Below are 115,343 nucleotides of genomic sequence, written 5' to 3'. Positions count from 1 at the left end.
AGCTTGGCGCGATGCTGTCGGAGATGCTGATCTCGCTCAGCGATCGCGGTCCCGACAGCGCCGGCATCGCCATCTATGGCGCGTCTTCCAATGAAGCCAAGATCACCATCCAGTCGGCCAAGCCGGAGCGCGATTTCCGCGGCCTCGACGCCGACCTCGCCAAGGCGATCGGCGCGCCGGTGAGCTTGGCTGCGAAGTCGACGCATGCGGTGGTCAGGACGACGCCTGCCAAGATCGACGAAGCGCGCGAGGCGATCCAGGCGCTGCGCCCCGACATCCGCATCATGGGCGCCGGCGACGTCGTCGAGATCTACAAGGAAGTCGGCTTGCCGGAAGCGGTCGTCGATCGGTTCGGCGTCCGCGAGATGACCGGCACGCACGGCATCGGCCATACCCGCATGGCGACCGAATCGGCGGTGACGACGATGGGCGCGCATCCGTTCTCGACCGGCGCCGACCAGTGCCTGGTGCATAATGGCTCGCTGTCCAACCACAACAATGTCCGCCGCGAGCTGATCCGCGAAGGCATGACATTCGAGACCGAGAACGACACCGAAGTCGCGGCCGCCTATCTCTCCTCGCAGATGGCGCATGGCAAGAACCTCGGCGAGGCGCTGGAAGGCACGCTGAGCGACCTCGACGGCTTCTTCACCTTCGTCGTCGGCACCAAGAACGGCTTCGGCGTGGTGCGCGATCCGATCGCCTGCAAGCCCGCCGTGATGGCCGAAACCGACCAGTATGTCGCCTTCGGCTCGGAATATCGTGCGCTGACCAAACTGCCCGGCATAGACAATGCGAAGGTCTGGGAACCCGAGCCCGCAACCGTCTATTTCTGGGAGCATTGATCTTATGCCGGCAATTAACCTCTCCAAGGCCGCGCGCGAGCCGGGCCAGGCATCGAGGGTCTTCGACCTGGCCGAAATGTCGCTGCGCGAGCTCAACCAGGCGCTGCACGATCTGGCTCCCGGTTCGAACGAGACCGCCTGGGAGGTACTGCATCCGCGCGGCAGCCATTCGGTCGCCGTCGGCGTCGACCAGCCGGTCGCCATCGATGTCCGCGGCAGCGTCGGCTATTATTGCGGCGGCATGAACGACGGCGGCACCATCACCGTGCATGGTTCGGCCGGGCCCGGCGTTGGCGAAAACATGATGTCCGGCCAGATCGTCGTCAAAGGCGATGCCAGCCAGTATGCCGGCGCCACCGGCCGGGGCGGGCTGCTGGTCATCGAAGGCAATGCGTCGTCGCGCTGCGGAATTTCGATGAAAGGCATCGACATCGTCGTCCACGGCAATATCGGCCACATGTCGGCCTTCATGGCGCAATCCGGCAACCTCGTGGTGCTGGGCGATGCCGGCGATGCGCTCGGCGATTCCATCTACGAGGCGCGGCTCTTCGTGCGCGGCAAGGTCGAAAGCCTCGGCGCCGACTGCATCGCCAAGGAGATGCGGCCCGAACACCTGGAATTGCTGCAAAACCTGCTCGACCGTGCCGGCGTGACCGGCGTCAAGGCGGCGGAGTTCAAGCGCTACGGTTCGGCGCGCACGCTTTACAATTTCAATATCGACAACGCCGATGCGTATTGAGGCAGCATGACCTATCGCAACCCGCCGACGACGCCGCGCAAATCCGCGACCTTCGACGACTATACGCTTTCCGAGATCCGCCGCGCCGCGGCGACCGGCATCTATGATATCAGGGGCGCCGGCGCCAAGCGCAAGCTTCCGCATTTCGACGACCTTCTGTTCCTCGGCGCTTCGATCTCGCGCTATCCGCTCGAAGGCTATCGCGAGCGCTGCGACACCAGCGTCGTGCTCGGTTCGCGCTATGCGAAGAAACCGATCGAGCTGAAGATCCCGATCACCATTGCTGGCATGAGCTTCGGCTCGCTGTCCGGTCCGGCCAAGGAAGCGCTCGGCCGCGGCGCGACGCTGTCCGGCACCTCGACCACCACCGGCGACGGCGGCATGACCGAGGAAGAGCGCGGCCATTCGAAGACGCTGGTTTACCAGTACCTGCCGTCGCGCTACGGCATGAACCCGCGCGATCTGCGCCGCGCCGATGCGATCGAGGTGGTCGTCGGCCAGGGCGCCAAGCCCGGCGGCGGCGGCATGCTGCTCGGCCAGAAGATTTCCGACCGCGTTGCCGAAATGCGCACGCTGCCGAAAGGCATCGACCAGCGCTCGGCCTCGCGCCACCCCGACTGGACCGGGCCGGACGACCTCGAGATCAAGATCCTCGAACTGCGCGAAATCACCGATTGGGAAAAGCCGATCTACGTCAAGGTCGGCGGCGCGCGGCCCTATTATGATACCGCGCTTGCCGTGAAATCGGGCGCCGATGTCGTCGTCGTCGACGGCATGCAGGGCGGCACGGCGGCAACCCAGGAAGTGTTCATCGAAAATGTCGGCCAGCCGACGCTTGCCTGCATCAGGCCGGCTGTGCAGGCGCTGCAGGATCTCGGCATGCACCGCAAGGTGCAGCTGATCGTCTCCGGCGGCATACGCAACGGCGCCGACGTCGCCAAGGCGCTGGCGCTCGGCGTCGACGCGGTGTCGATCGGCACGGCAGCGCTTGTCGCGCTCGGCGACAATGACCCGCGCTGGGAAGCGGAATACAACGAGCTCGGCACCACCGCCGGCGCCTATGACGACTGGCATGAGGGACGCGACCCGGCCGGCATCACCACGCAGGATCCCGAGCTAATGAAACGGGTCGATCCGATTGCGGCCGGACGACGGCTGGCGAACTATCTTAAGGTAATGACACTTGAGGCTCAGACAATCGCCCGCGCCTGCGGCAAGAACAGCCTGCACAATCTCGAGCCCGAGGATCTTGTCGCCTTGACGATCGAAGCCGCCGCCATGGCCGGCGTGCCGCTGACCGGCACCAACTGGATACCGGGCAAGAACGGCTTCTAAGACAAACCAAAATGCCAGTAAGCGAGGAATTATAATGGGGAACGATCTCGCCGCCTTCGCCAAGGAGAAGGGCGTCAAATATTTCATGATATCCTACACCGACCTGTTCGGCGGGCAGCGTGCCAAGCTGGTGCCGGCGCAGGCGATCGCCGACATGCAGCGGGACGGCGCCGGCTTTGCCGGCTTTGCTACCTGGCTCGACCTGACGCCGGCGCATCCCGACATGCTGGCCGTGCCGGATCCGGATTCGGTGATCCAGTTGCCGTGGAAGCCCGAAGTCGCCTGGGTCGCCGCCAACTGCATGATGGACGACAAATCGGTCGAGCAGGCGCCACGCAACACGCTGAAGCGGCTGATCGCCGAGGCCGCCGGCGACGGCATGCACATCAAGACCGGCGTCGAGGCCGAGTTCTTCCTGATCTCGCCGGACGGCAAGACGATTTCCGACGAATACGACACGGCGTCGAAGCCCTGCTACGACCAGCAGGCGGTGATGCGCCGCTACGACGTCATCGCCGAGATCTGCGACCATATGCTGGCGCTCGGCTGGGGCGCCTACCAGAACGACCATGAGGACGCCAACGGCCAGTTCGAGATGAACTGGGCCTTCGACGATGCTCTGGCGACCGCCGACAAGCATTCCTTCTTCAAATTCATGGTGAAATCCGTTGCGGAAAAGCACGGCCTGCGCGCGACCTTCATGCCGAAGCCGTTCCAGGGCCTGACCGGCAATGGCTGCCATGCCCACATCTCGGTTTGGGACAGGGACGGCAAGACCAATGTCTTTGCCGATAATGCGATGGAACTCGGCCTGTCGGCCAAGGGCAGGAATTTCCTCGGCGGCATCATGAAACATGCTTCCGCGCTTGCCGCCATCACCAACCCGACGGTCAATTCCTACAAGCGCATCAACGCACCGCGCACCATCTCCGGCGCCACCTGGGCGCCGAACACCGTGACCTGGACCGGCAATAACCGCACCCACATGGTGCGCGTGCCCGGCCCCGGCCGCTTCGAGCTGCGCCTGCCCGACGGCGCGGCAAACCCCTATCTGCTGCAGGCCGTGATCATCGCCGCCGGGCTCGACGGTGTCCGCTCGAAGGCCGATCCCGGCAGGCGCTACGACATCGACATGTACCAGTTCGGCCATACGGTCGAGGGCGCGCCGAAGCTGCCGCTCAACCTGCTCGACGCATTGCGCGAGTTCGACAACGACAAATCGCTCAAGGCGGCGCTGGGTGAGGAATTCTCGTCGGCCTATCTAAAGCTCAAGCAACAGGAATGGAATTCCTATGCTTCCCACTTCACCCAGTGGGAGCGCGACCACACGCTCGACATCTGATCCGGAATTGTTGCACGCCCGGCGCGAAACAGGTTCATGAAATACTCGATCTTCTCCCTCGCCCGGGCGGCATTTTCCGGCCACAAGAACTGGCAGCGCACCTGGCGCGACGCCAGCCCGAAGAGCCACTACGACGTGGTGGTCATCGGCGGCGGCGGCCATGGACTGGCGACGGCATGGTTCCTCGCCAGCGAGTACGGCATCAGGAATGTCGCGGTGCTGGAAAAAGGCTGGATCGGCTCCGGCAATGCCGGCCGCAACACCACCATCATCCGCTCCAATTACGGGCTGCCCGGCAATACCGGCTTCTACGAGCTTTCGATGAAGCTGTGGGAACGGATGGAGCAGGACCTCAACTACAACACCATGGTCAGCCAGCGCGGCGTCATCAATCTCTACCATTCCGACGCGCAGCGCGACGCCTACGCACGGCGCGGCAACACCATGCGCATCAACGGCATCGATGCCGAACTGCTCGATCTGGCGGCGGTCAGGAAGATGATGCCGTTCCTGAACTTCGACAATGCGCGCTTTCCGGTGCAGGGCGGGCTTTTGCAGCGACGCGGCGGCACGGCACGCCACGACGCCGTGGTCTGGGGCTATGCGCATGCGGCGAGCGCGCTCGGCGTCGACATCATCCAGAATTGCGAGGTGACCGGCTTTGTCCGCGACGCCAACGGCAAGGTGACCGGCGTCGAGACGAGCCGCGGCAAGATCGGTGCGGCCAAGGTCGGCATGGCGGTCGCCGGCAGTTCTTCGCGCGTTGCGGCGATGGCCGGCATGCGGCTGCCGATCGAAAGCCATGTGCTGCAGGCTTTTGTCTCGGAGGCGATCAAGCCGCTGATCCCCAACGTCATGACCTTCGGCGCCGGCCATTTCTACGTCAGCCAGTCCGACAAGGGCGGCCTGGTCTTCGGCGGCGACATCGACGGCTACAATTCCTACGCCCAGCGCGGCAATCTGCCTGTCCTGGAGGACGTCTGCGAGGGCGGCATGGCGCTGATGCCGATGATCGGCCGCGTGCGGCTGCTGCGCCAGTGGGGCGGCATCATGGACATGTCGATGGACGGCTCGCCGATCATCGACAAGACGCCGGTCGACGGGCTCTATCTCAATGCCGGCTGGTGCTATGGCGGCTTCAAGGCGACGCCCGGCTCCGGCTTGATCTTTGCCCATCTTCTGGCGCGCGACGAGCCGCACAAGGAGGCGGCGCGCTTCCGCCTCGACCGCTTCCGGCGAGGTGCGATGATCGACGAAAAGGGCCAGGGCGCCCAACCGAACCTGCATTGAAGGCTGGCTGAAGAGCATGCGCATTGTCTGTCCCTTCTGCGGCGAACGCGAACTCGGCGAGTTCACCTATCTGGGCGACGCCAGGCCGGTGCGTCCGGCGGCCGGCTCCTCCGAAGACGAGGTCTTCGACTATGTCTATCTGCGCGACAATGTCGCCGGGCCGATGAGCGAATACTGGTATCATGGCGGCGGCTGCCGGGCCTGGCTGAAGGTCGCCCGCAACACGCTGACGCACGAGATTTCGTCGGTCGAGCCGGCTGCGGGCGTTGGCGCCGCCAAGGTGGGCGCCTGATGGTTGGCCCTGCGCAGACACACCGGCTGGAGAGCGGCGGTCTCATCGATCGCGCCGCGCCGCTGAGCTTCCGCTTCGACGGCAAGAGCTTTGCCGGCTTCCAAGGCGACACGCTGGCCTCGGCGCTGATTGCCAATGGCGTCAAGTTGATCGGCCGATCGTTCAAATACCATCGCCCGCGCGGCATCCTGACCGCCGGGTCGGAGGAGCCCAACGCGCTGGTCGAACTGCGCAGCGGAGCGCGGCGCGAGCCGAACACCAAGGCGACCACGGCCGAACTTTACGACGGGCTCGAGGCCGCCAGCCAGAACCGCTGGCCGTCGCTGCGCCACGATCTGATGGCGGTCAACCAGCTGTTTGCGCCGATCTTCGTCGCCGGCTTCTACTACAAGACCTTCATGTGGCCGGCGAAATTCTGGGAAGCGGTCTACGAACCGGCGATCCGCCGAGCCGCCGGTCTCGGCCGCGCCGCCGGCGTCGCCGATCCCGACCATTACGACAAGGCGTGGGCGCATTGCGACGTGCTGATCGCCGGCTCTGGCCCGGCCGGGCTCGCGGCGGCATTGGCGGCCGGGCGCAGCGGCGCCCGTGTCATCCTGTGCGAGGAAGATTTTGCGTTCGGCGGCCGTCTGCTTGCCGACGGCGGCACCATCGACAGCCTGCCGGCGGCCGAATGGATTTCGCGCACGCTGGCCGAACTCGCAGCACTCCCCGATGTCCGCATCATGAACCGCACGACATTGTTCGGCGTCTATGATGGCGGCACCTATGGCGCGATCGAGCGGGTCAATGACCACCTGCCCTCCCCGCCAGAGCACCAGGTGCGCCAAAGGCTATGGCGGATCGTGGCTAGGCGCTGCGTCGTTGCCGCCGGCGCCATCGAGCGGCCGATCGTGTTTGCCGGCAACGACACGCCCGGCGTGATGGTGGCTTCGGCGATGCGGACCTATGTCGCGCGCTACGCGGCGGCGCCGGCAAAGAGGATCGCGCTGTTCACCAACAATGCGGATGGCTGGCGCACGGTCGAGACCGCGCTAGCCGCCGGATTGCAGATCGCGGCGGTCGTCGATGCGCGCCCGGACGTCTCCGCCGCACATCGCGCGCTCGCCGCCAAGGCCGGCTTTCCGGTGCTCAGCGGCTCGGTCAACGGGGTCGAAGGCGGCAAGGCCGGCGTCCGGAAAATCGCGATCTCGCTGACCGGCGGCGCACGGGCGGAAGTCGAAGCCGACGGGCTTGCCGTCTCCGGCGGCTGGAATCCGGCGGTCGGGCTGACCTCCTACCATCGCGGCCGGCCGAAATGGCAGGACGACATCGCAGCCTTCGTCCCGGACGGTGCGCCTCCGGGCATGATGGCCGCAGGCGCCGCCAACGGCGCCTTCGGGTTGGGCGACTGCCTGCGCCAGGGCTTTGCCGCAGGAGCGGCGGCAGCACAGAGGGCCGGGCGCAGCGGCAATGCCGGCACGCCGCCGGTCGCCGACGATGAGGCGTTTTCGCTGACGTCGCTCTGGCATGTCGCCGGCAAGGGCAAAGCCTTTGTCGACTACCAGCACGATGTCACGGCGTCCGACATCGAACTGGCGCAGCGCGAGGGTTTCGAATCGGTCGAGCATCTGAAGCGCTATACGACGCTCGGCATGGCCACCGACCAGGGCAAGACCTCGAACGTCGCCGGCCTCGCCATCATGGCTGCGTTGTCAGGCAAATCCATTCCCGAGACCGGCACGACGATCTACCGCCCGCCCTATGTGCCGGTCGCTATCGGCGCCTTCGCCGGCCATCATCGCGACGAGAACTTCCATGCGACGAGGCTGACGCCGTCGCATCACTGGGCAGCCGAACAGGGCGCGGTGTTCGTCGACACCGGCCTGTGGAAGCGCGCGCAATGGTATCCGCGCGCCGGCGAAAAGGACTGGCTGGAATCGGTGACGCGCGAGGTCAAGGCGGTGCGCTCCGGCGTCGGCTTCTGCGACGTCTCGACGCTCGGCAAGATCGACGTGCACGGTCCGGATGCCGGCGCCTTCCTCGACCGCGTCTACATCAACACCTTTTCCAATCTTGCCGTCGGCAAAGCCCGCTACGGGCTGATGCTGCGCGAGGACGGCATCGTCTATGACGACGGCACCACCTCGCGGCTGGCCGAGGACCATTATTTCCTGACCACCACCACCGCCAAGGCCGGGCTGGTGATGCAGCATCTCGAATTCTGCCGCCAGGTGCTGTTCCCCGAATTCGACGTGCAGCTCACCTCCGTCTCCGATCAGTGGGCGCAATTCTCGATCGCCGGGCCGAAGACGCGGGACCTGCTTCGCGAAATCGTCGATCCGGCCGAGGATCTGTCGAATGAACGTTTTCCGTTCATGGGGGCGCGCGAAGTCGCGCTTCGCGGCGGCATCAAGGCGCGGCTGTTCCGCATCTCGTTCTCCGGCGAGATGGCCTTCGAGATTTCGGTTCCCGCCCGTTACGGCGAAGCGCTGGTGCGCAATTTGATGCTGGCCGGCAAGCCATTCGGCGTTACGCCCTACGGCACCGAGGCGCTCGGCGTCATGCGCATCGAAAAGGGCCATGTCGCCGGGCCGGAGCTGAACGGCACGACGACTGCCGCCGACCTAGGCCTCGGCAAGATGATGTCGACCAAGAAGGATTTTATCGGCCGCGTCATGGCCGGCCGCGAGACGCTGATTGCGCCGGACCGGCAGGTCGTCGTCGGCATCAAACCGATCGACAAGACGCGCCGCCTGCGGTCCGGCGCGCATATCATTCCGAAGGACAAGACACCCGGTCCCGACAACGACCAGGGCTACGTCACCTCGGTCTGCTTCTCGCCGACGCTCGACCAGTGGATCGGGCTTGGCCTGGTCAAATGCGGCCGCGAGCGCATCGGCGAGATCGTCCATGCGCATGACCCGCTGCGCGGCGAAGACTACGATGTCGAGCTGTGCAGCCCGGTCTTCTACGATCCGGATGGAGGGCGCCAGCGTGGCTGAGTTTTCCTGGATTGCCCGCAGTCCGCTGGAGCACGCGCTCGTCGTCGGCGCCTATGGCGCGCGCGACACCGAGGCCGGCGTTTGGCTGACGGAAATCCGCAATTTCGACCTGATCCAGGTGATGGCGCGGCGCGGCAAAGCGGCGGAGCTGGCAAAAGCTGCCCAAGCCCGTTTCGGCGTTGCCGCACCGGAAACGCCCAAGGCGGTCCGAGTTCCCGACGCTACGCTGAGCTGGTCGGGACCGGATCAGTTCCTCGTCCTGTCCAATGCCGGCAAGCACGCGATCGAACCGCTGAGCCAGGCGTTCTCGCAATCCGCCTCGCTGTCGGACCAGTCGCATGCGCGCGTCCTGATCAGCGTTTCGGGAGAAAAAGCGCGCTCGATGCTGGCCAAATTGTCTTCGCTGGACCTGCACCCGGCGGCATTTCCGGTCGGCACCGCCGCCGCAACATCGGTCGATCACACCAGCATCAATCTCTGGCGCGGCCGTGACCGGCCGGATAGGCAGGCGGTGTTCAATCTCCTGGTGTTCGCGACGTTTGCCGGGAGCCTGTGGCACACCATGCTCGATGCCGCCGCGGAGTATGGCGTCGATATCCGGCATTCCGAGGAATTGGCATAGCCTTGGCGCGTCTTCCCTTCTCCCCTTGTGGGGTCCGAAGGACGGGACGAGACCCGTGGCTCGCCCAGGGCGGTGGATCGGCGCGCAGCGCCGAGACGGATGAGGGGTGTTCCAGCGGAGTGAGAGGCTGGCGTTCCCTGGAACACCCCTCATCCGTCGCCTTCGGCGACACCTTCTCCCCAAGGGGAGAAGGGGGAGCTTGTGCCACCTTCACCTTGCCAACTCCGGCTCTTCTGCCCTATTCTTCCCGCTAAAATAATTTCACGCACAGGCAAACTTGTTTCTCGAAACCAGGGTTGAGATGAGCCAGTCGCCCTACCCCGTAATCGCCGCCGGACCGCCCCGGCCGAGTCTGATCCTGCGGCCAGGCCAGATCGCGCTGCCGGCCGGGATGGAGCGCTATTCGGTTCAGGGCAATGGCGCGGTGCTGATCGAGGTCGAGGCCGGCGACAGCATCACTGTGCGCAATATCGAGGGCGGGCAGGCCTGCGAGCTGCTGGTATGGGACAGCACCGGCGTAACCGATCCCGGTATTCTCGGCGAAAAATCGAACAGCAATGCCGCCGGCATTAAGGCGCTGCTGGCCGATAGCGACGATAGCCTCGCTTCCTTGCGCCGAGGCCTCGAACGTCGCCAGGTACAGCTAGATCAGGCAAAGGCGGTCCGCGTCTTCGGCGGCTCCACCCCTGCCGGCACCGAACAGAGCTTTGCGATCGCCCGCGACGGCTCGATGCTCGTCGCTGCACCCGGCGGTCCGATGCTGGTCGACGGCCACGATACCGCAACGCCGCTCAGCGTCATCCTGCGCCGCGCCACGATCCGTCCAGCTGCGAAGTCGCGGCTTGCCCACCCGCTGGCCGATCCGGTGCTCGATCTGCGCGTCCATTCGGCGACGGCGGAAGCCTATTTCGTCAAAGCCGGCGACTATCTGCAGATCATCGATGTCGACGGGCGCCAATGCACCGACTTCCAGTGCTTTTCGGCGCGCAAGCTGGACAAGGGCCGCGATCATCCGCTCGACGTGACGACGACGCGCACGCTGATGGGTTCGAGCTATCCGATGCCCGGGCTGCACTCGAAATATTATGACCAGGACATGGAGCCGCTGGTCGAGGTTATCCAGGACACTTGCGGCCGCCACGATGCATTCGCGCTCGCCTGCGCTGCCAAATATTACGACGACATCGGCTATCCCGGCCATCCCAACTGCTCGGAGAATTTCAACCGCGCGCTGGCCGACAAGGGCGTGACGCCCCGCGCCGGCTGGATGGCGATCAACTTGTTCTTCAACACGGCCATCGACGCGTATGGCGTCGTGGTTTCCGACGAGCCGTGGTCGCGGCCGGGCGACTATGTGCTGCTGCGGGCGCTGACCGACATCGTCTGCGTCTCGTCCGCCTGCCCCGACGATACGACGCCGGCCAATGGCTGGAACCCGACCGACATCCATGTGCGGACCTATTCCGGCCAGCACAAATTCTCGCGAGCGATCGCCAGACGCATGACGCCCGATTCGGAACCGAAAATGACCCGCGAGACCGCCTTTCATTCGAGCTTTGCCAAGCACACCCGCAACTTCGTCGAGTACAAGGGTTATTGGCTGGCCAATTCCTTCGCCAAGCAAGGCCCGATCGGCGAATACTGGGCCTGCCGGCAGGATGCAGTGATCATGGACCTGTCGCCGCTGCGCAAGTTCGAGATCACCGGCCCGGATTCGGAAGCGCTGCTGCAATACACGCTGACCCGCGACATCAGGAAGCTCGGCGTCGGCCAGGTCGTCTATTCCGCCATGTGCTACGAGCATGGCGGCATGATCGACGACGGCACGCTGCTTCGGCTCGGCAAGGATAATTTCCGCTGGGTTGGCGGCGACGATCTATCCGGCGAATGGCTGCGCGAAACGGCGACGAAACTCGGCCTTACCGTGCTGGTGCGTTCATCGACCGACCAGATGCACAATGTCGCCGTGCAGGGACCGAAAAGCCGCGACATTCTCAGGCAGATCATCTGGACCTCGCCGCTGCAGCCGTCGATCGACGAGCTCGAGTGGTTCCGCTTTGCCGTCGCCCGCATCGGCGGCGGCAACGGCATTCCGGTCGTCGTTTCGCGCACCGGTTACACCGGCGAGCTCGGCTACGAGATCTGGTGCCATCCGCGCGACGCCGAAAAGGTGTTCGACGCCATCTGGGAGGCCGGCCAGCCGCACGGCCTGAAGCCGATGGGGCTGCAAGCGCTCGACATGGTGCGCATCGAGGCCGGGCTGATCTTTGCCGGCTACGAGTTCTCCGACCAGACCGACCCCTTCGAGGCCGGCATCGGCTTCACCGTGCCGCTAAAGACCAAGACCGACGATTTCATCGGCCGCGAGGCGCTGATCCGCCGCAAGGAAAACCCCCAGAAGAAGCTGGTCGGCCTCGACATCGACGCCAATGTCGCGGTCGGCCACGGCGATTGCGTGCATGTCGGCCGCGCCCAGGTCGGCGTCGTCACCTCCGGCATGCGTTCGCCGGTGCTGAACAAGAATATCGCGCTGGCCAGGCTCGACGTCGCGCATTCGGCGATTGGCACCGAGGTCGAGATCGGCAAGCTCGACGGCCACAGCAAGCGGCTGCCGGCGCGCGTCGTCGCCATTGCCCACTACGATCCGCAGAAGACCAGGCCGCGCTCCTGATCGACGCTGCCTGGTTCTTCCCTTCTCCCCTTGTGGACCTGTTGGCAGCGCCAACGAAGCTCGACTGTTTCACAAGCGCAATGTGCACAGCGTCACAAACCGCTTGACCTGAAAGCGCGTTGGGTCAATCTTCACTGCTAAGAATAAAATACTACTGAGCGGAAACGCTTGGGCCGTTCAACGTGAGCGTCGATGACGCCTCGCGAGATTGCGGCTGTTGCCGATGGGGAACATCAAAAATGGGGAATTCGCGTAAATGAGCACGATAGTCACCACCCTGGTGCCGCCTGCCAAAGGGCAGCTGCACCGAAACATCGATTGGCGCGGCGCCTTTTGGGTGGCAAGCGGCGTTCCGGCCCTTGTCCTGTTTTCGATCGGCGGCATTGCCGGCACCACCGGAACGCTGGCCTTCATGATCTGGACCGCATCCATGATCATGGGCTTCCTGCAATCCTTCACCTATGCGGAAATCGCCGGCCTGTTCCCGAACAAGTCCGGCGGCGCCTCGATCTATGGCGCCACCGCGTGGCTGCGCTATTCGAAATTCATCGCGCCGCTTTCGGTGTGGTGCAACTGGTTCGCCTGGTCGCCGGTGCTGTCGCTCGGCTGCTCGATCGCCGCCGCCTATATCCTCAATGCGCTGGCGCCGGTGCCGCTGTTCACCGACACTTCGCCGGAAGTCGCCGCCTATATCGCGGCCCATGCCGGAACCAGCGCCGCCGACGCCATCACCGCGGTCACCACTGCGGCGACGCCGGCGATCCGCAACTGGACGCTTTACGGTCATACGCTTGGCCCGGTTTCCTTCACCTTCAATGCCACCTTCTTCATCGGCGCGGTGCTGATGCTGATCATCTTCTCCATCCAGCATCGCGGCATCCTTGGCACCGCCAACGTGCAGAAATATATCGGCCTGCTGGTTATCATCCCGATGCTGATCGTCGGCGTGGTGCCGATCGTCACCGGCCAGATCGACTGGGCAAACTTTTCGGCGCTGGTGCCGCTCGCGGCAGCCTATGCGCCGGAGCCCGGTGCGTGGAACATCGCCGGCTGGACGCTGGTGCTCGGCGGCATGTTCATCGCGGCCTGGTCAACTTACGGTTTCGAGACCGCCGTCTGTTACACCTCCGAGTTCAAGAACCCCGGCACAGATACCTTCAAGGCGATCTTTTATTCCGGCCTGTTGTGCATGCTGCTGTTCATCCTGGTGCCATTCACCTTTCAGGGCGTGCTCGGCTTGAACGGCATGCTGGCGACGCCGATCGTCGACGGCTCCGGCGTTGCCGACGCGCTGGCCGGCATGGTCGGCGGCGGACAGTTGATCCACAGCCTGCTGGTGATGCTGATGATCCTGGCGCTGGTGCTCTGCATCATGACGGCGATGGCCGGCTCCTCGCGCACGCTCTACCAGGGTTCGGTCGATGGCTGGCTGCCGCGCTACCTCAGCCATGTCAACGAGCACGGCGCGCCGACGCGGGCGATGTGGACGGACCTGATCTTCAACCTGATCGTGCTGGCCATCGCCTCGGCCGACGCGACGAGCTTCTTCTTCATCCTGGCGGTGTCGAATTGCGGCTACATCATCTTCAATTTCCTCAACCTCAACGCCGGCTGGATCCACCGCATCGACAATGGCCACATCGCGCGGCCTTGGAAGGCGCCGAGCTGGCTGCTCGGCCTCGGCGCGATCTTTGCCTCTGTCAACGCGGTCTTCATGGGCGCCGGAGCCAAGGTCTGGAACCCGATGGCATTGTGGGCCGGGCTGATCACGGCCGCCTTGATCATCCCGGTGTTCTGCTTCCGGCACTACATCCAGGACAAAGGCAAGTTCCCCGACCACATGCTGGCCGATCTCGGCATGAACTCGTCCGACCTCGCAGTGCGAAAGGCGGGCATGCTGCCCTACCTGACGCTGATCGCCGGCGTCGCGGTGATGCTGCTCGCCAACTGGCTGTTCGTCATCTGAGGCTTGCCTTGAGAGCAATTCCAGGAAAAGGTGTGAACGGTTTTCCGGCCGGAATTGCCTCAAAACAAAAAATAGAGCGGTTCGGCGTTTCCGTGAAACGATGAACCGTTCTACGGATTGGGCGCGCGATGCGCGCTCGATCGCTTGCATTTTGTTCTTGCTTTGTGCCGGCAGCTATGCTACTAATCCCGCCATGGTGCTGATTCGCCCCGAGACCCGCCGCTGAGGCGGGTTTTTCGTTTCTGGGCCTATTCTGGCTCAATCGATCTTGATGAACACGCCCTTGGTGTTGAGATATTCGTCAAGGTGTTCGGCGCCGCCCTCGCGGCCGTAGCCGCTCATCTTGTAGCCGCCGAAGGGCACGGCCGGATCGATGGCGTGATAGGTGTTGACCCAGACCGAGCCGGCGCGGATCTTTTGCGACAGCCGGTGGGCGGTGGCGAGATTTTGGGTGAAGACCCCTGCAGCCAGGCCGTAAGGCGTGTTGTTGGCCCGCTCGACCGCCTCGTCCAGCGTATCGAACGGCAAGGCTGAAATCACCGGCCCGAAGATCTCCTCGCGCGCGATCTTCATATCGTCCGAGACGCCGGCAAAGACAGTCGGCGCGACGAAATTGCCGGCGGCAAGCGCGCCTTCCACAAGCCGGGTGCCTCCGGTGACGAGTTTCGCCCCTTCTGCAGTACCGGCCTCGAGGTAACCGGTGACCCGTTGCAACTGCTTTTCGGAGACGAGCGGGCCGATCTCGGTCGCCGGGTCGATGCCGTCGCCGACCCTGAGACCCTTGGCGTATGCCGCGAGACGCTCGATGAACTCGTCATGGACCGCGCGTTCGACGAAAAGGCGCGAACCGGCGATGCAGATCTGGCCGGAATTGGCGAACACCGACATCGCGGCCACCGGCACCGCTTTGTCGAGATCGGCATCGGCGCAGACGATGACCGGCGACTTGCCGCCAAGCTCCAGCGAGACGCGCTTGAGGTTGCCGGCCGAGGCGCGCACGATCGACTGGCCGGTCGCCGTCGAGCCGGTGAAGACGATTTTGTCGACGCCCATGTGCTCGGCGAGTGCGGCGCCCGCCTCGGTGCCGGTGCCGGTGACGATGTTGACGACGCCTTCCGGGACGCCGGCCTCGTTCATGATGTCGGCGATCAGCAGTGGCGTCAGCGGCGCCTCTTCCGATGGTTTCAGCACGATGGTACAGCCGGTCGCCAGCGCCGGGCCGATTTTCCAGATCGACGCGGCGGTCGGCGCGTTCCAGGGAATGATGGCGCCGACGACGCCGACCGCCTCCTTGCGGGTGAAGGAGACGATTTCGCCGGGCAGCGAGTTCTCGATCGTCTCGCCGTGCAGCGCCGTCGCCATGCCGGCATAATAGCGCAGCATGCCGATGACGCGGTTGCGATTGGCGCGGGTGCGCACGATCGGCATACCCATGTCGGTGGTGTCGGAGAGGCTGATCTCTTCCCAGTTCTTTTCGAAGAGATCGGCGATCCTCAGCAGCAGTACCTGCCGCTCGTAAGGTTTGAGCCGGCTCCACGGTCCCTCGAACGCCTTGCGGGCGGCAGTCACCGCCAAGTCGATGTCGAGGCGGTCTCCGCGCGGCACCGTGGCGATGACCGCGCCGGTGGCAGGATTGCGGGTCTCCATGGTCCGGCCGGAGCGGGCATCGACCCAGCCACCGCCGATGAACATCTGGCGATGGCGTCCGTCGATCGGCAGCCGCAGCGGTGCCTGAGCTATGGTCATGACGGTCCTCCTCCGGCACCTACGCCTGGTGGGCGGATTAAACCGCCGGAGGTCACATTTGCCAACAGCTCTATTCGGCCGCCAGGGCCAGTTGCGGCCTTTCGTTCTTTTCTTCCGTCTCGGCCGGCTGCTCCACCACCTTCTTGGGCTCCCGGCCGAAGAACAGCGCGTAGGCTGCCGGCAGGACAAGGATGGTCAGCACCGTGGCGACCAGGATGCCGCCCATCATGGCATAGGCGAGCGGCCCCCAGAAGACGCCGCGCGAGATCGGGATCAGCGCCAGCACCGCCGTCAGCGCCGTCAGCACGATCGGCCGGAACCGGCGAACGGCCGAGCCGATGATGGCCTCGGAGCGCTCCACGCCGGCGGCGATGTCCTGGTCGATCTGATCGACCAGGATGATCGAGTTTCGCATGATGATGCCGAGCAGGGCGATAACACCGAGGATGGCGACGAAGCCGAACGGCGCACCGCTGATCAAAAGTGCCGCCGCCGCACCGATGATGCCGAGCGGACCGGTCGCCAGCACCAGCATCGCCTTCCCGAAATGCTGCAGCTGGATCATCAGCAGCACGACGATGACCGCCAGCATGACTGGAGCTTTCGCCGCAATCGAGGCCTGGCTTTCGGCCGCATCCTCGGCGCCGCCCTGGATCTCGATCTTGTAGCCGGGTGCGAGGCCGGCGCGCAGGCCCGACATCTCGCCATACATTTTCATGGCGACATCGTTCGGCTGCACGCCATCCGGCAGCGTGGCGCGTACGCTGATGGTCGGCAAGCGGTCGCGCCGCCATTCGACGCCTTGCTCCAGCACCGGGACAATCTTGGCGACCTGCGACAGCGGCACGGAGCCACCGAAATCCGTCGGGATATAGACGGAATCGACCGCCGACAGCAGGTGACGGCTTGCCTCCGGTTCGCGGGCGACGATCGAAACCGTCTCCTCGCCGTCGCGGAAGTCATCGAGCGGCGCTCCCGACATGGTCGCCTGCAGCATCTGGCGGATGCGCTGCGAGGTGACGCCGAGCGCACGGGCGCGATCCTGGTCGATCACCAGCTTCATCGCCGGCACCGGCTCCAGCCAGTCGTCGTGGATGGCGCCGAGCAGCGGATTTGCCTGGAACTTCGCCTTCACCTCGTCGGCGATGCGGCGCACCTCCTGGCGATCCGGACCCATGACGCGCATCTGCACCGGCCAGCCGGTCGGCGGACCAAGGAACAGGCGGTCGACCTTGGCGCGGATCGACGGGAAATCCTCGGCCAGGATGGTGCGCAGCTTGACAATCAGCCGCTCGCGGGCCGGTTCGTCATTGGCCATCACCAGAAGCTGGGCGAAATTCGGATTGCGAAGCTGCTGGTCGAGCGGCAGGAAGAAACGCGGCGCGCCTTCGCCGATATAGGTGGCGATGAAGCGCTTGTCCTTGTCGTCCATCATCCTGGCTTCGAGCGCCTTGGCCTGTGTCTCGACTTCCTTGATGCTGGTGCCTTCCGGCAGCCAGAGGTCGACAAGGATTTCCGGCCGCGACGATTGCGGGAAGAAATTCTGCGGGATGAACTGGAACGCCCACAGGCTGGTGGCAAAGGTCATCATCGTCATCACCAGCACGATGATGCGATGGCGCACGGCCCAGGTCACGGTCGAGCGAAGGCGACGGTAGAAGCCCGTGTCGAAGACATCGTGATGGCTGCCGGCGTGCTTGCGCTGCTTCAGGATCATGTGGCCGAGCCATGGCGTGAAATAGACCGCCGCGAACCAGGACACGACCAGCGCGATACCGACGACGTAGAACAGGGTGCGCACATATTCGCCGGCCGTCGAGGCGGCGAAACCGACGGGGATGAAGCCGGCCGTGGTGATCAGCGTGCCGGTCAGCATCGGGAAGGCGGTCGAGGAATAGGCGAAGCTCGCCGCCTCGACCTTGACCAAGCCTTCCTCGAGCTTTCGCTCCATCATTTCGACGACGATCATCGCGTCGTCGACCAAGAGGCCAAGGGCGATGATCAGCGCGCCGAGCGAGATGCGCTGCAGGTCGATGCCGAGCTCGTACATGATGGCGAAGGTGGCGGCCAGGACCAGCGGAATGACGATCGCGATCACCAGACCCGAACGCCAGCCGATCGACAGGAACGAGACGACAAGCACGATCAGCAGCGCTTCACCGAGCGCTTCCATGAACTCGGCCACCGCATCCTTGACGACTTCCGGCTGGTCGGAGACCTGGTCCACCGACACGCCATAGGGCAGCGCCTCCTCGAAGCGCTTGTAGGTCGCTTCGACGTCCTTGCCGACGTCGGTGACGTTGAAGCCCTTGGCCATGACGACGCCGAGCTGGACGCTGTCATGGCCGTTGAAGCGGTATTTGCGCTGATAAGGGTCCTCGAGGCCGGAGGTCACGGTGGCGATGTCGCCGAGGCGCGTCACCTGGTTGCCGGCCCGCAGCCGAAGCTCGCGAATGTCGGCCGCCCTGGCCACGTCGCCTTCGACCGAGATGCGCACCGAACGCTGGCCGGTGTCGACCGAACCTGCCGGGTCGACATTGTTCTGGCCCCTGATCGCATTCTGCAGGTCGGTCAGCGTCAGGCCGCGTTCGGCAAGCACCTTGGATGAAACGTCGATGTAGAGCTTTTCCGGCTGGTCGCCGATGATCACGGCTTTCTCGACGCCGGGCGTCGTCAGCAGCATGTCGCGTGCCTGGATGGCGAATTTCTTCAGCTCGGGATAGCCGTAGCCATCGCCGCTGATCGAATGCAGGGTGATGAATGTGTCGCCGAATTCGTCGTTGAAGTAGGGCCCGAGCAAGCCCTGCGGCAGTTCATTCGAGATATCGCCGACCTTCTTGCGCACCTGATAGAACGCATCCGCGACCTGCGCGGGACTGGTGTCGCCCTTGACCTGCAAGGTGATGATGGCGCTGCCGGCGCGGGTGTAGGAGCGGACGAAATCGAGATGCGGCGTTTCCTGCAACTTGCGCTCGATCTTGTTGACGACCTGGTCCTCCATCTCCTTGATCGAGGAGCCCGGCCAGATCGCCTGGACGACCATGACGCGGAAGGTGAAATCGGGATCTTCCTTCTGGCCCATGCGCATCAGGCCGAGCGCACCGGCGACGATGATAAGCCCGAACAGGAAGCGGGCAATGCTCGGATGGCCGATTGCCCAGCGCGAAAGATTGAAAGACCGCTTTTCAGTGGTGTCGGTGGTCATCGGCGTCAGTCCGTTTCAATTTGATCAACAGAGCACGCGCTTTCGCATGCCCAAGGAACTTCCGATGTGGGCTTCCGAGCGGCGAGGCTTTCCGAGTTGAGAGATCTACATCGCGGTGGGACACGAGGATCGATGTGGGGGTTACATCGACCTGAGATCTCGAAAATCGGGGGCGCCTGCCGCCCGGAAACCGTGAATTGCCTGGCCGTCAGCGCAAGCGCCTTGCGGCGTCATCATCGGCCGAGGCCGACTGTTGTGCTGCATCACCGGTAAGCTTGACTTTCAGATTCTCGGTCATGAACTGCGTGCCGGCAGCGACGACCACATCGCCCGGCTTCAGCCCGTCGGCGACACTGACGCCGTCAGGCGTGAAGGCGGCGACCTTGACCGGATGCGCATGAACGGTACCGCCACTGCGGTCGACGGTCCAGACGATCGATTGGCTGTCCTTTTGTGCCAATGCGCTCAGCGGGATCGACACCAGCTGCTGCCGGTTGCCCGCCGCGGCTTCGATGGAGGCCGTCATGCCAAGCAGCACGTTCGGATCGTTGGGCAGGCTGACGCGAACGGCAAAGGTGCGCGACTGCGGATCGGCGCTGCCGGCGACTTCGCGGACCTTGCCTTCGAGCGTCAGCGCCTCATCGGACCAGAAACCCGCCTTGACGGTCTTGCCCGGCTTGAACTCGGCGATATCGGTTTCGGGAACAGCGATCAGGACTTCCTTCTCGCCGTCGATGGCAACGGTCACCACCGGCGTGCCTGAGCCGACCACCTGGCCGACATCGGCGGCAACGGCGGTGACGATGCCATTCTTGTCCGCCTTGAGATCGGTATAGCGGACCTGGTTCTGTGCCTGGGCAAGCTGCGAGCGGGCGGAGTCGCGCGTGGCGACCGCCTGATTGTAACTGAGCGTCGCCTGCTCGAGCTGCGACTTCGGTGCGAAATTCTTGGCGTAGAGCTGTTCGGCGCGCTTGCGCGTAAGCTCGACTGTCTCGACCTGACGGTCGGCGGCATCGAGGCTGGCCTGGGCGCTTCTCACCGAAAGCTCGTAGTCGGTGGGATCGATGCGGGCGAGAACGTCGCCGGGCTTGACGCGGTCACCGATGTCGACAAGGCGCTCGGTGATCTTGCCGTTGATGCGAAAGCCGAGATTCATCTCGGTGCGGGCGCGCACCGATCCGGAATAGGAGAGCTGACGGGTATCGCTCGCCTTGGCGATCTCGACCACCTTGACCGGGCGGATGATCTCCTTGACCTCGGCTTTCTCCTGCGAGCAGCCGGCGAGGCCGAGAGCGGCAACGACAATCAGTGCCAGGCCGGCGGCCGGTAGCCTGTAGGTGATGGACTTGGACAAAGACACTTTTCGTACTCCCGAACTGTGGGGATGAATTGCCGACATCACCGCCCGACGGGCGGCAACGGTCATTTCTTCAAGGCTCTGATGGCAAACTCGGTAAGCTCGTCCGGCGTCGCCCGGTTCTTCTTGGCGAGGCATTGGGCCATCATCTGCGGATGACAGAGGCTGATAATAGCAGCGCCGAAACACCTGGACGCGATCACCGGATCCTGATCGACGAACTCGCCGGTGGCGATGCCCTCGCGGATCACTTCCGCGACCAATTCGTGGATGCTGTCGATGTGCTTTTCGATGACATGCCAATCGCGTTCGATGGCGACGATGACCATCTCGTGCACTTTCTCCTGGTCGATCATGGTCTCGAGCGTCCACTGATAGTGCGTATGCACATAGCGGCGGAGCTTCTCGCTGGCGGTGCCGGGACCATGGCAGGCTTCGTAGGTCAACCGGTAGCAGGTGGCGAGCATACGGCCGCAAACCGCCTGGTGAATTTCCACCTTGGAGGCGAAGAAGCGATAGATGTTGGCGGTCGACATGCCAAGTTCGCGCGCTATGTCGGCGACGTTGGTCTTGCCGTAGCCGTAGTGGCGGAACAATCGCTCCGCGCAATCCAGGATGCGCGTGACATTTTCCTGGCGGGCGGAATCGGCGGTGGTGTCTAAGGTTTCAAGCATCTCGTTGGCCAAAATTTACGACTGACGAATTTAGAATTTCGTCACTCGTAAATTGAAAACCATCACCTGTCAAGACATGATTTCGGCCAGCTGACGCCGCTGATGACAGATGGTGACATCTCTGGACGGAGTTGGCCCATGAAGCGCATGTGGTTCCCGCCGGGCGCGCCTGCAACACCGCGCGTCTTTTTGAACGCACAGGATTTTGAAATGATGCCTCCCGAAATCGGTTCCGTTTTCGGGTCAGGCGCTAAGGCTGCTTCGCCATCTCCCGCAGCCGGAACTTCTGGATCTTGCCCGTCGAAGTCTTAGGGATTTCTGCAAAGATCACCGCTTTCGGCACCTTGAAGGGGGCGAGCAGCGCGCGGCAGTGCTCAATGATTTCGGCCTCGGTCGCCGCCTTGCCCGGCTTCAACTCGACATAGGCGACCGGCACCTCGCCCCATTTGTCGTCGGATCGGGCGACAACGCCGCAAGAAGCGACGGCAGGATGCTTGTAGAGTGCCTCCTCGACCTCGATCGAGGAGATGTTTTCGCCGCCGGAGATGATGATGTCCTTGGAACGGTCCTTGAGCTGGACGTAGCCATCCGGGTGCATGACGCCGAGGTCGCCCGAATGGAACCAGCCGCCGGCAAAGGCCTCATCGCTCGCCTTGCGGTTCCTGAGATAGCCCTTCATGACGATATTGCCGCGGAACATCACCTCGCCGATCGTCTCGCCGTCGGCCGGCGTCTCTTGCATCGTCTGCGGGTCCATCACCGTCAGGCCTTCGAGCGCGGCATAGCGTACGCCTTGCCTGGCCTTCTTTGCCACCCTCGCCCCTTTCTCCAGCCGGTCCCAATCGCCATGCCATTCGTTGACGACGGCCGGGCCATAGGTTTCGGTCAGGCCGTAGAGATGGGTGACGGCAAAGCCCGCATCGGCCATGCCCGACAGCACCGCCTCGGGCGGCGGCGCCGCGGCGGTGTTGAAGGTGACGGTCTGCGGGAACTGCCGCTTGTCCTCGTCCCTGGCGTTGATCAGCACCGACATGACTATGGGTGCACCGCAGAGATGGGTGACGCCGTGATCAGCGATGGCGTCGTAGATCGGCTTCGGCCGCACCCAGCGCAGGCAGACATGGGTGCCAGCCTGCACGGCAAGCGTCCAGGGAAAGCACCAGCCGTTGCAGTGGAACATCGGCAACGTCCAGAGGTAGACCGGGTGCTTGCCCATGCCGGCATGGATGGTGTTGGCATAGGCCATCAGTGCCGCGCCGCGGTGGTGGCAGACGACGCCCTTCGGATTGCCTGTCGTGCCGGAGGTGTAGTTGAGCGATATGGCGTCCCATTCGTCGTCCGGCATCGACCAGGCGAAATCCTCGTCGCCGCCGGCGACAAACGCCTCGTAGTCGAGCGTGCCGATCCGCAGGCCCTTGGCATAGGGCGCGTCGGCGGCGTAATCGGGATCGTCGTAGTCGATCACCAGCGGCTTGACCTTGGCCAGCGTCAGCGCTTGTCGAACCACGCCGGCGAATTCGCGGTCGACGATCAGCACCTTGGTTTCGGCATGCTCGAGCTGGAAGGCAATGACCGCGGCGTCGAGGCGGGTGTTGAGCGAATGCAGCACCGCCTTGGTCATCGGCACGCCGAAATGCGCTTCCAGCATCGGCGGCGTGTTGGACAGCATGACGGTAACGGTGTCGCCCCTGCCGATGCCGCGCTTCGCCAGCGCCGAGGCAAGCCTCAGCGAGCGCTTCCAGAAATCGCGATAGGTCGTGCGCTGGCGGCCATGGATGATGGCGGTCTGGTCGGGAAAGGTTTTTGCCGCCCGTTCAAAATAGGTCAGCGGCGTCAGCGGCTGGTGGTTGGCCGGGTTCCGGTCGAGGTCCTGTTCATAGGGATTGCCCATCCCGTCCTCCGCAATGTGTTCGTCGAGAACTTTAGCTACCGGCTTCCGGCCCGTCACCACCAACGATGCCATCATAGACCGCGCTTGGCACAAGAATGGTCTAGATTCGGCGAGCGCAAGGGCATCTATGCCTTCCTCCCAATTTGACTTTTGTCGAGAGCCGTGACTAATGTCAGCGAGGAGATGGTATGGCGATCCGACCGGCAGAACAGCTTATCCACAAGGCCGCCTGGCTTTACTATGCACACGGCCTGCGCCAGGACCAGGTGGCCAGCCAACTCAAGATTTCCCGTGCCTCGGTGGCCATGTATCTGCGCAAGGCGCGCGAGACCGGCATCGTCAACATCTCCACCTCGACCCAGCTTTTCACCGACGACGTGCTGGCACGCAAGCTGGAAGACGCGCTTAAGCTCGACGCGGTCTGGATCGCGCCGGAAAACGGCTATGTCGCCGATCCGTCGACCGACATCGCGGTGCTGGCGGCAAGCGTCTTTCTTGAGTTGGTCAGGAAGGGCGACCGTATCGGCGTCGCCTGGGGGCGGACCATCTACACGATCGCCGACATCATGTCCTATGCCGACCTGCAGGACGTGACTGTGGTGCAGCTCTGCGGCAATCTGGGAGCACCCTATTCGTACCGGCCGGACCAATGCACCATGGAAATCGCGCGCCGGCTCAATGCCAAGGGGCTGAATTTTTACGCGCCGCTGGTGCTGACGACGGAAGAACTGGCACGCGGCCTGCGCGCCGAACCGGTGATCCGCGAGCAGTTGTCGGGTATCGGTGACTGCGACCTGGCGCTATACTCGGTTGGCTCGGTGGATACCGACAGCCATCTGGTCAAATGCGGCGCGCTGACGCCAAGCGAAATGGCTGCATTGCGCAAGGCGGGTGCAGCCGGCGTCATTGCCGGGCAGATCATCGATACCGAAGGCCAGGCGCTCGACTGCAGCTACAACCGCCGGCTGATTTCGGCAGAGCTGTCATCGCTGCGCCAGATCGAAAAGCGCCTTGTGGTGGTGCAGGAAGAGAGCAAGTTCGAACCGCTCGTCGCGGCGATCGCCGGCGGGCTCTGCACCCATCTCGTCGTCGGCGCGCGCATGGCGCGACGGCTGCTCGACCATGCCGGAGCAGTAGCAGAAAAGGTCGCCTGATACCTAGTTTCAGTCGCCGACGCATTGTCATCAGGGCGTCGCGGCATTCCTGTTCACAACAAAAGAGAAATCGGACGAAGCTGACATGAAGAACCTGTGGAATGACGGCGACGCGGAGAAGCTGGTCGCCGACTATGCAAAGAAGGGTGTGGCCCGCGACCTGGCGCTGCGCGTCTATACGACCAGGCTGCTGGGCGGCGAGCCGCGGCTCGTCCTGCATGGCGGCGGCAACACCTCGTGCAAGACCAAGGCCACCGATCTTGTCGGCGACGAATGGGACGTGCTCTGCGTCAAGGGCAGCGGCTGGGACATGGGCGTCATCGAGCCGCAGGGCCTGCCGGCGGTCAAGCTCGGCGCGCTGTTGAAGGCGCGGTCGCTCAAGAAGCTCTCCGACGAGGACATGGTCGCGCTGCAGCGGGCGAACCTGATCGATCCGTCCTCGCCCAACCCTTCGGTCGAGACGCTGCTGCACGCCTTCCTGCCGCACAAATTCGTTGACCACACGCATTCGACCGCAATCCTGGCCATCGTCGACCAGGAGGACAGCGAGGCGCTGAGCAGAAAAGTGTTCGGCGAGAAAATGGGGTTCGTGCCTTACATCATGCCGGGCTTCGATCTGGCGAAGGCTGCCGCCGATGTTTTCGACGCCGACCCGACGGTCGAAGGCCTGATCCTCGACAAGCACGGCATTTTCACCTTCGGCGACGATGCCAGGCAGGCCTATGACCGGATGATCCATTATGTGAACGTCGCCGAGGATTTCATCGCCAGCCACGGCAAGCCGCGCACCGAAAAAGCGGCCTTGCCGGCCAGATTGGCCAAGCCCGCGGACATTGCGCCGATGCTGCGCGGCGCGGTGGCGGTGGCACGCGGCGAAGGCCGCTTCGACCGCATGGTCAGCGATTTCCGCACCTCGGATGCGATCGTCGATTTCATCAATTCGGCTAGAATTGCCGACTATGCCGGACGCGGCGTGTCGACGCCCGACCTGTCGATCCGCATCAAGACCGGACCGATGGCACTGCCGGCGCCCGACGCGGACAATGTCGGCGACTACAAATCCGTCATCCGCCAGCATGTCGAAAAATTCGCCAAGGACTATGGCGCCTATTTCGAAACCAACGATGCGCTCGACGACGTGAAGCGCACCATGCTCGACACGATGCCACGGCTGACGCTGGTGCCCGGCCTCGGCATGTTCGGCCACGGCCGCACGCTCAAGGACGCGAAGATCGCCTCCGACGTCGGCGAAATGTGGATCGAGGCGGTACGCGGCGCCGAAGCCGTCGGCGATTTCCGCCCGCTCTCCAAAGCCGATCTGTTCCCGCTCGAATACTGGTCGCTGGAACAGGCCAAACTCGCCGCCAACAAGCCGAAGCCGCTGACCGGCCAGGTGGTACTGGTCACCGGCGGCGCCGGCGCGATCGGTGCTGCCACGGCAAAGCTATTCGCCGACAACGGTGCCCATGCGGTGGTCGTCGATGTCGACGGGTCAAGAGCTGCCGAGGCCGCCAAAAAAGCCGGTAACGGTTCGATCGGCATTGGCGCCGACATCACCGATCCGGAGCAGATGCGCGCTGCGTTCGACAAAGCCGTCGCCGTCTTCGGCGGCCTCGACATTCTCGTCTCCAATGCGGGCGCAGCCTGGGAGGGCCGGATCGGCGAGCTCGACGACGCCACTTTGCGCAAAAGTTTCGAACTCAATTTCTTCGCCCACCAGTCGGCGGCGCAGAATGCCGTGCGCATCATGCTCGAACAGGGCACCGGCGGCGTGCTGTTGTTCAATACCTCCAAGCAGGCGATCAATCCGGGACCGAAGTTCGGCGCTTACGGCATCCCGAAGGCGGCAACGCTGTTCATGTCCAGGCAATATGCGCTCGACTACGGCGCGCAAGGCATCCGCTCCAATGCCGTCAACGCCGACCGCATCCGTTCGGGGCTGTTGACCGACGCCATGATCGCCAGCCGCTCGGGCGCGCGCGGCGTATCGGAGAAGGAGTACATGTCCGGCAACCTGCTCGGGCAGGAAGTGACGGCCGAAGACGTCGCCCAGGCCTTTCTGCATCAAGCGCTGGCCGATCGGACCACAGCCGATGTGACGACGGTCGACGGCGGCAACATCGCGGCGGCGCTGCGGTAGGCGGAACCGGCCGAGACAGGCACGCAACTCGGAATTTTGCGACACGGCCATGGAAGGCATTCTCGAACTGCTACTACAGCAGGCCTCGGATGCCTTCCCAAGCCTTTCTGCCCAGCTTTGAATCGGCCTCGTCATTGCCTCCATGTGCGTGCAATGTCGAGCGTGGTGTGCTCTCGCCTGGCAACAGAATGCGGTGTCCCGCATCCGGCGACGAAATGAGATGAGTGACCTTACCTGCTTCGCCGCGCCGCCTAATAATATCTCGGGCGAACGATAGGGAAGGCCACAGCGCATCGTTGCCACCGGCGACAAGCAGAAGCTCGGCCGATATGGTCTCAACGGGGATGGTCGCCGCATTCGCTTCGCTCTTGAAGGTTTTCAAACAGCATTCGAAAAGCCCCCTGTAAGATACCAGGCCATCCACATACTCTCGTGTCCAATCTGGATCTGCCGGCACAAACGGCAGCGCGATACCGTTGAGCGACCATGAGGATCGTTCAGGCCAACTGGCACCATCCCGGCCCGCACCGATATTCCCCCAAACTACCGATGACGGGCTGATCGCGACCACCGCGTTGATTCGCTGGTCATGGACCGCGGCAAGCAATGAGGCCTCGGCACCTTTGGATGTGCCGACATAAACGATGCGACGGCACCCTGTTTCAATGAGATAGTCTGTTGCTGCAAAGAACGTTTCCAGGGGAATTTCACATATTCCCGGAATCTGGCCCTCGCCGCCAAACCACTGCAACGCCAAGGCCGACGTACCGGCATCTGTAAAAAGCCGCGCGCGCCCGACATCAACACGACCACTCGATCCACCCAACACCACAACGCCCGTGGTGGCCTGCGAGCGTCGAAAAAATGTTCCAGCGACGGCGCCGGCAAGACTTTCCTCTACTACCGCCCGCACCTCCATGTACCCGCTGAATCCTGATTTCAATCGGCATGCAAAACCGGAGACTGCGACAATTGAAATTCGGCAGCCCGGCGCCAGACATCTTCGACAAAAAAGCCACCTGCAGCAAGCTGCTGCAGGCGGCTATTGTTTTGCTCGTGTCGAAAGTTACTTCGCGTTCGGGTTCGGCATCCAGGCCGGCATGGCGACATCGGCATGGGCGAATTGCGGCAGCTTGGCCGAGAGGTCCTCCATGTTCTTGATCTCCTTGTCGAGCAGGTCCTTCTGGGTGATCAGCGTCGGTGGCACAATGACGTTATGGCCGGGGTCTTCGCCGGCCAAGAGCTGCGCCAGCGCACGCACGGAGACCTGACCGACGACGGCCGGGTTGGTGGCGGCGGTTGCCGCCCAGGCGCTGTCGGGCTCGCGCATCGCGGCGATGTCGGAGGTCGATATGTCGGCCGAATAGATCTTGATATCCTTGTTCAGCCCGGCCTCGTCGACGGCGATCTTTACACCCTTGGCGAATTCGTCATAGGGCGCGAACATCACCTTGATGTCGGGATGAGCCGACAACACCGAGCGAGCCTGGTTGGCAACCGAATTGGCGATCGGATTGTCGAGCGTGCCGAACATGGCGGCTTCGTTGATGCCCGAATATTTCTTCTTGAATTCGACCCAGGTCTCGTTGCGGCGATCGAGCGGGGCGATGCCGGCGACATAGACATAGCCGGCCTTCCAGCTCTCGCCATTGTCTTTGACCGCCTGTTCGAGCGCCAGGCGCGCGAGGTCGCGGTCGGACTGTTCGATCTGCGGGATCTTGGGGTTTTCGACATTGACGTCGAAGGCGACGACCTTGATGCCGGCATCGACGGCACGCTGGGCGGCGTCCTTCATCGATTCCGTCAATCCGTGCTGGATGATGATGCCCTGGACGCCGAGCGCGATGGCCTGGTCGACCATGTCCGCCTGAAGCGCCGCGTCCTGACGGCTGTCGAGCACGCGCAGGTCGACGCCGAGCGCCTTGGCCTGCGCCTCAACGCCGGAGAGATAGGCCTGGAAGAAGTCGCCGGTCGAGAGATAGCGGACCAGCGCGATCTTGACGGCACCCGGCTTGTCGAACGGCGCCGGCCTGTCCTGCGCAATTGCCGGCAACTGCATCAGCAATGTTGCGCCGGCAAGCCCGAGCGCTGCTTTCCCCAAAAGTCTTCTTGTGATGTTCACGTCGTTTCCTCCACTTGTTGAACCCAAAATGTGACCCGGTCGAACCCTATCTCCTGCCCCTGCCGGACAGGGCGAAGGTGAAGACAAGGGCGACCACGAGAACCACGCCCTTGACGAAATCCTGCGTGTAGTAAGGCGCGTTCATCATCGTCAGGCCCTGCAGCAGCACGCCGACAAACACCGCGCCGACGGCCGTGCCGAAGGCGTTCGGTTTGGCGGCGCCGAGAACCGCGTAACCGATGAGTGCCGCAGCCACCGCGTCGAGCAACAGATTATTACCCGAGGCGATGTCGCCGCGTCCAAGCCGGGCGGCAAGCAAAATGCCGCCGATCGAGGCAAAAACCCCAGAAATAACGTAGGCCCAGATTTTGTATGCCTTGACAGGCGCGCCGGCGAGTTCGGCAGCGCGCTCGTTGCTGCCGACGGCGTACATCATGCGGCCGAAACGGGTGTATTCGAGAAAGAACCAGATCAGCACCGCCAGCACGAGCAGGACGACGACCGACACCGGAATGAGGTTCGGGATGAAGAAATCGAAGCGATGGCGGCCAAGCGCCAGGAACGCGGCGCCGAAGCTGCCGTTGGCGACCGAGCCGTCGGGCATGGTCATGCCGGTGGCGATCGAACGGCCCTCGGTAGGGATGCGCTGCAGGCCGACGAGCAGGAACATCATGCCGAGCGTCGCCAAAAGGTCCGGCACCCGCATATAGACGATCAGCCAGCCATTGATGAGGCCGACAACGGCGCCGATCACAAGACAGGCGACGACCGCCACGACGGCATTCTGCTCCAGCACCACCATGACGTAGGCAGCCGCCATCATGGCGCTGGTGGCGACCGAGCCGATCGACAAGTCGAAGCCGCCGACGACCAGCGTGGCGGTGACGCCGAGCGCCAGAACCCCGGTGATGGCGACCGACTGGAAGATGAAGACGGCGCTTTGCGGCGACACGAAGCCATCGGCGGCAATGGCGAAATAGGCGATCAGACCGAACAACAGGACGATGAAGCCATACCGGATGGCACGGTCGCGCAGGATCATTCAGCGCTCCCGCACGCTGGCACTGTCTTTACCCAACCTGAACTCATGCCCTCTCCATTCCAATTCTCATCGTCTTCCTGCCGTCAGGCTGCGCTGTGCAACGGCCCGCCCGCCACTTCGGCCAGCAGCCGCTCGAGATCGACATCGGTGTTGCGGTGCTCGCCGACGATCGTCTGCTCCGACATCACCAGAATGCGATCGGCCGTCTCCAGGGCTTCGTCGAGTTCGGTGACGAACAGCAGCGTCGCGCGGCCGCTGGCGCTGGCCCGCAGCTTGGCGGCGATATCGCGCCTGGCCGAAATGTCGACGCCCTGAAATGGCTCGTCGAGGATGAAAAGCCTTGCGGTCTGCGATATCCAGCGGGCGACCATCACCTTCTGCTGATTGCCGCCGGAAAGCGACGACATCTCGTCCTTCTCCGAGCGGCAGACGATGCCCAACTCCTGGATCTGCTGGCGGGCAATGGCGCGTTCGATGCGGCGCTTGAGGACGCCGAGACGCGACATTCGCCTGTGGAACGGCAGGCTGATATTTTCCTGGATGTTGAAGTCGCCGACGATGCCGTTTTCGCCCCGGTCCTTGGCGACGAGAAACACGCCGGCGGCAATCGCTTCGCCCGTCGACGCCGGAGCATAGGGTTTCCCGTTCAGCACCATGGTCCCGGACAGCGGCTGGCGCAAGCCGAACAGCGTCTCGGCGAGCGCGGTCTTGCCGACGCCGACGAGGCCGGTGATGGCGACGACCTCGCCGTCGCCGAGCGTCAGCGAAATCGGCCTGGCGCCTTCGGCAATCCGCAAGCCGTCGGCAATAAAAATTGATTTGGCCGAATTCCTGGCGACGATCCGCTCGAGTTGGATCTTGCGGCCGAGCATGGCGTTGACCGCACCTTCATAGTCCAGCGGCTTCCTGTCGAAGATACCTGAGATGACCCCGTCGCGCATCGAAATGATGCGGTCGGCAAGCCGTCTGATGTCAGACATACGGTGCGAAATATAGAGAATGGCCACGCCTTGCTGGCGAAGCCGGTCGAGCAATGCGAACAGCCGGTCGGCTTCGGCACTGGACAGCGAGGAGGTCGGCTCGTCGAGGATCAGCACTTTCGGCCGGTGCGCCATGGCGCGGGCGATCGCCACCATCTGACGATCGGCCAGCGAGAGCTCCCTGATGCGGGCCTTGAGGTCGATGGCCAGCCCCATGCGGTCGGCAACCGCCTTGGCCTCACGGCGCACCCGGCCTGGATTGAACAGCGTCGGCACGCCGCTGCCGCTCAGCCTGTCGAGCGTGAGGTTGGTTGCGACGTCGAGGTCGGCGACGACGCCGTCATTGATGTTCTGGTGGACGGTGACGACGCCGGCGCAGATCGCCTCGGCCGGCGTTTTCGGCGCAAAGTCCTGACCGACAAGCGACATCGAGCCGCCGCCATGGTCGTAGACGCCGCTGATGATCTTGACGAGGGTGGATTTGCCGGCGCCGTTGGCACCCATCAGCACGGTGACTTCGCCGGCATGCAATTCGAGCGAGACGCCGCCAAGCACCTCGATATGGCCAAAGGATTTCCTCAGGCCGTCGACGCGGAACACGGCATCATTGCCCATTCGTTCCTCCCTGACCGTGACGCTATGGGCTATATCGGCAATTGTCAACACGATTGACAATTGCTAGCGGGCTTCCTAGCTTGGCCCGACCGCCATGGCTCCGCTATCATCGGAGCACATAAGCGGGAGGTGAGGATGACTGGGAAATCGCCGTTCGAAGCACTGTCGGTCGAGACACTGGCGGGCCGTCTCCGTGCCAACGGGGCTCTGTGTTCGCAGATCGGCAAGGATACGAGCCGCTGGAAGGTCCGTGAAGTCGGCGACGGCAATCTGAACCTGGTGTTCATTGTCGAGGGTGCTGAGGGTGCGGCCGTGGTCAAGCAGGCCCTGCCCTACGTCCGGCTGGTCGGCGACAGCTGGCCACTGCCGTTGAAGCGCTCCTTCTTCGAATATCATGCGCTGACGCGGCAACAGGCGCGGGCGCCGGATTCCGTGCCTGATATCTATTACTTCGACGAAGGCCAGGCGCTGATCATCATGGAATATCTGTCGCCGCACATTATCCTGCGGCGGGCGCTGATCGAGGGCCGGCAACTGCCTAACATCGCGAAAGACATCGGCCTGTTCATGGCCCGCACGCTGTTTCGCGGCTCCGACCTCAGCATGGCGACCAAGGACCGCAAGGCCGATCTGGCGCTGTTCGCCGACAATGTCGAACTCTGTGACATCACCGAGAACCTGGTTTTCTCGGACCCGTATTTCGATGCTAAGATGAACCGGCACACCAGCCCGCAGCTCGATGGCATTGTCGCCGAACTGCGCGCCGACCGCGACCTCAAGGTCGAGGCGCAGCGGATGAAGCACCTCTTCGCCGCCAATGCCGAGACGCTGCTGCATGGCGACCTGCATTCCGGCTCGATCATGGTCACCGACACCGAAACACGGATGATCGACCCCGAATTCGCCTTCTACGGCCCGATCGCCTTCGATGTTGGCATGCTGCTCGCCAATTTCTGGATGGCGTTCTTCTCGCAGCGCGGCCATGAGCAGAATGGCAAGCGCGACGCCATGCGCGCCTATCTGCTCGACGTCACGGTCGATACATGGTCGGCATTCCGCGCCGAGTTCTCGCATCTGTGGCGAACCGAGCGTGACGGCATGCTCTACCAGAAGAGCCTGTTCGAGGATCAGGGCGACAGGCTTGGCGCCGAGCAGGCGCTCGACCACATGCTGCATTCGATCTGGACCGATCTGCTCGGCTTTGCCGGCGTCGAGGTTCACCGGCGAATTCTCGGACTTGCCCACAATGCCGATTTCGAGACCATTGCCGATCAGGATCTGCGCGCCAGATGTGAGGCAAAGGCGCTGAAATTCGGCCGTCACCTCGCCGTCAACCGGCGCCAGATCCACAGCATCGACGAGGTCAACCAATTGGCCGCGCTGATCGAACGGGAGAGCAGGATTTGAACGTCGGTGACCGCCACTACCGCACGATCTGGCCGAGTGACGACGGGCGTTCGGTGGAGATCATTGACCAGCGCTGGCTGCCGCATGATTTCCGCATCGAAAAGATCGATACCGTCGCCGGCATCGCCACGGCAATCCGCGACATGTGGGTGCGCGGGGCGCCGCTGATCGGCGTCACTGCCGCCTATGGCGTCGCCATACAGATGGCCGACGATCCGTCGGATGCGGCGCTCGACGCCGTCTGGGCAACCCTGCACGAAACGCGCCCGACGGCGATCAATTTGCGGTGGGCGCTGAATGAAATGCAGCGCTTCCTGCTGGCGCTTCCCCTGGCAGAACGTGCCGCAGCCGCCTATCGGCGTGCCGGCGAGATCGCCGACGAGGATGTCGGCCTCAACCGCGCCATCGGCGCCCATGGGCTCGAAATCATCAAGACGATCGCGGCGCGCAAGCAGCCGGGCGAACCGGTCAATATCCTGACCCACTGCAACGCCGGCTGGCTGGCCACCGTCGACTACGGCACCGCCACCGCGCCGATCTATCTGGCGACGGAAGCCGGCATTCCAGTCCACGTCTATGTCGACGAAACGCGACCGCGCAACCAGGGCGCCCAATTGACCGCCTGGGAGATGGCCGGCCACGGCGTGCCGCACACGCTGATCGTCGACAATGCCGGCGGCCATCTGATGCAGCGCGGCCAGGTCGACATGGTCGTCGTCGGCACCGACAGGACCACCGCCGACGGCGATGTCTGCAACAAGATCGGTACCTATCTCAAGGCACTGGCCGCCGCGGACAACGACGTGCCGTTCTATGTCGCGCTGCCGTCGCCGACGATCGACTGGACGGTGGGCGACGGGTTGGCCGAAATCCCGATCGAGCAGCGTTCGCCCGACGAGGTCTCGCTGGTCTGGGGCAAGACCGCTTCCGGCGAGATTGCCCAGGTCCGCGTGTCGCCGGAAGCCACGCCGGCGGCCAACCCTGCCTTCGACGTGACGCCGGCGCGGCTGGTCACCGGCTTGATCACCGAACGCGGCGTCGCCACGGCCTCGCGCGAAGGCCTGAAGGCGATGTTTCCCGAGCGCGGATGATCCGCTTTGGAGTGCCAGGAGGAGCCCTGGATTTTGCCTGATCTCACGATTTCTTGAACACGGCGCGGTTAAAAACGTCCGTTGCCTGTCCCAGATGGACGGTCGTATGCGTAGCGGCGGGGCGGCGCAACGCTCAAGCCGGGGCTGACCACGGCTCGGCGAGTGAACCAGCGGGATGCCGCGATGTCATTCAGACCGCTGCTTGGTGACGGACGGGTTCGGAGCCAGGAGGAAAAGTCGGAGCCCCTGCAAACCGCGTCATGGGTCAGCTCCTCGATCGTTTTCGACAACCGGCGGTGGGCGTGCCGGGAGGCGGAGCTCCGCTGGACAGCCCCTCATCATCTGATCGTGCTGACCGAAGAAGGCGGCACGTCCCATACGTCTATCCGGCACGAGGCAAGATCCCTCTACGACGGAATGGATCGTCCCGGAGCCCTCACCTTCGTCCCGGCAGGCGCGGAGCGACAGGGCTTCTATCGCGATGTAAACCTCTCCTATTCAGCCCTGTGGATCGATCCCGATATCGGGCTTCCCGGATGCGAACGCCTGAGGAACCTGCCGATACTGGTAAACAAGAAGGACGCGGTCGTCGCCACGCTGCTGAGTTCGCTTCGCGACGAGATGGCCCTCGGTCACAAGCCGGACACTGCCTATGTCGAGCATCTGGTGGCCCTCGTCAGCCTCCGCGTGGCCAACCTGAGCCGCGAGCAACAGCCGCTCGTACGTCACGGCTGTCTCAGCCGCCGAGCACTTGGTCGAGTTCGGGATTATATCGATGCACGTATGAATTCCGACATTTCGCTAAGCGAGCTTGCAGCTGTCGCCGACTTGGCCGTCGACAGTTTTGCGCGGCGCTTCAAGGCGACGACCGGTCTTGCCCCCTATGCCTATGTAATCGAGGAACGGGTGCGGCGAGCGGAGGCACTGTTGCGCGAAACGGGTTTGTCGATCAGTACCATTGCCTTTCGGCTCGGCTTTTCAAGCCAGAGCCACTTCACCACGACGTTCCGGCGTCTCAGGGGCATGACGCCTCGTGCCTATCGGGTGAATTCTTCTCCAGAATCCTGATAGTGCCGCCGGTTTCTTGAAAGAAAGCCGCTGCGTGCGCCCCCACCTCCAGTGTCGATGACCGAACCCGAGGGTCCGCTGTCGGGGTCAAATTGCCGTCTGCGTCCTTCATTGCGACTGGGAGATCTTGCATGGCCAAAACAGACAACAGGAGGGGGCCAACGCGTCGAACCGTGTTGGAGGGCGGGGTGGCGACCGGGGTGCTCCTGGCTACCGGGATACCGGTCGGCGCCGAGCCGGCCGACACCGTCACGGCGACGGCATCTGGCACGCCGGTACCGACGATGCCGATATCGTTGCGGATCAACGCGAAGGACCTTGCCGTCGAACTCGACCCGCGGACGACGCTGCTCGATGCCCTGCGCAACCATCTCGGCCTCACCGGCTCGAAGAAGGGCTGCGATCACGGCCAGTGTGGCGCATGCACGGTGCTTGTCGATGGACGCCGGATCAATTCCTGCCTGACGCTTGCCGCAATGCATGATGGCGACGAGATCACCACGGTCGAGGGCCTTGCCGAGGGTGACCGGCTGCATCCGGTGCAGGCCGCCTTCGTCGCCCGCGACGGTTTCCAGTGCGGCTACTGTACGCCGGGCCAGATCTGCTCGGCGGTCGGTATGCTGGGCGAAGCCAAGGCCGGCTGGCCGAGCCATGCGAGCGCCGACGTGGCAGCGGCTTCCGTCGCTCTCAGCGATGCCGAGATCCGCGAGCGGATGAGCGGCAACATCTGCCGTTGTGCCGCTTATCCGAACATCGTCGCTGCAATCCGCGACGCGGCAGAGGAGGCATGAGCAATGCAGTCCTTCACTTATGAACGTGCAACGAGTGCCCAGCAGGCGGCCGCCGCGGTCGCGGCCCGGCCGGACGCCAAGTTCATCAGCGGCGGCACCAACCTGCTCGACCTGATGAAGCTCGATATCGAGCGCCCAGCGCATCTCGTCGACATCAGCCGGCTGCCGCTTGATCGGATCGAGGAGACGGCAGAAGGCGGGCTTCGGGTCGGCGCCCAGGTCCGCAACAGCGATCTTGCCGCCGACCCGCGGGTGAGGTCCCGCTATCCGATGCTCACACAAGCGCTGCTGGCGGGAGCGTCCGGCCAGATACGCAACAAGGCCTCGACCAGCGGCAATCTCCTGCAACGCACGCGCTGCCCCTACTTCTACGACCGCAACATGCCCTGCGACAAGCGCCAGCCGGGTTCGGGCTGCGCGGCGCTTCAAGGCTTCAACCGCATGCACGCTGTACTGGGCGCGAGCGAAGCCTGCATCGCGGTCCATCCTTCGGACATGGCGGTCGCCATGTCCGGGCTCGACGCCAGGATCGAGACCGTTTCGCCCGGCGGCGAGACCCGCACGATCCCGATCGGCAATTTCCATCGATTGCCCGAGACGATGCCCCATGTGGAGACCGTGCTCGGCCACGGCGAAATGGTCGTCGCGGTTACCCTGCCGCCGCCACCACCCGGCCGGCAGCTTTACCGCAAAGTGCGCGACCGAGCTTCCTACGCCTTCGCGCTGGTGTCGGTGGCAGCAATCGTCGAAAAAAGCGGCGATCGTATCCGAAGCGCTCGGATCGCCATGGGCGGCGTGGCAGCGAAACCCTGGCGCGCGACGGAGGCGGAGCGCGGGCTGGCAGGCGCAGCGGCGTCCGACGATACCTTTACCGACGCTGCCGAAGCCGCGCTCGCCGGAGCCGTTGGGCATGGCGCCAATGACTTCAAGATCCCGCTGGCGAAACGAACGGTGCGGCACACACTCGCTGCTGCCGTCGAGAGTGCGTGAGGCGACACGATGACAGAGACGACGACCCCGAACAGCGGTTCCCAGATGCAGGCGACGAGCAGGAGATCGATATGAAACTCACGCGACGCGCCGTTACCGCCGCGGGTGGCGGCCTTTTTGTTTCTGCCGCCGCAGCTTGGGGCGCCACATCCGACCCGGGAGCTCGTCACGTGCTCGAGGCCGCCGTCGACGCCTTCTTTGCCGGCTGGGCCTCCGGCGACTGGACGGCATTCCTTGATTGTTGCGATGAGACGATGACCTTCCAATTCCCTGTCGGCGAGCAACGAGGCCGACACGGACCGCCAGACGGCAAGCCGGCACTCGCAGCCTGGACCGCCGCGCATCAAGCGCAAGGAAACAGGATCACGAAATCGACCGTCGATCTCAAGCTCTTCGCCGCCGACTGGGTCATCGTCTGCGATCGCGGGAGCGGGACAATCAGCGGCGCGCCCTACACTGGCCTGCATGCGATCTTCATGCGCGCCGGCCCGACAGGGAAGCTGGTCGAGTTTCGCGAGTATTTCGGCGAGATCGCCGCGTGAGCTCCGGCCGCTGCGCGACGAACATGAAGGTGCGAGGAAAGAGGCGTCGTCGCGGCCTCGATGCTTCCGAACTCTAAATGAAAATCTTTAGGTGACTTATGAACGAGACCATACCCGGACTGCCCGGCTCCGCCACCCATTCAAGAGTGAAACCGCGTCCCGGTGCTGGCATCATCGGGAGGCCGATCGACCGCATCGACGGTCCGCTCAAAGTGACGGGCGGCGCCACATACGCTTACGAGAATGAGCTGGATGGTACAGCCTATGGCTACATTCTCGGCGCCGCCGTCGCCAAGGGCCGCATCGCCGAGATCGACACGACCGAAGCCGAACGGGCGCCGGCAGTGCTGCTCGTCATGACGCACCGCAATGCGCCGGCCCAGCCGGATTTCGGCCCGGCGGTCACGCCGACGGTGCCGGAGGTCTTCACCCGCGCCCGGCCCGCGCTCAACAGCGATCGGGTGCGGTATTGCGACGAGCCGGTCGCGCTGGTCGTTGCGGAGACATTCGAGGCGGCACGCGCTGCTGCGGGCCTCATCAGAGTGCGCTACGACGAGGAGCCGGGCCTCTACGATCTACCGGGACATATCGCCGACTCCTACGCGCCAAAGCGGACCAATGCCGGCTTCGAGACCGACAGCGTGGTCGGCGACTTCGAGCGCGCCTTTGCGACGGCGCCGATCAAGATCGATGCCACTTACCGGACCCCCTTCGAACATCACAATCCGATGGAGCCGCATGCGACGCTCGCCGCCTGGTCAGGCAACGAGCTGACGATCCGTACATCGGCGCAGACCCTCGCGAACTTCCGGGCCGGCGTCGCCAGCACGCTTCGCATTCCGCTCGAGCGGGTGCGCATCGTGAGCCCTTTCACCGGCGGGGGCTTCGGCTCCAAGCTGATTGCCCATGCCGATACGATCCTGGCCGCACTTGCAGCGCAGGTCCTGCAGCGCCCCGTGAAGATCGCGCTGACGCGGCAACAGATGTTCGCCAATGCCGGTCACCGTGCAGAGATGATCCAACAGGTACGTCTCGGCGCGGATACCGATGGGCGGCTCACCGGGATCGCGCACGATGTCTGGTCCGCGACGTCCAGCTTCGAGGAGTACTGCGAACAAACGGCAGTTTTTGCGCGCTCGCTCTATGCGGCGCCGAACCGTCTCACCCGCCATCGCCTGGTTCCGCTGGACATCAACCGCGGCGAATGGATGCGCTCGCCCGGCGAAGCGCCCGGCATGCTGGCTTTCGAATGCGCCATGGATGAACTCGCCGAGCAGGTCGGCCTGGACCCGATCGAACTCAGGATCCGCAACGAACCGGCTCAGGATCCCGAGCGCGGAGTGCCGTTCTCCACCCGCAATCTCGTCGCCTGCATGGAGGAAGGCGCCCGCCGTTTCGGTTGGAAGCGGAGAAACCCGACACCGGGCCGAACCCGGGAGGGCCGGAAGCTCATCGGCTACGGCATGGCGGCGGCGATCCGTCCGAACTACATCGGCGCGGCGACGGCGCGAGTTGCGATCGACCGGGACGGTCGGGTGACGGCGCGGCTCGACATGACCGATATTGGGACCGGCACCTATACGATCCTGACCCAGATTGCCGCCGAGAGCCTCGGCGTGCCGATCTCGTCTGTCAAGGTGGAGCTCGGCGACAGCCGTTTCCCGCGTACCGCCGGCTCCGGCGGGTCCTGGGGCGCAGCAAGCGCGGGTTCGGCCCTGTATAATGCGTGCAACGCCCTCAAGGAACGGATCCTGGACGCGGCGCAGTCGAGCGAGGCCTCGCCGTTGCGCGGCGCGAACACCACCGAGGCAAGATTTGCCGACAGCGAAGTCAGGATCGGCCAGCGGTCGGCGAGCCTGGCCGATCTCATCCGAGGGATCGCTCCCGACGGGTTCGAGGCCGAAGGCTCCGTAGCCGCAGGCGCCACCACCCAGTCATACAAGACTTACTCGCAGCATTCGTACGGAGCGCATTTCGCCGAGGTCGCTGTCGATTGCGATACCGGTGAAATCCGCATGCGCCGGATGCTGGCAGTGATCGGCGCGGGCCGTATCCTCAACGCCAAGACCGCGCGTTCGCAAATCATCGGCGGCATGACCTGGGGGATCGGTGCGGCGCTGATGGAGCAGACGGTGCTCGACCCGCGCTACGGCCACTTCGTCAATCACGATCTTGCCGAGTATCATGTGCCGGTCAATGGCGACGTCCCCGAGATGGAAGTCGTCTTCCTCGAGGAAGACGACGACAAGGCCAATCCGCTTGGCGCGAAGGGCCTCGGCGAGCTCGGCGTCTGCGGTGCGGGGGCTGCTGTCGCCAACGCCGTCTACAACGCGACCGGAGTGCGTGTGCGTGAATTTCCCATCACCTTGGACAAGGTGCTGCCTGCCTTGCCCGTGATCGCCATTTGATGCTGCAACTTATCAGCGCCTCCCTCGCCCTCAAGGGTGACCAAGTCGGACCGGATGGCCATTTCTGCGCCATCGGCGACGACGTTGGTGGTTGACAGCGCTATCCGGTCCTTCCATACAAACGCCGTCAATGTTCTCAGGGCGGGGTGAAAGTCCCCACCGGCGGTAAGGGTCTCGGCCCAAGCCCGCGAGCGCTTTCCGGTTAGCCGGAGGGGTCAGCAGATCCGGTGAGATTCCGGAGCCGACGGTCACAGTCCGGATGGAAGAGAACGAATGGAAGACGGTCCGCTTTCGCGGTTCGGACTCCGTATCGTGCGTCCTGATTCTGGTTGGAAACGGAAGGATGGACCCATGAATCAGCATTCCCAGAACGACTATGAAACGATCCGCGTTGCCGTCATTCGGGCGCGCTGGCACGCCGATATCGTCGACCAATGCGTTGAAGCATTCGAGGCGGAACTGGCGGTTGTCGGGGAGAAACGCTTTGCCGTCGATGTCTTCGATGTGCCGGGCGCCTTTGAGATTCCCCTGCATGCAAAGATGCTTGCCGAGACCGGCCGCTATGCCGCTATCCTCGGCGCCGCGTTCGTCGTCAATGGCGGCATCTACCGGCATGAGTTCGTGGCGAGTGCGGTCATCGACGGCATGATGAACGTGCAATTGTCGACTGGCGTGCCGGTGCTTTCGGCGGTGCTGACGCCGCACAACTACCATGACAGCGCTGACCATCACCGCTTCTTCTTCGAGCATTTCAGGGTCAAGGGCAAAGAGGCGGCCGGTGCCTGCGTGCAACTGCTGGCGACACGCGAACGCATCGCGGCGTGAAATCTCCGTCGCCGGGTGGAAATCCCGGTAAGGCGCTGTAGTATCTCACGAAAACTAGGGAGGATGCCGGTGCAGACCAAGAAGATCATCAATGACGGCAACCGCTCCGTCGACGAGATGCTGGAGGGCATTCTGGCCGCGCATCCGCGCCATCTCCGAAGTGCGGACGGCAGCCCCCGCTCCATCATCGCCCGCGACGGGCCGCGCCCAGGCAAGGTCGGCCTTGTCATCGGCGGCGGCTCGGGCCACGAGCCGACCTTCCTTGGCTTCGTCGGCAAGGGGCTTGCCGACGCGGCCGCGATCGGCAACGTTTTTGCCTCGCCGCCGCCGGACCCGATCCTCGAATGCGCCAAAGCGGCCAGCGGCGGTGCCGGTGTGCTGTTCATGTACGGCAACTATGCCGGCGACGTGATGAATTTCGACATGGCCGCCGAAATGGCGGCGATGGACGATATCGAGGTGCGCACCGTGCTGACCACCGACGATGTCGCCTCGGCGCCACGCGACCAGAGGCAGAAGCGGCGCGGCGTCGCCGGCAATTTCTTCATCTTCAAGGCTGTCGGTGCCGCATGCGACCGGATGCTGACATTCGATGAATGCGAGCGTATCGCCAGGAAGGCCAACGATCAGACCTTCACTATGGGCGTGGCGCTTTCGCCCTGTTCGCTGCCGCAGACCCGCCGGCCGAATTTCGAAATCGGACCGGACGAGATGGAGATCGGCATGGGCATCCATGGCGAGCCGGGCATCGCACGCGGAAAACTAAAGACGGCCGACGAGATCACCGACGAGATGCTGGACAAGATCCTCGACGAAATGGCGCCGACGCGCAGCGACAAGGTCGCCGTGCTGGTCAATTCGCTCGGTTCGACGCCGCTGATGGAGCTCTACATCATGAACCGGCGGGTCAAGCAGAGGCTCGACGACATCGGCGTTTCCGTCCACGCGACCTGGGTCGGCAATTATTGCACCTCGCTCGAAATGGCCGGCGCCTCAGTGACGCTGATGCATCTCGACGGCGAATTGCAGGAGATGCTCGACCATCCCTGCGACTGCGCCATGTTCCGCGCCGGCTGAGAAAGCATCATGACCTCGATCGACTCAGCCGGCTTGAAAAGAATGTTCGATGAGATCGCGGCGGCGATCGACGCCGACAAGGACAGGCTCTGCCAACTCGACGGCGTCATCGGCGACGCCGACCACGGCATCGCCATGGCGCTTGGCTTCGGCGCGGTACGCGAGGCGCTGGCGCAACTCGACCTCGCGGCGACCGGACCGACGGCGCTGCTCAATACCGCGGCAAAGTCGTTCCTCAACGCCGTCGGCGCGTCGTCAGGCCCACTCTATGCGACCGCCTTCATGCGCGCTGCCGCCGCCGTCAAAGGCAAGGCAATTCTGGAGGATGCTGACATCATCGCCATGCTCCGGGCGATGGCGCAAGGCATCCAGGATCGCGGCAAGGCCGAGCTCGGCGAAAAGACCATGGTCGACGCCTGGCTGCCGGCAGCACAGGCAGCGGGCGCCGCGCAGGAAGCCGGCAAGACCCTGTTGGAGAGCTTGGAAACTGCACTCGCCGCAGCCGAACGGGGCGCCGAGGCAACCAAGGATATGATCGCCGCGAAGGGCCGCTCCTCGCGGCTCGGCGAACGATCGCTCGGGCATATGGATCCCGGCGCTGCCTCGGCCGTCACGATCATCAAAGCGATACGGTACAGTCTGGCTTAACGGACCTTCGCTGCATCGAGCCTGTCGATCGCCTGGACATTGCCGGCCGACGGTCCCATCTCATCGAATTCCGAGGCAAGCCATGCATCGACGATCGACTTGGCCAATTCCGGGCCGATGACGCGCGCGCCCATGGTGATGATCTGGGCGTTGTTGGATTTTGCAGCGCGCTCGGCCGAATAGGTGTCGTGGGTGAGTGCGGCGCGAATGCCGGGAACCTTGTTGGCGGAAATGGATACGCCGATGCCGGTGCCGCAAAACAGGATGCCGCGATCGTTCTCGCCGTCCAGGATGGTCTGGGCGAGCTTCTGTGACAGGTCGGCGTAGAAGCCCGTCTGGCTGAGATCGCTGACCGTGAGGCCGGGCTTGGTGGCGAGGTGAGCGGCGATGACATCGAGCAGCGGTTTGCCGGCGCTGTCGGCTCCAATGGCTATTTTCATGTTCGGTTTCCTTCCTGTTCGATGGTTCAGATCGCCGCTGAGGCGCGTTTGAGGATGTCTATATAGCCGTCCGCCTGCCAGGCGGAACGGCCGATGAACAAGCCGTCTATATGAGACTGTCCGATCAGTTCGGCGGCATTTTGCGGATTGACGCTGCCGCCATAAAGCACCGGCGGCACGGCCGGCAGCAGGTCGCGCGCGATTTTCTTGATCAGCGCCTGCTGTCTGCCGGCATAGTCCGAGCTTGCCGGCACGCCCTTGTCGCCGATCGCCCAGACCGGCTCATAGGCAAACAGGATCGTCGCCGCCCTGGCCGCGCCTTCGAGAAACTGCAGCGCGCCGTGCACCTGCAAGGCCAGCACCGTATCCGCCTGCCCGCTGTCGCGTTGAGCCAAAGTCTCGCCGACGCAGATCAGTGGCACGAGACCGTGCTTCACCGCCGCTGCGGTCTTCAGCCCGACAGCCTTGTCGGTCTCGCCGAAATACTCGCGCCGTTCGCTGTGGCCCAACTCTACCATATCAAGTTCGCAGTCTTTCAGCATTACCGGCGAGATCTCGCCGGTCCAGGCGCCGGCGTCAGCCCAATGCATGTTCTGCGCGCCGACCTTGATGCGCGTCGGCGACAGCGCTTTCTTGACCTCGCGGACCGCCGTGAAGGGTGGGATGACGAAGGGCTGGATGCGCTCGTCGAAACCGGGGACGAACTCGGCCAATGCCCTCGTGAAAGCCATCGCCTCGGCGAGCGTCTTGTTCATTTTCCAGCTGGTGCCGACCCAGTAAACCATGCGTGCTCCTCCTACTCTGCGACCACTGTCAGCGACACGCCGTCACCATCCAGCGCCGCACGCATCTGCGGCTGCGGCTCGCGGCCGGTGAAGACGGTATCGAAAGCCTTGAGATCGGTCAGGAAATGCAAGGCTGTGCGGCCGAACTTGCCGTGATCGACCAGCAGATATTTGCGCGCCGCAGCGGCCATCATCAGCCGTTTGGTCTGGACCACTTCCTGATCCTGGTGAAAGGCGGAAGCGCCGTGGATAGCCGATGACGACAGGAAGGCGACATCGGCGCGCAATGATTTCAGTGTATCTTCGGCGAGCAGGCCGAAGAAGCCGTGAAACTTCTTGCTGTACTGGCCGCCGAGCGCAATCAGGTTGATGCCGGCAACGCCCGCCAAATCCTGGATGACAGCCAGATTGTTCGAGATCACCGTCAGCGGACGCAGATCGACGAGATGCCGAGCAACGCCGCCCGCGGTCGAGCCGTCGTCGATGATCACCGTCTGACCCGGTTCGATCATCGTCACGGCAGCGGCGGCGATGCGCTTTTTCTCGTCGCCGGCCAGTCTCTGGCGGTAGCGGAAATCGCTCTCGAAAAGGCTGCTCGGCTGAATCGAGGCGCCGCCGCGTACCTTGCGCAGGAAGCCGCCCTCCTCGAGCTCGTCGAGGTCGCGGTGGACGGTCATCTTGGAGACGCCGAAGCGCGAGGCAAGATCGTCGACACTGGCGGTGCCGGTGTCCATCAGAAAATCCATGATGCCTTGCCGACGGCCGTCGCTCTTCATTTCCGCGGCTTCCTCGTGCAATCCGAACCACGTTCCGAGATATAACAGGAAACGTCGCATAGCCACCAGTATTTTTGTGATAATGTTATATCTGCCTGGGATATCATGACGCTTCTGACGGCGTGCCGTAACAAGAATTGCTGTCGGCCGGGCGTCCAGCGGTTGCGGTGCAGCGGAAATCCGGCCAGAAGCTTTAGCGGGCTCGACAATAGCCGAACAGCCCGCAAACACTGGCTCGAAACCGGATACGGGAGACTACTGAGTGGCTCGCATCACACTGAGACAATTGCTCGATCATGCCGCCGAATACGGTTATGGCGTGCCTGCCTTCAACATGAACAATATGGAACAGGGCCTCGCCATCATGGAGGCAGCCGAGGAGACCAAATCGCCGGTCATCCTGCAGGCGAGCCGCGGCGCGCGGGCCTACGCCAACGATGTCGTGCTGGCCAAGCTGATCGACGCGCTGGTCGAAATCCATCCTGATATCCCGGTCTGCATGCATCTCGACCATGGCAACAACGAAGCGACCTGCGTTACCGCAATCCAGTACGGCTTCACCTCGGTGATGATGGACGGATCGCTGAAGGAAGACGGCAAGACGCCGGCCGACTACGGCTATAATTCCGATATCACCCGCCGCGTCGTCGATATGGCGCATTGGGGCGGCGTGTCGGTGGAGGGCGAGATCGGCGTTCTCGGATCGCTGGAGATGGGCGGCGGCGAACAGGAGGACGGCCATGGCGTCGAGGGCGTCATCAGCCACGATCAGCTGCTGACCGACCCGGTTCAGGCCGAACAGTTCGTGCGCGACACCCGTGTCGATGCGCTGGCCGTCGCCATGGGCACCAGCCACGGCGCCTACAAGTTCAGCCGCAAGCCGGACGGCGCGGTGCTTGCCATGAACGTCATCGAGGAAATCCACCGCCGCTTGCCGAACATGCACCTCGTCATGCACGGCTCGTCCTCGGTGCCGGAGGAGCTGCAGGAGATCATCAACAAATATGGCGGCCAGATGAAGCCGACATGGGGGGTGCCGGTCGAGGAAATCCAGCGCGGCATCAAGCATGGCGTGCGCAAGATCAATATCGATACCGACAACCGCATGGCGCTGACCGGCGCGATCCGCAAGGTGCTGACCGAGAACCCGAGCGAATTCGATCCGCGCAAATATCTGACGCCGGCGATGGCCGCCATGCGGAAGCTGTGCAAGGAGCGTTTCGAGCAGTTCGGCACTGCCGGCAACGCACCGAGGATCAAGCCGCTGCCGGTCTCGGAAATGGCCAAGCGCTACAAGTCGGGCAGTCTCGATCCGAAATTCGGCTGACATATTCCGGTTCTGAGCAGGAGCCGCGTCGGCACCTGCTCATCCATCATGCTTTCGGCAAAAGACCGGCCCTGCCGGCCTCGATGAAGGGCGCCCAATAGTCGACCGATTCGCGGATCATGGCGACGACCTGGTGGTCGACGGGCTCGCGTTCGCGGAACGACAATTCGAGGCAGATCTCATTGTCGACGCCGCCGCCACGGCGAACAGTGTCCAGCAGCTTTTCCGGCGTGATGCGGCCGTCCTTGTTGTAGGCGGCAATGAACGGCCAATGGCCACCCTTGTTCATTGAGGATTGCTTGACGTGGATGATCGGCGATTCCTTTGGAAAGGCTTCGGCCCAGGCATAGGGGTCGATGTCGTCCGGATTGCTCGACGTCACGTCGCCATGGTCGATATCGACCATCATCTTGAGCGGGATCGCCATGCCGGCCGCATCGATCTCGCTCTGCAGCGTCCGGCAGCTTTCGATCGTATGGCCGAACTCGCGGCCGACCGACATCGGCTCCCAGAACAGGTAGGTCAAGCCGGCCGCTTTGGCGTGCTCGGCGACCGCGCGCCAGCATTCCAGCGCGATCTCGAAAAGCCGCGCGCGACGCTCGGGATCGTCATAGTCACGATGAGTGAAGATCGCGAATTGCGTGCCCATGCCGCGGGCGCCGAGCTCGGCCGAAATTTCGGCAAAGGTCTTGAACCAGTCGACATAATAGCGCCGCACGTCGGCATCGGGATGGCCGAAATGATTGAGCCGGCCGTAGGGGCCGGTCATCGCGGAGGTCACACGCACGCCGGTGCGGTTGAGAGCGGAGCGGAACAGGCGGATGAATTTGGCGATCGTCGCCGCCGGCCAACCGGGATTGACGAATTCATGCGTGAGCTGCACGTCGCGGATGCCGATGTCGTAGGCGATCGCATCGATCAGATCGTCCGGTTCGGCGAAACGATTGACCAGCGGGTTGGTGTTGAGGGACAGCGTAAAGGCCATCAGCCTGCCTTCGCCAGCCGGCTCGAGCACCAGTCTTCGAAGGCGGTTCTTTCTGCGGCGGACAGATGCAGTCCGTGTTTGGTGCGCCGTTCGAGAATATCGGCGGCCGTCTCGGCCCATTCATGCTCGAACAGGTAATTGGCTTCGCGCTCGAACAAATCCTTGCCGAAGCGCCGCCCCAGTTCAGCGAGCGAACCGGCCGCGCCGACCAGATCACGCGTCCTTGTGCCGTAGAGCCGGCCATAATGCTTGACCAGCGAGGCCGGCATCCAGGGATATTCGTGGCCGAGGTCACCGAGGAACTGCTCGAAATCGGCATTGGCGATATCGCCGCCTGGCAGATGTCCTTTCGAGGTCCACGGCTTGCCCATCTTCGGGAAGAACGGGGCGATGCGGTCGAGCGCGTGCTCGGCCAGCTTGCGGAAGGTGGTGATCTTGCCACCGAAGACGGAAAGCAGCGGCGCCTGTCCCGCCGCCACGTCGAGCTCGAAAATATAGTCGCGGGTGACCGCGCTCGGATTGTCGGCATTGTCGTCATAAAGCGGCCTGACGCCGGAAAACGAGTAGACGACGTCGCTGCGCGCAAGCTGGCGCTTGAAGTAGCGGTTGACCACCTTAATCAGGTAGTCGACCTCGCTGGCGTCGGCGGTCACGTCTTCCGGCCGCCCGTCATAAGGAATGTCGGTGGTGCCGATCAGCGCCAGATCGTTCTGGTAGGGATTGATGAAGATCACGCGCTTGTCGCTGTTCTGGACGAGATAGGCTTGCCGGCCTTCCCAGAATTTCGGCACGACGATGTGGCTGCCCTTGACCAGGCGCACGTTGCGCCTGGAATTCTGGCCAGCGACGCGATTGATGATGTCATTGACCCAGGGGCCGGCGGCGTTGACCAGCGCCCGTGCCCGAACCGTGGTCCTGACGCCGGTTCGACCGTCGCGCATCTCCACCGACCACAGGCCGTTTTCGCGGCGGGCGGCGGTGCAGGCAGTGCGGGTGAATATCCTGGTCCCACGCTCCGCGGCGTCGAGCGCGTTGATGACGACCAGGCGGGCGTCGTCGACCCAGCAGTCGGAATATTCGAAGCCGCGTTTGAAGCTGTCCTTGATCGGCGCGCCCTCGGGTGCGGTGCGCAGGTCAAGCGTGCGAGTGGCCGGCAGCCGCTTGCGGCCGCCAAGATGGTCGTAGAGGAACAGGCCGAGCCGGACCAGCCAGGCCGGCCGATCATCCGGGCTGTGCGGCAGCACGAAGCGCATCGGCCAGATGATGTGCGGTGCGGATTCCAGCAGTACCTCGCGCTCGATCAGCGCCTCGCGCACCAGGCGGAACTCGTAATATTCGAGATAGCGCAAACCGCCATGGACGAGCTTTCCCGATCGCGAACTGGTGCCTTCGGCGAGATCGTCTTTTTCGCAGAGGATGACCGACAGCCCCCGGCCTGCTGCATCGCGCGCAATGCCGGCGCCATTGACGCCGCCGCCAATGACGAAGAGATCGACGATTTCGCTGTCACCGCTCATCTCGCTCTATGCCCTGTCGTCAGCATGGATTGACCGGCGGCAGGCCGGCGATGAAGCGGCGCACTTCCTCGGCCGCCTGCTCGGCAGCATAAGTCACCGTGCGTACCGACGCGCCGGCGATATGCGGCGTCAGCGTCACATTCGGCAGCTGCAGCAGCGGCCAGTCGGCCGGCACCGGCTCGACGGCGAACGTCTCCAGCATGGCACTGCCGATCTGCCCCGAGACGAGCCCCTCGTAGAGCGCATCGTAGTCGACCAGCGGTCCGCGCGCGGTATTGACGAAGATCACGCCGGGCTTCATCCGGGCAATGGCGTCCTTGCCGATCAGGCCGCGCGTCTCCTCGGTGACCCGGGAATGCAGCGTGACCACATCGGAGCGCGACAGGAGATCGTCCAGCGCAACCAGCTCGACGCCGGCATTGCGGTCCTCGACGCTCAATTGCACATAGGGATCGGAGACCAGGATGCGGCAGCCGAATGCGCGCAGCAGCCGAACCAGCCTGGTGCCGATATTGCCATAGCCGATGACGCCAACGGTCATTTCGTTGAGCTCGCGGCCGGTGCGGTCGGCGCGGTAGAGATCGCCGCGCCACTCGCCCTTGCGCAAGGCTTCGTGGCCGACGCGGATCAGCCGCGTCTCGGCGAGGATGGCGCCGATGGTGAACTCGGCCACCGCGCTGGCGTTGCGGCCGGGCACATTGACCACGGTGATGCCATGGGCGTTGGCGGCAGCCATGTCGATGTTGATCGGCCCGCCGCGCGACACCGCAACCAGCCTGAGCGCCGGCAAGCGCTGCATCATGGTTTCGGAAAGCGGCGCAAGCTGGGTGACGAAGATTTCGGCATCGCCGATAAAATCGACCACCTCGTCCGGATCACCGAAATATTCCTTGACCTTGTCGAGGCCGAGCGCCGCATTGCCGAATTCCATCGGCTCGTCGGGCCATGCGGTCTCAATGGTGCGGATGTCGAGATTATCGCCGCAGGCCGCTTCGATTTTCTCGCGAAACACTTCCGGAAGCATGAAGCGGTCGCCGATGATCGCAATTTTGTTGGGCATGCTCTTCTCAATTCACGTCAGTTTGTCTGGATGCGGCCAGCGAACGCCAGACCGGCCGCAGCGCCTCATGCGCCAATGTGTAGGACGGAACAATCGCCTCGTAGGCAGCGGCAAGTTTTCGGTCGCTAGGTTCGGCCGCACGGAGCAAAGGCGTGACCCATTCACTGACGCAATCGTCCATTGATGCGTACTGGCCGACGCAGACCGCAGCAATCATCGCAGCGCCCGCAGCACCGGCCTCCTCGCGCTCGCTGGTGCGAATGTCGGCGCCGACCGCAGCACCCAGGATCTTGCGCAGAGCCGGGCTCCTGGCCGCTCCACCAGTCAGGCGGATTTCCTCGGGCAGCGGCCCCATGGCGGCGTAGCAATCGCGTGCCGCGAAAGCCAGCCCTTCGAACACCGCACGAACCATGTCGGCATAGCCGTGCCTGGACGAAATGCCGACGAAACCGGCCCTGGCATTGGCATCGACGAACGGGCCGCGCTCGCCCGCCTCGGAGACATAGGGCTGGTAGAGCAGCGAGCCTGGCTCGGACGACGATATCCACTGGTCGACCAGCGCGATCATCTCGCCATTGGTCCGCGTGATACCTTGCGAGGCGAGAATGCCGGAGGCGAGGCCGAGGACCCAGTCGATGTTGAGCGTTGCCGCCATGTTCGACTGCATCTGCGCAAAGACGCCCGGTGCCGGCATGGTCATCGTGTAGCCGGTTGCAGCTTCGTTGAGCAGAACCTCGTCCGGCGTCTCGGCAAGCCGCATATGCATTCCGGTGGAGCCGATTATCGAGCATCCCGGCTTGCGCTCGCGATCGAACAGGCCGGCGCCGAGCGCCGTGCAGGCGACATCGACATAGGCCAGAACGACCGGCGTGCCGGCAAGCAGGCCGGTCGCATCGGCTGCTGTCGCCGACAGTGCGGTGCTTTGCCTGGTGCCATCGACGATGGGCGGCAGCAGATGCCTGAGATCGGTGACGCCGAGCACCTCAAGAACATCGTCGCAATAGCTGCGCGTGCGGAAGTCGCCGAAGGTGAAGGTGCCTTCGGACGGGTCGGTGGCGCGTTGGCCGGTCAACTTGAAATAAAGCCAGTCCTTGCAGTGGAACGCCGTCGCTGCATTGGCAAGCATCGCGGGCATGTGGCGCTTCATGAAGACGAATTGCGACCCCTGCTGGCAGGCAGCGAGCCCGCTGCCGGTCTTTTCGAAGCGCAGCCGGTCTTCGGGCCGCGCGCGGATCTCCTCGACGACGGCGGCAGCGCGCGCGTCGAGCCACAGCCAGCCCTTGGCCACCGGCTCGCCATCCTTGTCGATCAGCCAGGTGCCGTCGCCCTGCCCGGTCACGGCGATGGCAATGGTCCGGCTGGCGAGATCCGGCACCTTGTCGGCCAGTTGGCGCAAGGTCGTCGCGGTATCGGCCCAGGTGCGGACTAGGTCCTGCTCGGCGCCGCCACCCGGCAGTGTCTCGTATCTGTTCGGCAGCGCGGCTGCCGCGATCTGCCTGCCCGCCGTGTCGAAGGCGACGGATTTGATAACAGACGTGCCGGCGTCGATGCCGATCAGCACATCCCGCATCAGGCAAGCTCCGTGCCGTGCGAAATGGCGTCGCCGCTCGCCTGATCGAAGACGTGCAGGTTTTTTGGATCGATGCTGACCTTGATAGGCGCCCCGAGTTCCAGGCGAGTCCGGTCATGTTCGACCAGAACCAGCGAGCCGCCGGCGAAGTCGGCGGCGATATGGGTCTGGTCGCCGAGCCATTGATTGGCCGAAACCGTGGCCGGCACACCGTCCTTGGAGCGGCGGACGGCATAGGGCCTGACACCGATGACGACGCGTTGCCGGTTGAGCAATTCATCGCGAACTGGGCCGCTGAACGCGTCCTTGTCGTAGTCGAGCGAAAGCCCGTCGGGCAGCTTGAGACTGATCTTGTCGGCAGCCGTGCCGACATAGGCCTCGAAGACATTCATCGGCGGCTCGCCGACGAAGGTGCCGGTGAACAGGTTTGCCGGCCGTTCCTTGAGCCTGTCAGGCGTATCGAACTGCTGCAGCACGCCGCCCTCCATGACGGCGATGCGATCGGCCAGCGCATTGGCCTCGGTCTGGTCGTGCGTGACCAGGATCGCGGTCAGGCCACGCTCCTTGATGAAATGCTTGATGCGGCCGCGCAGCACGGCGCGAAGCTGCGGCTCGAGCTGGCCCATCGGCTCGTCCAGCAGATGCAGGTCGGCCTCGCGGATCAGCGCCCGGCCGAGGCTGGCGCGCTGCTGCTGGCCACCGGAGATCGAGCTCGGATAGCGCTCGAGAATGTCCTCGATCTCGAGCAGCTTGGCGATGTTGGCAACCTTTGCATCGACCGCACTCTTCGCCAGCCTGGCCGCCTTGAGGGCGAAGGCCATGTTCTCGCGCACGGTCAGGGGCGGATAGAGCGAATAGCCCTCGAAGGCCATTGCGACGTTGCGCCTGACCGGCGGCAACGTGTGCACCTTGCGGCCGGCAACCGCGATGGTGCCACGCGAGACCTCTTCGAAGCCTGCGATCATACGCAATGTCGAGGTCTTGCCGCAACCGGACGAGCCGAGCAGCGCCACGATCTCGCCCTTGGCGATTTCCATCGTCAGGTTCTTGACCGCATGCACACCGCGGTCGATCGGACCGTAGAACTTGTCGACGCCTGAGAGGGTGATTGCGCTTGGGCTCATGCCGCTTCTCCACTGCGCAAATTGACGACGTTTTTCGAGCCAATGCGCTCGCCGCTCGCGCGATCGAACAGCAGGGCGCTTTTGCTGTCGACGGCTATATGCGCCCTGCCCTCGGATTGGCCAGGTGTCCCGGACGGACGCGAGACCAAGATTTCACGGCCGCGCACGGTTCGCGCCAGGGTGACGATCTTCTCGTTGAGCGGCGTCTCAGCCTCGACCGTCACCGGGATGGCGCCGGGCGTGCCTTCATCAACAAACGCCAGAGCCTCCGGCCGCAGGCCGATCACGCAATCACGGCCGACCGCCGCCTCATGCGCGCCGGCAAGATGGACCTGGACGTTGGACAGGCCGACATAGATGCCCTTGGCGTCCCGCGACGGCTTGACGTCCAGAAGGTTGATGGTCGGGTCGCCGAACAGCCGGGCAATCTCGACATTGGCCGGCTCGCGATAGATCTGCTCGGGCGTGCCGAGCTGTTTGACGACGCCTTGCGACATCACCGCGATGCGGTCGCCGAGCGCCATCGCTTCCTTGTAGTCTTGGGTGACGTAGATGACGGTCGCGCCACGATCGGCGAGCAGCCTTGGCAGCTCGAGGCGCATTTCGAAGCGCAATTTGGCATCGACGTTGCGCAAGGGATCATCGAGCAGCAGCAGCGGCGGCGAGCCGACCAACGCGCGGGCAAGCGCGGTGCGTTGCTTCTGGCCGTTGGACAGCGCCCGCGGCTTGTGGCTGAGCACATGGCCGATTTTCAACAGCTTAGCGACGCTCTCGACGCCGGTCTTTATCGTGCCCTGCGATGAGTGCTTCGCCTGCAGAGGCGTGGCTATGTTGTCGAACGCCGTCATATGCGGGAACAGCGCGAAGTTCTGGAATGCCATGCCGACGCCGCGGAACTCGGCGTCGAGATCGGTCATGTCCTCGCCGCCGATGAGGATCTTTCCCTCGTCGGGGTCGATGACCCCGGCCACCAGCCGCAACAGCACCGTCTTGCCGGCGCCGGACGGTCCGAACAGGACCAGCGTTTCGCCGTCGGCGACGGTCAGCGACAGATTGTCGAGAACGGTCTGGCTTTTATAGCGCTTGACGATGTTTCGCAGTTCGAGGCTTGCCATCGGACTATCCTTTCACCGCGCCAAGCGACAGGCCTTCGACCAGATAGCGTTGCGCATAGAGCGCGAGCGCCAGGGTCGGCGTGATCGACAGCACGATCGCCGCCGAAATCTGGCCATACTGGATGCCGGAGGACGTGATGAAGGCCAGCGCGCCGACCGTCACCGGCTGCTTGTCGGCAGAGGCGAGCACCAGCGCAAAAACGAAATTGTTCCAGGCAAAGATAAAGGCGAGCAGGCCGGCAGCGGCAATGCCTGGGCCGGCGAGCGGCAGCGCGATCTTGCGGAAGGTAGCAAACCAGGAATGTCCGGCAATGCGGTAGGCGTATTCGATGTCGGCCGGTATATCCTCGAAATAGCCGCGCACGATCCACAGGATCAGCGGCAGGCAGATCAGCTGGTAGACCCAGATCAGCCCGATATAGGTATTGGCCAGCCCGAGCTTCTGGAAATAGAGGGTGAGCGGCAAAAGCACCAGCAGCGCCGGCGCGAAACGGAACGACAGCAGCGTGAAGGCAATGTCCTCCGAGCCGCGAAACTTATGCCGCGCAAACGCATAGGCGGCCGGCACGCCGAGCAGCAACGCGACGGCAACCGAGGTGACCGACAGGAAGACGGAATTCCAGAGATTGCGCATGAAGGCGATGTCGAGCGTGCCGGCCGCCGTCATCAGCTTGCCGGTGATCAAGGCGGTGTAGTTGGCGAGCGTCGGCTCGAAGACAAGCTGTGGCGGAATCCGCAGGATTGTCTCGTTGGTCTGGAATGACATCATCAGGATCCAGACGATCGGGAACATGAAGAAGATCACGACCAGCGCCAGGGCTATGCCGCGCAGGATGCGTTCGAGAAGGGAGGTATGTTCCATGCCAGCCTCCTATGCCTGGCCGCGGGCGCGTTCGCGCAGCCGCAGCCAGTTCTTGATGAAGATGTTCGAGAGGAAATAGGTGATCGCCCACAGGATGATCATCAGCGCCGCCGAGCGGCCGACATTGGTCGACTGGAAGAAGTTGAGATAGGCCTCGACCTGGAACACGGTCAGCGTGTCGCCCGGACCACCCTGGGTCATGGCGTAGATGATGTCGAACTGCTGGATGGAATCGAGCAGGCGGAACAATGTCGCCGTCAGGATATAGGGGGTTAGCATCGGCAGGGTGATGCGGAAGAACACGAAGCTGCGCGGCACGCCGTCAAGTGCTGCCGCCTCGAAGGGCTGCGTCGGCAGGCTGCGCAGACCGGCAAGCAGCAGGATCATGATGAAGGGCGTGTAGACCCAGATGTCGACAAGCACGACGGTGAGCAGTGCCGTCGAGGGCGACGAGGCCCAGCGGAAATCCTGCAGCCCGATCAGGCTGGCGAGATAGCTGAGCACGCCAAAGCCGGGATTGGTCATCAGCTTCCACATCAGCGCGGCGAGCGCTGGCGCCGTCATCAGCGGCATCAACAGCATGATCGAGATGAAGTTGTTCAGCGTCGAGCGCTTTTGCAGCAGCATGGCGATGCCGAGACCGAGAAGCAACTCGAGCACGACGGTGATGCCGGCGTAGAGCAGCGACACCTGCAGCGTGTTCCAGAACTTCGGGTCGGTGAAGAACGAGATATAGTTGTCGCCCCAGTTGAATTGCCGCGCCCAAGGCTGGCTCAATCGGTAGCGCTGGAAAGAATAGACCACCGATGTGAAGAACGGGATCAGGATGCCGATGCAGACCAGCAAGGCCGGCAAGCTAAGGAGATAGGGCAGCACCCGCTTGCTGATCCTGAAGCCCGACGGCCTGTTTCTTTGTATTGTCGCCGCAGTCATCTGCTGCTCCGTCATTCTGTTGCTTCGCCGTCCCGGCCGCCCAAGGGAGCAAGGCGGCCGGTCGGGCGAGCAGGCGGTACCGCTCGGCACCGCGTCGCAAACGTATCACATCTCAAAGGCTGACCCGCGGACGGGCCAGCCTTGGCCGCGGCTTTAGCCGAGCCCGGCTTCCTTGAGCTGGCTGTTGATGCTCTCGGCCAACTTGTCGAGGCCTTCGTCGACCGGCACTTCCTTGGCCACCATCTTCTGCAGCGTCGCCGCCCATTCGGTGGTGAGATCGAAGAACAGCGGCTGCGGTGTGAACTTGATGCTGGCGCCCGGCGCCGAGACGTCGAACATCTCGACGTAGCCCGGATAGCTCTTGTTCAGCTTCTCGCGGAACATCTCGTCGTTCCAGACCGACTGACGAACCGGATTGACGAAGTCCATCTTGGTCGCACCGAACAATGCATGCTCGGGTCCGGATGCCCATTGCATGAAGTACCAGGTGGCGTCCTTGTCCTTCGAGAAGTTGGACATCGACAGCGACCAGATCCAGATATTGGGCGTCGGCGCCTTGGCGGCCGGGTTGGCCTTGAACGCCGAAAAGGCGAGCTTGCCGGCCATCTTGTTGTCGCCGCCATTCATGAAATAGCCGAGGATATCGGCGTCGAAAATCATCGCCGACGCACCTGCACCGAGATCGGTGCCGACCTGATACCAGGTGTAGGTCGACCAGTCCTTGGGGCCGCTCTCCTGGATCATCTGCACCCACTGCTTGTGGAAAGCCTTGGATTCGGCGGTGCTCATCGCGGCCGACAGCTTGCCGTCAGCCGAGACGTTCAGGTCCTTCTGGTCGAAATTAGCGTAAGCCGACAGGAAGCCCGGGTGGATCGTTGCCCAGGAGCGCGAGCCGCGCACGCCGATGCCGTAGACGCCGCCACCAACATCCTTGGTAAGCTTCGCCGCCGTAGCGACCATTTCATCCATATTGCCGGGAACGCTGACGCCGACCTTGTCGAACATGCCCTTGTTGTAGGTGATGTTGTTCTGCTCGAAGCCCCACGGAATGCACCATTGCTTGGCGTCTTCCGAACCGAGCGCGCCGCCCGGCTGGCCGTTCCAGGCGCAAGAATTCTTGACGCCGGGCAGGAAGTCGTCCCAGGCATATTTCGGGTTGGTCTTGGCCGGATCCTTGATCCATTCGTTGAGATCGGTGATCCAGCCGGCCGGGCCGTAGGTCCAAGTCATGTAGGCGCCGGTCATGAAGGCATCGTATTCGGGCGAGCTGGCCGACAGCGCGGCGGTAACCTTGTCGAAATAGACGTCTTCGGGGAACACGTCATAGACGACTTCCATGCCGGTCAGCTTCTTGAAGTTGTCGAGGTTGGCAATCATCGCATCGGCGTACGGATGCTTGTTGAGCAGCAGCTTGATGGTCTTGCCCTTATGCGCCTGCCAGTCGAAATCAGCTGCCAGGGCGCGGGTCTGCCCGAAATTGAGCAGTGTACCGGCGGTGCTGGCGGCAAGGCCCATTGCACCGAGGCCCTTGATCAGCCCACGGCGGCCGACTTGTCCACGCAGGAACGCGTCGATGAGGTCTTTCTCTTTCTCATGCATTTCTCTTCTCCTCCACAGGGTAGTTTCAACGAAATGGTTGCCGGCTACCCGACCGGCGTCTGTTCCACGAGCGATCGCGCCGTCCGCTCGTCGGTTATCAGGCCTTTGAGATAGCGGCCCTCCAGCACTGACTTGATGGCGCGAACCTTCACCTTGCCGCCGGCGACGGCGACAATCCTGCGGTTGCTGATGTCTTCGCGCGCCAGTGCCAGCGCCCGGTCGGAAAGCGTCGTCGCGACGGCCTTTCCAGCATCGTCGAAGAAATGGCCGAGCAGTTCGCCGACGCCGCCGTTGCGGCGGATCTCCTCCATCTCGCCCTTTTCGATCATGCCGGTGGCGACAAGCGAGGCCTCACGCTCGGCGGTGCCAATGCCGGCAATGAGCAAGTCGGCGGTCTTGGCGAGGTCGAAGACATCGCTGACGCCCTTCTGCCCGAGCAGCACCGTTCGATCCTCGACCGTGTTGGCGAACATCGGCACCGGCATCACATAGGCCTCCGCGCCGGTCCGTTCGGCGACGCGGTGGATGACGTCATGTGGATTGGCGGAGAACTTGCGCGTCAGGCCGCCAAGCAGCGAAACGAAACGGATCCTGCCGGCCGATATGCGCGGCAGATATTCGACGCAGGCGGCAAGCGTGCGGCCGTGGCCGACGCCTATCAGCGCCTCCTCGCCGCGTTCGATCTCGCGCTTGAGAAACTGCGCGCCGGCAATGCCGAGCGCCTTGAGCGGCAGGTCTTCGGCATCGAAGTCCGGGACCACCTCGCAATAGTCAAGGCCGTAACGGCCGGATAACTCGTCCTCGAGTTCCACGCATTCTGAGACTTCGCCATCGATATAGACTTTGACCAGGCCCTCCTGATTGGCCTTGGTGATGAGGCGGTGCGCCTTGAGGCTGGTCAGGCCGAGCCGCTTGGCGACTTCCGACTGGGTCAGGCCGCCGGCATAGTGAAGCCAGGCAGCGCGGGCTGCCATCCCGGTCTCGTCGTCGCGCAGCAGGCCGTTGCCAAAACCAACCATTTCCGCCCTTTGATATTTTTATCAGTTGCTGTAAAATTTTTCACAAGGCGCCGTCCGAGTCAAGCAACCGCTGCGTTTAAATCTCCGTCCGGAAGCTTGCCGGCCCGGGGCCGAACAGGGCCGCGCGAACCAACGGGCAAGAAGCAACACCGATCGCGCGCATTTAAAACGTTTGCAATTTCGCTTGGACTGATTACAAACGTTTCAAACTTCGTTCGAGAGGAACGATGCCGGGCCGCGTTACCACCCTCAAGGAACTAGCCGCACAGCTCGGCCTGTCGATCACCACCGTTTCGCGCGCCCTTGCCGGCCACGAGCAGATCGCATTGAAAACGCGCCAACGTGTCACCGAGGCCGCGCGCCGGGCCGGCTATGTGCCGAACACGGCAGCCCGCACGCTAGTCTCCGGCCGCAGCGGTTTTGTCGGCATGGTGCTGCCGATCCGCGGCCCCAATCTGGTCGATTCCTTCCTCGGCGAATTCGTCACCGGGCTCGGCGAAGGGTTGGTTTCGCACGGTTCCGACCTGATCCTGGCCGCAGCGGCGCAGGGCCAGTCGGAACTTTCCGTGCTTCGCCATGTTGTCGAATCCGGACGCGCCGATGGGGTCGTCGTCACCCGCATCGCCGAGGTCGACGAGCGGCTTACCTATCTGCGTCAACGCAATTTTCCGTTCGTCGCGCATGGCCGGCTGCTCGACGGTGACTTTGCCTATCATTGGCTCGATACCGATGGCGCGCACGCATTCGGCGAGGCCTTCGACATGCTCTACGATCTCGGACACCGCCATTTCGGCCTGGTGACGATTTCCGAGCCGATGACGTTTCGCCATCTCAGGCAGGATGGGCTCGCTGCCGCGATCGCCCGCCGAGGCGATCCGACGGTCAGGCTCGATGTGGCGACGGCACCGCGGTTCGATCGCGGTGCCCGCATCCATGCAATCAACCGGCTACTGCACGCCACCGAGCGGCCGACGGCCATTGTCGCGCTGTTCGACGAGCTGGCGCTGACGGTGATGGAAGAGGCTGCCCGAGCCGGCCTTGCCATTCCTCGCGACCTTTCGGTGATCGGCTTCGACAACATAGCCGCCTCAGCCTATGCGCCGCCGGGGCTAACCACTTTCGACGCCTCGATCCGCCAGTGCGCGCGCGAGATCGGCGAGATGCTGCTGACCGTCATCGGCAACAGGCCGGACGCGCCACTGACGCGGCTGGTCCGGCCGACACTTGTCTCGCGGGCAAGCCATGGCCCGGCACCCACAAGACAGAACTGACGCCCGCTTCGCGGCGCAACCCAGGGAGGAAGATGACGATGAATGCTTTGCGGATATTGGCCGGCGCCGTGCTGGCGCTGTCGCTCGCTGCCGGCGCAGCGCAAGCCCAGCAGGTGTTGTTCTGGTCGACACAGGCGCGACCAGTGGAAGAGACACAGAAGATGCGCAGCGAGGTGCTGAAGGGGTTTGATGGCCAGGTCGACTATCAGGTCGCCGAGGACGGGCCTTGGCTCACCCGCCTTCAGGCCGAACTGCAGGCCGGCTCCGGCACCATAGGCGTGCTCGGCGGCCTGCACGGAGACTTCTCCACCGTCGGCGCGGACCTTGTCGATCTCTCTGGCGTCGATCTCGGTGGCGTCAAGGTCAACGAGACCTACAAGAAGCTCGGCATGCTCGGCACCGGCGAGCAGAAGTACCTGCCATGGATGCAGGCCACCTTTCTGATGGCGGCCAGCAAGCAGGCGCTGCAATATCTGCCGGCCGGCACCGATCTCAACACCATCACTTATGACCAACTGATCGAGTGGGCGAAAAACATCGCTGAAAAGACCGGTTCGCCCAAATTCGGTTTTCCGGCCGGCCCGAAAGGGCTGAAGCACCGTTTCTTCGAGGGTTTTCTCCTTCCATCGTATACCGGCTCGATGGTGACCAAGTTTCGCTCGGCGGAGGCCGAGACGGCGTGGAACAAGTTCAAGGAATTGTGGCAATACACCAACCCGAATTCGACCAACTATGCCTTCATGCAGGAGCCGCTGTTGACCGGCGAAGTCTGGGTGGCATTCGATCACGTGGCGCGCCTCGCCGACGCCTTCAACCAGAAACCCGATGACTTCGTCGCCTTCCCGGCGCCGGCCGGCCCGGCAGGCCGCGGCTACATGCCGGTGGTCGCCGGCGTCGCTATCCCGAAGACCTCGCCCGACATGGACAAGGCCAAGGCACTGGTCGCCTATATGCTGAAACCGGAAACCCAGATCGCGACGCTCAAGGCGACAAACTTCTTCCCCATCGTCGACGTCAAGCTGCCCGACGACATGCCGGCCTCGGTGAAGGCCTTCAGCCCAGTGATCGCCACCATGACCGGAGCCCCGGATGCGCTGCCGGCGCTGCTGCCGATGGGACTTGGCGGCCTCGGCGGCAAGTTCAATCAGATCTACACCGACAGCTTCGAGCGCATCGTGCTCGGCGGCGAGGATGTGCACGGCGTGCTCGACGAACAGGCGACGGCGCTGAAGGCGATCATCGACCAGGCGAAAGCGCCGTGCTGGGCGCCCGACAAACCATCGCAAGGCGCCTGTCCCGTCGATTAAGAATCCTCCCCGGGCGTCCGGATTTCCAGCGCGCCGGGCGCCCACCCCTTTTGAAGCTTCGAATAGAGAGAGCTCCATGCACGGCAAGGCCCTGCCCTATCTGCTGCTGACGCCGGCGACGCTGTTCCTTTGCGTCTTCTTCCTCTATCCGTTTGCGCTGGTCGCCTTCGAGGCGTTCACCCGCGACGGCGGCTTTACGCTCGACAATTTCCGCACCATGACCAGCAGCTGGAAATTTCCGGTCACGGTTCGCAACACGCTGCTTCTCAGCGCCGTCGTCGTGCCCATCCAGCTGGTCATGGCGCTGCTGATGGCAACGATGGTGTCGCGACTTGCGGCCGGGCGCAGCGCCGCGCTTTATATCTTCGCTATTCCGCTCGGCATCTCCGATCTCGCCGCTGGGCTGATCTGGCTCGCCATCTTCGACCAGTCCGGCTTCCTCAACACCTTGCTCTCCAATCTCGGCGTCATCGACAGGCCGGTCATGTTCCTCGGCTACCAGAGCAAGCTGACGATCTTCATCGCCGTGGCGCTGGCCGAGATCTGGCGTGCGACCGCCATCATGATGGTCATTCTGGTCGCCGGCATGGGGCTCATCCCCCGGGAATATTACGAGGCGGCGGAGGTTTTTGGCGCTAGTCCGTGGAAGCGCTTCATCAAGATCACGCTGCCTCTGCTGCGCCCCAGCCTGCAGACGGCGATCATCCTGCGCGTCATCCTTGCCTTTGAGGTCTTTGCGGTGGTTGCAGCACTCGGCGGCACCAATCTGCCGGTGCTGATGGGCGAGACCTACAATTGGCAGTTCACGCTGCAGGACCGCAATGTCGCCGCCGCCATGGCGCTGTTCATCCTCGCCATATCGATCGGTTTCACGCTGTTCTTCCTGCGGGTGCTGCGTGTGCCGAAGGAGGCGCGGATATGAGCACGGTGGAGCTGTCGATCGCCGCGCCTGAGGCCCGCAAAGCCGGCAACTGGTTGCTGGTCGCCACCGTCATCCTGCTTTGCATCTGGGTGCTGCTGCCGATCTATCTGTTGATCGTCAACGCGCTGTCGTCGCCGGAAGAGGTGACCGCCTTTCCCAAGCGCTTCTTCCCGTCATTCGATTTCGGCAGCCTTTCTTTCTTCATCAATTTCGCCGGCGTCGCCAGGGCGCTGTGGAACTCCGTTCTCGTCGCCACGCTGACGATGCTCCTCTCGATCGGCTTCGGCGCACCCGCGGGCTACGCGCTGTCGCGCTTCGAATTCCCGGGCAAGGAAACGTTCCGTTTCCTCGTGCTGATGACCCGCGCCTTCCCACTGCCGCTGCTGGCGCTACCGCTGGCGGTGATGTTCATCCGCACCGGCCTCGACGACACCGCGATCGGGCTGGCGCTGGTCCACACCACGCTGGCGCTGCCATTCGCGGTGCTGATCACGTTCTCGCTCTTCTCCGGCATTCCAGTCGAGCTGGAGGAAGCGGCCTGGACGCTCGGCTGCACGAGATTGCAGGCATTCCGAAAAATCATTCTACCGCTGGCGCTGCCGGGCATCGCGGCGTCGGCGGTATTTGCCTTCACCATCTCCTGGAACGAAGTGTTTGCCGCCGCCGTGCTCACCATCGAGAACCGGACGCTGACCGCCTTCCTGCTGCAGAGCCTCGGCGAATCGCCGCTCTACCTCAAATTCGCCGGTGGCGCGGCACTGGTCATCCCGGCGCTGATCTTCATCTTCGCCGTTCGCAAATATCTGTTCGCCATGTGGGGGATCGCCAACCGATGACGCGCACAAAAGAGAACGCCGATGGCTGAGATCGCCATCAAGCAGGTCGCAAAACGTTTCGGTGGCTTCACCGCGCTGCATTCGATCGACCTGACCATCGCCGACCAGGAATTCATGGTGCTGCTTGGCGCCTCGGGTTGCGGCAAGACCACGCTGCTGAGGATCGTCGCCGGGCTGGAAACGCCAAGCCAGGGCGAGGTCTGGATCGGCGGCCGTCGCGTCGACCATCTGCCGCCGCGCGAACGCGGCATCGCCATGGTGTTCCAGAATTACGCCGTGTTTCCGCACCTGACCGTGTTCGAGAACATCGCCTTCGGCCTGCGCATGAAGAAGCTGCCGCAGCAGGAGGTCGAGGGGCGCGTCAACCGCACCGCGGAGCTCATGCACATCGAGCAGCTTTTGAAGCGCTATTCGGGCCAGCTTTCCGGCGGCCAGCGCCAGCGCGTGGCAGTCGCTCGGGCACTTGCGATGGAGCCGGACGTGATCCTGATGGACGAGCCGCTGTCGAACCTCGATGCGCTGCTGCGGCTCGAAATGCGCGCCGAGCTCAAGGGCGTGCTCGCCGCGTCCAAGACCACCACCATCTATGTCACTCACGATCAGGTCGAGGCGATGAGCCTCGCCGACCGCATCGCCGTCATGCATCAGGGCCATATCGTCCAGGCCGCCTCGCCGGTAGAGGTCTATCGCAATCCGGCCGCACGCTTCGTCGGCTCCTTCATCGGCAACCCGCCGATGAATTTCATCCTGGCGACGAAGGCGGCAGACGGCAGCTGGACCGTCGCCGGGCTGACGCTGCCCGGCCCCAAATCGGACAAGCAGACGATAGAATTCGCCATTCGCCCCGAGGATGTCGACACCGGCACCGAAGGGCTGCACGCCACCGTGCGCGTTGTCGAGCCGCTCGGACCGCACACGCTGGTCACCTGCGATGTCGAGGGCGGCCTGTTCCGCGCCATCCTCGAATCGAATGCCACGGTCGCCGTCGGCGATCACCTGCGGCTCTTGCCCAAACCCGACCGCATCCGCTGGTTCGACCCCGAAACCACCAACGCGCTTTGATCCAAACGCCCTTCGATCCTGAAAGTACGACCGCCCCCATGATATCTCTTGCTGTCGACGAAACCATCGCCCGCGCCGTAGAGGTGCTCAGGGAAAACGACCAAGGCACCTACACCATACCGACCAAGGGCCTCTACCCGTTCCAGTGGAACTGGGATTCCTGCCTGACCGCGCTCGGTCTTGCCCACTACGATGAGGCTCGAGCCTGGACCGAGATCGACACGCTGTTCGCCCACCAGTGGCCGGACGGCATGGTACCGCACATCGTCTTCCATGTCTGGAGCGACGGCTATTTCCCGGGACCGGAGGTCTGGCGGACGGACCGCCCGACCGCCACCTCGGGCATCACCCAGCCGGCGGTCGCCGGCTTTGCCGTGCGCCGCTTGTTTGACCAGGCCAAGGACAAGACGCTGGCGGCCGAGCGTGCCCGGGTGTTGCTGCCGAAAATCGATGCCTGGCACCGCTGGTTCTACGAAAACCGCGACCCGAACGGCGAAGGGCTGGTCGCCATAATCCACCCATGGGAGTCCGGTCGCGACAACTCGATCGACTGGGACGAGGCGTTTGAGCACGTGCCGACCGAAGGCGTCGAGCCCTACACCCGCCGCGACATCCTGCACGCCGATCCGGCGCATCGTCCAACCAAGGCACAGTATGACCGCTATGTCTGGCTGCTGCAGCATTTCCGCGGGCTTGGCTGGGATAATGCCAGGCTGCACGATGCCTCGCCGTTCCAGGTCGTCGATCCCGGCTTCAATGCCATTCTGATCCGTTCCGCCGCCGATCTTGCCGATCTCGCCGAGGCACTTGGCGAAACCGAAATCGCAAAAGCCAACCGCGCCCGTGCCGAAAACGGGCTTTCGACGATGGAACGGCTGTGGAGCGACACACATAGCCAGTACATTTGTTTCGACCGAGTGGCCGGAAAGCACGTTGACAGCGCGTCGGTCGGCGGCATTCTGCCGGTGTTTTCGGCTATTCCGGAAAGCCGGGCAGCGGCCATCGCCGCAACGATCGAGCGCATCGCCGGCAAAGCGCGTTACATCGTCCCCTCGCACGATCCTGGCGATGCGCGCTTCGACGCCAAGCGCTACTGGCGCGGCCCGGTCTGGCTGGTGGTCAACTACATGATCGCTAATGGCCTTGCCGCCGCCGGCCACAGCCAAATCGCACAACGGATCACCCAGTCCAGTCTCGACCTGATCGCCGAGAGCGGCTTTGCCGAATATTACGATCCCCTCAGCGGCGAGCCGCTCGGCGGTAACCGTTTCACCTGGACCGCGGCAATGGTGATCGAGTTTTTGAAGGGTCGAGGCTGAAGGCCGGCCACGACTGGCAGTCCCGCGTGGGTTTGACAAACAGCAGTCCGTGTCTATCGTCCTGCCTGTTACAGGAGCGGCGCATGACGACACCATCCGTGAGCGCTCTGTCCCCACTGACCGGCGAACTCCTGTCGCGGCTGGAGAAGCGGCTGGACCGGTCGGCGATCGTTTCGGCCGATGAGGCCGGGCCGCGTTACAGGGAAGACCCCGACGGCAAAGCCGGCGTATCGCCGGAGTTCGTGCTGCGTCCACGTACGGCCGGCGAGGTGTCGGACATACTTCGCCTGTGCAACGAGGCCGGACAGAGGCTTGTCATCCAGGGTGGCCGGACCGGGCTCGCCGGCGGCGCTCGCGTCCAACCCGGCGAAGCGGTGCTGTCGCTGGAGTGTATGACTTCCGTTGAAGCCCTCGACCGTGAAGCGACAACCATCATCGCCGAGGCCGGCGCGCCGCTGCAAACGGTGCAGGAAGCCGCCGATGCGGCCGGCTTACTGTTCGGCGTCGACATCGGAGCGCGCGGCGCGGCGACCGTCGGCGGTAATGTCGCCACCAATGCCGGCGGCATCCGCGTGCTGCGCTACGGCATGTACCGGGCGCAGGTGCTTGGCCTGGAAGCGGTGCTTGCCGACGGCGGCATCCTGACCTCGCTCAAGGGTTTGGCGAAGGACAATTCCGGCTATGACCTCAGCCAATTGTTCATCGGCAGTGAGGGCACGCTCGGCGTGGTCACCCGCGCATGCCTGCGGCTGCACCCGAAGCCGGCCACCGAGATCAACGCCTTCTGCGCGCTTGCTTCGCTCGACGCTGCAATCGCGCTGCTGGCGCTGCTCAGGCAGAAACTCGGGCCCTCGCTCTCGGCCTATGAGGTGAATTTCGCCCCGCTCTATGGCGCCATGATCGCCGGCATGGACGCGCCGGCGCCGCTGCCCGCGGGCTCGCCCGTCTATGTGCTTGCCGAGATACAGGGCAGCGAGCCCGACCGCGACGGCGAACGCTTTGCCGCGACGCTGATGCAGGCGGTCGAGGAGGGCGTGATCGACGACGTGGTCGTCTCGCAATCGCCGCGCGAATTCCGGGCGCTCTGGGCGGTGCGGGAGGAGGCCAACCGTTTCCTGTTTTCGATGGCAGGCCTGATTGGCGTCGATATCAGCATCCCACTGGCGAGAATGGCGACTTTCCTGGACGAAACAGAAGCCGCCATCAAGGCCGTCGACCCCGGCGCCGACATCTACGTCTTCGGCCATCTCGGCGATGGCAATCTGCATTACCAGATCCGCACGGTGGATCCGGCAGCCGCATACGGCACCGTCTACCGCGGTGTGGCCGCCGCCGGCGGCGGCGTTTCGGCCGAACATGGCATCGGCCTTGACAAGAAGGAGTGGCTGCATCTGGTGCGCAGCGATGCAGAGATTGCGGCCATGCGGCGCCTGAAAGCAGCCTTCGACCCGAACAACATCCTCAATGCCGGGCGCATCTTCGACCTTGCGACGGGCTGAAATCGAAGGCCGGTAGCGCTGGCCGGGTGCTGCCTCTATCTGGTCACGCCTTTCAATTTCGCATGCACCACCGCGATGCGGGCGGCGAGCGCGGCGTTGTTGCGGACCAGCGCGATGTTGGCCTTCAGGCTGCGGCCTTGCGAAAGCTCGTTGATGCGGGCGAGCAGAAACGGCGTCAGTTCCTTGCGCCCGATGCCGCGCTGCTCCGCTTCGGCTACCGCCGCTGCGATCGTGCCGTCGATGAATGCCGGATCGAGCGCGTCCGCTTCGGGGATAGGGTTGGCGACGAGAATGCCGGTGCCGGATTCCATCTCGTCATGCAGCAGCATGGCTCGCGCGATCTCGTCGGGGGTATCGAGGCGATGATCGGCCTTGAGCCCGCTGGAGCGGGTGTAGAAAGCCGGAAAATCATCACTCCCATAGGCGATCACCGGCACACGCTGGGTTTCCAGATATTCCAGCGTCTTCGCAATATCGAGGATCGACTTGACTCCGGCGCAGACGACAGTCGTGCCGGTTTGGCCGAGTTCGGTCAGGTCGGCCGAGATGTCGAAAGTCGCTTCGGCGCCGCGATGCACGCCGCCGACGCCGCCGGTCGCAAAAATGCCGATGCCGGCGAGTGCCGCGATCCGCATCGTCGCCGAGACGGTGGTTCCGGCCGAGCCGCCGTGCACCATGATGGCGGCGAGATCACGCCCGGAAGCCTTGACCACGCCCTTTGCCGCTGCCAGCTCTTCCAGTTCACGGTCGTCGAGGCCAACCTTGATCTTGCCGGCGACCACTGCGATCGTGGCGGGCACGGCGCCGTTCTCGCGTACCACGGTTTCGACGTCGCGGGCCGTCTCCAGATTGGCCGGATAGGGCATGCCGTGGGTGATGATCGTCGATTCCAGTGCCACCACCGCGCGGCCTTCATCAAGCGCGGCAGCGACTTCATCGTTCAGGTGGACAAGGGAAGGTTTCATCATCTCGCTTTCAGGCAGGAATGCGGTACATGCCGGCGGCAAGGAAGCGCGGCGATAGATCGGGGTGGACGCTGGATTCGCTCTCCGTGGTCAGCGTGGCGAGCAGTGCGCCGGTGCGGACGGCATGAGCTACCGGATCATCCGAAAGCACCTTGTACAAAGTGCCAGCGATCATCGCGTCACCGGCGCCGGTGATGTCGACGGCCTGCGCCGGGACGGAGCGCATCGTCGTAACACCGCTCTCGGTCGCAACGGCAAATCCATGCGCGCCTGCGGTTACGATCACCGTGCTGGCGCCGGCCGCGCGCAGCGCTGCTGCCGCTTCCTTCGGCGTTAGCCGCTTGTCGGCATCCGTCATGCCGAGCATCGTATTGGCCTCGTCATGGTTGGTGAACAGAAGGTCGATGCCGGTCAGATCCTTAGGCAGGCGCGCTGATTTCGGCGACGAGACTGTGTCGACGGCGAGCTTGAAGCGCGCGCCCTGCTTGCGCGAGATCAGTGCTGCGATGGTCGAAGCCGGCAGATTGCAGTCGATGAACACCCATGTCGCCGAAGCCAGATGCGGCCAGAAGCGGTCGAGATAGGACGACGAAAACAGATCGAAGATCTCCATGTCGGCAATGCCGAGCACCAGATCATTGTTGCGGTCGAGGATGGCGGCATATTCCGCCGTCGGCCGTTCCGTGGTGGTGATGACCTGGCTGACATCGGCGCCAAGATCGCGCAGGTGCCGCACCAGCGAGCGGCCGGTTTCATCGTCGCCGACGATTGAGACGAAGCTTATGTCGACGCCGAGGCGGGCAAGGTTTTCGGCTACGTTGCGGGCGACCCCTCCGAAGCTGCGATAACCGTCGACCGGGTTCGACGTCTCGAAAATCAGATCCTTCTTGGCGTGGTATTTGCGGTCGAGCACCGCGCCGCCGACGCAGACCATGCGCTTGGACGTCGGCAAGACGTAACCACGGCCGAGAATATAGCCCTTGTTGACGAGTTGCACGATGTGGGCCGCGACCGTCGAGCGGGCGATGCCGAGCGCCGTTGCTATGTCCTGCTGGCCGGCGAACGGGTTCGCCGCAATGAGGTCGAGAACCGCTTGTTCCTGTGCTCCAAGGTCGTCCATTGTCCCGCCCGGCCGTCAAATTCGAGGCTGAACGCTTTCGCAACAACAGATGACATTGTCAACATCTGTTTCGACGAGTGTCGGCTATGGCACCAGCACCAATGCGCCTATTGTCCGCCTGGCCTCAAGGTCGCGGTGAGCATCGCCGGCGTCGGATAGGTTATAGCGCTTGGGCGGTTCGATCCTGACGACGCGCTGTCGCAGCGCGGCAAAGAAACGCTCGACGTGCGGGGCTAGTTTTTCCGGCGTGTCGGTGTAATGCGCATAGTTGGGACGCGATACGGTGATCGACTTCGATGCAAAGCGGCCGATGTCCCAATTGCCGATCGGCCCTGACGCCTGACCGAAACTGACGAGGTGACCGCGAATGCGGAGCGCCGCCAGCGAGCCGCCGAACGTATCCTGGCCGACCGCATCGTAGACCACATCGGCGCCGACGCCTCCCGTCAGCCGCATGACGGCCTCAGTGAAATTCTCACGCGAGTAGACGATGACATGATGGGCACCGAGGCGTTCGACGATGCGCGCCTTGTCGTCGCTCGACACCGTTGCAATGACCGTTGCGCCGAGATGGCGTGCCCATTGCACCAGAAGCTGGCCGATGCCGCCGGCGCCGGCATGGACGAGAACGACGGAGCCCGGCTGCACCGCATGGACATCATGCAGCAAAAAACTCGCACTGACGCCCTTGAGCAGACCCGCGGCCGCAATCTCGTCGGGAATATCGTCGGACAGGCGAACCAGCAGATCGGGCGCCACGTTGCGCCGCTCGGTATAAGCGCCGACCGGCGGGCAGGCATAGGCGATGCGGTCGCCGACCGAGAAACCGGCAATCTCCAAACCGACCGCTTCGACGACGCCGGTTGCCTCCATGCCAGGCACGCCCGGTGGTTGCAAAAGGTCGAAATAGCCGGTGCGGCAATAGACGTCGATGAAGTTGACGCCGATCACAGTATGGCGGATCCGCACCTCGTTCGGCGCCGGCGGCGGCAAGCCGATCTCCTTGAGTTGCAGCACCTCCGGACCGCCATAGCGCTCGACCACAATAGCCCTGGTTGTTGCTGACTGGCCGAACGATGTTGTTGCGGAAGAGACCGGCGAAGCGATCAGCGGCGGGGCTGACGGAGGTGCCGGCGTTGGCGCTCTTGCCTTGGCAGTCAGAACCCTTCCTCGCAAAAGGCTACGGATCGCCGCGAAGCCGGCCTGATAAATGCCTTCGGAGACGAGCTTGACCAGTTCGTCGCGGCGGTGCGTAGGTGGATGGAATTCGGAACGCCATTCCCAGAAGGTCGCGTTGCCGTCGGTCACCGGCTTCAGCTGGATCGATGCGACATAACCCATCAGCGGCAGCGGCGCTTCGAGCAGGCAATAGGCGAGCCGAAAGTCCTTGTCGGACAGCGCCAGCAGCTGTTCGCGCAACTCGCCGCCATCGGCCAGGCGGAAACGACGAACCGAACCGACCGCGTCGACCGGGTCGCCACCTTCGATTTCGCTGAACGAGATCGCCGGGTGCCAGCGTTCATGGCCGTTGAAATCGCGCAGAATCGACCAGACATCATCGATCGGCGCATCGATGATGGTGCTCTGGCGGACTTGAACCATCGCGGGAATGTCAGCGCCCGAAGCGCTGCTTGAGTGCGCTCAACGCCGCCTGGAAGACGCCGGTGCCGATCTGATGCATAAGTGCTGCTTCGCGCTCAGGCGCACAGTCGAACTCCGCCTCCCATTCGGCCAGAGTGAGATTGCCGTCGGTGATCGGCGTCAGCGACAGCGTGGCGATATAATTCTCCACCGCCATCGGGCTTTCCAGGATAGCGTAACTGCACGACAGATCGTAGTCGGACAGTGCCAGCAATTTTTCGCGAATCCGCCCGCCATCCCTGAGCACAAAGTTGCGGATGCAGCCGATCTGGTCGGCCGGTGCGTTCTGTTCGACGCGGCTCTCCGCAACGAATGGCGCCCAGGCGGGAAGGCCGTTGAAGTTGCGCACGAGCTTCCAGACTTCCGCAGCCGGCGCAGGGATGACCGAGGACACATAGACCTTGGTCATGCCCCACCGCCCGCATCGAACGAGCGGCCGGTGCCGAGGCATCGCCACTCATTCGCACAGCACACCGCCCACCGGACCTGGTCAGCGGTCGCGGTCGTCATCGTCGTCCTTGCTGACCTTGCCTTTGCCTTTCTTGTCGCGGGTCAGGCTCGATATGTCCTTGGCATCGCGCAGCACGTCGGTCATGCGGCCGAGCGAGCCGCCCTCGATGCCGATCTCCTTCATCAGATTATCGATCATCGGCGCCTGGACCCGGTAGCGCAGCGCCGAATCGATCACCTCGTCGGTGACGTTGCGGTTGCCGCCCTGCCCGCCATTGATGCCGTCGACGTGCAGGATCTTGATGCCGTCGATTTTCTCCATCGGCTTGACGCTTTCGCGGATGATGCCTTCCATGTGGTCGAGCAACTTGCCGCGCAGGCGACCGGCACGAGCCTCGTTGGAGAGCAGATTGTCGGCCTCGTTGAGCTGACGATGGCCGGCGGCATCAACCTCGTAGCGCTGGGCCGCCGCAAGGGCGTGGATCTTCTCCGCCTCGGCCGCGGCAACAGCGGCGATCTTCTGCGCTTCGGCCAGGCTCTTGGCCGCCTTCATCTCGGCATCTGCGGCCGCGGTTATGCGCAAGGCCTCGCGCTCGGCCTCGCGAGCCGCACCGATCAAGTCGGTCAGCTTGCGGCGCTCGGCGATCTCGCGCTCGCGCGCCGTGAAGGCCTGCTCCTCAGCCTGGATGGCCTTGGCGCGCACCGCCTCGGATGCCGCGATAGCGGAGGAACGCTCCTGCGTCTTTTTGGCGATGTCGATGGCCTTCTGGATTTCGGCTATCTCGATCTTCTGGTCGCGCTCGACGCCGAGCTGGCGGATGTCGCGGTCCTTGATCAGCCGCGCCTCCTCGATGCCGCGCTCGATGGTGATGCGAGCGCGCTCGACCTCTTCGCCGGCCGATATTTCGGCTTCCTCGAAAGCCTGGCGCTTGGCGATCTGCAGCGCCTCGAGGTGACGCTCGCGTGCAATCCTGACCTCGTCGATGGCACGCTCCTGCCCGATCCGCGCTGTTTCGGTCGCCTGGTTCTCGACAATTTCGGCGCGGCGCTTTTCCGCCTCGGCCCTGGTAACCTCCAATGCCTTTTCCGCCAGCGCGATCTGGCGTTCGAGCTCGGCGATTTCGAGGGCTTTCCTGCGCTCGATCTCGAGCTCGCTCTGCGTGCCTTCGCGTTCGATCCTGGCCTTTTCCAGGGCGAGCTCTAGCGCGATCTGCTCGCGCTCGGTCAGTTCGCGCATTTTCATTTCCGTCTCATCGAGGGCGCGGCGGCGCGCAATCTCGCGGCGCTGCGTGTCTTCCTCGCTCTTGATGCGCTCCTCGGTAATGTTGCGCTCCTGGTTGAGGCGCGATTTCTCGACGGCCTCGCGCGCCGACAGTTGCGCCTGCTCGGCCTCCTGGTCGCGGATCGCCCGCTCCCTGGCGAGTTCGGAGCGCTGCGAGGCGCGACGTATCTCGACCTCGCGCTCCTGCTCGAGGCGGGCGTATTCGGTGTCGCGGTCGATCTCCAGCACCTTGCGCTGGGTGTCGAGGTTCTGGTTGCGGATGTCGACCAGCGTGCGCTGCTCGATCTCGTTGCGCATCCTGCGGCGCGTCTCGATCGATTCCGTCAGTTGGGTGAGGCCTTCGGCGTCGAAGGCATTGGACGGATCGAAATATTCGAGGCTGGTCTGGTCGAGGTCGACGATGGCGACGCTTTCCAGCTCCAGCCCGTTGGCGGCGAGCGATTCCGAGGCAAGCTGCCGGACCCTGGCCGCATAGTCGCCGCGCAGCTCGTGCATCTCTTCCAGCGTCATCTGGGCGGCAACGGTGCGCATGGCACCGGCGAACTTGCCCTCCAGCAATTCGCGCAGGCTGTCGGGCTGCAGCGTGCGGCGCCCGAGCGTCTGGGCTGCGGCGGCGACCAGATCGCGGCCGGCGCCGACACGGACGAAGAACTCTGCGACCAGATCAACGCGCATGCGGTTCTTGGTGATCAGCGCAAAGGCATCCTCGCGGCGCACTTCGATGCGCAGGACGTTCATGTTGACCGGCGTGATCTCGTGCAGCACCGGAATGACGAAAGCGCCACCGTTTACCACCACCTTCTCGCCCATGAAGCCGGTGCGCACAAACGCCGTCTCCTTGGTCGACCGGCGATAAAGCCATCGCAGTATGTAGACGGCGATCACCACCACGATCGCGGCAATGATCAGCCACAAAAGGAAAGCGCCCAAGGTCTGCGCGGCCATCTTTTCTACCCTCCCAAATAGAATGCGGTCAGCCACGGGCTACCGGCACCGATTTTACAATTGCGCCTGCTCGAAGCCATTATGCTCGCCTCTGCAGTTTTGGCGTGATCGCGCGGAACGCATTGACCGCCGCATCGACGAAGAGCGCGTCATTGATGTTCGCACCCACACGCTCGAGATGGCGCTGCGGCGTCTGGCGAACGGTCTTCTCGATCGCCTCGAACAGGGCGTTGTCGGCCTCCGGATCGTGAAACGGCTGGCCTGCTGCATCGAGCATCGAGACACCGCCCTCCGGCAACAGGAACCGCACCGGGCCATTCATGGCATTGAGCCGCGCACCGATCCATTCGCCAAAGGCGCGGTTCTCGTCGCGGGTTGTCCGCATCAGCGTGACGTTCGGATTGTGGATGACGAATTTGCGGCTTCGAAATTTCTCCGGCACGCTGTCGCGCGGGCCGAAATTGACCATGTCCAGCGCGCCGGTTGAGCCGACATAGGGCAAGCCGGTACGGATTGCGGCGCCAAAGCGGTCTTCAGTCGCCGGGAACACACCGCCGACGATCATGTCGGCCACCTCCGTGGTAGTCAGATCAAGGAAAGCCGAGAGCAGCCGCGAATCGCCGAGGTTCTCCATTGCCCGTCCGCCGATGCCGGTCGCGTGGAACACGAGACAGTCGTAGTCGGCTTCGAGCCGCCTGGTTACCGCCTGCACCGCCGGCGTCGTGACACCGAACATGGTGATGCCGACAGCCGGGCGCGCCAGCTTGCGCCTGGCTTCCCAGGCTTCGGCATTGGGCAGCTGCGCGACCATGCCCGCCATCGCATGCGCCGCATTTGACAGCACCTGTTCGGTGATCGAGTTCAGCCCCTGAACGTCGGCAACCGAATGGAACATCATGATGTCCGCGCCGCCGACATATTTGGCGACATCGCCGGCTGCCACGGTCGACACCATCAGTTTGGGGATACCGACGGGCAGCACGCGCATGCCTGCTGTTGCCAGCGTGGTGCCGCCGGAGCCGCCGGCCGAGATGACGCCGCCAATGCGCGGCTCGCGCTCGATCCAGCGCGCGAAGGCTTCCGCCATAGCGCTCACCGAGCCGCCGCGATCATTGGTGAAAACGGCCGCCGATCCCCGCATATGCATTCCGGCCACCTGCATGGCGGGAACGTCGGCGCTCGACGGTTTTCCGGAGGTGGAGAGGTCGACGGTGCGAACCGGAATGCCGAGGGACTTCAGCCGGTCGGCGACGAACCGCAACTCCTTGCCCTTGGTATCGAAAGTGCCCGCGACTAGCACTGTTCTTCCAATGCGTTCGGCGAAAGGAATTGCAAAGACCTTCTTCAAATCGTCCTGTGGCGCGGCCTTCTCGATAGCCGCTTGCCGCATGGCCGTGACCGGCACGTTCCAGCGGTTGGGCAGTTCGGTGACCGGAAGGTAGGTTCCATTCTGGGTCATCGGTTCGGAACCGGTAGCTGTCCGGTCGATGCGGTAGACTTCAGCCAACTGGTCCTTCGCCTGTGCCGCGGCTGCCGGCGTGACGGACGTCTCGTCGGCATGGCGTCCGACACCAAGCAGCCGTTGCTGCAATTCCCGGTCTGCCGCGAGCGCTGCCGCGTCCATCAGCCGATTGATGCGGCCGTTGACCATGATGGCGACCTGGTTGGAAACAGCGGTCGCCACGCCGATATTCTGCTCGATGACGAGGATCGCCATCTCACCTTCCTCGGCCAGGGTGACGAGCATCCGCTCAACCTGGTCGACAATGATCGGCGCAAGGCCTTCGGTCGGCTCGTCCATGACCAGCAGCTTCGGGTCGCTGAGCAGGGCACGCGAGATAGCAAGCATCTGCTGTTCGCCGCCGGAGAGCTGCGAGCCGCCATTGGTGCGGCGCTCGGCGAGGCGCGGAAATGTCTGGTAGATGCGTTCGACGGTCCAACTCGCATCGCGCCGATTGCCGGCAGCGAGACGGAGATGCTCATCAACGCTCAGGCTTGGCCAGACGCGCCGCCCTTGCGGCACATAACCGACGCCGAGGCGATGGATCTCGTGCGGTTCGAGCGCAGTGATCTCGCGGCCGTCGACGCGGATCGAGCCGGAGCGCGCGCGCTTCAGGCCGACGATGGTGTTGCAGAGCGTCGACTTGCCCATGCCGTTGCGGCCGACCACCGACAGCACGCCGCTTTCCAGCGCCAGCGAGACGCCCTGAAGGGCATGGCTTTCGCCGTAATAGACCTGCAGATCCTCTATTTTGAGGATCGCCTTGCCTATTTTGCCGGAAGAGGCTGGGCCAGAAGGGAGCGTTCGGCCGAGGGGAACGGGGCGCTCAGCCATGCTTGCCCCCGAGATAGATCTCCTGGACCTCCGGGTCGGCCTCGATCTCTTGCGGCGTGCCTTCCTTGAACAGACGGCCGTTGTGCATCATCGACACATATTCCGAAACGCGCAGCGCGACATCCAGATCGTGCTCGATGATAATATAGCCGATATGCTTGGGCAGCGCATTGAGGATCGCCACCAAGTCGCGGCGCTCGGTCGGCGACAGGCCGGCCGCCGGCTCGTCGAACAGGATGAAGCGTGGCGCGCCGGCCAGCGCCAGCGCGATCTCCAACTGCCGCTGCTGGCCATGGCTGAGTGTCGCCACCAGCAGGTCGCGATAGGCCTCGAGATGCACGGCATTGAGGATCGATTCCGCCTGCACCATGTTGACGTCGGTGGCCTTTGGGCGGAGCAGCGAGAACCGTCGGCGTGAGACGCCGCGGCAAGCGAGAAAGATCGAGTCGAGAACCGACAAGCCTTTGAACAGCTGCGAGATCTGGTAGGTCCGCCGCAAGCCCCGCCGGATGCGTTCATGCGGCGGCAAGTCGGTGATGTCCTCACCGAAGAAGCGGATGCGGCCAGCCGTCGGCAGGAAATCGCCGGTCACTGCATTGAACAGCGTGGTCTTGCCGGCGCCGTTAGAGCCGAGAACCGCGCGCCGCTCGCCAGCCGCGATCCTCATATCAATGCCGGAGAGCGCCACCAAAGCGCCGAAATGCCGCGCAACGCCATCGAGTTCCAGCGCAAAGGCGCCGGAGCTTTGGAGACGGTTCGCGGCAAGAGTTTCGGTCACGGGCGGATATACTCGCAAGCCACGCGGTTACGGGCAGCTCGGATTGTCGCGGCTGACAGCCCCAAGCTTGGTGAACTCGTCTTCGGGAATGCCCAGCGTCTGGTTGACCTGCGACACGACTTTGACGAGCTTGTTCAAAAGATTGCCGTCCGGCCCCTCGGTCACCTCGGTCAGGTAGATGTCGGCAATCGCGTTGCGGTTCTTGTCCAGTGACACCTTGCCGGTCGGCGTGTCGAAAGACAGTTTCGAGAGTGCGTCACGCAGTTTGGCGCCGCCATCGGAGACATCGCCGCCGACCTGTTCGAGACCGAGCAATGTCGCCTTCATGTTGACGTAATAGCCGTGGGCGAAGAGCGACGGCGAGGGAAAGGCACCTGGCTGCTTCTTGTAGGCTTCGACGAAAGTTTTCCAACTAGGCGCGTCGTTGGTGTCGGCGGTTGGTCCGGCGGAAGGCGTGCCGACCAGCACGTCGCGCAGCTTGCCCTTCGAGGTCAGCACCGTCTGGTCGACGGTGATCGAGCCACCAATCAAGGGGGCCGCGCCGCCGCCCTGCTGATACTGGGTCAGGAAGTTCACGGCGTCGGCGCCGCCAAGCGCGACGTAGATTGCATCGACGTCATCGGGAATGGCCGCGATAACCGACGAAAAATCCTTGTTGCCGATCGGCACCCAGGATTTGGACGGCACCTTGCCGCCTGCCTTGCAGAACTCGGCCATGAAGCCGAAGACCTGCGTATACGGGAAAGAATAGTCCTCGGCGACCGTAGCGACCCGCTTGTAGCCTTTGTCGTTAAAGGCATAGGTGCCGAGACCCGCCATCCACTGCGCGCCGTCGGTCGAGAAGCGGAAGAAGTTTTCCGCCGGATTGCGCAGCGTCGTGTCCTGCGCCGCCGAGGTGCCATTGATGAAGGTCACGGTCGGCTGGGTCTTGGCATAGTCCTTGACGGCGAGGCCCTCATCGCCCGAAAGCGGGCCGACCAAAACCTTGACACCATCCTGCTCGACCAGCTTGCGCGCAGCGCGCACGGCGCTATCAGGTGAAGCGTCGGACGAGCCTTTGACGATTTCGATCTTCTTGCCGGCAACCATGCCGCTGACCTCGTCGAGCGCCGTCTTCGCGCCGCGCTCGCCGTCTTCGCCGAGCACCGTGAACGGTCCCTCGAAAGTGGCGAGCAGGCCGATCTTGATCGTGTCGTCGGCGGCTAGCGCCAGAGACGGAGCTGTCAGCCCGGTGGCAAGCGCCAGCGCAAGCAGTGTGCGTCGATGTATTCTCATTTTTTCCTCCCTTTGATTGATTGATGCAGTTCATTCCGCTCCGGCGTCACGGACCGGAACGCAAGGACTCCTGAGCTAGCTGCGGTCTGATCCTCCCCCACAACCCAAGAATTCCATCCGGCGAGATGAAGACGATCACCAGGAACATCAGCCCGATCAGCGTGTTGAAACGCTCGGCTCCGACAAGGTCGATGGCAAAGGTCTGCATCAGGACAACGACGAGCGCGCCGAGAAAAGGCCCGATCGGGTGGCGCAAACCGCCGATGACGGCGATGATCAGCACGTCGATGGCTGCATCGACGCCGATCGTGCCGGGTGAAACGCGCCCATTGAACCAGACCAAAAGCACGCCTGCGACACCGGCAATGATTCCAGCCAGGAACCATGCGAAGACCTTGTGTGCGGTGACGTGATAGCCGAGCGCGCGCATGCGACGCGGATTGTCGCGGATTGCCTGCACGGTCATGCCGAAGGTCGAGCGGGCGCCGTAGAGTATCCCCGCGTAGGACAGCACCGCCGAACCCAGGCAGAGATAATAGAAGGCCTTCGGGTCGCGCCAGTTGACGCCCCAGAACACCGGCGCGCGAATGCCGGCATAGCCGGAATGGCCGTTGAAGATCGCGTAGTTTTGCTGGGCGAAATAGAAGGTCGCGGTGGCGATCGCCAACGTGATCATGATGGTATAGATGCCTTCGGTGCGCACCGAGATCCAGCCGATCAGCGCCGATGCCACCGCAGCTGCCAGAATGGCGAAGGGTGCTGCGATCCACCACGGCCAGCCGAGGCCGAGCACGTTCGAATTGTTCTCGCCGAGGATGGCGATGGCATAGGCGGCGATGCCGGCGACAGTGATCTGGGCAAGGCTGACCATACCGCCATAGCCGGCCAGCATCATCAGCGACAGTGCGAGCATGCCGAAGATCAGCGAATAACCGCCGATCTGCGTCAGGAAGAAATCGGATGCCACCAGCGGGTAGAGAACCAATGCTACGGCAAGGATGATGTGACCGGCGCCGAGCTTCTCCAGCCAGTTCTGTCGAGGCGCGGCGCCTACGGCGACGGTCAGGCTCATCGCGCTTTCCCCATGATGCCTTGCGGCCGCACCGACAGCACTACCACCATGATGACGAAGGTGAGCACGATGCCGTAGGTCGGGAAATAGACGAGGCCGATCTGTTCGGCGAGGCCGATCAGCAGCGCGCCGATTGCAGCACCGGTAATCGAACCCATGCCGCCGACGATGACGACGACGAGCGAGGCCAGGAGATAGCGGACGTCCTCGCCGGGCGCAACCGACAATGCCGAGCCGCCGACGACGCCGGCAAAGCCGGCAAGCCCGGCGCCGACGGCAAAGACGATAGCAAAGACCGCGTGTACGTTGACGCCCGAGGCCGACAGCATGGCGCGGTCGTCGACGCCGGCGCGGACCATCATGCCGACGCGCGTCTTGTGCAGCATCAGCCAAAGGCCGATGCCGATAACGATCGCAGCCGCCAGCACGACGACGCGATAAAGCGGGTAGGTGAGAAACACCGAGACGCCGTTAGACCGCACGGCCGTGACCACCGGTAAGGTCAGTGCACCGTCGAGCCATTCCGGCACCGGGATCTGATAGGTGCCGCCGGCCCAGACCGCCAGCATCAGGTCGGCGGCGACGATCGAGATACCGATGCTGACCAGGGTCTGGCGAAGGTCGTCGCCTTCCAGTCGCCGGAAGACGAAGATCTGCATGACGACGCCGACAAGGGCCAGAACGATGAAGCCCGCGGCGACACCCAGCAGCCAGTAGCCGGTGCGGTTCGCCACCTCATAGCCGATATAGGCGCCAAGCAGATAGAGCGAGCCATGCGCCAGGTTGACGTTGCGCATCAGGCCGAAGATCAGGGTAAAGCCGCTGGCGACCAGGAAATAAAGGCCAGCCAGGGTGATGCCGTTGAGGATGGCGCTGACGAATGCCTTCTTGGAAATCAGGATGGCGTTCAGCCAGTCCGGCCAGACGGCAAAGACCAGCCATGCAATGACGGCAGCTGCGAGGAGCCAGAAAAGACCCCACGCCTGTCTGCGCGTCATGCCGCCGCCAGAAATCTCGAGCCCCGAAGTCTTAGGCCGCGAAATGTCGGGCGAAGATGGCCGGTCCAGAATGCTCATGCGGTCAGCCGGCGGCGCTGCTCATTCAAGCGCGGCGCCTTGTGGAACTTGCCGTCCTTCATGATGGCGAGGATGCGGTTCTTGTCCTGCAGGATGCGCACGTCCGACATCGGGTCGCCGTCGATCAACAGCAGATCGGCGAGATAACCTTCCTTGATCATGCCGAGCTCGTCGCCCATCCCCATGATCTGTCCGCCATATTTGGTCCCGGCCTGGATTGCCTCCATCGGCGAGAAGCCAAGCATCTCGACGAAGGTCTGGATGTCCTTGGCGTTGGTGCCTTGCGGCGTCCAGGCAAAACCGTAGTCGCCACCGATGCAGACGCGGATGCCGCGTCGATGCATCTTCTTCATCGTCTCGATGCACATTTCGAGCTCACGCTCATATTCGAGCGAAAGCGGCGAACCAGGCTTGATGCCCCATTGCTCGGCATGGCGCGCGGTGTTGATCAGCCAGGCGATGCCGGGGGCCACGAAATGCTTGTCCTTGGCCGCCTCGAGCATGTCCAGAGCTTCCTCGTCGGCAAACGAAGCGTGGTAGATGTTCTGGATGCCATGACGGACGCACTGCTTGACCGAGCCGGATGAGCGCGCATGTGCCGACAGCACCTTGTTGCGGCAGCGCGCCTCGGAGGCGGCCATGGCGACCTCTTCCTCCGACATTGGCGTTTCTTCGGCGCCCATGCCGGTGATGCTTTCGCCTGACAGATTGAGCTTGATGGAATCGACACCGTATTTGATCAGCTGGCGCACCGTGCGGCGGATTTCCTCGGGACCTGAGACGACGATGCCGAGATTGAGGCCTTCATGCGGAATGTGCGAAGGCGCGGAATCGCCGAGGCCGCCGACCGTCGTGATCTCGGGACCGGCGGCGAGGTAACGCGGCCCGGGAAAACGCCCCTGATTGATGAATTTCTTGCACACCACGTCGAGCCGCGGCTTGGCGGCTGCGGCGCCGCGGCCGGCAGTGAAGCCGGCGTCGAGTACCAGCTTGGCCATCTCCATGGTGACCAGCATGTGCTCTTCCACCTCCATCATCTGGATCGGGTCGATGCCGGGCGCGTTGTTCCAGGAGAGATGCAGATGCGCGTCGATCATGCCCGGCATCAGCGTCGCGCCCATGCCGTCGATCGTTGTGACACCGCCTGACAAGCCGCTGTAGGAGGACGACACAGCCGGCGAGCCGAAACGCGACGAGCCCTTGGTGATCTGCTTGATACGGTTGCCCTGAACCAGCACTTCGCCGGTGTAGGGGTATTCGCCGGTCGCATCGAGCACGCGCACATTGGTAAAGAGCGTGCTGCCCGGACCGTTTCCGTTCCAGCCGTCGTCTGCCATCAGAAAACCTCCCAAACTGTCGGGCGCACTGTTTTTACGCCCGAATTCCGATCCTCACCTATCAACGCGTCTCAAAAAATCGGCGAGCCTTTGGCTGCTTTCGCGGGGGCACTCCACCGTGGCCCAATGTCCGCACCGATCGAGAGACAAGAATATCGCTCCCTTTATCCTGTCGGCAAGCGCCTGGCCGACGCTCATCGGATTGACCGTATCGGCGTCGCCGGTAACCAAAAGGGTCGGCGCTGAAATCCGGCGCGTATCCACAGCCGTCGCCTTGGCCAGAGCTTCGCAGCTGCGGGCATAGGCTTCCGGGTCCTGCCTGGTGATGGATTCGCGCACGAAGGCGACGGCGGCCAGCGAGGTTTCCCTGGTATGTGCCGACAGCGCATTGGTGACGATCTGGTCGGCGATGTCGGCGATACCGCCCGATCGCGCCAATCGCGCCCGGTTGGCAAGGCCTTGCCGCGTCGCTTCGGCCGGCTCGGCGAGAGCACCGAACAAAACCAGCGACCTGACCAGCGACGGCTGCATCGCTGCGACCAACTGACAGACGATCGTGCCCATGGAGTGGCCGACGAAATGCGCCCGGATGACGCCCATGCCCGCCATGGCGCGGATGACGGCGTCGCTCATTAGCTCGATCGTCAATGGATCGAGCGGCCGCGGCGAGCGGCCGGATCCAGGCAGGTCGAGGCGGATGACCCGGTAGGCCGAGAGCGCCTCCAGCTGCGGCTGGAACATGTTCGAGGTTCCGCCGAGACCGTGGATCATCACCACCGGCTCGCCCTCGCCGGCGACTTCCGCGACAATCGGACCGACGGTGACAGTTGTCATTGCACCCGCTCCACGATCCGGTTCTCCAGCGTCCCGATGCCGTCGATCTCGACCCGCACAATGTCGCCGGCTTTGAGATATTTCGGCGGATCAAAGCCGATGCCGACACCGACCGGCGTGCCGGTGGCGATGATGTCGCCCGGCTTCAAGGTGATGCCTTGCGAAAGCGTCGATATGATCGTCGGAATATCGAAGATGAGCAGCGATATTTTGGAATTCTGGCGGAGGTCGTCATTGACGAAACAACGTACCGAAGCGTTTTCCAGGTCGAGCTCATCCTTGGTGATCGCCCATGGCCCCATCGGGCAAAACGTATCCTGCGACTTACCGATTAGCCATTGGCTATATTTTCCCTGCAGGTCGCGGGCAGTGACGTCGTTGACAATCGTATAACCCCAGACGTGATCGTAAGCCTCGGCTTTCGAAATGCCGCGTCCGCCCTTGCCGATAATGACCGCCAGTTCCGCCTCATAATCGATCGCAATCGATATGGAAGGGTCGATCAGCACGTTCGAATGTGTTGCAACGACCGATTCGGGGACCTTCGAGAAAATGATCGGATGTTGCGGAATGGCGCCGGCACCGGCGCTCGAATCGAAGCCGCTGCGGGCAAACTCGTGGGCGTGTTCATAATAATTCTTGCCGACGCAAAAGATGTTGCGGGCAGGCAAAGGTATCGGCGCCTCGAGCTCGACCTGCGCCAGCGGAACCGGCGACAGCGTGCGCGGCATCCCGGCGCCGTTGCGCCGCAACAGCGCCAGCACGCCAGACAGCGCCTGGTCAACAGGGATATCGAAGGGGGCGACCGACTGATTGTCGACATCGACAACGCCGACGCGACGTTCGCCTGCAATCGAAAACGTCGCGACCTTCATTCGTTCCTCCCTGAACCTTTTATGAGCCAATATAAGCTCTTTCGTTACACGCTATCGCCGATTGGTTTAGGCTGCAAGAGGGTTTTCGTCACTTGTCGCGGTAAATCGGGCCTTGACCTCATCAGGTACTGGACCGGCAGGGCGCCGGCTGATAGTATTGGTTCAACATTGGATCAGATTAAAAGCTCTCAACAAATGCCCAAGCTCGTCGCCAACGACATCGCCACTGTGCTGAAAAAACGGATTTCGGCCGGCGAGTGGCTTCAGGACGGGCGGATGCCGCCCGAGCGCGACCTTGCGGCCGAGTTCGGCGTGGCGCGCAATACGGTGCGTCGTGCCGTCGGCTTCCTGGAGGAGGACGGAACGGTTGTCCGGCATGTCGGGCGCGGCACTTTTCTGACTGCGACCAATCCCGATTCCATCGCGGCGACGGTCACGCGGATGGAAGGCACCAGCCCCGCCGACATGATGGAGATCAGGCAGTTGCTGGAGCCAGCGGCGGCGGCCTTCGCCGCCACAAATGCCAGCATGGCGGAACTAAACGCGGTTCGCGAAGCGCATCAGACCGCATGCGCTGCCGAGGACATGCCGGACTTCGAGCATTGGGACGCCGAGTTCCATCACTGCGTCTTCGCCTGCTGCCGCAATGACTTCCTGAAAGAGATTCACAATCTCATGCGCACGATCCGCAACCAATCGCCGTGGTTCGAAATGAAAAAGCGCTCATTCTCGGAGGAGCGCAGGCGCGTTTATTGCGACGAGCATCAGACAATATTGGACGCATTGCTGCGCCGCGACCCGGAAAGCGCCAACCAGGCGATGCTCGCCCATCTCAAGACAGTCGAGCGCAACCTTCTGGGCCGCTAATAGACGCGCGGCTCAAGGAGAGCGGGTGAGATGCGTCCAACGACTAAGCCTTCAGTACCGAGACGGCCAGTTCGCTGTTGTGGACGTATTCGTTGGCGTCAGGCTGCTTCTGCACGAGCAGGATGAACAGCAGGTCGGTGAGCGTCAGTTGTGCGTCGCGCGCGGTTATCGACGAAGAGCGCGCGCGCTCTTCATCGGCGATCGTGTGGAGGCGAATGTCGGCAACGCGGCTCAGCGGATTGTCGCGAAGTCCAGTGACGGCGATCACGGTGGTGCCACGTTTGCGAGCCAGTTCGGCTATCCGCAGGGTTTCGATGCTCGCCCCGGAATAGGAGAGCGCGAACAGCACGTCGCCTCGTCCAAGCGTCGAGACATTGGCCATTTGCACATGGCTGTCGCTGTCGTGCAGCACGTTGCGGCCGAGCTTCATCAGCTTGTAGGAGAAATCGCGCGCCACGAGCGAGGATGCGCCGACGCCGGCCAGATGAATGCGGCGCGCCCCGTTCAACGCTTCGAGGGCTTTGCCGATTTCCTGCTCGGTGTTGGCTGCGACGGTCTGTTGCATCGACAAGAGCTTGCTGCCGATCAGCTTGCGCAAGATGACCAGATAGCTGTCGCCGACCTCGATCGAACCGTGGATCATGCCGGCCGGCACGTGCCATTCCTGCGACTTGGCCTCGCTGACGGCGAGCTTGAGCTCCTGATAGCTGGCATAGCCGAGCTTCTGGCTGAACTTGACGACGCTCGACTGACTGCGGCCGATTTCGGCGGCGAGCGCCGCCGTCGACAGGCGCAGCATCTGGTCGGGATTGTCGACGATGTACCGCCCGATCTCGCGATCGCCGGGCGCCATGATCTCGAGCTTGGCCTCGATCTTCTTCAGGACGGACATGCGTTCCCCTGTTGCCAGTCATCGACAATGCCAAGCCAAGGAATAAATTATTCCGTTCCTGATTGACAGCCAAGAATGATCTATCAAATCTCGACCCGTGCGGTTTCGGCCTGGCCTTTCGCCCACACCAACGATTCGGACATGTACGGGAATTCGGACATGAAAGATCGCCTGCAAGCGCGTAGACTCGCCGACACCTTGGATTAGGGCAGAGCCATGGATAGATTGCGGATCGTCGGCGGGCACAGGCTTGAGGGCGCGGTGACGATCTCCGGCGCCAAGAACGCGGCCTTGCCGCAAATAGCGGCAGCTTTGCTCAGCCCCCACCCGCTGCAGCTGACCAACCTGCCTGAGGTGACCGATGTCGACAACATGCTTGGCGTCGTCGGCCTTCATGGGGCTGAAGTCACCAGATCGGCGCATGCCGCCACAATCGATGCCAGTGCTGCCGTCTCTAGGGAGACAAGCTACGACACAGTCAGGCGCATGCGCGCGACGGTGCTGGTTCTCGGTCCGCTGCTTGCCCGCTTCGGCCATGCCCGGGTCTCGCTGCCTGGCGGATGCGCGATCGGCGCACGGCCGGTCGACATGCATGTCGCCGCGCTTGCGGCACTTGGCGCCGACATTGCCATCGAAAACGGGCTGATCGTCGCGTCTGCGCCGGGCGGACTGAAAGGCGCGCGCATCGTTTTGAGCTCGCCGTCGGTCGGCGCGACCGAAACTGCGATGATGGCGGCGACGACTGCACACGGCGAGACCGAGATCCTCAACGCGGCCCGCGAGCCGGAGGTGGCCGATCTTGCCGCCTGCCTGAACGCCATGGGCGCGCGGATCGAGGGCGCCGGCACGCACCGCATCCTGATCGCGGGCCGCACAGACTGGCGCGCCGCCACGCACGACATCATCCCGGACCGGATAGAGGCCGGCACCTATGCCGTCGCAGCGGCTATCACCGGCGGTCAGCTCGAGCTGACCCACGCGCGGCTCGAGCACATGGCATCCGTCGTCCAGCTGCTCGAAGCAGCCGGTGTGAAAATATGGCCGGGCGACCGCGGGCTGATCGTGTCGAGAGACGGGCCACTCGAGGCGGTCGACGTGACGACGGAGCCCTATCCGGGCTTTCCGACCGATCTTCAGGCGCAGTTCATGGCGTTGATGTGCTGTGCCGAGGGCGCTTCGCTGTTGCGCGAGACGATCTTCGAGAACCGTTTCATGCATGTGCCCGAACTGATGCGGCTCGGCGCCAATATCAAGCTGCAAGGCACCATGGCGCTGGTGCGCGGAGGCGAGAAGCTGAAGGGCGCGCAAGTGATGGCGACCGACCTGCGCGCCTCCGTCTCGCTGGTGCTGGCGGCGCTGGTGTCCGAAGGCGAGACAACGATCAACCGGGTGTACCACCTCGACCGTGGCTATGAGCAGCTGGACCGCAAGCTCCGCCTGTGTGACGCCCAGATCGAGCGGATAAGTGGATGAGTGCCGGCGCGGTGTCTCCGCATTATTTCCTGGGCGTCGATGGCGGCGGAACCGGCTGCCGGGCGCGTATCGAAGACGAGGCAGGAACTGTGCTCGGGCAAGGCCTGTCGGGCCCGGCGACAACGCGGCTCGGTATAGAGGCGGCCTGGGCCTCGATTGCCAAAGCCTTTGGCGCGGCGATCGAAGAGACAGGGTTCGCGGCGGTGGAAATCGCCAGGATCCGCGCCGGCATCGGTCTTGCCGGCATCGGCCGCAAGGGTGCGCTCGAGGCGTTTCGTGGCATCGAACATCGCTTTGCGAGCATCGACTTCGTCAGCGACGGCGTCGCGGCTTGCCTTGGCGCTCATTCGGGTCAAGACGGCGCCATCGTCATAGCCGGGACCGGTTCGATCGGGCTCGGCTTTGTCGAAGGGCGCGACCTGCGCGTCGGCGGCTACGGTTTTCCGATTTCCGACGAGGGCAGCGGCGCCGATCTCGGACTAAAGGCAGTGCAGCTTGCCTTGCGTGCCCATGACGGCCGGCATGAGCGGACGGCGCTGCTGACCGAGGTGATGCAGCGCTTCAGGGACGATCCGTTCGAGGCGGTGGCCTGGATGGACCGCGCCAGCGCGACCGACTATGCCGCCTTGGCGCCGATGGTGATCCGCCACGCCGACCAGGGCGATCCGGCCGGACGGCGCATCGTGCAAGGTGCTGCCGAGCAGGTCGACACGTTCGTGCGGGTGCTGTTCGAAAAGGGCGCGCCGCGGGTTACGCTGCTCGGCGGTCTGTCCAGCCCGCTAGAGCCATGGCTCGCTCCCGACGTCCGCCGACGTCTGAAGCCGGCCGATGGCGATGCGGTTTCGGGAGCCATAATCCTGGCTAGGAAATCCCTGTGTCAGCGATAGTGCTCCTGCCTGAAGGAATATTATATTCCTAGTATCCGTTGACACGAGGAATATCGAATTCTAAAAAGTTAACCAAGCAGAAGCAAGTTGCCGGTCGCCGGCTGCGGGCACTGGACGTCGGCTGGCACCGCATCACATTCCTGCTCACAGCAGATTGAAAGCAAGCAAGTGGTCGAACACGGGTTGATGTCGGAGCTGGAGCGATTGGTTTCCGAGGACCGGAATCCGAAGACGATGGACATCGATCTGTTGCCGACCCTCGAGGTGCTGCGCAAGATCAATGACGAGGACAAAGGCGTTGCGGCAGCCGTCGAGAAGGTCATCCCCGACATTGCTGCGGCCGTGGACCGGATCGTGAGCGCGTTCCAGAAAGGTGCACGCCTTGTCTATATGGGCGCGGGCACGAGCGGCCGGCTTGGCGTCCTCGACGCCTCGGAATGTCCGCCGACCTTCGGCGTGCCCGAGGACATGGTGATGGGCCTGATCGCCGGCGGCGTCGACGCGCTGGTGCACTCCGCGGAAGGCGCGGAGGACGATCCGAAGCAGGGAATAAAGGCGCTGCAGGACATCAAGCTGACCGCCGGCGACGTGGTCGTCGGCATCGCTGTCAGCGGACGCACACCCTATGTCATCGGCGGCTTGACCTATGCCAAGCAGGTGGGAGCCACCACCGTGGCGCTGTCCTGCAATCCGCGATCGACCATTGCCGGAATTGCCGATATTGCCATCTCTCCGGTGGTTGGACCGGAGGTCCTCACCGGCTCGACCCGGCTGAAATCGGGAACCGCGCAAAAGCTGGTGCTCAACATGCTGTCGACCGCCAGCATGATCCGCATCGGCAAGAGCTATCAGAACCTGATGGTTGACCTCAATCCAAGCAACAAGAAGCTGATCGCCAGGGCGGTCAGGATCGTGATGCAGACGACCGGCTGCGCGGCGCAGCAGGCACGACAGGCACTCGACCAGACCGGCAATGACGTAAAACTGGCAATCCTGGTGACGATCACCGGCATGGGCGTCGAAAAAGCACGTAAGGCGCTTGCCAATGCGGGAGGTTTCCTGCGCAAGGCGATAGGCGAAAAGACGGTGTAAGACCGCATGGATGCTGGGCCGATGTTCCGGGGCGTGTGTCCCTTTGAAGCGGTCCGGGGAACTGCAAGGCATCAGGTTTAACAATAATGGGAGACGACAATGGTACGGCACATTGGCAAGAAACTGCTTTCCGGGATGACGCTTGCGGCAATGCTGGCCATTGCCGCGGCACCGGTACAGGCGAGTGCGGCGACGCTGCACATGGCCTGGTCGCAGGACGCCACCGGTCTTGATCCGCACAAGCAGACGGCATTCTCCTCGCTGCGGTTGCTGGAGCTGATCTATGAACCGCTGGTACGGCTCGACGCCAATCTGCAGATCACGCCCGCGATTGCCGACTCCTGGCAGTTCTCGGCGGACGGCAAGGAGCTGAGCTTCAGGCTCAATCCGAAAGCAAAATTCCAGAACGGCGCCGCCGTGACCTCGGCCGACGTCAAGGCATCTTTCGAGCGCATACTCGACGAGAAGACCGGTGCGGCCGCCCGCGCCAACTTTCTCTCGATCGCCAGCATCGACACGCCCGATCCAGCCACCGTCGTGTTCCACCTCTCGCAGCCGGATGTGCCGATCCTGACCGCGATGAGCGACGTCAATGCCGCGATCGTCCCGGCAAGCGAAATCACGGCCGGCTCGATCGGCACGACGACGGTCGGCTCGGGTCCGTTCAAGCTCGAAAAGTGGGATCCTAATTCCAAGGAAGTGCTTGTCGCCAACAAGGATTGGGCGGGCGGCGCGACCGGTGTCGACGGTATCGAGATCAGCGTGCTGCCGGACGAAACGGCGATCCTGGCGGCGATGCGCACCAAGCAGATCGACTTCGCCCTGCTCAACGATCCACTTGTCGCCACGCTGGTGCCCAAGGAAGCCAGCCTGCAGTTGAACCGCGTGCCGGTGCTTGCCTACCACGTGCTGCAGCTCAATCCGTCCCGCAAGCCGATGACCGAACTCAAGGTGCGTCAGGCGATATCCTGCGCCATCGACCGGCAGGAAGTGCTGGACACCGCCTCGCTCGGCGAAGGCAAGGTCACCGGCCCGCTGACCATCCCGGCGCTGGCGACCGATCCGAGCCAGTTGTTCTGCTACAAGCGCGACGTCGAGAAGGCCAAGCAACTGATGACTGAAGCCGGCTTTCCCGACGGCTTTTCGGCGACCGTGATCGGCGCCACCGGCGAGCCGCCGACAGCAGCGGCGGAAGCCCAGGTCATCCAGTCGCAGCTCGCCGAAATCGGCGTCAAGCTCGATATCAAGATGATGGAGCTCAACGTCTATGTCGATGCCTGGCTGAAGGGCGATTTCGACATGGCCGTCGCGCTGAACGGCGGCAGGGCTGATCCCTACACTATGTACAACCGCTACTGGACCAAGACCGGCAATCTGCAGAAGGTGGCGAACTATATCGACGATACGCTGGACGGCCTTATGCAGAAGGGCCGCACCGAGACCGACCCGGCAGCACGCAAAGCGATCTTCGCCGACTTCGAGAAGCACATCACTGAGATGTCGCCCTGGATATGGCTCTACACGTCCTACAGCTACACGGCCCAGCAGAAGAATATCGCGGGATTCGAACCGGTGCCGACAGGTTCGCTGTTCAGCCTCGCCAAGGTGACGATCCAGTAGCTGCTTCGATGCCGGACGAGAGGATATTCTTCGCGTGAACTATCTGATGCGGCGACTGGCGACCTTCCCTCTCGTCCTGCTTGGCGTGTCCATCGTGGTGTTCCTGGCAATCCGGATGGTTCCGGGCGATTCGATCACGGCGATGCTGGGAAGCGAAGCCGGCCTGCTGACGCCTCCTCAGCGCGACGCGCTTGCGGCCTATTTCGGCATCGACCAGCCCTGGTTCATCCAGTACTGGCGTTGGCTGCTTGGTCTTTTCCAAGGCAATCTCGGCATTTCGTCCACCTATGGCAGGCCGGTGCTCGGCGTTATTCTCGAACGCTTCCCGCTGACGCTGGAGCTTGCGCTGCTGTCGATGATCATCGCCCTTGTCGTCGGCATGCCGGCCGGGATCTTTGCCGCCACCCACAATGAGAAGCTTTCCGATCTCGGCGTGCGCGTTGTCGCAATGATCGGACAATCGACGCCGAACTTCGTCCTTGCACTGCTGATCATCTACACGCTGTCGGCGGGGTTTGGCGTTTTGCCGGCGATGGGCGAGTTTTCGCCGCTGTGGCGGGATCCGCTGCGCAATCTCAGCCAGCTGTTGCTGCCGGCCGTCACGCTCGGTTTCGCCTTCGCGGCGTCGGTCACCCGTATATCGCGTTCGGCGATGCTCGACGTGCTGAGCGACGATTACGTCAGGACCGCGCGCAGCAAGGGCGTCTCGGCGCGCGGCGTCATCTGGCGGCATGCTTTGCCCAATGCGCTCATCCCGGTCGTGACGCTGAGCGGCATAGAGTTCGGCTATCTCCTGGGCGGGGCAGTCATCGTCGAGCAGATCTATGCGCTGCCCGGTCTCGGCCGCATGGTGCTGGACGCCATCCTGCAGCGCGACTATGCGCTGGTGCAAGGAAGCGTGCTGTTCATCGCCTTCAACTTCATGATCGTCAATCTCCTCGTCGACCTCGCCTATGTCGCGCTCGACCCGCGTATTCGGCTAAGCGAGCACTGATGGCGACATTGCGGGCCATACTTGCGCACACCAGCGGCCGCATCGGCGGTGCCATCGTTGCGCTTTATCTGCTGCTTGCCGTACTTGGCATGCTGGGGCTGACGCCGGACAATCCGCTGACGCAGCACCGGGTCGAGCGGCTGCATGCGCCTGACAGCACTTACTGGATGGGCACGGACCTGTTCGGCCGCGATGTCGCAAGCCGGCTGATGACCGGGATCGGCCAGTCCTTCCTCGTGGCCTTCTTTTCGGTCGCCTTCGCGACACTGGCCGGCACCGTGCTCGGGCTGGCGGCAGCCTGGTTCGGACGCCGCTGGGACGGCCTGGTGATGCGCATCATGGATGTGCTGCTGGCATTCCCGGCGATCCTGCTGGCACTGCTGATCGTCGCGGTTGCGGGACCGGGAACCTGGACCAGTGTCGTCGCCATTGCCATCGTCTACACGCCGATCTTCACGCGCGTGGTGCGCGGCCCGGCTCTTTCGCTGAAAGCGCGCGAGTTCGTCGACGCGGCCCGCACGTTCGGCAGCAGCTCGAGCTACATCTTGACACGGCATCTGCTGCTCAATCTGGTCGCGCCGTTGACGGTTCAGGTGACGCTGGCGCTGGCCTGGGCCCTGCTCACCGAAGCCGGCTTGAGCTTCCTCGGGCTCGGCACCCAGCCGCCCGCCGCGTCGCTCGGCTTGATGTTGAGCGACAGCCGCAATCTGATGGAGACGGCTCCCTGGTTGATGATCTTCCCGGGGGTGGCGATCATGATCAGCATCCTCGGTTTCAACCTGCTCGGCGATGCGTTGCGCGATGTCCTCGACCCGAAGACGCGGAGATCGATCGCATGATCCCGCTGCTGTCCGTCAGCGGTTTGCGCGTCGGCTTCGGCCGTAACCCGTCAGCCAATGAGGTCGTGCGCGGCGTCAGCTTCGATCTCGCTGACGGCGAAACGCTGGCCATCGTCGGCGAAAGCGGCTCGGGCAAATCGGTTACGGCGCTGTCGATCAATCGCCTTGTCGATTATGGCGGCGGCCGCATCACCGCGGGCTCGATCAAGCTGAGGCGGGCCGACGGCAGCATGTTCGACCTGACCGCCGCGGCCGAGCCGCAGCTGACGAAGATCCGCGGCGGCGAAATCGGCATGATCTTCCAGGAGCCGATGACCTCGCTCAATCCAGTGCTGACTATCGGCAGGCAGATCGAGGAGTCGTTTCGCCTGCATCGCGGCCTGACCGGCCGGCAAGCGACGGCGGCGGCCAAGGACGCGCTCGACCGTGTGCGCATTCCCGACGCTGCACGGCGGCTGAAATACACGCCCAACCAGCTTTCGGGCGGCATGCTGCAGCGGGTGATGATCGCCATGGCGCTCGCCTGCAACCCGCGCCTGCTCATTGCCGACGAGCCAACGACGGCGCTGGATGTTACGGTGCAGGCGCAGATCATGGCGTTGCTCGCCGAGTTGAAGCAGGAAACCGGGATGTCGATGATCTTCATCACCCACGATATCGGCTTGGTTGCAGGTATCGCCGACAAGGTGATGGTGATGCAAAGCGGAGAAGCTGTCGAGCAAGGCGCGCTGAACCAGATATTGGACGATCCGCAGCATCCCTATACGCGGCATCTGCTTCATGCGGTGCCGCATTTCGCCGGCGGCAGTGCGACACGCAAAGACATGCAACGCGAAAAGCAAAAAGCTACCGAGCCGGCGCTGACGGTCGATGGCCTCGTGGTGCGATTTCCCGTCAAGGGTGGCTTTTTCAGCCGCGCCAGCGGTGCCGTGCATGCGGTGGACGGTGTGGATTTCGACTTGATGCCGGGCGAAACATTGGCCGTCGTCGGCGAGAGCGGTTCCGGAAAATCCACCGCCGCCCGTGCGATTCTGGGGCTGGTGCGCTCGACGCGCGGCACAATCTTGGCCAGCACGCGCAAGGCCGCCGCCGGGCAGAGCGCCCTTCCCGTGCAGATGGTGTTCCAGAATCCCTATGGCTCGCTTAATCCCAGGCTCGCCATCGAAAGCATTCTTGCGGAACCGGTGATCGCCACGGGCGGGCGGATAACTGCTGAGACGCGAGCGAAAATGGCCGCGCTGCTGAACCGCGTCGGCCTGCCGGAAAACAGCCTGCAGCGTTATCCGCACGAATTCTCCGGCGGCCAACGCCAACGGCTGTGCATTGCCCGTGCGCTGATGCTCAATCCCTCCGTTGTCGTCCTCGACGAAGCGGTTTCGGCGCTCGACGTATCGGTGCAGGCCAGAGTGCTGGAGCTTTTGATCGAGCTGCAGAGTGAATTCGGGCTGGCCTATCTGTTCATCTCGCATGACATGGCTGTGGTCGAGCGGATCGCCCATCGCATCGCGGTCATCTATGCCGGCCAGATCGTCGAGATCGGCGATGCCAGATTGGTGCTCTCGGAGCCGAAGCACTCCTATACCAAACAGCTTATCGCGGCCGTTCCCACCATAGACCGGCGGCATGAACGTTTCGAGCTGGACACGCGCCAGGTTCCCTCGCTCGTGCGTCCGCTGGGATTTGAGCCGGGCCCGGCCAAATGGCAGCAGTTCGGGCCGGATCATAGAGTACGGGTGGAAGTGTGATGATTGTCGCCCAGACGGATGCAAGGCCAGAGGGAGTGGGACGGATCGCTGCTTTTCAGACGGAGGCCGCAATTGATCGACCATGATCTTTTCGACCGGGCGTTTGCCCCACTCGAAGCGGCGGTGGCTGCGTCGCGCATTCCCGGCGGGGTGCTCGGCATGGTCGACCGGGACGGCCAACGCGTCGTCCGGGCAATCGGCTCGGCCCAGCGGGTGCCGAAGGTGCGGCCGATGCATGCCGAAACCTGGTTCGATCTGGCATCCCTGACAAAAATCATCTTCAGCACGCCGCGTATATTGGCACTGGCGGAAGAAGGCGTCATCGACCTCGACGCGCCGCTGATTTCGGTCCTGCCCGACCTTCGCCAATATGACGAAAAAGCCTGGGAGCGGACGGTGACGTTTCGCCAGTGTCTAGGCCATCAGACACCGTTTCCCGCCGTCGCGCCGATCTACACCTATGGGCGTGACCCCGAGCTGTTGCGCGCCTTTGTCTTGCAGCGCGAGTGGCAGGTCGGGGAGCCGGTCTATTCCGATATCAACTTCATTCTGCTCGGCTTCGTCCTGGAGCGCCTGTCCGGCAAGACCATTCGCGACATGGATCCCGGTCCGGGCTTCGCGTTCTCCGCCGAACCGGGTCAAGCGGCGGCCACAGAAGATTGCACATGGCGCCATCGCGTGCTGTCAGGCGAGGTCCACGACGACAATTGCTCGGCATTGCAAGGGGCCGGTCACGCCGGGCTGTTCGGAACGGCAGCTTCGGTCCTCGACTTTGCGCGAGGGCTGCTGGACGGGACCGGCGCGTCGCAGCGTTCGATAGCGCTGATGCGCACGCCCTTGTCGGCAACCCGCACCCATGGCTGGGAGCGACCCTACGAAGGCTGGTCCGGCGGCCGGCTGTGCAGCCCCGAAACCATCGGGCATACCGGCTTCACCGGCACCGGGCTTTGGGTCGACTTCGACAAAAGCAGAGCGTGGACCTTGCTCACCAACCGGATCCATCCGACACGTCATTTCAACAGCGGGATCGCAGCGCTTCGCCAAGCGGTCGGCGATCTCGTCAACGGAGCCTGACAATCATGAAAAATGGCGAACCAATGTGGGCCGTCGGCTTGATGACCGGCACCGTGCTGGACGGCAATATCGACGTCGCGCTGATCAAGACCGACGGCGAGCGGATCGCGGATTTCGGCACCTACACGCTGGCCCCCTACCCGCAGTCGATCCGGACCTTGCTGGAAGAGACGCTTAGGCAGGCAAGGAACTGGAATTTCACCGGGCCGGAACCGGCAATCTTCCACGAGGCAGAGGAAGCGCTGACGCGCGCCCAGTCTGCGGCGGTCAAGGATCTTGTCGAAAGGCACGGCCTGACCATGGCCGACATCGGCGTCGTCGGCTTTCATGGCCAGACCGTGCTGCACCGTGCCCCGCAAGTAGGCCGACTGGGCCAGAGTCGCCAGCTCGGTGATGGCGAGCTGATGCATGCCATCCTGGGCACCAAGGTCGCCTATGACTTCCGCTCGGCCGACATGCGCGCCGGCGGCCAGGGCGCGCCGCTGTCGGCGGCCTATCACGCCGCGCTGCTGCGCGAAGCCGACGCCAGCGGCGACACGGCGGTGCTCAATCTCGGCGGCGTCGCCAACATCACCTGGTGGGACGGCAAGGACAATGTCATCGCTTTCGATACCGGACCCGCCAACGCGCCGCTGAACGACTTCATCAAGTCGAAGGGGCTTGGCGAAATGGACCGCGACGGCGCGCTGGCTCGCGTCGGGACGGTCGATGAGGCACGGTTGGCCAAGCTCCTGCAGCACCCGTACTTGACCAAGCCATACCCGAAATCGCTGGACCGTTTCGATTTCGGCGCCTCGATGGCGGACGGGATGAATGCCGAGGATGGCGCTGCCCTGCTGACGGCCTTCACCGCGGCCGCGGTCGGCAAGGCGCTCGATCTTCTGCCGCGCCGGCCGAAGCGGCTGGTGGTCAGCGGTGGCGGTCGCCACAACCCAACGATCATGGCCATGCTTGCCAGCCGCGCCGGCGTCGAAGCCGTGCCGGCGGAGGCGCTTGGCTGGAAGGGCGACGCGGTGGAGGCGGAGTGTTTTGCCTTCCTGGCTGTGCGCGTGCTTAGGGGCTTGCCGATCAGCTTCCCCAGCACGACCGGCGTGCCACAGCCGATGTGCGGCGGACGCCTTGCCGGCTAGTTAAGCCACCAATTTCTTCTGCAGGAAGATACGGCTTCGGCCAATGGGAAAGTCGGCGAGCGCACCGAACGGTCGATAACCTTGGCGCTCATAGGCCTTGGCGGCCTTGGGATTGAACGTGTCGATCCAGGCGCCGTGACAGCCGCGCGCCATCGCCTCCCTCTCGGCTGCCTCGAGCATCCGGCCGGCCATGCGCTGGCCGCGCAGCTTTTCATCGACCCAGAGCCATTGCACATAGAGCCAGCCCCAGGCGGTGTATCCCGAGATGCCGGCGACAATCGCGCCGTGCTCATCGCGCACGAACACGGCCAATGTCTTCCTGCCGGAGGCGCCGACATCACTGTCGTTGAACGCGGCAAGCCGCTCCCCGAGAAAAGCCAGTTCCTGCGGCAAGGGATCGGCGGTTGTCTCAAGCGTTGTATTGTCCATCCACCAAGCATCTATCGAAGGACCAGACCGAGACGCAAGCCTTGCTGCGCTATAGCTTCGGCGAACGCCACGCCACTGCCGCAGCAGCGATCAGCATGAGCAAGGCTGCAACCACCGCCGATGCCGCAAACCCGAACGTGGAATAAAGCGGCCCGAACGCCGTGGTGCCGACGAACACCGCGAGATAGGTCACCGCGCTGTTCAAACCCATGATCGTGCCGCGGCGCGCAGGGTCGAGCGCCGATAGGCGCATCACCAGGACGTTCAGCCCGAAATGATTGGCAAGGCCCCAGACGGCTATCATCGCTATGGTCAGGCCGAAGCTGCCACTTGCCGCAGCAATCGCGACATAGACGAGCGCGACGAGCAGATAGGCAAACGGCATGACCCGCCGCGCGCCCAGACGATCGATGACGCCGTCAAGAAGTGCCGCCGTGCCAAAGCCGGCGCCATAGGCGAGCGCGGCCAGCCCGTTGGCACTGACCGGCCGTCCCAGGCCGTTGTGAAGGTGATCGCCGAGATAGCCATAGACGCCATAAAACGCCGTCATGAAGGCGGCGCAGGCGACCAGAAGCGGCACTATGCCGGGAACACCCAAGGCGCCCAGCGGCGTCGGTGCCGGACCGCTCTTCCTGACATCGCTGAGCAACGTCAACGTGAGGCTGGCCAATGCGAGTGTTGCGAGCACCGCGACCGCCGCGAACACGGCGCGCCAATGCACCAGGTCGGCAAGTACGGCCGACAGCGAAACGCCGGCGACCATGCTCAGCGTCCAGCCGGTCAGCACGACGCCGATGGTCCCGCTTTCACGACCGGGCGGCGCAATCGCGGCGGAGCTGGCATAGATTGCCGGCATGGCGACACCCGCAGCAATGCCGGCGAGAAGCTGGGCCGCGACCAGCGCCGTCACCGTCGGCGCCGCAGCGCTGGCGACGAGCGCTATTGCCAGCAGCAGCAACGCTCCCTGCAGCATGCGGCGGGCGCCGAGCCGGTCGATGTAGCGCGCTAGGAACAAGGCGCTTGCCGACGTACCGAGCCCGAACGCGGCGGACGCGATCATGACCGCCGGCACGCTTGTGCCGAACGACGCGGCCACCGCCGGTGCAATCGGACCGAGCACAAGCGAGTTCGAGCCGATCACGGCAATGCACCCGGTCAGCAGGTAAGCGAGTGCCGGGATTGGCGGCTTGGGGGCCGCTGCGAATGTGGCGACTTGATCACTGTTCGACATATGGCAATAATGGCCGTATTAAATTCTGCATCAATCGGGAATTTTAATATGGATGAAGAAACAGATGGCATTCCGCAGAACAGGCCTGCCGCCCGCGATATCGATGCAATCGACCGAAAAATATTAGGCGTCCTGGTCGACGACGCGACGATCAGCTATGCCGAGCTCGGCGACCGCGTCGGCCTTTCGCCGCCGGCAGTCCATGAACGCGTCAAGCGCCTGCGGCGAAGTGGCGCCATCCGCAACACCGCGGCCATCATCGATCCCAAGGCGGTACACAAGCCGCTGCTCGCCTTCGTCCATATCGATACCAAGGGGTGGGGAAAGACGCCGGAGCTGATGGCGATTTCCGAACATCCCGAAGTCGAGGAGATCCATTCGGTGGCCGGCGACACATGCATGCTGATCAAGGTCCGCACCGAGGACACGCGGGCGCTCGAAGGCCTGCTGTCGCGCCTCTACGAAACACCCGGCGTCACCTCGACGCGAAGTTACGTGGTGCTATCGACCTATCTGGAGCGGCCAGTGCAGCCGGGGATTACGACGGAGTGGCCGACGCCCCGGCACATGGCCAAGCCGCTCTATTAACTCAAACGATCCTCACGCGTATCCAAAGTCGAACCGGGAACGTCCTAGAGACTGCATCCTGTGGTTATCCATCGGGCCGTTTCGTTTTCGCCGGTTCTTGGGTCTCACGGGACGCCTGTGCGCAACCGGAGATATGCGATGAGAAAATTGATCGTGGGCAGCTTCATTTCGCTGGACGGCGTCATCGAAGCGCCAATGGAATGGGCCTCGCCCTTCTTCGACGAGGAGATGAAGGAGCACTCCTATGAAAAGGCCGGCGAGGCCGATTTTTTCCTGCTCGGCCGCATCACCTATGAAATGTTTTCGGCGCGCTGGCCGCAGGTCAAAGGCAGCAAGTACATGGACCGCATGAACGGACTGAAGAAGCTCGTTGCGTCGCGCGGCCTCAAGGAGGTGAGCTGGAACGCATCGCTGATCGAAGGCGACGTCGCTGCCGAAATTGCCAGGATCAAGCAACAGGCCGGCGGCAACATACTGAAGTATGGAGTGAGCAATCTCGACCAGACGCTGCTCGCCAACAGGCTTGTCGACGAGTATCAACTCTCGATCGTGCCGACCCGCGTCGGGCATGGCAAACGCGCTTTCCAGGATGTCGACCCATCCCTGGTCAAGCTGGAGCTTATAGATACGCACCGTTTCAAGAACGGCGTCATTACGCTGACCTATGTCCCGCTGTGATCCGCCGCCGAATTGAATGCCCATGAAGATGCAGCCAAGACTTGACCCGACCGGGCTTTTCGACGTCCGCTACGCCGGCTTCCTGGAGACAGTCGCGCATTTGCGTGGGCGGCTGCACCGCTACTGTGCACGCATGACCGGTTCGACGCTCGACGCCGAAGACGTGATGCAAGAGGCGCTGTTCGAGGCCTATCGGAAGATCGAGAAGCTGGACGATGCGAGTGCTCTTCGCCCCTGGCTGTTTCGCATTGCACATAATCGCTGCATCGATTTCCTGCGAAGCCGGCAGGTGCGTCAGCATGCGGAGGCCAATTTCGTCGAAGACGAGATCATCCTGCCGGTCGAGCCGGTGGGCAACGGCGCGGATCGCGCGATCGAACGGCTGGTTATCCACCTGCCGCCCAAGGAACGCGCCTGCGTCCTGCTCAAGGATGTCTTCGACTATTCGCTGGAAGAGATCGCCGATCTCGTCGGCTCGACCGTGGGTGGCGTCAAGGCCGCGTTGAGCCGTGGCCGCTCCAAATTGGCCGCCTTGTCAGGCGAGCCAATCGTCCGTTCGGAGCCCCAGCGCGATCCGGAACTTCTGGAATTGCTCAGCCGCTATGTCGAACTGTTCAATCGCCGCGACTGGGACGGGGTACGGGCGCTGACCAGCGCGGATGCCCAATTGCAAGTCGCGGATTGCTTCAAGGGAAGGCTATCGGAATCACCTTACTTCGTTGAATACGAAAGAGCCTCGACGACCTGGAAAATGGCGATTGGCATAATCGATAGCGAGGCGGTGCTGCTCGTGCTTCACCATGGCGAAGACGGTTGGAAGCCGGCCCATCCGGTTCGGATCGAAGCCGCTGGCGGGATCATAAATCGCGTCACCGATTACTATGCCTGCCCCTGGATCATGCCGGCCGCTGGTGCGGTGGTCGTTTCCGGGCCGGCCTAACCGGCAGCAGGACCTGCAAGTGTCCGGCATCGACCTCAATGAAATGGGATCGATGCCGGACGGGGCATAGGCGCTTACTGAAGTTTCGCCTGCAAGGCGTTGACGTCATCCGTCGTCATTTCGCCGTCGGTCGTCACCTTGCCGTCGATGATCTTCCAGAGCCGGAACGGGCCGGTGATGTCGCCATACTTATCGAAGGCGACCGGACCGATGACGCCTTCGTAGCGGATCGGCTTGCCCTCCTTGATCAGGCCGAGCGCCTTGGCGAACTCGTCCTTGCCGGCATAGATCGGCGTGCCGGCCGGGTCGACCGCCTTGTACATCGCGTCCTTGATCTTGGCCGGATCCTCAGAGCCGGCAATGGCGATGGCCAAGCCGACGATGGCGCCGGCATCATAGGATCGATCGGCCGCCGGGTTCGAGGGTTCGATGCCCGAAAATTCCTTGTAGTTTTTGGTGAAATACTCGGTCGATGCGGTCGGGCTGGTGCCGGAGGAAGTGCCGTACGCATCCTTCAGGTAATCCGCGCCAACGGATTCGATGAAGTCCGGGCTGTTCATGCCGTCATTGAGCAGGAACTTCTGGACACCGCCCTGCGAAATCCAGGTGCGGGCGATGGTCGCGCCGTCGACAGGCGTGCTGACGAGATAAAGCCCGTCCGGTTCGCCGGCCATCGCCGCGGTCACTTCCGAGGCATAGCTCGACTGCTTTTCATTGTAGGGCGTGTCGGAGACGATGGTGCCGCCGAGCGCCTTATAGGCGCGTGAGAATTCCGCCACCATGTTAACGCCGAAGTCGTTGTTGACGTGGATGACCGACAGCTTCTTGAAACCCTTGTCGATGGCGTATTTGGCGGCAGCGACACCCTGCAGCGCATCAGATGTGATGGTGCGGAAGAAGATGCCGTTGGTCTTGCCGTCGCGCCCAAGCGCCGTCAGCGTCGGCGACGAGGAAGCAGGCGACACCTGGACGATCTTGGCCGGAGCGGTGACCGAGGTCAGGATCGGGATCGACACCGAGGAAATGATGCCGCCGATGATCACCGGCACCTTCTTGACCTGCACGAGTTGTGTCGCGGCATCGACCGCGATGTTGCCTTGGCTCTGGCTGTCGCGGGTGTCGGTTGCTAGGTCGCAGCCGCGCACGCCGCCCGCCTCGTTGATATCGCGGAAGGCCATTTCGACCGATTTTGCGCCGGCCTGGCCGTATTCGCCGGCGGGACCGGTCAGTTCCATGACGAGGCCGACCGTGATCTTGCAATCCGCGGCCTGCGCTGCACCGGCCGCTGTCACCAGAGCCAGCGCAGTGGTGATCTGAAGTATGGTCTTTTTCATTGTTGTTCCCCTTTCGTTACACGACTCTCATTGACGCCTTGAGCCTGTTCAGTCTTCCGGCATCTGCAGCCAGGTTTCATGCAGATGTCGCCATTCGACGCCGTTGGGCGCCGATGAGCTGGTGGTGAAGACCGCACTCGAGCGGCGGCGGCTGTGCTTGCCCCCGCGCTGCTGTGCTTCGATGTAACAGACGACGATCGTGTCGTCTGACTGCCAGCCGGCCCGGATATCCTCGATCGAGATACTGAAATCGCCATCAGAGGTGGCGCGGCTTGCCCTGACATGGTCGAGCACCGCGTCACGATCGAGGACCTGACCGTCCGGCGCAACCATGCAGAAGCCTTCGCCCATGACGCGTTCGAAGCGGCTGAAATCTGCATTGTCCGCACTCGCCGCATTGAACCAGTCGACGAAGAAGCGGTGGAGATCGACCACTTCGGCACTGGCGCGGGAAAGCAAGGAGGGCTTCTCGTCCATGGCCGCGCTCATTTCCTGCCTGCATTCAAATTGTAATGCATGATCGAGCCGTGGCGGCCGTGACGGTCGCGTTCCAATGTGTAGACGTCGCCCAGCGGCCCACGGCTTTGCGCGATCACGGCAGCGATCCTCGCCCGGTCGTCGGCATCGAGCGCGATGTCCATGATTCTGGCATTGGCAAGGGCGTGCGCCTGGTTGCGGGCGCCGACGATGACGGCCGCCACTTGCGGCTGCTCCAGCACCCAGGCGCTGGCGATGGTGGCGATGTCGACGCCGTGGTGGTCGGCGACGGCCTTCAGTGTGCGAAGCAACTCCTGGAAAAGCTCCCAACCGCCAAAGTCGTCGATGATCAGCTTGTATTTGACCAGCGACCGGTTTTCGAGTGGCGTTTGAGGCTCGGCAACGCCTAGCCATTTTTCGCTGAGGAAGCCGCCCGCCACCGAACCGTAGCAGAGGAAACTGACGCCGTGCTGGCTGGCGAGCGCCGCAAGGCTGTTGGCCGGCCGCTGGTCGAGTACCGAGTATTGCAGCTGTTGGCTGACCAGCGGCACGCCGGCGGCCAGGATCTCGGCCAGCCGCGGCGTGTCGAAATTGGTGGTGCCGATGTTGCGCACCTTGCCTCGGAGACGCAGGTCGTTGAGCCAGCCCATCGCATCGACGTAGCCCGGCAGCGCATAGTCCCACCAATGGAACTGAACGAGATCGAGCCGCTCGGTCTTCAGCCGCCGCAGCGACTGGTCGACGATGCTGCTGATGTAGTCGCGGCTGATGCTGGAAAGCCTTTCGAGGTCAGGCACCAGCTTGGTGTGCACCTTCATCTTGGCGGCGGCGTCGAGGCCGCGCTCATTGGCAAGCCGCAGGCGCGCGGCACCGATCAGTTCCTCGACGCCGGTATAGATGTCGGCACAGTCATAGGTCCCGATGCCGGCGTCGAACGTGGCGATCAGGTCGGTTACCGCCTGTTGGCGGTCGATCGCGCCGTGCCCGCCGGCAAGCTGCCAGCCGCCACGAATGACGCGCGAGATCGTGTAGCCGGGGCTGAGCTCGAACGCCTTGGCGGTCATCTCTGGTCAGTCTCCTTGGGCAGCGGCACAGCCGTGGTTTCTGAATGACTGAACCACCGCTTGCCGGTCCTGACGATCCTGAGCCGGCTGGCGCAATTGGGATCTGGACAGGCGATCTCGGCATCCGAAGTCATCCAGTCGTTCCTGTGGGTCGGGCGTTGCTTTGCGGCCAGAAGCGGCAACACTGCCGCAATGGAATAGATCGAGAAGCCCTGCCCCGTCGGCATCGACAGCATCTCGCCCTTCAACTCGAAATAGTCGCCGGCCTTGGCACCGCAATAGATCGGCTTGCCCTCGGGGACGACCGCCTCGACGCGAAGGTCGAAGAGTTCGAAACTGTCGTCGGCCATTCAGATCTCCACCCGGGTGAAGGTGATGTCACAGGCGCCGTTGCGGCGGATCGCGCCACAGGCGGCAGCGAATTGATCGCGCTCTTCGGGACGCACCTGCGCGACGACGCTTCCGGCAAGCCAGCCGATCGGGAACAGCAAGCGCGCGCCCGGTCCATAAAACAAGCCGATGTCGAAGATGGCATTCGGGTTGCCGCCCCACATGCGCGGCGGCACGTAGGACAACACGATGTCACCCGGCTGCGGCGTTAGCGTTGCGTTCTCCGCCGGCAAGGGCCTGGCATAGGTTTGGCCCTCAAGTTCGGCTGATGGAACCGGGCAGGAGATTTCCGGCCCGGTCCACATCGCATGGATGCCGGCAACGACGCGCGGCTGCTCGAGATAGGCCAGCAGGAAGGCGGCGTTGTCGGGCGCCTTTTCAGGCAACAGCAGCGCGGTCACGGAAAGCTTCGAGCGTGGCTCGGTGATCCTGATGCCAGGCGTCGTCATGCCCTCAATCCTTCTTTGCTTGCGGATTGGAGCTTGTCGCGCAGGAAGGCGAAGGGCCGGCTGATGTCCGCCACCAGCGCCTCGCGCGCTGCCTGGGCATCCTGCCTGGAAAGCGCTGCGACGATACTACGATGGTAGTGGGCGGTATCGACTTCACCGGCATCGGAAAATGCGTAAATGGCCACGCGAATGCACGGCCCGGATTGCAGCCACAGGCTCTCGATCATCGGGATCAGCACGGCGGAGCCACAGCATCGGTAGATCTCGAAGTGGAAGCTCTGGTTGAGCGTCGCCTCGCGGTCGATATCCTTCTTGTGCTTCAGCGCCCGCATCTCGTCCCATTGGCCCAGCATGGCTTCGACCGTGGCTATCTGGCGCGAATTCATGCGTGTAGCGGCAAGTGCTATCGCTTCGCCCTCTATGAGGGAGCGGGCGCGCAAGAGGTCGTCGATACGCTCCAGCGTGATAGGCGGCACGCGCACCGAGCGGTTGGGAAGCGCCTCCAGCGCCTTCTCGGTGATCAACCGCCCGAGCGCCTCACGCACCGGCATGGTACTGGTGATCAGCGCGTCGGCGAGGCCACGGATGGTCAGCACCTGACTCGGCTCAAAAAGGCCGCCGATTAAGGCACGGCGCAACTCCGAATAGACGCGATCCTGCACGGTTTCGCGGCCGACCGGCGTAAGCTGGGCTGCGATCGTTTCGTTATTCCGTTCGATGGCGGCCTTCTGCATGGGCAGTCCCGGTCTTGGCCCGTTTTCGGCTTGCGGAAGAAATTAAAGCCGAATAGCGTGATCAAAGCAAGTGTGATCACAAATCAAATCATAGGCAACCGAAGATCGCTTTCGGCCAGAGGGATTGATGAGCGACACGACGGAACGGCAGGAGGAGATCCGCACGCCGGTTCTGACGGCCAGGAACGTCGTCAGACGCTTCGGCGGCCTTGTCGCGGTCAACAATGTCTCGTTCGACGTCCAGCCAGGCGAAATACTTGGCCTTATCGGTCCGAACGGCGCCGGCAAGACCACGATGTTCGACCTGCTGGCCGGCAGCATCCTGCCGACCAGCGGCGAAATCCTTCTCAACGGCGTATCGGTGTCGGGGGAAGCTGCCCATCGCCGCATCGGCCGCGGCCTTGGCCGCACGTTCCAGATCCCCCGGCCCTTGCCCAATCTGACACTGATCGAAAACGTCATGCTGGCCGCGCAGGGGCAGGCCGGAGAAAGACTGCTCGCCAATTTCCTGACGCCGCGGCGGGTCGCCACCGAAGAGCGGGCGGCCGAGACGAGAGCCATCGAATTGCTTGAGCTCGTCACGCTCGCCCGCCTGGCGCACGAGCCGGCGCGCGTGCTTTCGGGCGGCCAGCGCAAGCTGCTCGAGCTGGCCCGCGTCATGATGGCCGATCCGGCAATCATCCTGCTCGACGAACCTGCGGCCGGCGTCAATGCGACGCTTCTTGAAGTCATCATCGACCGCATCCGCGATATCAACAGAAGCGGCATCACCTTCCTGCTGATCGAGCACAATATCGACATGGTGACGCGGCTCTGCCACCGGGTGCTGGTCATGGCAAGCGGCCAGCTGCTGTGCGAGGGCACTCCGGACGAGGTTGCGCGCGACCCGCGCGTCATCGAGGCCTATCTCGGAGGCGCTGCATGAGCCAAACGGTACTCGACGTCCGCGGTCTCGAAGCCGGCTATGAGCCCGGCGTGCCGATCGTGCGCGGCGCTTCGATCACCGTCGACCAGGGCGAGATCGTCGTCGTCCTCGGTCCCAACGGCGCCGGCAAGTCGAGCCTTATCAAGGCCATCGCCGGCCTTGTCCCGATCACCGGCGGCACCGTGCTGCTGGACGGCAAGGACATCACGGCGGCGCCCGCCCACACCATGGTCCGCCTTGGCCTTGCGTTCGTGCCGCAGACCGAAAACATCTTCCCGCTGATGTCGGTCGAGGACAATTTGAAGGTCGCCTGCGGCATCCTGAGGCCGCGCGAGATCCCTGCCCGCATCGAGGAAATGTATGCGGCCTTTCCCGATCTCGCCCGTCAGCGCAGAACGGCCGCGGGCAATCTCTCGGGCGGACAGCGGCAGATGCTGGCCGTCGCCCGGGCGTTGATCGTCCATCCCACGGTGCTGGTGCTCGACGAACCGTCGGCCGGCCTGTCACCGAAATTCGTGGCGATGGTGTTCGAGATGCTGGCCGGTATCCGCAAATCCGGCGTCACCATTCTGCTGGTCGAACAGAACGCCAAGGCAGCGCTTGCGATCGGCGATCGCGCCTACGTGCTGGTCGAGGGCAAGGACCGGCACCAGGGCATCGCCTCCGAGCTCTGGAACGATCCTGTCGTCGCCGAGCTCTATCTTGGCCAGCGCCGCCCCGACCTTGGAAAAGGAGGCGCGGCATGAACCTGCAATTCGTCGCCGACGGGCTGCTGGCAGGCTCGATGATCGGCCTCGGCGCCATCGGCGTGACGCTCACCTATTCAATCCTGCGCTTCTCGAACTTCGCCCATGGCGACTTCATGGCCTGGGGCGCCTATGCGACGCTCGCCGTGGTTGGCGCTATCGGCGCGATGTTCGGCAAGATCGCGCCGATCGCACCCCTCTCCTTCGGCTGGCCGCTGATCGTCGCGCTCATCATCGGCATGGCGGCCACCGGCCTGCTTGCGCTGGCGCTCGACATGGTGCTGTTCGCGCGGCTGCGCGCCAAGGGCCAGGCGATCATCGTGGTGATGGCGAGCTTCGGCGCCTCGATGGCGCTGAGAAGCCTGCTCGAATTCATCTTCACCTCGCGTCCGACCTATTTCAGCCGGGCGATCCAGATCGCCATGCCGATAGGCTTCGGCATTCGCATCACCCTGGACCAAATCGCGCTGCTGCTGCTGACCGCCGTTCTGGTGCTCGGCGTACATCTTTTGATGACGCGTACCCAGACCGGCCGCTCGATGCAGGCGTTGAGCCAGAACGCGGCACTTGCCCGCATTGTCGGTATCGACGTCGCCAAAGTCGTGCGCGTCACCTGGATCATCGGCGGGGGGCTGGCCTGTGTCGCCGGCGTCATGATCGGCATTCTCATTCAGATCCGCCCGTTCATGGGTTTCGAGATGCTGCTGCCGATGTTCGCGGCCGCCATCCTCGGCGGCATCGGCAGTGTACCCGGCGCCGTTCTCGGCGGCTTGATCATCGGTTTGGCCGAAGCCGGCGCGGTGCAATTGATCGGCGCCGAATGGCGGGCGGCCATCTCCTTCATCATCCTGATGGCGGTGCTGTTCGTGCGGCCTATCGGCCTTTTCGGAGTGGGGGAACGCTGATGGATCTGCTCGGCTACGGCGCTTTCTTCCTGACCACCGCGCTGATTTTTTCGCTCGTCACGCTCGGGCTCAATTTGCAATGGGGGCTGACCGGGCTTTTCAATGTCGGGGTCGCCGGCTTCGTTGCCATCGGCGCCTACACCTCGGCACTGCTGACCACGCCCGACGATGCCGCGCGACTCGGCGGCTTCGATCTGCCGATCCTTGTCGGCTGGCTGGGCGCCATGCTGGTGGGCGGTGTCGCCGCCGCCATCACCGGCATCGCCACGCTGCGCCTGAGATCGGACTATCTGGCGATCACCACCTTTGGCGTCGCCGTCGTCGTGCAATTGGTGGCTCTCAATGCCCAGACGCTGACCGGCGGCCCGTTCGGCATCGGCTTCATTCCGCGTCCGTTCGGCGGTCTTGCCGAAACCCCATTACTGTTCAACCTGTCGAATCTTGCCGTCGTCTCGGTGGTGACGCTGATCGTCTATCTCGCGCTGGAGCATCTGTCGCGCAGCCCGTGGGGGCGCGTGTTGAAGGCGCTTCGCGAGGATGAGCGGGCCGCGATATCCCTGGGAAAAAGCGCGCGGTTCTACCGGGTCCAGGCCTTTGCCGTCGGCGGCGCCATCATGGGGCTGGCCGGTGCGCTGCAGGCGCATTTCACCGGCTTCATCGCCCCGGACAATTATTTGCCGGCGCTGACTTTCCAGGTCTGGGTGATGCTGATCGTCGGCGGCTCGGGCAGCAATATCGGCGCCGTCATCGGCAGTATCCTGGTCTGGGCGATCTGGGCCGGATCAGGAGCCTTGACGAGTGTGTTGTTCTCGCCCGAACAGCAGGCCCGCGCCGCCTCACTGCAGATCGTCGCCATCGGCGTGATGCTGTGCGTCATCCTTCTGGTCAGGCCGAACGGCCTGTTCGGCGACAGGCCGCGACGCGCAAGGTTCGGCAAGGGCGCGAAAGCGGCTCCGGACGAGAGCGCTGCACGGTCATGAGCAACGTTGCCGTGCCACGCGGCCTTTCGCTGTGGCACGCCGTCGGCCGCAACCGCCGCGACCGGCCGGCGCTCGAAGGTGCACTCGATGTCGATCTGGCGATAGTCGGCGGCGGATTTTCGGGCCTTTCAACCGCGCTGCACACCGCCGAAAGAGGCATCTCGGTGGCCGTCCTCGAGGCGGAAATCATCGCCTGGGGGGCAACCGGCAGGAACGCCGGCTTCGTCGTGCCGAATTTCGCGAAAAGAGACCCCGACGATATCATTGCCCAGCTTGGGCCCGAACGCGGCGAACGCCTTGTCGATTTCGCCGCCGGCAGCGCCGACCTCGTCTTTGCCCTGATCAAGCGGCATGCCATCGAATGCGATGCCGTCCAGAGCGGCTGGATACAACCAGCCCATTCACCGGCCGCTTTGCAAAAGACCAGATCGCGCGCCGAACAATGGGCACAACGCGGAAGACAGACTGTCGCGCTGGACAGACAGGCGGTCGAAGAGCTGACCGGGGTTCGCGGTTATCTCGGTGGCTGGATCGACAGATCGGGTGGCGTCCTCAATCCGGTCGAATATGCGCGCGGATTGGCCGACGCGGCGGAAAAGGCCGGTGCGCGCATCTTCGAACATACGCGGGTTAAATCGATCGAGCGGACAGGGGGTGGCTGGACTCTGAAGACGGCCTCCGGTTCGGTCCGTGCCGAAAAAGTGCTGGTCGCCACCAACGCCTATGGCGGACAGCTCGAGCGTACGCTCCAGCGAACCTACTTCCCACTGAAGATCTTCCAGATCGCGACGGCGCCGCTGCCGCGCGAATACCGCACCCGGTTGCTTCCGGGCGGGCAAGGCGTCGGCGACACCAGGCGCAATCTTTTCACCTTCCGCTTCGATGGCGAAAACAGGCTGATAACCGGCGGCATGCATGTTTTTGGCCCCGGTGCCGACACGCGGGTGCCGCGGGCGATCTGGCGACGGCTTGCCAGGCATCTCGATCTCCCGGGAATGCCGCCGATCGACTACAGCTGGTCGGGCATGGCTGCAGTCGAGCCCGACTTCCTGCCGCGCCTCGTCGATCTCGGCCCCGGCCTGGTTGCGGGCTTTGCCTGCAATGGGCGCGGCATCGCCATGACGACTGCCATGGGCAAGGTGCTTGCCGACTGGGCTGATGGAACAAAGCCTCAGGATTTGCCGCTGCCGTTTGGACCGTCGTCGCCGATCCCGTTCCACAGCCTGATGCGGCATGCACCAAACATGGTGCTCCCCTGGAGCATGCTGCGCGACCGGCTGGATGGCTGATCGACGCGCGTGTCCGTCCGTCGTCCTGATACCCGAACTGCTAGACTCGCTCACATCATGTTGTTAACGACAGCGGATGAAGCAGAACTATCTTTATCTCATCATCGGCGCTTTGGCCGTCGCCGTCATTGCCTTGGGCATCTATGTTTATCGCGAGGAGACTAAGCCGAAAGGCGTGGAACTTCGTATCGACGATTCCGGCATTTCGGTTCAGGAAAAATAGACCAGATATTCGTGTTGCCCGACTTTACGCTAGACGTCGGCTTGCACCGTTTCAGCCAAGCTCCAACGTCGTTATCGCAAAAACCCCGGACTGCATGAGCTGCGGCGCCCTTCCCTTGTACATCCGAGCTGTCTCGAAGCCGGGTTGAAGGCCGGCGGACGACAGCAAATCTGCAAATTGCCCGCTGGTCTCGGGCACGTCGAGATGGACGTTTCCGGGACCGGACATGTGCGCGAGTGCGGCGAAGAGACGGCTCGCTGCATCCAGGCTGTCGGCAAAGAGCGGGCCGATCTTGCAGCCGTCCCGGCATTGGCGCGCGACGCCATATCCTGCAATGGCGCCGTGCTTGACGATCGCATGGGCCATATGCGGCGGGCGCAGCCAGTGCTCCAGGAAGGATCGCCTCGGGCCGGGAAAGAAGCGGCGGTCATAGTCCAGTATGTCCGGCACGAGTTCCGGCCCTACGGCGCGAATGTCGCTGCCGGCGGCTGCCGGGGCATTCGACGACCCCATGAGCCGTATCGTCCGGTAGGCCGGCGCAAAACCCATGCTGCGGTAGTTGGCCTGTTGTTCGACGACGCCGTCGAGGCCGATCGTGCGGTTGTCGAGCCGCGCCATGCCGGCATCCCAAACGGCCTTACCATGGCCTTGGCCACGCCTGTCCGGCCGGCAGATATACAGGCCGATGAAGCCGAATTCCTCGCCATAGGCAACGGCTGAAATGCCGGCCGCCATCTCGCCGTCGATAAAGGCGCCGATGAAGCCCTGCGGGTCGGCTGTCTGGAACAGCGCTGCGTCGCTGAGGCCGGGGTTCCAGCCTTCCGCCGCCGCCCAATCGACAAGGGTTTGCATTTCTTCACGTGCGAGCGTTCGGATCGTTCGGGGCATTGCGATCACTCGGCGGCATCAGGCGCGAAGGACTTCAACGCACCATGATAGGGCTTTGCCAATGGGCTTGCATAGGCGCCGCGCTTGGATGTCGTCAGGCCAAGCGTTATCAAGGCCTCGGCCTGCTTGACTGCGGCGCCGACGCCGTCGATGACCGGAAGCCCGAATTCCCGCTGCAGCGCGGCCGCCAAGTCGGCCATGCCGGCACAGCCGAGCACGATCGCTTCGGCGCGATCCTCGTCGATGGCGCGCGCAATCTCGTTGCGCAGCTTCAGGAGCGCATCGGATGCCGGATCTTCGAGGGCAAGAACCGGGATATCGGCAGCGCGCACGCGCGCGCGCCCCGCCATGCCATAGCGCTGCACCAACCCTTCGACCGGCACGTGCGAGCGTCCGGTGGTGGTGACGACGGTGAAGCGCTGGGCGATGAACGAGGCCGTGCTGAGCGCTGCCTCGCAAATGCCGATGACCGGAATGTTGGCCATGGCGCGTGCGGCGTCGAGGCCGGTGTCGTCGAAACAGGCGATGATCGCAGCCTGCGCGCCTGAGCGCTCGCCGGCAGCGATCTCGACCAGCAGGCCGGGTACGGCAAGCGCTTCATCGTAATAGCCTTCGATCGAAACCGGGCCCATCGTCGAGGTGACGGCAACGATCTTCGTCGATTGACCAGCGACCGATCGGGCCGCCGCCGCAATAGTCTCGGTCATGCTGGCGGTGGTGTTTGGATTGACGACGAGGATCTGCACTGTCAGGCACGCTCCCGGCGGCGGCCGACATAGACGATTGCGCCGAGCGTCAGCAGGATCACCAGAAAGGAAAACACGGTCGTCACTGTACCGAGCGCATAGAGCACCGGCGTCGTCACATTCGTCGTCATGCCGTAGATTTCGAGCGGCAGCGTGTTGAAGGTCCCCGAGGTCATCAGCGTGCGGGCGAACTCGTCATATGACAGAGTGAAGCCGAACAGGCCGACACCGATCAGGCTGGGCGCGATCATCGGCAGAACGACATGGGCGAAGGTCTGCCACGACGATGCTCCGAGATCCCGCGCGGCTTCCTCATAGGCCGGCGAGAACCGGTTGAAGACCGCGAACATGATCAGCACGCCGAAAGGCAAGGTCCAGGTCAGATGGGCGCCGAAAGCAGACGTGTACCAGGCGGGGCGGAAGCCGACCTGCTGAAAGACGACGCCGATGCCGAGGCTGATAATGATCGACGGCACGACGAGGCTGGCGACGGCCAGATAGAACAAGGCAGTTGCGCCGCGAAATTTCTGCCGGAAGGCAAGGCCGGCAAGCAGCGACACGACGACCGTGACGATCATCACCATCAGGCCAAGGACGAGCGAGCGTTTGAAACTGCCGCCGAAATCGCCGACCGCCTGGCGCTCGAACAGATTGGCGAACCAGTGCAGCGAAACGCCGTTCAACGGAAACGTCAGACCGCCATTCTCGCCCTGGAAGGACAGGATAAGGATCGCCGAAAGCGGGCCGTATAGGAATAGCACGAAAAGCGCGAAGAAGGCCGCCAGCACGTAGAATTCGAAGGTGCGCTTGTCGTGGCTCATCGCCTCACAGCTCCTTGCGAATATCGACGATGCGCAGGATGCCCGCGACCATCAACAGCACCAGCACCAGCAGCACGACGGCGTTGGCGGCGGCTGCCGGATATTGCAGCAGCGACATCTGGTTTTTCATCATCAGCGCGACAGAGGCGCTCTGGCCGCCGGACATCACCTGCACCGTCGAAAAGTCGGCCATCACCAGGGTGACGACGAAGATGGTGCCGATCGCCATGCCGGGCTTGGCAAGCGGGATGACGACGTTCCACAGAACCTGCCAGCCGGAAGCGCCGGCGTCGCGCGCGGCCTCGATCAGCGATTTGTCGATGCGCATCAGCGTGTTGAAGATCGGCGTCACCATGAACAGCGTATAGAGATGCACCATGGCCAGCACCACGGCGAATTCGGAATAGAGCAACCATTCGATCGGCTTCGGGATCAGCCCCATCTCCACCAGCGTCGAGTTGACCAGGCCATTGCGGCCAAGCACTGGAATCCACGAGATCATGCGGATGATGTTGGAGGTCAGGAACGGCACGGTGCAGACGAGGAACAGCACCATCTGCATGGCTGTGGTTCTGATGTGGAAGGCGAGGAAATAGGCGACCCAGAAACCGATGAACAGCGTCAGCGCCCAAACGATGGCGGCGTATTTCAGCGTGTTCAGATAGGTTTTCCAGGTGACCCAGGAGCCGAGCGTGTCGGCATAGTTGGTGGTCAGGAAATCCGGATACATCGCCGCGAAATCGTAGTCCCAGAATGAGACCACGGCGATCATCAGGATCGGCAACAGGAGGAACGCGCCGAGGATCAGCGCCAGCGGTGCCGCCTGGAGATAGGGTGCGACGCCGGCAAAGGAGCGCCTAGGTCTGGCCGGCTTCGCAGACGTAACGTGCGTGGATTGTTCGAGCGCTACTGCCATCTATCTCTCGGTCCAAGTCGGCGATGCGACTGAGGGGTGTTCCCTTCTCCCCGTGTGGGAGAAGGTGGCCGAGCGAAGCTCGGTCGGATGAGGGGTGTTCCAGCTTGGCACCAACAGTGCTCCGTCCAGCACCCCTCAACCGTCTTGGCGCTGCGCGCCAATCCACCTTCTCCCACAAGGGGAGAAGGCAGAGGGCATCAAGCAGCGATGAACTCGTTCCAGCGCTTTACCATATAGCGGTCCTCGTCCATGACCGAGTTCCAGCAGGCGACCTTGCCCATGCGCTCTTCGAACGAGCCGCCGTCACGCACGGCGCCTGCCTTTTCCATGACCTTGCCGTCCGGCGACAGGATATCGCCCTTTGCTGGCTTACCTTCGATCCAGTAGCCCCATTCGTCCTCGGACATGAACTTCTTGGCCGACACCATGTTGGCCGAGTAGTAGCCCTGGCGATTGAGGTAGCCGCCCACCCAACCGGACGTGTACCAGTTGATGTATTCATAGGCGGCATCGAGTTCGGCGCCGGAGAGATGGGCTGCCAGGCCAAGCCCGCCACCCCAGGACCGGTAGCCTTCCTTGAGCGGCTGGAACCGGCACGCGATGCCCTTGGAGCGGACCGCGGCCACGGCCGGCGACCACATCGACTGGATCACCACTTCGCCTGAAGCCATCAGGTTGACGCTTTCGTCGAAGGACTTCCAGAAGGCACGGAACTGGCCGTCCTGCTTGGCCTTGATGAGGAAATCGATCGTCTTGTCGATCTCCTCCTTGGTCATGTTGCCCTTGTCGGCATATTTGATATTGCCAGTGGCTTCCATGATCATCGCCGCATCCATGATGCCGATCGACGGGATGTTGAGGATGGCTGTCTTGCCCTTGAAGGCCGGATCCATGATGTCGGCCCAGGTGGTGATGTCACGGCCGACGAGGTCGGGGCGGATGCCGAGCGTATCGGCATTGTAGATCGTCGGCACCATGGTGAACCAATTGGTCGGCGCCTTGGCGAATACCTTGCTGTCCTGCGCCTCGACGTAACCGACCGTGTGCGGCGCGGTGCCCTGGGCGATGACGCTGTCCGGCGTCAGCTTGCCGGTTTTGAACAGCGGCACGAGCTCGTCGTAGTATTTCAGCTTGGTGACATCCATCGGCTGCAGGACGCCTGTCGGAAACACCTTCTTGCAGATCCAGTATTCGATATCGGCGATGTCGTAGCTGTCGGGTTGCGTTACCGCGCGCTGGGCGGCGGCATCGGAATCGGTTGCCGTCATCTCCAGCGTGATGCCGAGATCCGCCTTGCACTTGTCGGCGATGGCATTGAGGTTGGACACGCCGGTGCCGAACTGGCGCAACGTGATGTTCGATTGCGCCCAGATGGTTGGAAAGCCTGATATGGCGCCGGAACCGGCGGCAAAACCGACGGCGGCGGCGCCTGTCTTGAGCAGCGAGCGACGCGATATTCCAGTCTTCTTGTCTGTGGTGTTGGTCATGTTCAGTTCCCCTGTTTTGGTTGGTTATGCTGGATTTCAGGAATCGAGACGGCCAAGGACGATCGCGTCCTCGGCGTCCCAGGCGATCGGCACTGCGTCGCCGACGGCAACCGGGCTGGCGAAGAAGCTGGTGTCGTCGACGATCACCGTGAAATCCTCGATGCCCGCGCCATTGACCGAGAGCTTCACGGTCGAACCGCGGTACTCGACGTTTGAAACGATGCCGGTGAAGCCGAGCCCCGCCGCCGGCGGCTCGCCGATCCGCACGTGGTCGGTGCGAATGGCGATGTCGATGGGCTCCCCGGTCGCCCTGCCCTGCCCGCTGGCGGCGAGCGTGACACCGCCGGGCACATCGAAAACAACCATGCCGTCACGACTACCGGTGACGCGGCCGGAGATGACATTGTGGTCGCCCATGAAACGAGCGACGAAGGCCGTGGCCGGCCGCTCGAACACCGTGCGAGGGTGCGCCGCCTGCTCGATACGGCCGTCGTTCATGACCACGATCAGGTCGGCCAGCGCCATCGCCTCTTCCTGGCTGTGGGTGACGTGGACGAAAGTGATGCCGAGCGACGTCTGCAGCTTCTTCAGTTCGGCCCGCATGCGGATCTTCAGGAACGGATCGAGCGCCGAAAGCGGTTCGTCGAGCAACAGCGCCTCGGGATCGGTGATCAGTGCGCGCGCAAGAGCAACGCGCTGCTGCTGGCCGCCCGAAAGCTGCGCCGGACGGCGGCTGGCATATGCCTCCATCTGCATCAGCTTCAGCATGTCGAGTGCCTTGGCGCGGCGCTCCTCCTTGCCGACGCCTTTCATCTTCAGGCTGAACGCGACATTGTCGATCAGGTCGAGATGCGGAAACAGCGCGTAGGATTGGAACATCATGGCAGTGCCGCGCCTGGCCGGCGGCAGGTCGGTGACCACTGTGTTGCCGAGCCGCACATCGCCGCTCGATATGCTCTCGTGCCCGGCGATCATGCGCAGCGTCGAGGTCTTGCCACAGCCGGACGGACCGAGCAGGCAGCAATAGGTTCCCGCAGGGATTTTCAGGCTGATGCCTTCGACGGCAGTCGTCGTGCCATAGACTTTCGAAACGGACACAATGTCGATTTCGGCGGCTTTGGACATCCAGCTTCCCCTTTGGTCGGATTAGCCAAAGCATCATGCGTGCCAGTTCCGCGCCGCCGCACCAACCGACTGAATCCTCGAAGAAATCAGGGCTGCATCGACATGGCTGCCGATATGGCATCCTTGTGCAATGCACAAATTATAGGCGATCGCCGCCGATCCTCGCAAAAATCGCATGCAATCTTTTTCATCCCTGTATTCACTTTGTCTCTCGTCCAAGCGATGCGATTCAGGGTAGAAGTACGCAGGATCACCGCCATGAACATTGCCGACCAGACTTTCCCTGCTATCGAGGCCGCCAACGAGGATCGCGCGCAGGCGATCCGCGACCAGTTGCGCGACGCGATCGTCGATCGCCGGCTGGCGCCCGGAACCAAGCTTTCCGAAGGCGAAGTCGGCACGCTGTTCGATGTCAGCCGCACCGTGGCGCGCGCCGCACTGCAGATGCTTTCCTTCGAGGGATTGGTGCGCACCGAGCGCAATCGCGGCGCCTTCGTCGCCAATCCGTCGCCGGAGGAAGCGCGGCAGGTCTTTGCTTCGCGCCGGCTGATCGAACCCGGCATCGCGATTGCCGCCGCCGGGCGGATGACGCCGGCGCATGTCGTTGCGTTCAAGGCCCAGCTCGATGAAGAGGGCCGTTTCATCGCCGAACGCGGACCGAACGCAAGGCGATCGGAGATCAAGGCGTCGGGGGATTTTCACCTGCTTCTGGCGTCGGTCGCGGGAAACGTCATCCTGCAGCGCTTCATGGAGGAATTGGTCGCTCGTTCATCTCTGGTGATCGCGCTCTATGGCCGCTCGGGTATCTCGAGCTGCGGCCACAACGAGCACACGCAGATCCTCGATGCGCTGGAAAATGGCAATGCCGAACGCGCCAGCGCGCTGATGCTGCACCACATCGACCATATCGAGGCCGACCTCGATTTGCGCGTCAGGAGCGGCCCGGCACTCAGGCAGGCGCTCGAGTTCTGAGATCGCGTCAACGCACGATCCTCACGCACATCGGCGTGCCGATGCCGATAGATCGGCCGGTGTCGGTCAGCCGGCCGGTTGCGGCATCACGGGCGAAAATCGAGATGCGGTCGGCATTCTGGTTGGCCGAGAACAGATGGCCGCCCGAGGGCGTCAGTGCCAGATTGCGCGGCGTGGCACCGCCGCAAGGCGTATAGTCGACAAGGGCAAGCCTGCCGGTTTGCTGGTCGATCGAAAACACGGCGATGCTGTCATGGCCGCGATTGGAGCCGTAGAGAAAGCGGCCGTCGGGCGAGATCTGGATGTCGGCACAGTGATTGCCGTCGCGTGCCTCGGCCGGCACGGCCGGCTTGCTGTCGACCACTGTAAGCTTGCCTGATGCTTCGTCCAGCGCCAGCGAGACGACCGTCGAATCCAGTTCGTTCATGACGAACACGAAGCGGCCGCCCGGATGCAGCGCGAGATGGCGCGGACCTGCGCCGGGCGCAAGCGCCGACTCGGCCAGTTTGGTCAGGCTGCCGTCTGAGCCGATGCGGTAGGACACCAGCCGGTCGATGCCGAGGTCGGCGACGATCGCAACACCGCCGGCAATCGTCTCGGTTACGCTATGGGCATGCGGCCGCTCCTGGCGTGCGAGGTCTGGTCCGGTCCCGCTATGGGCGACGCTCGACAATGGCGCGGTCAGGCCGCCATCGTCGCGCAGTCCGAAGACCACGACCGAGCGATCGGGGCCACCCTCGCCCATGCCGTAATTGGCGACCAATAACTTCGTCCGGTCGCGCGTGATGGTGTTGTGCGCCGTTATGCTGCCCAGCGTCGGCTGCTTATTGATGTAGGACAGCGTGGCGGCCTGCCTGTCGAAACGGTAGGCCGAGACCACGCCTTCGCGCCAGGTGAACACTTCGGAATTGGCGTAGATGTAGGAGCCATCCGGCGTCACCGACAGGAAGGTCGGATTGTCGATGCCTCCCGTCTCGGCCAGTTTCTTCGTCTCCAGCGCCCCCTCGTCGAAACTATAGACGCCCAGCCCGACGCCGCGCGCGCCCTGAAAATATGGGGCGTCGCGATTGAGGCTGCCGACGAAAACCAGACAGGCATTCTGCATCATTTCCTCCTGTTCCGCCGGCGTTGGCCGCCGCGGATCGCAGCAAAATTTCGCCGAGACTCGCTTGCAACACAACCCCATATGTGAAAATACTATTCACAAAAGAAGATTGACGG

101 protein-coding genes and 1 riboswitch (1 of these 102 running past the window's edge) are annotated in these 115,343 nt (G+C 63.4%); of the genes, 50 read left to right on the top strand and 51 right to left on the bottom strand.

Annotated elements, in window-relative coordinates:
- The 10 genes from NKH63_RS11770 to NKH63_RS11725 form a co-directional block, all read left to right on the top strand.
- Positions 1–845, top strand: partial view of a class II glutamine amidotransferase gene (locus NKH63_RS11770; RefSeq protein WP_023716765.1) — the 3' portion only. Its footprint begins 49 nt before the window's first position; the window shows 845 of its 894 coding nt (coding positions 50–894); the start codon falls outside the window, past its left edge; its stop codon occupies positions 843–845.
- 4 nt (positions 846–849) lie between these two features.
- Positions 850–1,584 carry a GltB/FmdC/FwdC-like GXGXG domain-containing protein gene (locus NKH63_RS11765; RefSeq protein WP_023716764.1) on the top strand — a complete coding sequence of 245 codons (735 nt, stop codon included), beginning with the start codon at positions 850–852 and terminating at the stop codon, positions 1,582–1,584.
- A gap of 6 nt (positions 1,585–1,590) precedes the next feature.
- Entirely contained in the window at positions 1,591–2,919 is a 1,329-nt protein-coding gene (locus NKH63_RS11760; RefSeq protein ID WP_023716763.1) for an FMN-binding glutamate synthase family protein, read from the top strand.
- Positions 2,920–2,953: 34 nt separating this feature from the next.
- Positions 2,954–4,261, top strand: coding sequence for a type III glutamate--ammonia ligase (gene glnT, locus NKH63_RS11755; protein ID WP_352484123.1), 1,308 nt, complete (start codon positions 2,954–2,956; stop codon positions 4,259–4,261).
- Between the two features lie 36 nt (positions 4,262–4,297).
- The gene (locus NKH63_RS11750; RefSeq protein WP_352917888.1) at positions 4,298–5,551 is read left to right on the top strand and encodes a sarcosine oxidase subunit beta family protein; all 1,254 of its coding nucleotides are present in this window, start codon (positions 4,298–4,300) and stop codon (positions 5,549–5,551) included.
- A 16-nt stretch (positions 5,552–5,567) separates the two neighbouring features.
- The gene (locus NKH63_RS11745; RefSeq protein WP_023716760.1) at positions 5,568–5,843 is read left to right on the top strand and encodes a sarcosine oxidase subunit delta; all 276 of its coding nucleotides are present in this window, start codon (positions 5,568–5,570) and stop codon (positions 5,841–5,843) included.
- Complete coding sequence (locus NKH63_RS11740; RefSeq protein WP_352917887.1) at positions 5,843–8,827, top strand: sarcosine oxidase subunit alpha; 2,985 nt, start codon at positions 5,843–5,845, stop codon at positions 8,825–8,827. The genes NKH63_RS11745 and NKH63_RS11740 overlap by 1 nt, the downstream gene beginning before the upstream one ends.
- Complete coding sequence (locus NKH63_RS11735) at positions 8,820–9,449, top strand: sarcosine oxidase subunit gamma (protein WP_352917886.1); 630 nt, start codon at positions 8,820–8,822, stop codon at positions 9,447–9,449. The genes NKH63_RS11740 and NKH63_RS11735 overlap by 8 nt, the downstream gene beginning before the upstream one ends.
- Before the next feature lie 301 nt (positions 9,450–9,750).
- Entirely contained in the window at positions 9,751–12,120 is a 2,370-nt protein-coding gene (locus tag NKH63_RS11730; RefSeq protein WP_352917885.1) for a trimethylamine N-oxide demethylase, read from the top strand.
- A 256-nt stretch (positions 12,121–12,376) separates the two neighbouring features.
- Positions 12,377–14,086 (top strand): trimethylamine N-oxide permease, encoded by a 1,710-nt coding sequence (locus NKH63_RS11725; protein ID WP_352917884.1) that lies wholly within the window; start codon positions 12,377–12,379, stop codon positions 14,084–14,086.
- A gap of 258 nt (positions 14,087–14,344) precedes the next feature.
- On the opposite strand, the gene NKH63_RS11720 is transcribed toward NKH63_RS11725, so the two are convergent.
- The 5 genes from NKH63_RS11720 to NKH63_RS11700 form a co-directional block, all read right to left on the bottom strand.
- Positions 14,345–15,832 (bottom strand): aldehyde dehydrogenase family protein, encoded by a 1,488-nt coding sequence (locus NKH63_RS11720; protein ID WP_023716755.1) that lies wholly within the window; start codon positions 15,830–15,832, stop codon positions 14,345–14,347.
- A 70-nt stretch (positions 15,833–15,902) separates the two neighbouring features.
- The gene (locus tag NKH63_RS11715; protein ID WP_352493975.1) at positions 15,903–19,037 is read right to left on the bottom strand and encodes an efflux RND transporter permease subunit; all 3,135 of its coding nucleotides are present in this window, start codon (positions 19,035–19,037) and stop codon (positions 15,903–15,905) included.
- 208 nt (positions 19,038–19,245) lie between these two features.
- Positions 19,246–20,397 (bottom strand): efflux RND transporter periplasmic adaptor subunit, encoded by a 1,152-nt coding sequence (locus NKH63_RS11710; RefSeq protein ID WP_023716753.1) that lies wholly within the window; start codon positions 20,395–20,397, stop codon positions 19,246–19,248.
- 62 nt (positions 20,398–20,459) lie between these two features.
- On the bottom strand, positions 20,460–21,068 hold the full coding sequence (locus NKH63_RS11705) for a TetR/AcrR family transcriptional regulator (RefSeq protein ID WP_023716752.1): 609 nt from the start codon (positions 21,066–21,068) through the stop codon (positions 20,460–20,462).
- 250 nt (positions 21,069–21,318) lie between these two features.
- A complete protein-coding gene (locus NKH63_RS11700) occupies positions 21,319–22,959 on the bottom strand; it encodes an acyl-CoA synthetase (protein WP_352917883.1) in 1,641 nt (546 codons plus the stop codon).
- A 188-nt stretch (positions 22,960–23,147) separates the two neighbouring features.
- Here NKH63_RS11700 and NKH63_RS11695 point away from each other — a divergent pair, with 188 nt between their 5' ends.
- Positions 23,148–24,113 carry a sugar-binding transcriptional regulator gene (locus NKH63_RS11695; RefSeq protein WP_352482687.1) on the top strand — a complete coding sequence of 322 codons (966 nt, stop codon included), beginning with the start codon at positions 23,148–23,150 and terminating at the stop codon, positions 24,111–24,113.
- 85 nt (positions 24,114–24,198) lie between these two features.
- A complete protein-coding gene (locus NKH63_RS11690) occupies positions 24,199–26,253 on the top strand; it encodes a bifunctional aldolase/short-chain dehydrogenase (protein ID WP_352917882.1) in 2,055 nt (684 codons plus the stop codon).
- Between the two features lie 73 nt (positions 26,254–26,326).
- Here the strand turns inward: NKH63_RS11690 and NKH63_RS11685 are convergent, their stop codons facing one another.
- The 4 genes from NKH63_RS11685 to NKH63_RS11670 all read right to left on the bottom strand — a co-directional run bounded on the left by NKH63_RS11685 (position 26,327) and on the right by NKH63_RS11670 (position 31,012).
- Complete coding sequence (locus NKH63_RS11685; protein WP_352482690.1) at positions 26,327–27,172, bottom strand: acyl-CoA thioester hydrolase/BAAT C-terminal domain-containing protein; 846 nt, start codon at positions 27,170–27,172, stop codon at positions 26,327–26,329.
- 147 nt (positions 27,173–27,319) lie between these two features.
- The gene (locus tag NKH63_RS11680) at positions 27,320–28,375 is read right to left on the bottom strand and encodes a substrate-binding domain-containing protein (RefSeq protein WP_352482691.1); all 1,056 of its coding nucleotides are present in this window, start codon (positions 28,373–28,375) and stop codon (positions 27,320–27,322) included.
- Positions 28,376–28,421: 46 nt separating this feature from the next.
- Entirely contained in the window at positions 28,422–29,417 is a 996-nt protein-coding gene (locus NKH63_RS11675) for an ABC transporter permease (protein WP_023716746.1), read from the bottom strand.
- Between the two features lie 83 nt (positions 29,418–29,500).
- On the bottom strand, positions 29,501–31,012 hold the full coding sequence (locus NKH63_RS11670; RefSeq protein WP_352917881.1) for a sugar ABC transporter ATP-binding protein: 1,512 nt from the start codon (positions 31,010–31,012) through the stop codon (positions 29,501–29,503).
- A 135-nt stretch (positions 31,013–31,147) separates the two neighbouring features.
- Between NKH63_RS11670 and mtnK the strand changes: the two genes are divergently transcribed.
- The 10 genes from mtnK to dhaL all read left to right on the top strand — a co-directional run bounded on the left by mtnK (position 31,148) and on the right by dhaL (position 41,859).
- Positions 31,148–32,419, top strand: coding sequence for an S-methyl-5-thioribose kinase (mtnK, locus tag NKH63_RS11665; RefSeq protein ID WP_352482694.1), 1,272 nt, complete (start codon positions 31,148–31,150; stop codon positions 32,417–32,419).
- The gene (gene mtnA / locus NKH63_RS11660; RefSeq protein ID WP_352482696.1) at positions 32,416–33,510 is read left to right on the top strand and encodes an S-methyl-5-thioribose-1-phosphate isomerase; all 1,095 of its coding nucleotides are present in this window, start codon (positions 32,416–32,418) and stop codon (positions 33,508–33,510) included. The genes mtnK and mtnA overlap by 4 nt, the downstream gene beginning before the upstream one ends.
- Positions 33,511–33,693: 183 nt before the next feature.
- Positions 33,694–34,578, top strand: a complete 885-nt coding sequence (locus NKH63_RS11655; protein WP_352482884.1) for a helix-turn-helix domain-containing protein — start codon at positions 33,694–33,696, stop codon at positions 34,576–34,578.
- 131 nt (positions 34,579–34,709) lie between these two features.
- Entirely contained in the window at positions 34,710–35,369 is a 660-nt protein-coding gene (locus tag NKH63_RS11650) for a 2Fe-2S iron-sulfur cluster-binding protein (protein WP_023716741.1), read from the top strand.
- A gap of 3 nt (positions 35,370–35,372) precedes the next feature.
- On the top strand, positions 35,373–36,359 hold the full coding sequence (locus tag NKH63_RS11645; protein ID WP_023716740.1) for an FAD binding domain-containing protein: 987 nt from the start codon (positions 35,373–35,375) through the stop codon (positions 36,357–36,359).
- A 71-nt stretch (positions 36,360–36,430) separates the two neighbouring features.
- Positions 36,431–36,901 (top strand): nuclear transport factor 2 family protein, encoded by a 471-nt coding sequence (locus NKH63_RS11640; protein ID WP_352482698.1) that lies wholly within the window; start codon positions 36,431–36,433, stop codon positions 36,899–36,901.
- 98 nt (positions 36,902–36,999) lie between these two features.
- A complete protein-coding gene (locus tag NKH63_RS11635; RefSeq protein WP_352845862.1) occupies positions 37,000–39,309 on the top strand; it encodes a xanthine dehydrogenase family protein molybdopterin-binding subunit in 2,310 nt (769 codons plus the stop codon).
- Between the two features lie 128 nt (positions 39,310–39,437).
- Positions 39,438–39,584: riboswitch (FMN riboswitch) on the top strand.
- A 76-nt stretch (positions 39,585–39,660) separates the two neighbouring features.
- The gene (locus tag NKH63_RS11630; protein WP_352482699.1) at positions 39,661–40,134 is read left to right on the top strand and encodes a 6,7-dimethyl-8-ribityllumazine synthase; all 474 of its coding nucleotides are present in this window, start codon (positions 39,661–39,663) and stop codon (positions 40,132–40,134) included.
- Positions 40,135–40,197: 63 nt separating this feature from the next.
- On the top strand, positions 40,198–41,211 hold the full coding sequence (locus NKH63_RS11625) for a dihydroxyacetone kinase subunit DhaK (RefSeq protein WP_352845860.1): 1,014 nt from the start codon (positions 40,198–40,200) through the stop codon (positions 41,209–41,211).
- A gap of 9 nt (positions 41,212–41,220) precedes the next feature.
- A complete protein-coding gene (gene dhaL / locus NKH63_RS11620) occupies positions 41,221–41,859 on the top strand; it encodes a dihydroxyacetone kinase subunit DhaL (RefSeq protein ID WP_352845859.1) in 639 nt (212 codons plus the stop codon).
- Here the strand turns inward: dhaL and derI are convergent.
- Genes derI through NKH63_RS11605 form a run of 3 tightly spaced genes read right to left on the bottom strand, consistent with a single transcriptional unit; the run spans position 41,856 to position 43,860 of the window.
- Positions 41,856–42,299 carry a D-erythrulose-4-phosphate isomerase gene (derI, locus tag NKH63_RS11615; protein WP_352482706.1) on the bottom strand — a complete coding sequence of 148 codons (444 nt, stop codon included), beginning with the start codon at positions 42,297–42,299 and terminating at the stop codon, positions 41,856–41,858. The genes dhaL and derI overlap by 4 nt on opposite strands.
- 26 nt (positions 42,300–42,325) lie before the next feature.
- A complete protein-coding gene (locus NKH63_RS11610) occupies positions 42,326–43,084 on the bottom strand; it encodes a triose-phosphate isomerase (RefSeq protein WP_352482707.1) in 759 nt (252 codons plus the stop codon).
- Between the two features lie 11 nt (positions 43,085–43,095).
- On the bottom strand, positions 43,096–43,860 hold the full coding sequence (locus NKH63_RS11605; RefSeq protein ID WP_352482709.1) for a DeoR/GlpR family DNA-binding transcription regulator: 765 nt from the start codon (positions 43,858–43,860) through the stop codon (positions 43,096–43,098).
- A 262-nt stretch (positions 43,861–44,122) separates the two neighbouring features.
- Between NKH63_RS11605 and fba the strand changes: the two genes are divergently transcribed.
- Positions 44,123–45,187 carry a class II fructose-bisphosphate aldolase gene (fba, locus tag NKH63_RS11600; RefSeq protein WP_352493967.1) on the top strand — a complete coding sequence of 355 codons (1,065 nt, stop codon included), beginning with the start codon at positions 44,123–44,125 and terminating at the stop codon, positions 45,185–45,187.
- A gap of 46 nt (positions 45,188–45,233) precedes the next feature.
- Here the strand turns inward: fba and NKH63_RS11595 are convergent, their stop codons facing one another.
- From NKH63_RS11595 to NKH63_RS11550, 10 genes are all read right to left on the bottom strand, one after another.
- Positions 45,234–46,172 (bottom strand): sugar phosphate isomerase/epimerase family protein, encoded by a 939-nt coding sequence (locus NKH63_RS11595; protein WP_023716731.1) that lies wholly within the window; start codon positions 46,170–46,172, stop codon positions 45,234–45,236.
- Positions 46,172–47,689 (bottom strand): glycerol-3-phosphate dehydrogenase, encoded by a 1,518-nt coding sequence (locus NKH63_RS11590; RefSeq protein WP_023716730.1) that lies wholly within the window; start codon positions 47,687–47,689, stop codon positions 46,172–46,174. The genes NKH63_RS11595 and NKH63_RS11590 overlap by 1 nt, the downstream gene beginning before the upstream one ends.
- 19 nt (positions 47,690–47,708) lie before the next feature.
- Complete coding sequence (locus tag NKH63_RS11585) at positions 47,709–48,749, bottom strand: 2-hydroxyacid dehydrogenase (protein WP_023716729.1); 1,041 nt, start codon at positions 48,747–48,749, stop codon at positions 47,709–47,711.
- 7 nt (positions 48,750–48,756) lie between these two features.
- The gene (locus NKH63_RS11580; protein WP_023716728.1) at positions 48,757–50,319 is read right to left on the bottom strand and encodes an FGGY-family carbohydrate kinase; all 1,563 of its coding nucleotides are present in this window, start codon (positions 50,317–50,319) and stop codon (positions 48,757–48,759) included.
- Positions 50,319–51,443 carry an ABC transporter ATP-binding protein gene (locus tag NKH63_RS11575; protein WP_023716727.1) on the bottom strand — a complete coding sequence of 375 codons (1,125 nt, stop codon included), beginning with the start codon at positions 51,441–51,443 and terminating at the stop codon, positions 50,319–50,321. The genes NKH63_RS11580 and NKH63_RS11575 overlap by 1 nt, the downstream gene beginning before the upstream one ends.
- Positions 51,440–52,558 (bottom strand): ABC transporter ATP-binding protein, encoded by a 1,119-nt coding sequence (locus NKH63_RS11570; protein ID WP_023716726.1) that lies wholly within the window; start codon positions 52,556–52,558, stop codon positions 51,440–51,442. The genes NKH63_RS11575 and NKH63_RS11570 overlap by 4 nt, the downstream gene beginning before the upstream one ends.
- A 4-nt stretch (positions 52,559–52,562) precedes the next feature.
- Positions 52,563–53,420 carry a carbohydrate ABC transporter permease gene (locus NKH63_RS11565; RefSeq protein ID WP_023676025.1) on the bottom strand — a complete coding sequence of 286 codons (858 nt, stop codon included), beginning with the start codon at positions 53,418–53,420 and terminating at the stop codon, positions 52,563–52,565.
- Between the two features lie 9 nt (positions 53,421–53,429).
- Entirely contained in the window at positions 53,430–54,353 is a 924-nt protein-coding gene (locus NKH63_RS11560) for a carbohydrate ABC transporter permease (protein ID WP_023716724.1), read from the bottom strand.
- Between the two features lie 153 nt (positions 54,354–54,506).
- Positions 54,507–55,952 carry an ABC transporter substrate-binding protein gene (locus NKH63_RS11555; protein ID WP_023716723.1) on the bottom strand — a complete coding sequence of 482 codons (1,446 nt, stop codon included), beginning with the start codon at positions 55,950–55,952 and terminating at the stop codon, positions 54,507–54,509.
- Between the two features lie 44 nt (positions 55,953–55,996).
- Positions 55,997–56,971 (bottom strand): sugar-binding transcriptional regulator, encoded by a 975-nt coding sequence (locus NKH63_RS11550; RefSeq protein ID WP_023716722.1) that lies wholly within the window; start codon positions 56,969–56,971, stop codon positions 55,997–55,999.
- 227 nt (positions 56,972–57,198) lie between these two features.
- Between NKH63_RS11550 and NKH63_RS11545 the strand changes: the two genes are divergently transcribed.
- The 7 genes from NKH63_RS11545 (at position 57,199) to NKH63_RS11515 (ending at position 65,187) form a co-directional block, all read left to right on the top strand.
- Positions 57,199–58,242, top strand: a complete 1,044-nt coding sequence (locus NKH63_RS11545; protein WP_352493963.1) for a LacI family DNA-binding transcriptional regulator — start codon at positions 57,199–57,201, stop codon at positions 58,240–58,242.
- A 38-nt stretch (positions 58,243–58,280) separates the two neighbouring features.
- Entirely contained in the window at positions 58,281–59,549 is a 1,269-nt protein-coding gene (locus tag NKH63_RS11540; protein ID WP_352845855.1) for an ABC transporter substrate-binding protein, read from the top strand.
- A gap of 76 nt (positions 59,550–59,625) precedes the next feature.
- The gene (locus tag NKH63_RS11535) at positions 59,626–60,471 is read left to right on the top strand and encodes a carbohydrate ABC transporter permease (protein ID WP_023716719.1); all 846 of its coding nucleotides are present in this window, start codon (positions 59,626–59,628) and stop codon (positions 60,469–60,471) included.
- Complete coding sequence (locus tag NKH63_RS11530) at positions 60,468–61,307, top strand: carbohydrate ABC transporter permease (RefSeq protein ID WP_352493961.1); 840 nt, start codon at positions 60,468–60,470, stop codon at positions 61,305–61,307. The genes NKH63_RS11535 and NKH63_RS11530 overlap by 4 nt, the downstream gene beginning before the upstream one ends.
- 21 nt (positions 61,308–61,328) lie before the next feature.
- Positions 61,329–62,369: an ABC transporter ATP-binding protein gene (locus NKH63_RS11525; RefSeq protein WP_023716717.1), complete on the top strand. Its 1,041-nt coding sequence runs from the start codon at positions 61,329–61,331 to the stop codon at positions 62,367–62,369.
- Positions 62,370–62,407: 38 nt separating this feature from the next.
- Positions 62,408–63,688, top strand: a complete 1,281-nt coding sequence (locus tag NKH63_RS11520; protein ID WP_352917880.1) for an amylo-alpha-1,6-glucosidase — start codon at positions 62,408–62,410, stop codon at positions 63,686–63,688.
- Between the two features lie 83 nt (positions 63,689–63,771).
- Positions 63,772–65,187, top strand: a complete 1,416-nt coding sequence (locus NKH63_RS11515; protein WP_352917879.1) for an FAD-binding oxidoreductase — start codon at positions 63,772–63,774, stop codon at positions 65,185–65,187.
- A gap of 35 nt (positions 65,188–65,222) precedes the next feature.
- Here NKH63_RS11515 and NKH63_RS11510 read toward each other — a convergent pair whose 3' ends face one another.
- The 13 genes from NKH63_RS11510 to NKH63_RS11450 all read right to left on the bottom strand — a co-directional run bounded on the left by NKH63_RS11510 (position 65,223) and on the right by NKH63_RS11450 (position 81,172).
- Positions 65,223–66,152, bottom strand: coding sequence for a pseudouridine-5'-phosphate glycosidase (locus NKH63_RS11510; RefSeq protein WP_352917921.1), 930 nt, complete (start codon positions 66,150–66,152; stop codon positions 65,223–65,225).
- 10 nt (positions 66,153–66,162) lie between these two features.
- Positions 66,163–67,272: a carbohydrate kinase gene (locus tag NKH63_RS11505; protein WP_352515636.1), complete on the bottom strand. Its 1,110-nt coding sequence runs from the start codon at positions 67,270–67,272 to the stop codon at positions 66,163–66,165.
- 84 nt (positions 67,273–67,356) lie between these two features.
- Positions 67,357–68,874, bottom strand: a complete 1,518-nt coding sequence (locus NKH63_RS11500) for a zinc-binding dehydrogenase (protein WP_352917878.1) — start codon at positions 68,872–68,874, stop codon at positions 67,357–67,359.
- Between the two features lie 10 nt (positions 68,875–68,884).
- Positions 68,885–69,322, bottom strand: a complete 438-nt coding sequence (locus tag NKH63_RS11495; RefSeq protein ID WP_023716711.1) for an SRPBCC family protein — start codon at positions 69,320–69,322, stop codon at positions 68,885–68,887.
- Positions 69,323–69,403: 81 nt separating this feature from the next.
- Positions 69,404–71,590: a flotillin family protein gene (locus NKH63_RS11490; RefSeq protein WP_352917877.1), complete on the bottom strand. Its 2,187-nt coding sequence runs from the start codon at positions 71,588–71,590 to the stop codon at positions 69,404–69,406.
- A gap of 79 nt (positions 71,591–71,669) precedes the next feature.
- Positions 71,670–73,925: an ABC transporter permease gene (locus NKH63_RS11485; protein ID WP_352895251.1), complete on the bottom strand. Its 2,256-nt coding sequence runs from the start codon at positions 73,923–73,925 to the stop codon at positions 71,670–71,672.
- Entirely contained in the window at positions 73,918–74,703 is a 786-nt protein-coding gene (locus tag NKH63_RS11480; protein WP_352493955.1) for an ABC transporter ATP-binding protein, read from the bottom strand. Before NKH63_RS11480 ends, NKH63_RS11485 begins: the two co-directional genes overlap by 8 nt.
- 27 nt (positions 74,704–74,730) lie before the next feature.
- Positions 74,731–75,978: an ABC transporter substrate-binding protein gene (locus tag NKH63_RS11475; protein ID WP_352493954.1), complete on the bottom strand. Its 1,248-nt coding sequence runs from the start codon at positions 75,976–75,978 to the stop codon at positions 74,731–74,733.
- A 46-nt stretch (positions 75,979–76,024) separates the two neighbouring features.
- Positions 76,025–77,050, bottom strand: coding sequence for a branched-chain amino acid ABC transporter permease (locus NKH63_RS11470; protein ID WP_352493953.1), 1,026 nt, complete (start codon positions 77,048–77,050; stop codon positions 76,025–76,027).
- Positions 77,047–78,048, bottom strand: coding sequence for a branched-chain amino acid ABC transporter permease (locus NKH63_RS11465; RefSeq protein WP_023716705.1), 1,002 nt, complete (start codon positions 78,046–78,048; stop codon positions 77,047–77,049). The genes NKH63_RS11470 and NKH63_RS11465 overlap by 4 nt, the downstream gene beginning before the upstream one ends.
- A gap of 74 nt (positions 78,049–78,122) precedes the next feature.
- Positions 78,123–79,463 (bottom strand): metal-dependent hydrolase family protein, encoded by a 1,341-nt coding sequence (locus NKH63_RS11460; protein ID WP_352917876.1) that lies wholly within the window; start codon positions 79,461–79,463, stop codon positions 78,123–78,125.
- A 54-nt stretch (positions 79,464–79,517) separates the two neighbouring features.
- Positions 79,518–80,297 (bottom strand): alpha/beta fold hydrolase, encoded by a 780-nt coding sequence (locus tag NKH63_RS11455; protein WP_352482724.1) that lies wholly within the window; start codon positions 80,295–80,297, stop codon positions 79,518–79,520.
- Positions 80,294–81,172, bottom strand: a complete 879-nt coding sequence (locus NKH63_RS11450) for a fumarylacetoacetate hydrolase family protein (protein ID WP_023716702.1) — start codon at positions 81,170–81,172, stop codon at positions 80,294–80,296. The genes NKH63_RS11455 and NKH63_RS11450 overlap by 4 nt, the downstream gene beginning before the upstream one ends.
- Before the next feature lie 21 nt (positions 81,173–81,193).
- Here NKH63_RS11450 and NKH63_RS11445 point away from each other — a divergent pair, with 21 nt between their 5' ends.
- Positions 81,194–82,039, top strand: a complete 846-nt coding sequence (locus NKH63_RS11445; protein ID WP_245278491.1) for a FadR/GntR family transcriptional regulator — start codon at positions 81,194–81,196, stop codon at positions 82,037–82,039.
- A gap of 43 nt (positions 82,040–82,082) precedes the next feature.
- Here the strand turns inward: NKH63_RS11445 and NKH63_RS11440 are convergent, their stop codons facing one another.
- Complete coding sequence (locus tag NKH63_RS11440; protein ID WP_023716700.1) at positions 82,083–82,931, bottom strand: MurR/RpiR family transcriptional regulator; 849 nt, start codon at positions 82,929–82,931, stop codon at positions 82,083–82,085.
- A gap of 216 nt (positions 82,932–83,147) precedes the next feature.
- Between NKH63_RS11440 and murA the strand changes: the two genes are divergently transcribed.
- From murA to NKH63_RS11395, 9 genes are all read left to right on the top strand, one after another.
- Positions 83,148–84,404: a UDP-N-acetylglucosamine 1-carboxyvinyltransferase gene (murA, locus tag NKH63_RS11435; protein WP_352482730.1), complete on the top strand. Its 1,257-nt coding sequence runs from the start codon at positions 83,148–83,150 to the stop codon at positions 84,402–84,404.
- Positions 84,401–85,291, top strand: coding sequence for a glucosamine kinase nucleotide-binding domain-containing protein (locus NKH63_RS11430; RefSeq protein WP_352482731.1), 891 nt, complete (start codon positions 84,401–84,403; stop codon positions 85,289–85,291). Before murA ends, NKH63_RS11430 begins: the two co-directional genes overlap by 4 nt.
- Before the next feature lie 186 nt (positions 85,292–85,477).
- Positions 85,478–86,383, top strand: coding sequence for an N-acetylmuramic acid 6-phosphate etherase (murQ, locus tag NKH63_RS11425; RefSeq protein WP_502896322.1), 906 nt, complete (start codon positions 85,478–85,480; stop codon positions 86,381–86,383).
- Between the two features lie 99 nt (positions 86,384–86,482).
- Positions 86,483–88,003: an ABC transporter substrate-binding protein gene (locus tag NKH63_RS11420; RefSeq protein ID WP_352590309.1), complete on the top strand. Its 1,521-nt coding sequence runs from the start codon at positions 86,483–86,485 to the stop codon at positions 88,001–88,003.
- Between the two features lie 34 nt (positions 88,004–88,037).
- A complete protein-coding gene (locus tag NKH63_RS11415; RefSeq protein WP_352482735.1) occupies positions 88,038–88,997 on the top strand; it encodes an ABC transporter permease in 960 nt (319 codons plus the stop codon).
- The gene (locus NKH63_RS11410; RefSeq protein ID WP_352814413.1) at positions 88,997–89,836 is read left to right on the top strand and encodes an ABC transporter permease; all 840 of its coding nucleotides are present in this window, start codon (positions 88,997–88,999) and stop codon (positions 89,834–89,836) included. Before NKH63_RS11415 ends, NKH63_RS11410 begins: the two co-directional genes overlap by 1 nt.
- Entirely contained in the window at positions 89,833–91,581 is a 1,749-nt protein-coding gene (locus NKH63_RS11405) for an ABC transporter ATP-binding protein (RefSeq protein WP_352917875.1), read from the top strand. The genes NKH63_RS11410 and NKH63_RS11405 overlap by 4 nt, the downstream gene beginning before the upstream one ends.
- A gap of 72 nt (positions 91,582–91,653) precedes the next feature.
- Positions 91,654–92,655: a serine hydrolase domain-containing protein gene (locus NKH63_RS11400; RefSeq protein WP_352917874.1), complete on the top strand. Its 1,002-nt coding sequence runs from the start codon at positions 91,654–91,656 to the stop codon at positions 92,653–92,655.
- A gap of 5 nt (positions 92,656–92,660) precedes the next feature.
- A complete protein-coding gene (locus tag NKH63_RS11395) occupies positions 92,661–93,785 on the top strand; it encodes an anhydro-N-acetylmuramic acid kinase (RefSeq protein WP_352917873.1) in 1,125 nt (374 codons plus the stop codon).
- Here the strand turns inward: NKH63_RS11395 and NKH63_RS11390 are convergent, their stop codons facing one another.
- Together NKH63_RS11390 and NKH63_RS11385 are read right to left on the bottom strand one after the other, a co-directional pair.
- Positions 93,786–94,214 carry a GNAT family N-acetyltransferase gene (locus tag NKH63_RS11390; RefSeq protein WP_352917872.1) on the bottom strand — a complete coding sequence of 143 codons (429 nt, stop codon included), beginning with the start codon at positions 94,212–94,214 and terminating at the stop codon, positions 93,786–93,788.
- Positions 94,215–94,263: 49 nt separating this feature from the next.
- Positions 94,264–95,445, bottom strand: coding sequence for an MFS transporter (locus tag NKH63_RS11385; protein WP_352917871.1), 1,182 nt, complete (start codon positions 95,443–95,445; stop codon positions 94,264–94,266).
- 48 nt (positions 95,446–95,493) lie between these two features.
- On the opposite strand from NKH63_RS11385, the gene NKH63_RS11380 reads away from it, so the two are divergent.
- The 3 genes from NKH63_RS11380 to NKH63_RS11370 all read left to right on the top strand — a co-directional run bounded on the left by NKH63_RS11380 (position 95,494) and on the right by NKH63_RS11370 (position 97,651).
- Positions 95,494–96,033: an Lrp/AsnC family transcriptional regulator gene (locus NKH63_RS11380; protein WP_352482745.1), complete on the top strand. Its 540-nt coding sequence runs from the start codon at positions 95,494–95,496 to the stop codon at positions 96,031–96,033.
- Between the two features lie 138 nt (positions 96,034–96,171).
- Positions 96,172–96,711 carry a dihydrofolate reductase family protein gene (locus NKH63_RS11375; RefSeq protein ID WP_352547478.1) on the top strand — a complete coding sequence of 180 codons (540 nt, stop codon included), beginning with the start codon at positions 96,172–96,174 and terminating at the stop codon, positions 96,709–96,711.
- A 22-nt stretch (positions 96,712–96,733) separates the two neighbouring features.
- Positions 96,734–97,651 carry a sigma-70 family RNA polymerase sigma factor gene (locus NKH63_RS11370; RefSeq protein WP_352482747.1) on the top strand — a complete coding sequence of 306 codons (918 nt, stop codon included), beginning with the start codon at positions 96,734–96,736 and terminating at the stop codon, positions 97,649–97,651.
- 74 nt (positions 97,652–97,725) lie between these two features.
- On the opposite strand, the gene NKH63_RS11365 is transcribed toward NKH63_RS11370, so the two are convergent.
- Genes NKH63_RS11365 through NKH63_RS11340 form a run of 6 tightly spaced genes read right to left on the bottom strand, consistent with a single transcriptional unit; the run spans position 97,726 to position 102,099 of the window.
- The gene (locus NKH63_RS11365) at positions 97,726–98,985 is read right to left on the bottom strand and encodes an ABC transporter substrate-binding protein (RefSeq protein WP_352482748.1); all 1,260 of its coding nucleotides are present in this window, start codon (positions 98,983–98,985) and stop codon (positions 97,726–97,728) included.
- Between the two features lie 48 nt (positions 98,986–99,033).
- Complete coding sequence (locus tag NKH63_RS11360; protein ID WP_023716686.1) at positions 99,034–99,462, bottom strand: DUF4440 domain-containing protein; 429 nt, start codon at positions 99,460–99,462, stop codon at positions 99,034–99,036.
- A gap of 8 nt (positions 99,463–99,470) precedes the next feature.
- Positions 99,471–100,526: an aldo/keto reductase gene (locus tag NKH63_RS11355; protein ID WP_352482750.1), complete on the bottom strand. Its 1,056-nt coding sequence runs from the start codon at positions 100,524–100,526 to the stop codon at positions 99,471–99,473.
- Positions 100,523–100,876 carry a TIGR04076 family protein gene (locus NKH63_RS11350; protein WP_352482752.1) on the bottom strand — a complete coding sequence of 118 codons (354 nt, stop codon included), beginning with the start codon at positions 100,874–100,876 and terminating at the stop codon, positions 100,523–100,525. The genes NKH63_RS11355 and NKH63_RS11350 overlap by 4 nt, the downstream gene beginning before the upstream one ends.
- Entirely contained in the window at positions 100,877–101,365 is a 489-nt protein-coding gene (locus NKH63_RS11345) for a DUF3830 family protein (protein WP_352482754.1), read from the bottom strand. It lies immediately after the preceding gene.
- Positions 101,362–102,099, bottom strand: a complete 738-nt coding sequence (locus NKH63_RS11340; RefSeq protein WP_084642406.1) for a GntR family transcriptional regulator — start codon at positions 102,097–102,099, stop codon at positions 101,362–101,364. The genes NKH63_RS11345 and NKH63_RS11340 overlap by 4 nt, the downstream gene beginning before the upstream one ends.
- Positions 102,100–102,226: 127 nt before the next feature.
- Between NKH63_RS11340 and NKH63_RS11335 the strand changes: the two genes are divergently transcribed.
- From NKH63_RS11335 to NKH63_RS11310, 6 genes are all read left to right on the top strand, one after another.
- A complete protein-coding gene (locus tag NKH63_RS11335) occupies positions 102,227–103,024 on the top strand; it encodes an ABC transporter ATP-binding protein (protein ID WP_352493944.1) in 798 nt (265 codons plus the stop codon).
- The gene (locus tag NKH63_RS11330; protein ID WP_023716680.1) at positions 103,021–103,770 is read left to right on the top strand and encodes an ABC transporter ATP-binding protein; all 750 of its coding nucleotides are present in this window, start codon (positions 103,021–103,023) and stop codon (positions 103,768–103,770) included. The genes NKH63_RS11335 and NKH63_RS11330 overlap by 4 nt, the downstream gene beginning before the upstream one ends.
- Complete coding sequence (locus NKH63_RS11325) at positions 103,767–104,675, top strand: branched-chain amino acid ABC transporter permease (RefSeq protein WP_352917870.1); 909 nt, start codon at positions 103,767–103,769, stop codon at positions 104,673–104,675. Before NKH63_RS11330 ends, NKH63_RS11325 begins: the two co-directional genes overlap by 4 nt.
- Positions 104,672–105,655, top strand: coding sequence for a branched-chain amino acid ABC transporter permease (locus NKH63_RS11320; protein WP_352482888.1), 984 nt, complete (start codon positions 104,672–104,674; stop codon positions 105,653–105,655). The genes NKH63_RS11325 and NKH63_RS11320 overlap by 4 nt, the downstream gene beginning before the upstream one ends.
- A complete protein-coding gene (locus NKH63_RS11315; protein WP_352482760.1) occupies positions 105,652–106,944 on the top strand; it encodes an NAD(P)/FAD-dependent oxidoreductase in 1,293 nt (430 codons plus the stop codon). Before NKH63_RS11320 ends, NKH63_RS11315 begins: the two co-directional genes overlap by 4 nt.
- 76 nt (positions 106,945–107,020) lie before the next feature.
- Positions 107,021–107,167: a hypothetical protein gene (locus tag NKH63_RS11310; RefSeq protein ID WP_352465989.1), complete on the top strand. Its 147-nt coding sequence runs from the start codon at positions 107,021–107,023 to the stop codon at positions 107,165–107,167.
- Between the two features lie 51 nt (positions 107,168–107,218).
- On the opposite strand, the gene NKH63_RS11305 is transcribed toward NKH63_RS11310, so the two are convergent.
- The 6 genes from NKH63_RS11305 to NKH63_RS11280 all read right to left on the bottom strand — a co-directional run bounded on the left by NKH63_RS11305 (position 107,219) and on the right by NKH63_RS11280 (position 113,150).
- Complete coding sequence (locus NKH63_RS11305) at positions 107,219–108,055, bottom strand: GNAT family N-acetyltransferase (protein ID WP_352482761.1); 837 nt, start codon at positions 108,053–108,055, stop codon at positions 107,219–107,221.
- A 5-nt stretch (positions 108,056–108,060) separates the two neighbouring features.
- The gene (locus NKH63_RS11300; protein WP_023716674.1) at positions 108,061–108,801 is read right to left on the bottom strand and encodes an aspartate/glutamate racemase family protein; all 741 of its coding nucleotides are present in this window, start codon (positions 108,799–108,801) and stop codon (positions 108,061–108,063) included.
- Positions 108,802–108,803: 2 nt separating this feature from the next.
- On the bottom strand, positions 108,804–109,622 hold the full coding sequence (locus NKH63_RS11295) for an ABC transporter permease (protein WP_023716673.1): 819 nt from the start codon (positions 109,620–109,622) through the stop codon (positions 108,804–108,806).
- 4 nt (positions 109,623–109,626) lie between these two features.
- Complete coding sequence (locus tag NKH63_RS11290; protein ID WP_352917869.1) at positions 109,627–110,538, bottom strand: ABC transporter permease; 912 nt, start codon at positions 110,536–110,538, stop codon at positions 109,627–109,629.
- 197 nt (positions 110,539–110,735) lie between these two features.
- Positions 110,736–112,025, bottom strand: coding sequence for an ABC transporter substrate-binding protein (locus tag NKH63_RS11285; RefSeq protein ID WP_023716671.1), 1,290 nt, complete (start codon positions 112,023–112,025; stop codon positions 110,736–110,738).
- 36 nt (positions 112,026–112,061) lie between these two features.
- Positions 112,062–113,150 carry an ABC transporter ATP-binding protein gene (locus NKH63_RS11280; protein WP_352917868.1) on the bottom strand — a complete coding sequence of 363 codons (1,089 nt, stop codon included), beginning with the start codon at positions 113,148–113,150 and terminating at the stop codon, positions 112,062–112,064.
- Between the two features lie 258 nt (positions 113,151–113,408).
- Between NKH63_RS11280 and NKH63_RS11275 the strand changes: the two genes are divergently transcribed.
- Positions 113,409–114,122 (top strand): GntR family transcriptional regulator, encoded by a 714-nt coding sequence (locus tag NKH63_RS11275; protein ID WP_352845821.1) that lies wholly within the window; start codon positions 113,409–113,411, stop codon positions 114,120–114,122.
- Positions 114,123–114,129: 7 nt separating this feature from the next.
- On the opposite strand, the gene NKH63_RS11270 is transcribed toward NKH63_RS11275, so the two are convergent.
- The gene (locus NKH63_RS11270) at positions 114,130–115,227 is read right to left on the bottom strand and encodes a lactonase family protein (protein WP_352917867.1); all 1,098 of its coding nucleotides are present in this window, start codon (positions 115,225–115,227) and stop codon (positions 114,130–114,132) included.
- Between the last annotated feature and the right edge of the window lie 116 nt (positions 115,228–115,343).

It is taken from the genome of Mesorhizobium sp. M0960 (assembly GCF_040319055.1).
GTDB lineage: Bacteria > Pseudomonadota > Alphaproteobacteria > Rhizobiales > Rhizobiaceae > Mesorhizobium.
The sequence above is the reverse complement of the archived record's forward strand: the minus strand, read 5'-3'. Positions and strand labels throughout refer to the sequence as shown.

What these genes read in the sequence shown, in the direction of transcription:
- NKH63_RS11675 (WP_023716746.1), bottom strand. Translation starts at nt 29,417, where the DNA reads ATGATCCTGCGCGACCGTGCCATCCGGTATGGCTTCATCGTCCTGTTG.
- NKH63_RS11640 (WP_352482698.1), top strand. Translation starts at nt 36,431, where the DNA reads ATGAAACTCACGCGACGCGCCGTTACCGCCGCGGGTGGCGGCCTTTTT.
- NKH63_RS11725 (WP_352917884.1), top strand. Translation starts at nt 12,377, where the DNA reads ATGAGCACGATAGTCACCACCCTGGTGCCGCCTGCCAAAGGGCAGCTG.
- NKH63_RS11295 (WP_023716673.1), bottom strand. Translation starts at nt 109,622, where the DNA reads ATGAGCCACGACAAGCGCACCTTCGAATTCTACGTGCTGGCGGCCTTC.
- NKH63_RS11500 (WP_352917878.1), bottom strand. Translation starts at nt 68,874, where the DNA reads ATGGTTCAAGTCCGCCAGAGCACCATCATCGATGCGCCGATCGATGAT.
- NKH63_RS11395 (WP_352917873.1), top strand. Translation starts at nt 92,661, where the DNA reads ATGAAAAATGGCGAACCAATGTGGGCCGTCGGCTTGATGACCGGCACC.
- NKH63_RS11705 (WP_023716752.1), bottom strand. Translation starts at nt 21,068, where the DNA reads ATGCTTGAAACCTTAGACACCACCGCCGATTCCGCCCGCCAGGAAAAT.
- NKH63_RS11605 (WP_352482709.1), bottom strand. Translation starts at nt 43,860, where the DNA reads ATGAAGAGCGACGGCCGTCGGCAAGGCATCATGGATTTTCTGATGGAC.
- NKH63_RS11570 (WP_023716726.1), bottom strand. Translation starts at nt 52,558, where the DNA reads ATGGCAAGCCTCGAACTGCGAAACATCGTCAAGCGCTATAAAAGCCAG.
- NKH63_RS11455 (WP_352482724.1), bottom strand. Translation starts at nt 80,297, where the DNA reads ATGACAACTGTCACCGTCGGTCCGATTGTCGCGGAAGTCGCCGGCGAG.
- NKH63_RS11670 (WP_352917881.1), bottom strand. Translation starts at nt 31,012, where the DNA reads ATGGGCAATGATGCCGTGTTCCGCGTCGACGGCCTGAGGAAATCCTTT.
- NKH63_RS11470 (WP_352493953.1), bottom strand. Translation starts at nt 77,050, where the DNA reads ATGAGCCTGACCGTCGCCGTAGGCGCCGCGCCTCGACAGAACTGGCTG.
- NKH63_RS11765 (WP_023716764.1), top strand. Translation starts at nt 850, where the DNA reads ATGCCGGCAATTAACCTCTCCAAGGCCGCGCGCGAGCCGGGCCAGGCA.
- NKH63_RS11345 (WP_352482754.1), bottom strand. Translation starts at nt 101,365, where the DNA reads ATGACGACGCCTGGCATCAGGATCACCGAGCCACGCTCGAAGCTTTCC.
- NKH63_RS11515 (WP_352917879.1), top strand. Translation starts at nt 63,772, where the DNA reads ATGACGACACCATCCGTGAGCGCTCTGTCCCCACTGACCGGCGAACTC.
- NKH63_RS11595 (WP_023716731.1), bottom strand. Translation starts at nt 46,172, where the DNA reads ATGGCCTTTACGCTGTCCCTCAACACCAACCCGCTGGTCAATCGTTTC.
- NKH63_RS11610 (WP_352482707.1), bottom strand. Translation starts at nt 43,084, where the DNA reads ATGGTTTACTGGGTCGGCACCAGCTGGAAAATGAACAAGACGCTCGCC.
- NKH63_RS11340 (WP_084642406.1), bottom strand. Translation starts at nt 102,099, where the DNA reads ATGCAGAAGGCCGCCATCGAACGGAATAACGAAACGATCGCAGCCCAG.
- NKH63_RS11700 (WP_352917883.1), bottom strand. Translation starts at nt 22,959, where the DNA reads ATGGGCAATCCCTATGAACAGGACCTCGACCGGAACCCGGCCAACCAC.
- NKH63_RS11740 (WP_352917887.1), top strand. Translation starts at nt 5,843, where the DNA reads ATGGTTGGCCCTGCGCAGACACACCGGCTGGAGAGCGGCGGTCTCATC.
- NKH63_RS11715 (WP_352493975.1), bottom strand. Translation starts at nt 19,037, where the DNA reads ATGACCACCGACACCACTGAAAAGCGGTCTTTCAATCTTTCGCGCTGG.
- NKH63_RS11285 (WP_023716671.1), bottom strand. Translation starts at nt 112,025, where the DNA reads ATGACCAACACCACAGACAAGAAGACTGGAATATCGCGTCGCTCGCTG.
- NKH63_RS11335 (WP_352493944.1), top strand. Translation starts at nt 102,227, where the DNA reads ATGAGCGACACGACGGAACGGCAGGAGGAGATCCGCACGCCGGTTCTG.
- NKH63_RS11750 (WP_352917888.1), top strand. Translation starts at nt 4,298, where the DNA reads ATGAAATACTCGATCTTCTCCCTCGCCCGGGCGGCATTTTCCGGCCAC.
- dhaL (WP_352845859.1), top strand. Translation starts at nt 41,221, where the DNA reads ATGACCTCGATCGACTCAGCCGGCTTGAAAAGAATGTTCGATGAGATC.
- NKH63_RS11325 (WP_352917870.1), top strand. Translation starts at nt 103,767, where the DNA reads ATGAACCTGCAATTCGTCGCCGACGGGCTGCTGGCAGGCTCGATGATC.
- NKH63_RS11405 (WP_352917875.1), top strand. Translation starts at nt 89,833, where the DNA reads ATGATCCCGCTGCTGTCCGTCAGCGGTTTGCGCGTCGGCTTCGGCCGT.
- murA (WP_352482730.1), top strand. Translation starts at nt 83,148, where the DNA reads ATGGATAGATTGCGGATCGTCGGCGGGCACAGGCTTGAGGGCGCGGTG.
- NKH63_RS11540 (WP_352845855.1), top strand. Translation starts at nt 58,281, where the DNA reads ATGAATGCTTTGCGGATATTGGCCGGCGCCGTGCTGGCGCTGTCGCTC.
- NKH63_RS11365 (WP_352482748.1), bottom strand. Translation starts at nt 98,985, where the DNA reads ATGAAAAAGACCATACTTCAGATCACCACTGCGCTGGCTCTGGTGACA.
- NKH63_RS11560 (WP_023716724.1), bottom strand. Translation starts at nt 54,353, where the DNA reads ATGACTGCGGCGACAATACAAAGAAACAGGCCGTCGGGCTTCAGGATC.
- NKH63_RS11485 (WP_352895251.1), bottom strand. Translation starts at nt 73,925, where the DNA reads ATGGCTGAGCGCCCCGTTCCCCTCGGCCGAACGCTCCCTTCTGGCCCA.
- NKH63_RS11655 (WP_352482884.1), top strand. Translation starts at nt 33,694, where the DNA reads ATGTCATTCAGACCGCTGCTTGGTGACGGACGGGTTCGGAGCCAGGAG.
- mtnK (WP_352482694.1), top strand. Translation starts at nt 31,148, where the DNA reads ATGACTGGGAAATCGCCGTTCGAAGCACTGTCGGTCGAGACACTGGCG.
- NKH63_RS11575 (WP_023716727.1), bottom strand. Translation starts at nt 51,443, where the DNA reads ATGAGCCCAAGCGCAATCACCCTCTCAGGCGTCGACAAGTTCTACGGT.
- NKH63_RS11685 (WP_352482690.1), bottom strand. Translation starts at nt 27,172, where the DNA reads ATGGAGGTGCGGGCGGTAGTAGAGGAAAGTCTTGCCGGCGCCGTCGCT.
- NKH63_RS11355 (WP_352482750.1), bottom strand. Translation starts at nt 100,526, where the DNA reads ATGACCGCCAAGGCGTTCGAGCTCAGCCCCGGCTACACGATCTCGCGC.
- NKH63_RS11580 (WP_023716728.1), bottom strand. Translation starts at nt 50,319, where the DNA reads ATGCGGGATGTGCTGATCGGCATCGACGCCGGCACGTCTGTTATCAAA.
- NKH63_RS11430 (WP_352482731.1), top strand. Translation starts at nt 84,401, where the DNA reads ATGAGTGCCGGCGCGGTGTCTCCGCATTATTTCCTGGGCGTCGATGGC.
- NKH63_RS11465 (WP_023716705.1), bottom strand. Translation starts at nt 78,048, where the DNA reads ATGACGCGCAGACAGGCGTGGGGTCTTTTCTGGCTCCTCGCAGCTGCC.
- NKH63_RS11555 (WP_023716723.1), bottom strand. Translation starts at nt 55,952, where the DNA reads ATGCATGAGAAAGAGAAAGACCTCATCGACGCGTTCCTGCGTGGACAA.
- NKH63_RS11545 (WP_352493963.1), top strand. Translation starts at nt 57,199, where the DNA reads ATGCCGGGCCGCGTTACCACCCTCAAGGAACTAGCCGCACAGCTCGGC.
- NKH63_RS11315 (WP_352482760.1), top strand. Translation starts at nt 105,652, where the DNA reads ATGAGCAACGTTGCCGTGCCACGCGGCCTTTCGCTGTGGCACGCCGTC.
- NKH63_RS11585 (WP_023716729.1), bottom strand. Translation starts at nt 48,749, where the DNA reads ATGCCCAACAAAATTGCGATCATCGGCGACCGCTTCATGCTTCCGGAA.
- NKH63_RS11420 (WP_352590309.1), top strand. Translation starts at nt 86,483, where the DNA reads ATGGTACGGCACATTGGCAAGAAACTGCTTTCCGGGATGACGCTTGCG.
- NKH63_RS11525 (WP_023716717.1), top strand. Translation starts at nt 61,329, where the DNA reads ATGGCTGAGATCGCCATCAAGCAGGTCGCAAAACGTTTCGGTGGCTTC.
- NKH63_RS11645 (WP_023716740.1), top strand. Translation starts at nt 35,373, where the DNA reads ATGCAGTCCTTCACTTATGAACGTGCAACGAGTGCCCAGCAGGCGGCC.
- NKH63_RS11375 (WP_352547478.1), top strand. Translation starts at nt 96,172, where the DNA reads ATGAGAAAATTGATCGTGGGCAGCTTCATTTCGCTGGACGGCGTCATC.
- NKH63_RS11505 (WP_352515636.1), bottom strand. Translation starts at nt 67,272, where the DNA reads ATGGACGACCTTGGAGCACAGGAACAAGCGGTTCTCGACCTCATTGCG.
- NKH63_RS11635 (WP_352845862.1), top strand. Translation starts at nt 37,000, where the DNA reads ATGAACGAGACCATACCCGGACTGCCCGGCTCCGCCACCCATTCAAGA.
- NKH63_RS11275 (WP_352845821.1), top strand. Translation starts at nt 113,409, where the DNA reads ATGAACATTGCCGACCAGACTTTCCCTGCTATCGAGGCCGCCAACGAG.
- NKH63_RS11690 (WP_352917882.1), top strand. Translation starts at nt 24,199, where the DNA reads ATGAAGAACCTGTGGAATGACGGCGACGCGGAGAAGCTGGTCGCCGAC.
- NKH63_RS11440 (WP_023716700.1), bottom strand. Translation starts at nt 82,931, where the DNA reads ATGTCCGTCCTGAAGAAGATCGAGGCCAAGCTCGAGATCATGGCGCCC.
- NKH63_RS11630 (WP_352482699.1), top strand. Translation starts at nt 39,661, where the DNA reads ATGAATCAGCATTCCCAGAACGACTATGAAACGATCCGCGTTGCCGTC.
- NKH63_RS11390 (WP_352917872.1), bottom strand. Translation starts at nt 94,214, where the DNA reads ATGGACAATACAACGCTTGAGACAACCGCCGATCCCTTGCCGCAGGAA.
- NKH63_RS11280 (WP_352917868.1), bottom strand. Translation starts at nt 113,150, where the DNA reads ATGTCCAAAGCCGCCGAAATCGACATTGTGTCCGTTTCGAAAGTCTAT.
- NKH63_RS11530 (WP_352493961.1), top strand. Translation starts at nt 60,468, where the DNA reads ATGAGCACGGTGGAGCTGTCGATCGCCGCGCCTGAGGCCCGCAAAGCC.
- NKH63_RS11720 (WP_023716755.1), bottom strand. Translation starts at nt 15,832, where the DNA reads ATGACCATAGCTCAGGCACCGCTGCGGCTGCCGATCGACGGACGCCAT.
- NKH63_RS11380 (WP_352482745.1), top strand. Translation starts at nt 95,494, where the DNA reads ATGGATGAAGAAACAGATGGCATTCCGCAGAACAGGCCTGCCGCCCGC.
- NKH63_RS11625 (WP_352845860.1), top strand. Translation starts at nt 40,198, where the DNA reads ATGCCGGTGCAGACCAAGAAGATCATCAATGACGGCAACCGCTCCGTC.
- NKH63_RS11510 (WP_352917921.1), bottom strand. Translation starts at nt 66,152, where the DNA reads ATGAAACCTTCCCTTGTCCACCTGAACGATGAAGTCGCTGCCGCGCTT.
- NKH63_RS11520 (WP_352917880.1), top strand. Translation starts at nt 62,408, where the DNA reads ATGATATCTCTTGCTGTCGACGAAACCATCGCCCGCGCCGTAGAGGTG.
- NKH63_RS11650 (WP_023716741.1), top strand. Translation starts at nt 34,710, where the DNA reads ATGGCCAAAACAGACAACAGGAGGGGGCCAACGCGTCGAACCGTGTTG.
- NKH63_RS11270 (WP_352917867.1), bottom strand. Translation starts at nt 115,227, where the DNA reads ATGCAGAATGCCTGTCTGGTTTTCGTCGGCAGCCTCAATCGCGACGCC.
- NKH63_RS11730 (WP_352917885.1), top strand. Translation starts at nt 9,751, where the DNA reads ATGAGCCAGTCGCCCTACCCCGTAATCGCCGCCGGACCGCCCCGGCCG.
- glnT (WP_352484123.1), top strand. Translation starts at nt 2,954, where the DNA reads ATGGGGAACGATCTCGCCGCCTTCGCCAAGGAGAAGGGCGTCAAATAT.
- murQ (WP_502896322.1), top strand. Translation starts at nt 85,478, where the DNA reads ATGTCGGAGCTGGAGCGATTGGTTTCCGAGGACCGGAATCCGAAGACG.
- NKH63_RS11535 (WP_023716719.1), top strand. Translation starts at nt 59,626, where the DNA reads ATGCACGGCAAGGCCCTGCCCTATCTGCTGCTGACGCCGGCGACGCTG.
- NKH63_RS11565 (WP_023676025.1), bottom strand. Translation starts at nt 53,420, where the DNA reads ATGGAACATACCTCCCTTCTCGAACGCATCCTGCGCGGCATAGCCCTG.
- NKH63_RS11760 (WP_023716763.1), top strand. Translation starts at nt 1,591, where the DNA reads ATGACCTATCGCAACCCGCCGACGACGCCGCGCAAATCCGCGACCTTC.
- NKH63_RS11305 (WP_352482761.1), bottom strand. Translation starts at nt 108,055, where the DNA reads ATGCCCCGAACGATCCGAACGCTCGCACGTGAAGAAATGCAAACCCTT.
- NKH63_RS11445 (WP_245278491.1), top strand. Translation starts at nt 81,194, where the DNA reads ATGAGCCAATATAAGCTCTTTCGTTACACGCTATCGCCGATTGGTTTA.
- NKH63_RS11550 (WP_023716722.1), bottom strand. Translation starts at nt 56,971, where the DNA reads ATGGTTGGTTTTGGCAACGGCCTGCTGCGCGACGACGAGACCGGGATG.
- NKH63_RS11745 (WP_023716760.1), top strand. Translation starts at nt 5,568, where the DNA reads ATGCGCATTGTCTGTCCCTTCTGCGGCGAACGCGAACTCGGCGAGTTC.
- NKH63_RS11460 (WP_352917876.1), bottom strand. Translation starts at nt 79,463, where the DNA reads ATGGCAGACGACGGCTGGAACGGAAACGGTCCGGGCAGCACGCTCTTT.
- NKH63_RS11370 (WP_352482747.1), top strand. Translation starts at nt 96,734, where the DNA reads ATGAAGATGCAGCCAAGACTTGACCCGACCGGGCTTTTCGACGTCCGC.
- NKH63_RS11495 (WP_023716711.1), bottom strand. Translation starts at nt 69,322, where the DNA reads ATGACCAAGGTCTATGTGTCCTCGGTCATCCCTGCGCCGGCTGCGGAA.
- NKH63_RS11475 (WP_352493954.1), bottom strand. Translation starts at nt 75,978, where the DNA reads ATGAGAATACATCGACGCACACTGCTTGCGCTGGCGCTTGCCACCGGG.
- NKH63_RS11350 (WP_352482752.1), bottom strand. Translation starts at nt 100,876, where the DNA reads ATGGCCGACGACAGTTTCGAACTCTTCGACCTTCGCGTCGAGGCGGTC.
- NKH63_RS11410 (WP_352814413.1), top strand. Translation starts at nt 88,997, where the DNA reads ATGGCGACATTGCGGGCCATACTTGCGCACACCAGCGGCCGCATCGGC.
- NKH63_RS11385 (WP_352917871.1), bottom strand. Translation starts at nt 95,445, where the DNA reads ATGTCGAACAGTGATCAAGTCGCCACATTCGCAGCGGCCCCCAAGCCG.
- NKH63_RS11695 (WP_352482687.1), top strand. Translation starts at nt 23,148, where the DNA reads ATGGCGATCCGACCGGCAGAACAGCTTATCCACAAGGCCGCCTGGCTT.
- NKH63_RS11330 (WP_023716680.1), top strand. Translation starts at nt 103,021, where the DNA reads ATGAGCCAAACGGTACTCGACGTCCGCGGTCTCGAAGCCGGCTATGAG.
- derI (WP_352482706.1), bottom strand. Translation starts at nt 42,299, where the DNA reads ATGAAAATAGCCATTGGAGCCGACAGCGCCGGCAAACCGCTGCTCGAT.
- NKH63_RS11310 (WP_352465989.1), top strand. Translation starts at nt 107,021, where the DNA reads ATGAAGCAGAACTATCTTTATCTCATCATCGGCGCTTTGGCCGTCGCC.
- NKH63_RS11590 (WP_023716730.1), bottom strand. Translation starts at nt 47,689, where the DNA reads ATGAGCGGTGACAGCGAAATCGTCGATCTCTTCGTCATTGGCGGCGGC.
- NKH63_RS11360 (WP_023716686.1), bottom strand. Translation starts at nt 99,462, where the DNA reads ATGGACGAGAAGCCCTCCTTGCTTTCCCGCGCCAGTGCCGAAGTGGTC.
- NKH63_RS11450 (WP_023716702.1), bottom strand. Translation starts at nt 81,172, where the DNA reads ATGAAGGTCGCGACGTTTTCGATTGCAGGCGAACGTCGCGTCGGCGTT.
- NKH63_RS11290 (WP_352917869.1), bottom strand. Translation starts at nt 110,538, where the DNA reads ATGGCAGTAGCGCTCGAACAATCCACGCACGTTACGTCTGCGAAGCCG.
- NKH63_RS11490 (WP_352917877.1), bottom strand. Translation starts at nt 71,590, where the DNA reads ATGGCCGCGCAGACCTTGGGCGCTTTCCTTTTGTGGCTGATCATTGCC.